Source organism: Leptospira weilii (assembly GCF_006874765.1).
Classification (GTDB): domain Bacteria; phylum Spirochaetota; class Leptospiria; order Leptospirales; family Leptospiraceae; genus Leptospira; species Leptospira weilii.
The window spans coordinates 312,501-427,843 of sequence record NZ_CP040840.1; the positions used below are offsets into that span (position 1 = coordinate 312,501).

At 41.3% G+C, this 115,343-nt stretch carries 94 protein-coding genes, 1 tRNA gene and 5 pseudogenes (2 of these 100 cut by a window edge); 29 read left to right on the forward strand and 71 right to left on the reverse strand.

The window, feature by feature from the left end:
* Together FHG67_RS01625 and FHG67_RS01630 are read left to right on the forward strand one after the other, a co-directional pair.
* Positions 1–63, forward strand: partial view of an NADP-dependent isocitrate dehydrogenase gene (locus FHG67_RS01625; RefSeq protein ID WP_004498398.1) — the 3' portion only. The gene continues 1,134 nt to the left of window position 1, outside the view; 63 of the gene's 1,197 nt are visible here — the last part of the coding sequence; its start codon lies off the left edge, out of view; it ends in the stop codon at positions 61–63.
* A 108-nt stretch (positions 64–171) separates the two neighbouring features.
* Positions 172–837 (forward strand): hypothetical protein, encoded by a 666-nt coding sequence (locus tag FHG67_RS01630; RefSeq protein ID WP_142499892.1) that lies wholly within the window; start codon positions 172–174, stop codon positions 835–837.
* Here the strand turns inward: FHG67_RS01630 and FHG67_RS01635 are convergent.
* From FHG67_RS01635 to mazG, 3 genes are read right to left on the reverse strand one after another with little or no spacing between them, the layout of a single operon-like run.
* Complete coding sequence (locus FHG67_RS01635) at positions 834–1,607, reverse strand: response regulator (RefSeq protein ID WP_142499604.1); 774 nt, start codon at positions 1,605–1,607, stop codon at positions 834–836. The two genes, FHG67_RS01630 and FHG67_RS01635, sit on opposite strands and share 4 nt — an antisense overlap.
* Positions 1,604–1,987, reverse strand: coding sequence for an LIC_13241 domain-containing protein (locus FHG67_RS01640; protein WP_004498359.1), 384 nt, complete (start codon positions 1,985–1,987; stop codon positions 1,604–1,606). Before FHG67_RS01640 ends, FHG67_RS01635 begins: the two co-directional genes overlap by 4 nt.
* Positions 1,984–2,799: a nucleoside triphosphate pyrophosphohydrolase gene (mazG, locus tag FHG67_RS01645; protein ID WP_004501179.1), complete on the reverse strand. Its 816-nt coding sequence runs from the start codon at positions 2,797–2,799 to the stop codon at positions 1,984–1,986. The genes FHG67_RS01640 and mazG overlap by 4 nt, the downstream gene beginning before the upstream one ends.
* Before the next feature lie 152 nt (positions 2,800–2,951).
* Between mazG and FHG67_RS01650 the strand changes: the two genes are divergently transcribed.
* The gene (locus FHG67_RS01650) at positions 2,952–3,473 is read left to right on the forward strand and encodes a DUF6580 family putative transport protein (RefSeq protein WP_004495267.1); all 522 of its coding nucleotides are present in this window, start codon (positions 2,952–2,954) and stop codon (positions 3,471–3,473) included.
* A gap of 699 nt (positions 3,474–4,172) precedes the next feature.
* On the opposite strand, the gene FHG67_RS01655 is transcribed toward FHG67_RS01650, so the two are convergent.
* The 5 genes from FHG67_RS01655 to FHG67_RS01675 all read right to left on the reverse strand — a co-directional run bounded on the left by FHG67_RS01655 (position 4,173) and on the right by FHG67_RS01675 (position 11,831).
* Positions 4,173–6,014: a site-specific DNA-methyltransferase gene (locus FHG67_RS01655; protein ID WP_026054630.1), complete on the reverse strand. Its 1,842-nt coding sequence runs from the start codon at positions 6,012–6,014 to the stop codon at positions 4,173–4,175.
* A gap of 4 nt (positions 6,015–6,018) precedes the next feature.
* The gene (locus tag FHG67_RS01660) at positions 6,019–8,925 is read right to left on the reverse strand and encodes a restriction endonuclease (protein ID WP_142499605.1); all 2,907 of its coding nucleotides are present in this window, start codon (positions 8,923–8,925) and stop codon (positions 6,019–6,021) included.
* Between the two features lie 47 nt (positions 8,926–8,972).
* Positions 8,973–9,778, reverse strand: a protein-coding gene (locus FHG67_RS01665) for an IS5 family transposase (RefSeq protein ID WP_100224538.1) whose coding sequence is annotated in 2 segments (ribosomal slippage) — positions 8,973–9,442 and positions 9,442–9,778 — 807 coding nt in all. Because the reading frame shifts where the segments join, the coding sequence is not laid out codon by codon here.
* A 64-nt stretch (positions 9,779–9,842) separates the two neighbouring features.
* Positions 9,843–10,217: an IS1595 family transposase gene (locus FHG67_RS01670; protein WP_004498385.1), complete on the reverse strand. Its 375-nt coding sequence runs from the start codon at positions 10,215–10,217 to the stop codon at positions 9,843–9,845.
* Positions 10,218–10,571: 354 nt separating this feature from the next.
* A complete protein-coding gene (locus FHG67_RS01675; protein ID WP_004495307.1) occupies positions 10,572–11,831 on the reverse strand; it encodes an LA_2444/LA_4059 family outer membrane protein in 1,260 nt (419 codons plus the stop codon).
* Between the two features lie 172 nt (positions 11,832–12,003).
* Here FHG67_RS01675 and FHG67_RS01680 point away from each other — a divergent pair, with 172 nt between their 5' ends.
* Positions 12,004–12,561, forward strand: coding sequence for an LOG family protein (locus tag FHG67_RS01680; RefSeq protein ID WP_002618569.1), 558 nt, complete (start codon positions 12,004–12,006; stop codon positions 12,559–12,561).
* A gap of 158 nt (positions 12,562–12,719) precedes the next feature.
* On the opposite strand, the gene FHG67_RS01685 is transcribed toward FHG67_RS01680, so the two are convergent.
* The 4 genes from FHG67_RS01685 to FHG67_RS01700 form a co-directional block, all read right to left on the reverse strand.
* On the reverse strand, positions 12,720–13,730 hold the full coding sequence (locus FHG67_RS01685) for an ankyrin repeat domain-containing protein (protein ID WP_004501149.1): 1,011 nt from the start codon (positions 13,728–13,730) through the stop codon (positions 12,720–12,722).
* 83 nt (positions 13,731–13,813) lie between these two features.
* A complete protein-coding gene (locus FHG67_RS01690; RefSeq protein ID WP_004501151.1) occupies positions 13,814–14,758 on the reverse strand; it encodes an AEC family transporter in 945 nt (314 codons plus the stop codon).
* 47 nt (positions 14,759–14,805) lie between these two features.
* A tRNA-Thr gene (locus FHG67_RS01695) sits at positions 14,806–14,877 on the reverse strand.
* A 155-nt stretch (positions 14,878–15,032) separates the two neighbouring features.
* Entirely contained in the window at positions 15,033–15,671 is a 639-nt protein-coding gene (locus FHG67_RS01700) for a DUF2889 domain-containing protein (RefSeq protein WP_004501173.1), read from the reverse strand.
* 149 nt (positions 15,672–15,820) lie between these two features.
* On the opposite strand from FHG67_RS01700, the gene FHG67_RS01705 reads away from it, so the two are divergent.
* Entirely contained in the window at positions 15,821–16,621 is an 801-nt protein-coding gene (locus FHG67_RS01705; RefSeq protein WP_026054374.1) for an SDR family oxidoreductase, read from the forward strand.
* Between the two features lie 15 nt (positions 16,622–16,636).
* Here FHG67_RS01705 and FHG67_RS01710 read toward each other — a convergent pair whose 3' ends face one another.
* Both FHG67_RS01710 and FHG67_RS01715 read right to left on the reverse strand, forming a co-directional pair.
* Positions 16,637–17,965: a formylglycine-generating enzyme family protein gene (locus FHG67_RS01710; RefSeq protein WP_004495275.1), complete on the reverse strand. Its 1,329-nt coding sequence runs from the start codon at positions 17,963–17,965 to the stop codon at positions 16,637–16,639.
* 109 nt (positions 17,966–18,074) lie between these two features.
* On the reverse strand, positions 18,075–19,616 hold the full coding sequence (locus FHG67_RS01715) for a DEAD/DEAH box helicase (RefSeq protein ID WP_004495265.1): 1,542 nt from the start codon (positions 19,614–19,616) through the stop codon (positions 18,075–18,077).
* A gap of 54 nt (positions 19,617–19,670) precedes the next feature.
* Between FHG67_RS01715 and FHG67_RS21600 the strand changes: the two genes are divergently transcribed.
* Entirely contained in the window at positions 19,671–19,928 is a 258-nt protein-coding gene (locus FHG67_RS21600) for a hypothetical protein (protein WP_216368161.1), read from the forward strand.
* Between the two features lie 74 nt (positions 19,929–20,002).
* On the opposite strand, the gene FHG67_RS01720 is transcribed toward FHG67_RS21600, so the two are convergent.
* Together FHG67_RS01720 and FHG67_RS01725 are read right to left on the reverse strand one after the other, a co-directional pair.
* Positions 20,003–21,805, reverse strand: coding sequence for an alginate export family protein (locus FHG67_RS01720; RefSeq protein WP_016759197.1), 1,803 nt, complete (start codon positions 21,803–21,805; stop codon positions 20,003–20,005).
* A 451-nt stretch (positions 21,806–22,256) separates the two neighbouring features.
* Positions 22,257–22,913, reverse strand: a complete 657-nt coding sequence (locus tag FHG67_RS01725; RefSeq protein WP_004495375.1) for a YdeI/OmpD-associated family protein — start codon at positions 22,911–22,913, stop codon at positions 22,257–22,259.
* Positions 22,914–23,101: 188 nt separating this feature from the next.
* On the opposite strand from FHG67_RS01725, the gene FHG67_RS01730 reads away from it, so the two are divergent.
* Together FHG67_RS01730 and FHG67_RS01735 are read left to right on the forward strand one after the other, a co-directional pair.
* Positions 23,102–24,433, forward strand: coding sequence for an MFS transporter (locus tag FHG67_RS01730; RefSeq protein ID WP_004495374.1), 1,332 nt, complete (start codon positions 23,102–23,104; stop codon positions 24,431–24,433).
* Positions 24,434–24,568: 135 nt separating this feature from the next.
* Positions 24,569–25,105 (forward strand): inorganic diphosphatase, encoded by a 537-nt coding sequence (locus FHG67_RS01735; protein ID WP_002618568.1) that lies wholly within the window; start codon positions 24,569–24,571, stop codon positions 25,103–25,105.
* Between the two features lie 369 nt (positions 25,106–25,474).
* Here FHG67_RS01735 and FHG67_RS01740 read toward each other — a convergent pair whose 3' ends face one another.
* Both FHG67_RS01740 and FHG67_RS01745 read right to left on the reverse strand, forming a co-directional pair.
* Positions 25,475–25,798, reverse strand: coding sequence for an LIC_10907 family protein (locus FHG67_RS01740; RefSeq protein WP_004495347.1), 324 nt, complete (start codon positions 25,796–25,798; stop codon positions 25,475–25,477).
* A gap of 210 nt (positions 25,799–26,008) precedes the next feature.
* Positions 26,009–26,914, reverse strand: a complete 906-nt coding sequence (locus tag FHG67_RS01745) for an LIC10906 family membrane protein (RefSeq protein WP_004495305.1) — start codon at positions 26,912–26,914, stop codon at positions 26,009–26,011.
* A 425-nt stretch (positions 26,915–27,339) separates the two neighbouring features.
* On the opposite strand from FHG67_RS01745, the gene FHG67_RS01755 reads away from it, so the two are divergent.
* The 9 genes from FHG67_RS01755 (at position 27,340) to FHG67_RS01795 (ending at position 43,757) form a co-directional block, all read left to right on the forward strand.
* Entirely contained in the window at positions 27,340–27,726 is a 387-nt protein-coding gene (locus tag FHG67_RS01755; protein ID WP_004495288.1) for a helix-turn-helix domain-containing protein, read from the forward strand.
* Between the two features lie 929 nt (positions 27,727–28,655).
* Positions 28,656–30,269 carry a TolC family protein gene (locus FHG67_RS01760; RefSeq protein ID WP_172616515.1) on the forward strand — a complete coding sequence of 538 codons (1,614 nt, stop codon included), beginning with the start codon at positions 28,656–28,658 and terminating at the stop codon, positions 30,267–30,269.
* Positions 30,270–30,273: 4 nt separating this feature from the next.
* Complete coding sequence (locus FHG67_RS01765) at positions 30,274–33,924, forward strand: Ig-like domain-containing domain (protein ID WP_142499607.1); 3,651 nt, start codon at positions 30,274–30,276, stop codon at positions 33,922–33,924.
* A 16-nt stretch (positions 33,925–33,940) separates the two neighbouring features.
* Positions 33,941–34,693: a lipoprotein gene (locus tag FHG67_RS01770; protein WP_004495361.1), complete on the forward strand. Its 753-nt coding sequence runs from the start codon at positions 33,941–33,943 to the stop codon at positions 34,691–34,693.
* Entirely contained in the window at positions 34,690–35,349 is a 660-nt protein-coding gene (locus tag FHG67_RS01775) for a tetratricopeptide repeat protein (RefSeq protein WP_002556524.1), read from the forward strand. The genes FHG67_RS01770 and FHG67_RS01775 overlap by 4 nt, the downstream gene beginning before the upstream one ends.
* Positions 35,350–35,351: 2 nt before the next feature.
* Positions 35,352–36,851 (forward strand): efflux RND transporter periplasmic adaptor subunit, encoded by a 1,500-nt coding sequence (locus FHG67_RS01780; protein ID WP_004495376.1) that lies wholly within the window; start codon positions 35,352–35,354, stop codon positions 36,849–36,851.
* 2 nt (positions 36,852–36,853) lie between these two features.
* Positions 36,854–39,955 carry an efflux RND transporter permease subunit gene (locus FHG67_RS01785; protein ID WP_016759202.1) on the forward strand — a complete coding sequence of 1,034 codons (3,102 nt, stop codon included), beginning with the start codon at positions 36,854–36,856 and terminating at the stop codon, positions 39,953–39,955.
* Positions 39,925–43,083: an efflux RND transporter permease subunit gene (locus FHG67_RS01790; protein ID WP_036075001.1), complete on the forward strand. Its 3,159-nt coding sequence runs from the start codon at positions 39,925–39,927 to the stop codon at positions 43,081–43,083. Before FHG67_RS01785 ends, FHG67_RS01790 begins: the two co-directional genes overlap by 31 nt.
* Positions 43,080–43,757 (forward strand): hypothetical protein, encoded by a 678-nt coding sequence (locus FHG67_RS01795; protein WP_004498353.1) that lies wholly within the window; start codon positions 43,080–43,082, stop codon positions 43,755–43,757. Before FHG67_RS01790 ends, FHG67_RS01795 begins: the two co-directional genes overlap by 4 nt.
* 788 nt (positions 43,758–44,545) lie before the next feature.
* On the opposite strand, the pseudogene FHG67_RS01800 reads toward FHG67_RS01795, so the two are convergent.
* The 6 genes and pseudogenes from FHG67_RS01800 to FHG67_RS01830 all read right to left on the reverse strand — a co-directional run.
* Positions 44,546–45,256, reverse strand: a pseudogene (locus tag FHG67_RS01800) (IS110 family RNA-guided transposase); the annotation flags it as partial.
* Between the two features lie 157 nt (positions 45,257–45,413).
* A complete protein-coding gene (locus FHG67_RS01810) occupies positions 45,414–45,623 on the reverse strand; it encodes a hypothetical protein (RefSeq protein WP_036075565.1) in 210 nt (69 codons plus the stop codon).
* Between the two features lie 138 nt (positions 45,624–45,761).
* Entirely contained in the window at positions 45,762–45,971 is a 210-nt protein-coding gene (locus FHG67_RS01815; protein WP_004495345.1) for a hypothetical protein, read from the reverse strand.
* A 109-nt stretch (positions 45,972–46,080) separates the two neighbouring features.
* On the reverse strand, positions 46,081–46,626 hold the full coding sequence (locus FHG67_RS01820) for a hypothetical protein (protein WP_004498413.1): 546 nt from the start codon (positions 46,624–46,626) through the stop codon (positions 46,081–46,083).
* Positions 46,627–46,806: 180 nt separating this feature from the next.
* On the reverse strand, positions 46,807–47,184 hold the full coding sequence (locus FHG67_RS01825; RefSeq protein ID WP_232423637.1) for a hypothetical protein: 378 nt from the start codon (positions 47,182–47,184) through the stop codon (positions 46,807–46,809).
* Positions 47,185–47,273: 89 nt separating this feature from the next.
* The gene (locus tag FHG67_RS01830; RefSeq protein ID WP_004501676.1) at positions 47,274–48,896 is read right to left on the reverse strand and encodes a M23 family metallopeptidase; all 1,623 of its coding nucleotides are present in this window, start codon (positions 48,894–48,896) and stop codon (positions 47,274–47,276) included.
* Between the two features lie 370 nt (positions 48,897–49,266).
* Between FHG67_RS01830 and FHG67_RS01835 the strand changes: the two are divergent.
* Positions 49,267–50,344 (forward strand): annotated as a pseudogene (locus FHG67_RS01835) (transposase).
* 123 nt (positions 50,345–50,467) lie between these two features.
* Here FHG67_RS01835 and FHG67_RS21605 read toward each other — a convergent pair.
* Both FHG67_RS21605 and FHG67_RS01845 read right to left on the reverse strand, forming a co-directional pair.
* Entirely contained in the window at positions 50,468–50,608 is a 141-nt protein-coding gene (locus FHG67_RS21605; protein WP_172616486.1) for a hypothetical protein, read from the reverse strand.
* A 364-nt stretch (positions 50,609–50,972) separates the two neighbouring features.
* Positions 50,973–53,813 (reverse strand): CHC2 zinc finger domain-containing protein, encoded by a 2,841-nt coding sequence (locus FHG67_RS01845; protein WP_142499608.1) that lies wholly within the window; start codon positions 53,811–53,813, stop codon positions 50,973–50,975.
* A gap of 173 nt (positions 53,814–53,986) precedes the next feature.
* Between FHG67_RS01845 and FHG67_RS01850 the strand changes: the two genes are divergently transcribed.
* Genes FHG67_RS01850 through FHG67_RS01860 form a run of 3 tightly spaced genes read left to right on the forward strand, consistent with a single transcriptional unit; the run spans position 53,987 to position 54,811 of the window.
* Complete coding sequence (locus tag FHG67_RS01850) at positions 53,987–54,346, forward strand: helix-turn-helix domain-containing protein (RefSeq protein ID WP_004447573.1); 360 nt, start codon at positions 53,987–53,989, stop codon at positions 54,344–54,346.
* A 5-nt stretch (positions 54,347–54,351) separates the two neighbouring features.
* Entirely contained in the window at positions 54,352–54,561 is a 210-nt protein-coding gene (locus FHG67_RS01855; RefSeq protein WP_004495673.1) for a hypothetical protein, read from the forward strand.
* Positions 54,554–54,811, forward strand: a complete 258-nt coding sequence (locus FHG67_RS01860) for a type II toxin-antitoxin system RelE family toxin (protein WP_004495675.1) — start codon at positions 54,554–54,556, stop codon at positions 54,809–54,811. Before FHG67_RS01855 ends, FHG67_RS01860 begins: the two co-directional genes overlap by 8 nt.
* A gap of 70 nt (positions 54,812–54,881) precedes the next feature.
* On the opposite strand, the gene FHG67_RS01865 is transcribed toward FHG67_RS01860, so the two are convergent.
* Both FHG67_RS01865 and FHG67_RS01870 read right to left on the reverse strand, forming a co-directional pair.
* The gene (locus tag FHG67_RS01865; protein WP_004495672.1) at positions 54,882–55,472 is read right to left on the reverse strand and encodes a hypothetical protein; all 591 of its coding nucleotides are present in this window, start codon (positions 55,470–55,472) and stop codon (positions 54,882–54,884) included.
* The gene (locus FHG67_RS01870; protein WP_338034405.1) at positions 55,472–62,212 is read right to left on the reverse strand and encodes a hypothetical protein; all 6,741 of its coding nucleotides are present in this window, start codon (positions 62,210–62,212) and stop codon (positions 55,472–55,474) included. The genes FHG67_RS01865 and FHG67_RS01870 overlap by 1 nt, the downstream gene beginning before the upstream one ends.
* Positions 62,213–62,635: 423 nt before the next feature.
* Between FHG67_RS01870 and FHG67_RS01880 the strand changes: the two are divergent.
* A pseudogene (locus FHG67_RS01880) lies at positions 62,636–63,712 on the forward strand (transposase).
* 293 nt (positions 63,713–64,005) lie between these two features.
* Here FHG67_RS01880 and FHG67_RS01890 read toward each other — a convergent pair.
* The 11 genes and pseudogenes from FHG67_RS01890 to FHG67_RS01940 all read right to left on the reverse strand — a co-directional run bounded on the left by FHG67_RS01890 (position 64,006) and on the right by FHG67_RS01940 (position 75,980).
* Complete coding sequence (locus FHG67_RS01890; protein WP_142499893.1) at positions 64,006–64,557, reverse strand: hypothetical protein; 552 nt, start codon at positions 64,555–64,557, stop codon at positions 64,006–64,008.
* A gap of 10 nt (positions 64,558–64,567) precedes the next feature.
* Positions 64,568–65,806 (reverse strand): annotated as a pseudogene (locus tag FHG67_RS01895) (hypothetical protein); the annotation flags it as partial.
* A 1,729-nt stretch (positions 65,807–67,535) separates the two neighbouring features.
* Entirely contained in the window at positions 67,536–67,913 is a 378-nt protein-coding gene (locus FHG67_RS01900; protein WP_061216635.1) for a type II toxin-antitoxin system VapC family toxin, read from the reverse strand.
* A complete protein-coding gene (locus FHG67_RS01905; protein ID WP_004499098.1) occupies positions 67,903–68,154 on the reverse strand; it encodes a hypothetical protein in 252 nt (83 codons plus the stop codon). Before FHG67_RS01905 ends, FHG67_RS01900 begins: the two co-directional genes overlap by 11 nt.
* 210 nt (positions 68,155–68,364) lie before the next feature.
* Complete coding sequence (locus FHG67_RS01910) at positions 68,365–68,718, reverse strand: DUF5615 family PIN-like protein (RefSeq protein ID WP_142499610.1); 354 nt, start codon at positions 68,716–68,718, stop codon at positions 68,365–68,367.
* Positions 68,715–68,996, reverse strand: a complete 282-nt coding sequence (locus tag FHG67_RS01915; protein ID WP_244947473.1) for a DUF433 domain-containing protein — start codon at positions 68,994–68,996, stop codon at positions 68,715–68,717. The genes FHG67_RS01910 and FHG67_RS01915 overlap by 4 nt, the downstream gene beginning before the upstream one ends.
* Before the next feature lie 129 nt (positions 68,997–69,125).
* Positions 69,126–69,332 carry a hypothetical protein gene (locus FHG67_RS01920; protein WP_142511160.1) on the reverse strand — a complete coding sequence of 69 codons (207 nt, stop codon included), beginning with the start codon at positions 69,330–69,332 and terminating at the stop codon, positions 69,126–69,128.
* 79 nt (positions 69,333–69,411) lie between these two features.
* The gene (locus FHG67_RS01925) at positions 69,412–70,671 is read right to left on the reverse strand and encodes a chromosome partitioning protein ParB (protein ID WP_142499612.1); all 1,260 of its coding nucleotides are present in this window, start codon (positions 70,669–70,671) and stop codon (positions 69,412–69,414) included.
* The gene (locus FHG67_RS01930) at positions 70,668–71,513 is read right to left on the reverse strand and encodes a ParA family protein (RefSeq protein ID WP_142499613.1); all 846 of its coding nucleotides are present in this window, start codon (positions 71,511–71,513) and stop codon (positions 70,668–70,670) included. The genes FHG67_RS01925 and FHG67_RS01930 overlap by 4 nt, the downstream gene beginning before the upstream one ends.
* Before the next feature lie 252 nt (positions 71,514–71,765).
* On the reverse strand, positions 71,766–72,875 hold the full coding sequence (locus FHG67_RS01935; RefSeq protein WP_061216639.1) for a tyrosine-type recombinase/integrase: 1,110 nt from the start codon (positions 72,873–72,875) through the stop codon (positions 71,766–71,768).
* A 171-nt stretch (positions 72,876–73,046) separates the two neighbouring features.
* The gene (locus tag FHG67_RS01940; RefSeq protein ID WP_142499614.1) at positions 73,047–75,980 is read right to left on the reverse strand and encodes a CHC2 zinc finger domain-containing protein; all 2,934 of its coding nucleotides are present in this window, start codon (positions 75,978–75,980) and stop codon (positions 73,047–73,049) included.
* A gap of 166 nt (positions 75,981–76,146) precedes the next feature.
* On the opposite strand from FHG67_RS01940, the gene FHG67_RS01945 reads away from it, so the two are divergent.
* From FHG67_RS01945 to FHG67_RS01955, 3 genes are read left to right on the forward strand one after another with little or no spacing between them, the layout of a single operon-like run.
* Positions 76,147–76,542, forward strand: coding sequence for a helix-turn-helix domain-containing protein (locus FHG67_RS01945; protein ID WP_142499615.1), 396 nt, complete (start codon positions 76,147–76,149; stop codon positions 76,540–76,542).
* 47 nt (positions 76,543–76,589) lie between these two features.
* Positions 76,590–76,796, forward strand: coding sequence for a hypothetical protein (locus tag FHG67_RS01950; RefSeq protein ID WP_142499616.1), 207 nt, complete (start codon positions 76,590–76,592; stop codon positions 76,794–76,796).
* Positions 76,786–77,121 carry a type II toxin-antitoxin system RelE/ParE family toxin gene (locus FHG67_RS01955; protein WP_142499617.1) on the forward strand — a complete coding sequence of 112 codons (336 nt, stop codon included), beginning with the start codon at positions 76,786–76,788 and terminating at the stop codon, positions 77,119–77,121. The genes FHG67_RS01950 and FHG67_RS01955 overlap by 11 nt, the downstream gene beginning before the upstream one ends.
* Before the next feature lie 8 nt (positions 77,122–77,129).
* Here the strand turns inward: FHG67_RS01955 and FHG67_RS01960 are convergent, their stop codons facing one another.
* The 14 genes and pseudogenes from FHG67_RS01960 to FHG67_RS02025 all read right to left on the reverse strand — a co-directional run bounded on the left by FHG67_RS01960 (position 77,130) and on the right by FHG67_RS02025 (position 91,752).
* Positions 77,130–77,885 (reverse strand): hypothetical protein, encoded by a 756-nt coding sequence (locus FHG67_RS01960; protein WP_142499896.1) that lies wholly within the window; start codon positions 77,883–77,885, stop codon positions 77,130–77,132.
* A gap of 329 nt (positions 77,886–78,214) precedes the next feature.
* Complete coding sequence (locus tag FHG67_RS01965) at positions 78,215–78,430, reverse strand: hypothetical protein (RefSeq protein WP_142499618.1); 216 nt, start codon at positions 78,428–78,430, stop codon at positions 78,215–78,217.
* 186 nt (positions 78,431–78,616) lie between these two features.
* Positions 78,617–78,826 carry a hypothetical protein gene (locus FHG67_RS01970; protein ID WP_061216641.1) on the reverse strand — a complete coding sequence of 70 codons (210 nt, stop codon included), beginning with the start codon at positions 78,824–78,826 and terminating at the stop codon, positions 78,617–78,619.
* A 63-nt stretch (positions 78,827–78,889) separates the two neighbouring features.
* The gene (locus FHG67_RS01975; RefSeq protein ID WP_142499619.1) at positions 78,890–79,480 is read right to left on the reverse strand and encodes a hypothetical protein; all 591 of its coding nucleotides are present in this window, start codon (positions 79,478–79,480) and stop codon (positions 78,890–78,892) included.
* A gap of 69 nt (positions 79,481–79,549) precedes the next feature.
* Positions 79,550–81,589, reverse strand: a pseudogene (locus tag FHG67_RS01980) (polymorphic toxin-type HINT domain-containing protein); the annotation flags it as partial.
* A gap of 1,720 nt (positions 81,590–83,309) precedes the next feature.
* Entirely contained in the window at positions 83,310–83,687 is a 378-nt protein-coding gene (locus FHG67_RS01985) for a type II toxin-antitoxin system VapC family toxin (RefSeq protein ID WP_061216635.1), read from the reverse strand.
* Positions 83,677–83,928: a hypothetical protein gene (locus FHG67_RS01990; RefSeq protein WP_004499098.1), complete on the reverse strand. Its 252-nt coding sequence runs from the start codon at positions 83,926–83,928 to the stop codon at positions 83,677–83,679. Before FHG67_RS01990 ends, FHG67_RS01985 begins: the two co-directional genes overlap by 11 nt.
* A 210-nt stretch (positions 83,929–84,138) precedes the next feature.
* Entirely contained in the window at positions 84,139–84,492 is a 354-nt protein-coding gene (locus FHG67_RS01995) for a DUF5615 family PIN-like protein (RefSeq protein WP_142499610.1), read from the reverse strand.
* Positions 84,489–84,770 carry a DUF433 domain-containing protein gene (locus tag FHG67_RS02000; protein ID WP_244947473.1) on the reverse strand — a complete coding sequence of 94 codons (282 nt, stop codon included), beginning with the start codon at positions 84,768–84,770 and terminating at the stop codon, positions 84,489–84,491. The genes FHG67_RS01995 and FHG67_RS02000 overlap by 4 nt, the downstream gene beginning before the upstream one ends.
* Before the next feature lie 129 nt (positions 84,771–84,899).
* The gene (locus FHG67_RS02005) at positions 84,900–85,187 is read right to left on the reverse strand and encodes a hypothetical protein (RefSeq protein ID WP_142499621.1); all 288 of its coding nucleotides are present in this window, start codon (positions 85,185–85,187) and stop codon (positions 84,900–84,902) included.
* On the reverse strand, positions 85,184–86,443 hold the full coding sequence (locus tag FHG67_RS02010) for a chromosome partitioning protein ParB (protein ID WP_142499612.1): 1,260 nt from the start codon (positions 86,441–86,443) through the stop codon (positions 85,184–85,186). Before FHG67_RS02010 ends, FHG67_RS02005 begins: the two co-directional genes overlap by 4 nt.
* On the reverse strand, positions 86,440–87,285 hold the full coding sequence (locus FHG67_RS02015; RefSeq protein ID WP_142499613.1) for a ParA family protein: 846 nt from the start codon (positions 87,283–87,285) through the stop codon (positions 86,440–86,442). Before FHG67_RS02015 ends, FHG67_RS02010 begins: the two co-directional genes overlap by 4 nt.
* Positions 87,286–87,537: 252 nt before the next feature.
* Positions 87,538–88,647, reverse strand: a complete 1,110-nt coding sequence (locus tag FHG67_RS02020; protein WP_061216639.1) for a tyrosine-type recombinase/integrase — start codon at positions 88,645–88,647, stop codon at positions 87,538–87,540.
* A gap of 171 nt (positions 88,648–88,818) precedes the next feature.
* Positions 88,819–91,752, reverse strand: coding sequence for a CHC2 zinc finger domain-containing protein (locus tag FHG67_RS02025; protein WP_142499622.1), 2,934 nt, complete (start codon positions 91,750–91,752; stop codon positions 88,819–88,821).
* Positions 91,753–91,918: 166 nt separating this feature from the next.
* On the opposite strand from FHG67_RS02025, the gene FHG67_RS02030 reads away from it, so the two are divergent.
* The 3 genes from FHG67_RS02030 to FHG67_RS02040 are packed head-to-tail and all read left to right on the forward strand — an operon-like array spanning position 91,919 to position 92,893.
* Complete coding sequence (locus FHG67_RS02030) at positions 91,919–92,314, forward strand: helix-turn-helix domain-containing protein (protein WP_142499615.1); 396 nt, start codon at positions 91,919–91,921, stop codon at positions 92,312–92,314.
* A 47-nt stretch (positions 92,315–92,361) separates the two neighbouring features.
* Positions 92,362–92,568 carry a hypothetical protein gene (locus FHG67_RS02035; RefSeq protein ID WP_142499616.1) on the forward strand — a complete coding sequence of 69 codons (207 nt, stop codon included), beginning with the start codon at positions 92,362–92,364 and terminating at the stop codon, positions 92,566–92,568.
* Positions 92,558–92,893, forward strand: a complete 336-nt coding sequence (locus FHG67_RS02040) for a type II toxin-antitoxin system RelE/ParE family toxin (RefSeq protein ID WP_142499617.1) — start codon at positions 92,558–92,560, stop codon at positions 92,891–92,893. The genes FHG67_RS02035 and FHG67_RS02040 overlap by 11 nt, the downstream gene beginning before the upstream one ends.
* Before the next feature lie 8 nt (positions 92,894–92,901).
* On the opposite strand, the gene FHG67_RS02045 is transcribed toward FHG67_RS02040, so the two are convergent.
* The 13 genes from FHG67_RS02045 to FHG67_RS02120 form a co-directional block, all read right to left on the reverse strand.
* Complete coding sequence (locus tag FHG67_RS02045; protein ID WP_142499896.1) at positions 92,902–93,657, reverse strand: hypothetical protein; 756 nt, start codon at positions 93,655–93,657, stop codon at positions 92,902–92,904.
* A 232-nt stretch (positions 93,658–93,889) separates the two neighbouring features.
* A complete protein-coding gene (locus tag FHG67_RS02050; RefSeq protein WP_142499623.1) occupies positions 93,890–94,120 on the reverse strand; it encodes a hypothetical protein in 231 nt (76 codons plus the stop codon).
* 186 nt (positions 94,121–94,306) lie between these two features.
* On the reverse strand, positions 94,307–94,516 hold the full coding sequence (locus tag FHG67_RS02055; protein WP_061216641.1) for a hypothetical protein: 210 nt from the start codon (positions 94,514–94,516) through the stop codon (positions 94,307–94,309).
* A gap of 72 nt (positions 94,517–94,588) precedes the next feature.
* The gene (locus FHG67_RS02060) at positions 94,589–95,065 is read right to left on the reverse strand and encodes a hypothetical protein (RefSeq protein WP_076621941.1); all 477 of its coding nucleotides are present in this window, start codon (positions 95,063–95,065) and stop codon (positions 94,589–94,591) included.
* A gap of 175 nt (positions 95,066–95,240) precedes the next feature.
* A complete protein-coding gene (locus FHG67_RS02065; protein ID WP_142499624.1) occupies positions 95,241–95,834 on the reverse strand; it encodes a hypothetical protein in 594 nt (197 codons plus the stop codon).
* 78 nt (positions 95,835–95,912) lie between these two features.
* A complete protein-coding gene (locus FHG67_RS21985; protein WP_244947488.1) occupies positions 95,913–100,139 on the reverse strand; it encodes a polymorphic toxin-type HINT domain-containing protein in 4,227 nt (1,408 codons plus the stop codon).
* 2,381 nt (positions 100,140–102,520) lie between these two features.
* Positions 102,521–102,862, reverse strand: a complete 342-nt coding sequence (locus FHG67_RS02085) for a DUF5615 family PIN-like protein (protein ID WP_235595325.1) — start codon at positions 102,860–102,862, stop codon at positions 102,521–102,523.
* A gap of 8 nt (positions 102,863–102,870) precedes the next feature.
* Positions 102,871–103,152 (reverse strand): DUF433 domain-containing protein, encoded by a 282-nt coding sequence (locus tag FHG67_RS02090; RefSeq protein WP_232423663.1) that lies wholly within the window; start codon positions 103,150–103,152, stop codon positions 102,871–102,873.
* 197 nt (positions 103,153–103,349) lie between these two features.
* Positions 103,350–103,628: a hypothetical protein gene (locus FHG67_RS02095; RefSeq protein WP_004501984.1), complete on the reverse strand. Its 279-nt coding sequence runs from the start codon at positions 103,626–103,628 to the stop codon at positions 103,350–103,352.
* Positions 103,625–104,881, reverse strand: a complete 1,257-nt coding sequence (locus FHG67_RS02100) for a ParB N-terminal domain-containing protein (protein ID WP_004500906.1) — start codon at positions 104,879–104,881, stop codon at positions 103,625–103,627. The genes FHG67_RS02095 and FHG67_RS02100 overlap by 4 nt, the downstream gene beginning before the upstream one ends.
* The gene (locus tag FHG67_RS02105; protein ID WP_142499625.1) at positions 104,878–105,651 is read right to left on the reverse strand and encodes a ParA family protein; all 774 of its coding nucleotides are present in this window, start codon (positions 105,649–105,651) and stop codon (positions 104,878–104,880) included. The genes FHG67_RS02100 and FHG67_RS02105 overlap by 4 nt, the downstream gene beginning before the upstream one ends.
* A 208-nt stretch (positions 105,652–105,859) precedes the next feature.
* Complete coding sequence (locus FHG67_RS02110) at positions 105,860–106,915, reverse strand: tyrosine-type recombinase/integrase (protein ID WP_036075968.1); 1,056 nt, start codon at positions 106,913–106,915, stop codon at positions 105,860–105,862.
* 313 nt (positions 106,916–107,228) lie between these two features.
* Positions 107,229–110,060, reverse strand: coding sequence for a CHC2 zinc finger domain-containing protein (locus tag FHG67_RS02120; protein ID WP_004500900.1), 2,832 nt, complete (start codon positions 110,058–110,060; stop codon positions 107,229–107,231).
* 211 nt (positions 110,061–110,271) lie between these two features.
* Here FHG67_RS02120 and FHG67_RS02125 point away from each other — a divergent pair, with 211 nt between their 5' ends.
* Positions 110,272–110,625 carry a helix-turn-helix domain-containing protein gene (locus tag FHG67_RS02125; protein WP_002622976.1) on the forward strand — a complete coding sequence of 118 codons (354 nt, stop codon included), beginning with the start codon at positions 110,272–110,274 and terminating at the stop codon, positions 110,623–110,625.
* A gap of 271 nt (positions 110,626–110,896) precedes the next feature.
* Here the strand turns inward: FHG67_RS02125 and FHG67_RS02130 are convergent, their stop codons facing one another.
* The 5 genes from FHG67_RS02130 to FHG67_RS02150 all read right to left on the reverse strand — a co-directional run.
* Entirely contained in the window at positions 110,897–111,106 is a 210-nt protein-coding gene (locus FHG67_RS02130; protein WP_142499626.1) for a hypothetical protein, read from the reverse strand.
* 139 nt (positions 111,107–111,245) lie between these two features.
* A complete protein-coding gene (locus tag FHG67_RS02135; protein ID WP_142499627.1) occupies positions 111,246–111,455 on the reverse strand; it encodes a hypothetical protein in 210 nt (69 codons plus the stop codon).
* Positions 111,456–111,560: 105 nt separating this feature from the next.
* On the reverse strand, positions 111,561–112,067 hold the full coding sequence (locus tag FHG67_RS02140) for a hypothetical protein (protein ID WP_142499628.1): 507 nt from the start codon (positions 112,065–112,067) through the stop codon (positions 111,561–111,563).
* Positions 112,068–112,077: 10 nt separating this feature from the next.
* Complete coding sequence (locus tag FHG67_RS02145) at positions 112,078–112,593, reverse strand: hypothetical protein (RefSeq protein ID WP_244947474.1); 516 nt, start codon at positions 112,591–112,593, stop codon at positions 112,078–112,080.
* Positions 112,590–115,343 carry the 3' end of a TIGR04388 family protein gene (locus FHG67_RS02150; protein ID WP_244947475.1) on the reverse strand. 3,915 nt of this gene lie beyond the right edge of the window, so only the last 2,754 of its 6,669 coding nucleotides appear in the window; its start codon lies beyond the right edge, outside the window; the stop codon is at positions 112,590–112,592. The genes FHG67_RS02145 and FHG67_RS02150 overlap by 4 nt, the downstream gene beginning before the upstream one ends.

Sequence of the window (115,343 nt, forward strand, 5' to 3'; positions counted from 1 at the left end):
GATCCGAGTGCAAAGGCTCTGGATACCTTTCAGTTTATGGAAGCGATTCAGAAAAGGCTTTAATCGCTTAAAAGCAAAAATCCCGACCATGGGGGCCGGTTTTCAAAACGCGCCAGGTCGGGGTTCCGTTCAGTAACCATTTTACGCGGATTAGTCGGGTTGGGAATTTCAATTATAACCATGAAACGTAAGACTTTGATTCTGAATCATATTCTTTGTTTGGAACGGCTGTTCGTATTCTTTTTTTTATTTTTCGCAGTTTCTCTTGATTCTCAAAAAGTTCCCAAAGAACCGACATTACCCGTGGAACCGACGGTTGGAGATTCCAGAAATCAAAGGGGAGAAATCGAAAAACAAACCGGAACCGGAGCGGACGAAAGAGAAAAAAAAGTTAAGGTGATTTTTTGCGACGGTCGGGACGTGGAAGGTTTTTGGAAAAATCCGCCGTTTGAATTTAAGTTTCAGCACAAAAAAAACAATATAACATATTCAAAATCCCTAAAGCTCGATGAGATTTCCAAAATCAAAATTACGGGTTGGAAATTGAAATCTTCCAATAAACGAAAGGAAGGAATTCCCTATCGAGCCGAGCCTTATCAGATCCAGATAATTTCTTTGTCGGGAGAAATCTTTTTCAAGGAACCTTCTCCGAAGGGCGAGATTCAACAGATTCAATTCAACAATCAATTTGGAGATACGACGTTGTTTTTGTATTGGAACGATTTGCAGTATGAAAACGGACAGTGGTTTTCCGGTTTAAAACCTTTCTTGGGAGAATTCAGGGCGGACTGTCATTCGGATGTGGTTCGGGAAATTCAATTTCTCGCCGTAAATTAAACTTTGCGAATGTATTCTAAAATTTTTCTTTCAAAATACGGTTTTTGAAGAATGGAAACATTTTTCTGAGAGACTGAGATATTCAAACCCACATTTTCCTCAAGTCCCGTAATCACCGTGATCGGAATTTTGTCGAATTTTTCCTGTTTGCGGATCGCTTCCACGAGTTCTTGTCCTGAAAAGCCGGGCATGATCCAGTCGGTGAGAATGTAAGAAATATTTTCCCCGAAAGATTGAAGGTATTCGTACGCTTTTTTTCCCTCTGTAAATGCCTGAAAGGAATAACCGTTCCTTTCCAGAATTTTTCCTAAAAGAAGTAAGTTGAGTTCCGAGTCGTCTACAATGAGGATTTTTCCGACTTTTCGTTGTTCTGTGGAATTCTTTTGATAAGAGAATTTTATAATTTCCTTAATTACCAATTTCAATTCTTCGATTCCAGAGGGTTTCGGAAAAATTCCATCAAATCCGAATTCCATGGATTTTGTGCGGTTTGATTCGACATCTCCCGAAGTAAGGAGATATATTTTAGAATTTTTGCATGCATTATGTTTATTTTCCCGTAAACCGTTTCGTATGGTTTTACAGACCGTAAATCCGTCGGAGTCCGGAAGAATCATTCCGATCGTAATTAGATCGAAATTTTCCCGAAACGTAAGATCCAATCCTTCTTTTGCCGAACCCGCTTCGACGATTTGAAAGTCTTCCGCGGGAAAAAAAGAAGATATGATTTTTCTGAAGGTTGAACCGGAATCTAAAACGAGTACTTTCAAGCCTGTTTTTCTCTCGGACCGATTTTTGAAATCGAAGTTTCGAAAATTTGAATATACTTTTTCAATTCGTCAAAGATTTGTTTTGGGTCGTCCATGATTTCTCCGTCCGGTTTGGTCCAAACAAGCCGTTGGTAAACATTATTGCATAAACTGAGATAATAAATCGGAGAAGATCCCGCTATCTGTTTTATATCGCTCAAAGTAAAGGAGCCGAAAACGGAAAACATCGCTTTATAATTTTTTTCCAGATATGTAAATTCGTACGTTCGCGGCCATTCTTTTAAATCCGATTTTAACTTGAAAAAAAACTCTTTGGAGAGGATAGAAATCAAAGTTTCGGTTTGTTCAATTCTTTTTTCGAGTGAATCCAGCCCGTTCATGTTTCCGATTTTTTTGCCTCGTTCCAAAGTTGATCCATTTCATTTAAGTCGGATTCTTTCGGGGTTTTACCTCGGCTTTTTAGGGTTTGTTCTATGTATTGAAATCTTTTCTTAAATTTTGCGTTCGTTCTTGTGAGTGCGGATTCGGAGGAAATTCCAAGATGTCTTCCTAAATTTACTAAACTGAATAATAAATCTCCGAATTCTTCTTCGATACGAACCTGATTGCTTCCGTTCGCTTTGACACGACCAAATTCGGTTAGGAACTCTTCCATTTCTTCTCTAACTTTTCCTTGCACATCTGAAATGTTTTTCCAATCGAATCCGACTTTTGCGGCTTTCTTTTGATACTTTTCCGCTTTTAAAAGGGAAGAAAAATTCTCCGGGATATTCGAAAAAATGGATGAGTCGTTTGATTTCTTCTTTTCCTTATCCTTGATTTTCTCCCAATTTTCCAAAACTTCCTGAGAAGAAGAAAGGGTGAGTTCTTCCGGTCTAAAAACGTGAGGATGTCTGAAAATTAGTTTATCGGAAACGTTTTTTGCAACTTCTCCTAAATTGAATGAATGTCTTTCTTCAGCAAGTCTTGCATGAAACACAACTTGAAACAATAGATCGCCCAATTCTTCTTTGAGAAGTTCGTCGTCGTTTTTTAGAATTGCTTCGATAACTTCTTGGGATTCTTCAATGAGATAAGGAATCAAAGTTTGATGATCTTGTTCCTTATCCCAAGGACATCCGTTTTCTCCTCGGAGAGTGGCCGTGATTTCTTGAAGTTTACCAATTTCCTCTGCGAGTGATTTTGTCTGCATATGAGTCCCTCCAAAAACGACGGAAGATTTGTTCCAACTTTTAATCTCCAAGCTGAATCTGCACTCTTTTTCAATTGTTTTGAAATCGGGATTGGATTGACGGGAGTCGTAAAGTTGAAGTATAGTTCAAAAAAATACTTTATAGGCCCTTTATGATACGCTCAAAAAGTCTTATTGTTCTTTCGCTCATTCTGATTGCAGTTGCGAGTCGTTATTTTCCACATCCGGCTAATTTTACGCCAATTCTTGCGATTTCCCTTTTTGCGGGAGCCCATTTTGCTTCCAAAAAGCTGTCTCTGTTGGCTCCTCTATGTGCCCTTTTTATGAGCGACTTATTGATCGGATTGCACGATCAGATGCTGCCTGTTTACGGAATGGTCTTACTTTTAGTTGTAGCGGGATGGCGGTTAAGGGCGTCTTCTTCCGCTGTTAGAATCGCATTTTGGTCGTTGGGCGGTTCTGCGGTTTTCTTTATCGTTACAAACTTTTATGTATGGTTGGCAGGCTACTATTCGTATGACCTAAACGGGCTCGTTCAGTGTTATATTATGGCGATTCCTTTTTTTCAAAATTCTCTTCTGGGGGATATGTTTTATACAACCGTTCTTTTTGGCGGATTTGCCCTGATCGAAAAAGTAGATTGGATGAAACTCTCCTCGGTTCCTATTAAGTAACGTGAGCAGAGTCGTAGGAAAGTTTGGGCGAATAAGAAACTAAAGTGTTGTTCTCTAACATAACCAACCCCACAACGCGCCCCATAGGAAGCGTTGTGTTGAGTTTCTTCAACGCGCCCCATAGGAAGCGTTGTGTTGAGTTTCTTCAACGCGCCCTATCTCGCGACCCTTCGGGAGCGAGATTTGAGCTTAGGAAGCGTTGTGTTGAGTTTCTTCAACGCGCCCTATCTCGCGACCCTTCGGGAGCGAGATTTGAGTTTAGGAAGCGTTGTGCCTGAGTTTCCCCTAATTTTTGGGTGGCAGAAAATAAACTCTATTTCGCTCTCTATGAGTCGCGAAATAGGGCGGAAAGACTCGGGAGACTTTTCTCTATTAGAAAATGATACTTCTTGCAAGTAAAAAGTATCATTCTTGTCGGAACGCTTGAAAAATATCAGTTTTTGATCTTTATTATCCAAAAAGCCTTCTTAATTTGTGGGGTTGATACGGGAAAATCTGGGCGATAAACCTAGTTTTGAAGGATAAGCATTCAGTTGGAATGCATATCGCAGTTAAATTTTATCCGCAATTATCCGGTTGCATACATGAGACATAGTAAATGAGTTGTCCACTATTTTTTAACTATTACACTTTATTCATTGGTAAACTCATCTTTCTTTAATTCACTGAAGCGCACGGGGGAGTGTACAGACTATTTTATTAAAACACAATTTTCACATCTTCTTTATAGTTCTGCAATGTTCCGTTTAAACTGGCTGTCCAACCGTCAATGAATACTTTGCCGTTTTTAATAGCGCTTGCATAATCATCACTTTTGATTTTCTCGCTGTTGGTTATGTAATAATGATTACCAATTTTGTAGATGCAATTCTCGACAACCATTTCAGGAACTTGTGTTGGTTCGTCTAAACCAATGGTGAAAATCATATTGTAAATACGGCTTAAAGCGTCATCGCTAATTTCAGGGAAAGCGATTTGTCCATATTCATCCACTTTTAATTTTGGTGCATCTATGCTATCGAACACTTTAAAGCCAATATCGGGAATTGGTTTTTTATCTTCTTCAAACAGTCTTGCTTTGCTGTTTTCCGCTTCCATTTCTTTTGCAATTTTTTCACCTGCACGTTTAAGGCGTTCTATGGTAATACTTGAAATAACAGGTGGCAAATTATTATCTAAACAAAATTTATATGCGGGTTTGTCCTCTTTTATTGGTTCATCTATTTGACACAAGATAAATTTGCGATTGCCGCCATCTTCGACATTTAGTTGCATTACTGCATGGCCGGTGGTGCCAGAACCTGCGAAGAAGTCGAGGACAACGGCATTTTTATCTCTCAATAAAAACAGTAAGTGTTTTATTAGTTTGGTTGGTTTAGGTTGCGAAAAGACCTTATCTGCATCTAAAACATACCTTAACTCTGATGTGCCTTCTTTGTTGAAAGCAACATCTTCTGCGGATAGTATAGTATTAGGAGGCTGCCCCTCTTGTACCTCCTTTAAGTATCTTTTTGCTTTAATTTCATTTCCTGAAAACTCTAATCGGCTTTCATCTTCCATCCACTCTAAGGTTTCCTCTGAATATCGAGGGAAACTACCTTCCGGAGCTTGCCAAACTTTACCATTTTTAAATGTAAATTTATATGGCGTTGCGTAATTCCTAGCATATAGTGGATCAAGTTTATAAGAACCTCTACCATCGTTATCATTCAATGTGTAATTCCCTTCTTTATCTACTATTTGTCGTATAAAATTTTTGGGGTCAGATTCAAACCACCCTTTATTTCTTGCGTAAACTAAAACATAATCAGCATGTTTGTTAAAGTCCTTACTCGTATTGCGCACCGTATGCATTGCACGCCTAGTTAGATTGGCAAAAAAATTCTCTTCCCCAAAAACATCATCACAGAGAAGTTTTAAATTGGCTTGTTCATTGTCGTCAATGCTTATAAAAATTACACCTTCCTTGCTTAATAAATCTCTTGCCAATAAAAGACGAGGATACATAAAAGCCAACCAACCGTTGTGGCTCTTTTTGGTTTTGAAGCTAAAATCCATTCGTGCGTATTCGCTTTCACTTAAATTTGCTAATCCCAAAACTTCGGCTTCTTCTTTATCAAATTTGTCAGGATATACAAATTCATCGCTTGTAGTATTGTAAGGAGGGTCAATGTAGATACACTTGATTTTTCCGCTATAATGGTTTTTCAAAATTTTTAAACTATCGAGATTATCGCCTTTCAGCACCAAATTATCAGTTGTATCACTATTCTTGCTTAATGCAGTATTTAGACGTAATTCCTTTTCAGTCCTTTGAGCATATTTAGCTCTGGCAAAGTTTCTACCCACAAAATTTAATCCATATCCATTTACCTTTTCGTCAATAGGCAAACCCAAAACGGTTTTCATTTCCTCTAAGTTTATCTCGGTATCTCTAATTATGTTAGGGTAGTTCTCTTTCAGAAAATATAACAATTTGTTTTCGTTGTTTTCTGTTCCAACAATTGTAAATCCTGCTTTTATAAAATCTTGTTCTGCCATTGTATTATGCGTTGTTTATCAATGCCGCCAGTTGCGTTTTATTGATATGTTCTTTGAATGAAATTTTAATGTTCTGATCTTTGCAGCATTGACCCAATGCCTCAAAATACTTTTTAGCAAAATCAATTTTCCCTTTTTCATCTACGGGTATTGCAGTTGACGATTTATAGCCTTTTGCTTCCACTACAAGGAATATTTTGTTGTCCTCGGTGCTTTTTAAGCAATAGCAAAAATCGGGGCTGTAATCTCCTAAAGGAGTTTTGATTTTGAGGCGTGGAAGTTTGCCGAAAATTTCGATGCTGTCAATGTCGGGGTCTTGCTCAACAATTTCCAACTCAAAATCGCTGTCATATTCAATCACTTCTTCAAATACCCATTTTGTTTTCAAAGAAAAATCGCCTGCAATTTCCTTTTGGAATTTCCCAACGCTTCCTGTGTCTAAATATGTTTTACCTTTTTCGTTCTTGAATACGTTTGGTAAACCTGTTCCATTTATTCCATCATACTTAATGTTAGCTTTGAGCATTGCAATTAAGTTCTTATTGATTATTTCGGAAATCTCTCTTTGAGTTTGTTTGGGATTATTGCAAAGCATTTTATTCTTAAAGTCATCACTCAAAGCGTTGAAAATCTTAACTACAAATGAAATAGGGGTTTTCGTATTGTTTGATAACGTGCGAACCAATTCTAAATAATTTACTTTGCTTTTGTATGAAAGCGTGTTGGTTAGTTTTTCTGTAATTGCTCCTTGTTCGCCAATTTTATTTACGTTGAGTTCTGCACGAATGGTTTGCAACAAAATTTCCTCAATGTTTACGGCTTCAATTTGAGTTTTTATGTTTTGTATCAATTGGCTTTCTTGTTCTTCGTTCAAAGTGTCTAAAACATAAAAAGCATTTTTGTTGATTGCGTTCCACAGGTTTTGAAACTTTTGCAGGTGCGTTGCCTTTATGAAAACTTTCTTTTTCTCTTTTTTCTTTTCGGCTTTCTGAACGTAAATGTTTGTGTCGGTTGCAAACAGACTTTCAATTGCTTTTACTTGTTCTTCGGGCAAATTCTGTTTTTTGAGAATGGCTGAAAACTCAGGAGATTTTTCGTAAATCTTTTGTCCGTCAACAATTGCCTTGCGAACAATCATTTTTTTGTCTTTCAGCACATTATCAATTAACGTAATTATTGTATCATCATCAAAACCCGATTTTTCTTTGAGTGTTTTAACGAGTTCCTGCTCAGTGAATGTTTCGGAAATCAGGAATGAATTACTTAAAATTTCATTTTGAATTGCTTCAACAAAACTGTGTTCTTTACTTGAAACAACCACGTCAAGGTTGTTGATTTTCCAAAAGGTCTCTTGGTCGTCATTCAGATTTTTCAGTGTGTTACGTTGCAAATTTTGATTGACGCAAATTCTTAAACCCCTTCCAATCTGTTGAAGTTTTGATATTTCACTGCCCTGATTAGATAGTTTACAAATAGTAAAAACATTCGGGTTGTCCCAACCTTCCTGTAAAGCCCAAATGGAGAAAATAAAACGTGTTGGACTTTCAAACGAAAGCAATTTCTTTTTGTCTTTCAGAATTTCATCAACTCCTACCTTTACTTTTTCGTCTGCGTTTCCTTTGTCTCCTGAAAAATATCCTTTGTGAACTTGCAAATGGTTATCGCTGTCAAAATCGTTTTGTAAGAATTTGTAGTAATCGCTTGTTTGGTCAAGTTCGCTTACAATTTCGCTGTATTGCTTTTTATATTCCTCTTCAAAAAAGTTTTTGATTTTTGGATTGTCGCTACGAAACAAACTGGTGTCGCTTTCCATAAAAAACAATGTGAGTGCTTTTATGCCTTTCTCAAACAATCCTTTTTCTTTTTCAAAATGAATTTTGATTGTTTCCTTAATCATTGTCCGCAATGATTCCTCTGATAAGGAATAATCAACTTTTTCAATGACGTCGTCAGCTAAAACAATGGTGTCTTTGTTTATCTTCTTTATGCTTTTACCGTTGAAAACTGAACCAACGCCCAGTTCTCGTCTTGCAATAATTCCATTGGTCAAAGTACTTACAATGGCTTTTTTGTTGTCAATGCCAATGAGTGTATCTGTGTTTTCAACTACGTCTTGCGTATAGACCACAATTTTCTTAACTAAACTTTGTCGGAAAGAAGAAATGCTGTCTAATACATAGGCTACGTTCGACAAAGGCAAACTGTCTTTCTTTTTTGGGAATGTAGCCCCAAAACGCAAAAAGTAATTTTCAAACCCTCCAAAATATGTTTTGAAAGCATTGCCTTCAAAACGGTGAGGTTCGTCCATTATCACAATTGGGTTTAGGCGTTTCAAACATTCCAAATAAGATTTTGGTGGTTCCTGATTGTTTACGAATAATTCAGGGGCGTTAATGTCCTTTTCTAATGGTCGGTTTAGGATATTGTCTTTGTGGCTGAATGAGCTTGGAGTCACTACCAAAACCGATAAATGCGAAATGCCGATAAATTGTCTAATGGCTGAAATGTTTCCGCCTTCGTAAACAAAAGTTTCAATTTTTTTTTCTTTCTCATTGGCGTAAAAGGTTTTAAAATAATCTTTGGTGTCTTCCAAGTTTGTTTTTGTTCCCTCACGTATTGGAACGGTTGGAATAAGAATGATAAATTTTTTGTAACCAAAATTCTTATTAAGTTCAAAAATTGTTTTTATGAACGTGAACGTTTTTCCCGTTCCTGTTTCCATAATAATATCAATGTTTTTAGTGTCTTGAACTGAGAAATTGTATTTGTTCTTTTTATGGTGTGTCGTCAGCACTTCTTTAAAATTCACTTTTTGCTGAAGCCTACTAAAAAGACTTGTAATGTTTGTAACGCAATCCTCTTGGTAGCCTTGTATTTCATATTGAAACTGTTTTGCTTCTGTTTTTAGCATTAATATTTTCTAATCCTATTTTTTTAACTTAGAGTCTGTCCCAAAACCTATTTGCACATTCTAAATAAAATGATAGCGGATGCAAGTTGGAATAGTGCGGTATAATTATCGAGTTTGAATTCCCGATAAGTTTTTACGGCTCTAAACGCATTGAACCAAGCAAAAGTACGTTCGACAGTCCATCGAAAAGCATTGAGTGGAGCAATCCGCTCAGGATTTCTTGCATTCTTTTTATTGGGAATTCGATACTGAATATTCCTCTTTTTTAATTTGTCCTTAACTGTATTATTAGCATAAGCTTTATCTAATGAAAGTATTTCTGGCTTTAGAACTTTAGAATTTCTCAGTATTATAAACTTTTTTAAATTAGGAAATAAAAGTTTAGAGTCATGAGTTCCCGCTGAAGCAATTACAAAAGCTACAGGCGCTCCACGCCTATCGACGAGAATATGCCTTTTAACGCCTCTTTTGCCGCGGTCCGTCGGGTTTGGACCCGTGAAAGCCCCCCTTTGGGAGATCTTGCAAAACTACCAACTACTGCCATTCTCTTTGTCCTGATTTTTACAGAACGTTTATAAAGTTTTAATGCTTCTCTTTCAATTTTATCAAAAACTCCAGCTACCACCCATTCTTGAAATCTTCTATGTAACGTCGATTTTGAACCAAACATCGTAGGAATATCTCTCCATTGAATTCCTGTTCGAACCCTGTAAAATATCGCTGCCATGGCCACTCTATCATCCAGTCGAGGACGACCTCCTTTCTGTGGGTTTGTCTTACGATTAGATAATAAGGGGCGAAGACGTTTCCAAATCTCTTCTGGGATATCTAGAAGACCTAAATTTGAATTCATATGTCAGTTCTATTTCTTTAGGTTAAAAGTACAAGGAGGTTTTGGGACAGGCTCTAAATATATCCTATACCAAAGCAGAATTCTTTATAATCAAATCAAAAAAATTAGGATTGTTTCTGTTGCTATATCTGAAACTGAATTCATTTACGTAATTCTGCATATACTTAGTACTTATATGATGATAGCTTCCGACTATTCCTCTTTTAAACAAAGACCAGAATCCTTCAATAATATTGGTATGAATATCTCCTTTTACATACTCTTTCGAGTGACCTATAGTCAAATGAATTCTTTCTTTTTTATCTAAAATCTTATAGCCTATGAATTCTTCTGTTACGATCGTTGCATCTTTATGAACTTCCTTATTGATAACATTTAATAATTGTTTTCCTGTAAGTTTTTTTCCTTCTTTATTCGGTAAAGCAGCTTTGGCGTGCACAGTTCCAGAGTTTCTTTAAACTAACTTTTGTATTCTCAAATATCGTTCCTGAAAAAATAGAAAATGTCTTATCAATTACATTGAAAGAATTTTGGGCGACCGATCAAACGGCTTATATTTGAACTTTAAAAAATTTGCATGTGATAGTTTAACCGTATCTCGAATTTATGAAATAATTTATAATTGCGCCTCATCGTTTGGGAAAAATGTCTGTAATTTGAATTGATTCATTCATAAAAGAATACACTGTCACCTATACAAATTGGAGATTGATAACGAATTTTTTCTTACGATACATGTCTCATGTATGCAGCTAGATAATTGCGTTTTTATTTTCAAAAGCCGATTTTATCCTTACAGAGTAATAGAGACTCCTAAATAAAATCCGTAGTAAGTATCGATCACTTCTTTTTGAAGAGCAGGCCTTGTCGTAGTCAGATCCGCCGTTTTTGTAATTGTGTTCAGTACGGTCGAACTGACCACGTCGGGAAATAATAGGTTGATGTTGTAGTTGTACCCGGTTACGAAAGATCTCATTTCTGTATATTGGAAACCGAATGTAAATTTGAGCCAGTTTGTTCTGAAAAAAGAAAGTCCGGCGTCGATTTGATAACCTCTTCTTTTGACGAGGTTTTCACCCGTTGATCCCGAAGTTTCCGTAACTAGAAAGTTTTGAGTGCCGTTGTAGATTGTGGTTCCGTTCGTCTTTAGATGATATTTTCCTAATGTTCTAAAATAATCTGCGTTTGCGTGGAATTGGAAAAAGTTGTTCAATTTTTTAACGACTCTAAATCCGATTTGAGGACCTAAACCGCCCGCTTTTTCTTCCATAGTTCCGAAGCCTAATCCTCCGGGTAAGTTTCCGTATTCTTTAGAATACATATCCAAATTACGGATTCCTAGGGAAGGTCCGATTCTGGTTCCGGATCCCGTTTCAAAAAAGTAAAGGAAGTTCAATTGAATATCCGTTCTTCTAAGTTGCGGGTCGTACAAACTATAGGTTTGATTTAAGTTTCCTAAAGTTGGATTGACGTTTATGGAAGAATAAGAGGGGCGAATCCTAAAATCTAGAAATGTCGCTTCCACTCCGTATTTTTTTGATTCGGTTAGGAATAACAATCGAATCGGGTAGGCAGTCTTTGTGTTTCCTTGCGGGTTCGAATAAAAACTTCCGGTGTTATTGATTGTATGCGTGTCATTTCCCGCGATCGCGTTGATATTCTGGTAAAGCCCATTTGTGTAAAGAAAGGTGTTAGTTTCATTGACGGATACGTTTTGTCTTCTCGCTAAGGATTCCGGAATCCAACTTATTTGGTTCAATAAAATCGCGATTTCAAACGTAGCGCCTTTCGGAGTTTTGGCAAGTTCCTGTTCGTGAAGTTTATCTCTGAGTTCGGAGGCTTCTTTTCTTTTTTTCCGAATTTCCAAAATCATGCGTTGTCTCGTGACGGAATCTTGTGCTTTGCCGGCTTTAATTTCGAGTTCGTTGGCTTCTTTTTCTAAAATATCCGGATCGGATTGGGGTAAATTGTTTTGTCCCATTGCGTTCGTTTGAAGCAGAAGAAAAAGTATCGCAATAAGAAATGGAATCGATTTTTCAATTTGTTTTTTCATAGTTCCTAAGGAATGAGAATTACATAAGACGGAGGAATTGAAACATTTTTTCTCGGATCTAGAAAAAGAAAAATGTTACAAATTTTCTTTGGTGAAAACAACGAAATAGAACGATTTTATAGAAGGCTTATGTTTCGATAAAATGATATAGAATGAAACGAAAAGAGAGATTATGAATTTAACCAAATTGGCGATTTGCGTTTTTTGCGGTTCCCGTTCGGGAACCAATCCTGTGTATACCGAGGCGGCTAGGGATTTGGGCCGGTTGCTCGTCGAAAAAAATCTCGATTTAGTATTTGGAGGCGCTTCCTGCGGTATCATGGGAACGATTGCTGATGCGGTGATGGAAAAGGGCGGGGGAGTATCTGGAATCATTCCCGATTTTCTCTCTATCAAGGAAGTCAAACATGATCGAGTCAAAGATCTTATGATCGTTTCTTCCATGCATGAAAGAAAGTTTAGGATGTATGAAAAGTCTTCCGGTTTTATCGCATTGCCCGGCGGAATTGGGACTTTGGACGAGCTTGTAGAAATTACGACTTGGAATCAGTTGAAGCTAATTTCAAAACCTTTGGGCTTACTTAACGTAAACGGTTATTTTGACTATTTGCTCAAACAATTGGAAAGAATGGTGGAGGACGGTTTTTTGGATCCGGAAACTAAGAACGGCCTGATTGTTTCGCAAAATCCTGAAGAATTACTCGATTTACTACATCAGCGTTTTGTCTGAAGAGGTTGTGTCGAATCGTAACAATACGTTTTTAAAAACGCAAAATTATATTTTTAGTTCGAACCGTAAAAAACAAAGTTTAGAACTTTTTAGGAGGAACCACGGTCATGATTATTGTCAATTCGTTAATAATAAAATGCGGTAGTTCGACAGATTCCTTATTCTTTTTCTAGTTCCAACAGTTGAATCAATTCTTCCTTGTTTTTTTCTTTCGCGATATCCAAAGCGGACTTCCCTTCCAAGTTTTTTAAAAACTGAGACGCGTGTAAATCCAACAGTAGTTGAGCCGTGGAAATCTGCTCATGAATGGTCGCAATGTGAAGGGGTGTGTTTCCGTCCTGATCAATCGGGTTTGGGGAAATTCCAAGCTTAAGAATCGTTCGGCATAATTCGTCTTCTCCGTGTTTGGCGGCAGAGAATAATTTTTCGGCAAGAACTTTCTTAAGAATTTTAGAAACGTGATGGTATTTCTGTCTTTCCGCTTCTTCTAATCCGGTTTTTCCGGATGCGTTTACTTGTAAAAAGTCCGCTTCGATTTTAAGAAGTTTTTCTAAACATTCCACGCTATCGTGCGAAGCGGCGAGAAGAAGCGCGGTGTTTCCGTCCGCATCCTTGTCTTCTAAAATTGTTTTCGTTTCTTCTTTTTCTAAAAATAGATCCAATATTTCGGAATCGTTATGGAGAGCTGTAAGATGGAGAATGGTTCTTCCTTCTGAGTTCTTTTTTAAAAAGTCGGCGCCTTTGTCGAGAAGATACTCCACGATTTCAAAGTGTCCTAGATCCACGGCTAAGAGAAGCGGGGTATATCCTTCTCCGTTTCTTTCTTCCAGGTTCGGGGTTGAGTGATCGTTTACGAAAACCATTTCTACGATCCGAACGTTTCCGGTGCTCACCGCTTTCGTAAGTGGGGTATTTCCGGCGAAATCCTTTTTTTCGGTGTCCGCGCCCGCTTCCAAAAAGATTCGAATTAAATCTTCGTTACCCTGATCCAAAGAAGTTAAGAGTGGAGTTTCTCCCCTTGCGTTTGTTTCGTCGGGTTCGGCCCCGGCTTCGAGCAGTAGTTTAACCGCTTCCTGATCCGAATTCTTTACGGCCCAGGATAAAACTCCTGATCCGTAATTGTCTCTATAGTTTCTCAGCCAATCGACGAGGATTTCTTCTCCTTCCATAGAAGTGAGGAGTTTTTGAATTTCATCCGTTTTTCCGGTTTTGACTGCGGAAAATAGATCGGTCAGTGATTCGGAAAAATCAGTCAGAAAAAATTCTCCAAAAACATATAAAATAAAAATAAAGTCGAAATCGAAATTAAGATACCAACCCCTGGGAAAACCGCCGAAAGAGCGGGTCTGAAACCCATTTGAATAGAAACGATAGACGCGGTAATCATAGGCGCCATTGCCGCTTCTAAGACAACTACTCGCAGATGATTTAGGCTTACGTTTAGAAAACGATAGATTAGAAATATCAAGATCGGAGCGAGAAGCAATTTATAAATAAGGCCGATGAATAAAGGTTGTATGAAATTCTCTGATTTTTCGGATTTAGAATCTAACGTAGGGAATTCCATTTGAAATCCAACGGTAAATAAAGCGATTGGCACTAATGTTTCTCCCAAAATTTTGAGTACGGAATGAATCAATTCCGAAATGGTGAAAAATCTGAGCAAAAACGAAAAAAGTAAAGCAAGAAAAGGAGGAAAAGTAAAGAGCTTTTTCAGAATGAATTCGACGGGTTTTCTGTTTCGTTCCCGATCGTTTTTGGATAAAAAACTCAGCGAAAGAATAAATCCCGGAATTGCGAGGCAGAGAAAAGTTCCGAATTGATCGATGATTAGCACCGAGTTGGTGATTTCTTCTCCGTAGAACACCCTTAAAATGGGAAGTCCTAAAAAAGACGTGTTCCCCAATCCGCAACAAAGTGTCGTTGCGATTCTTGTTTCCGAATTCCAATGAAAGAATTTTCCGATTATATAAAAAAATACGACTGAAAATCCGAAGAGAATCCATGGCATAAAGGCCAAATAAATCAGAGAGGTTTCCAGTCTCATTGTTGGGACGCTGGCTAAAATAAGAGAAGGAAGAGAAATATAAATTACGAAATTTCCGAGCACGAGTCCCGTATTTTCCGGAAAAATTTTTCCTCGTTTGAGTATCCAACCTCCCGCAATACAAACCGGAATGAGTATTAGATGAGACACATGTACAGAGTTTACGGCAGACGCGATAGGGCAAGAGATTTAGGATTAGCCCGCTGCCGGAATTGAACCGGCGACCTTTTCATTACGAGGGAAATGCTCTACCCCTGAGCTAAGCGGGCATTGGGTCGTCCGAAGCAAGAAAAACCTTTGCCGTAGTTTCCGTAAAAATAGGATTCGACGTTCGCTTTAGAAGACTACAATATTATCGGTCGTGTTTGTAAAAACTCTACCTAAGTATTATAGATCGGTTGTAAACAAGAACGACGGAAATAATTTAGGGGCCATCTTTCTTCGACTTCTTAAATTCTTTTACCATCATTGCCGTGATACTGTCAAGATGTTTCACCCGATCCTTGAGTTCTGATTTTTCGTGACGTCCTGAAAAAGAATAGCAAGAATTTCTGACTCCTCTGTCTTTCATCCACCAATGTCTTCCGATTTCTCTTCTTTCCTGAGCGGGAAGGTCTCCCTCGTACATTTTATATTCGTCGAATCGAGCCGGAAAATTTCTTTCTTTGAGATAAAAAGCATATGCGGAATGAAAATTCATAGCGGCATTTTGGATCAATTCGTTGATATGAAGACAGCCTAACGTTTTATCTGTAGGAAAACGATTCATAAGTTTTACATAAGACATATCCTCTCCCACCAAATAATCGTATGCTTTAATTGCGGCGGGACAGGTTTCGTATGGAACCCTTTTTTCTTCTACTCCCGATTTTACGATCTTCATCGTGGTTAGATCGACTTCTAGATACAAAGTAATATCGTGATAGGGGTCGTATTGATTGACTTCGATGACGCAAAATGGGGGGGATTCTTCCGGAAACCAATAGTATCTGCTTTCATAATTTCTTTGAAAGTCCGTGTTCCGAAAACGAATTTGCTCCTTGAGTTCCTGCAACGTATTCATTAAAACCTCTTTTCCGAAGGAACATTTTTAAACAAAACATTTTCGGATTCTTCTGGGGCATCTTTTAATAAGACCGGATTCGCTAAAAGATTTTTCCGTTTATTTTCATTTGCTTTTTTGTGGCCTTTTCATACTTTCAGTCCGACTTTATGATGACTTCATTCTTTTTAGAAAAATCGTTTTTGGTTACCGGTGCAAGTTCTGGGATCGGAAAGGCTCTCGTCTTAGAACTGAATCGAAACGGAGCCGTGGTCGGTGCGGTTGCCCGAAGGAAAGAGTTATTAAAAGAATTAAAAAACGAAGTCCAATTTCCGGATAAGGTAATCCCTTTTCCCGGGGATGTTTCCGATCCTTTTCAACTCAAGAAAATTGCGGAAGAGTTTAGAAAGAAAGCTCGGCGTATCGATGGAATGATTCATAGCGCTGGAATCAGCATGCGCGGTCTTGCGAGGGAGACGGATATTGAAGTTTATGAAAGTCTAATGAATATAAATTTCTACCCTTTGATTCATCTATTCAAACTTTTGGAGTCGGAACTTAGACAGAATCAGGGCCATTTTATCGCGGTTTCTTCTTTACAGGGGAGATTTGCCACTCAGTACCGTTCGGGTTACGCGGCGAGTAAACACGCGGTACAAGCGTTTATGGATAGTATTCGACTGGAAACATCCGAAAGCGGAATGCACGTTATGACGGTCTCTCCGGGTTACGTGAAAACCGATATTTCCGTAAAGGCTTTGTCCGGTGACGGATCCGCCTACGGAATCATGGATGAAGGAATTAAAAACGGATTGTCTACGGAAAAAGTGGCCTCTATCATTTTAAAAGCGATCGAATCAAAGAAAAGAGACGTATATCCTTCTCAATTTAGAGAGATGCTCGCGTATTGGATCAGTCGATTCTCACCTTCGCTTTTGGATAAACTTTTGAAAAAAGCGAGAGTTACTTAATTTGCGGTTTTATTTTTATTTTCCGGGAAGATCCCAAACGAGTCGAATTCCGGCTCTGCGATCCGTTTTTAAATTCGGAATTCCTCCGAAGGACCTGAAATACGTTGTGGATTCTTCTTTTGTGGATGAGAACGATCCGCCCCGGATGACTTTATGCATTTTTCCGAATGCGTTTCTTTTGAGCGAATGTCCTTGATACGGAAGGTAGTCGGAACTCGTCCACTCGGCTACGTTGCCGCACATTCCGATTGCTCCATAGGGACTCGCTGATTTTTTCGCTAGTTCGTAGACGGAGATCGTATCCATTTTTTGACTTTCGAGAGTATTGCATAAGGAAGAATCGAAATCGTTTCCGAACGGATATTCCAACGTATTTGGAAAAAAAGAATAAGATTCGTCTCGATTGATCTTCCAAGTCATTCCGGTTCCACGGGCGGCTTTTTCCCATTCCATCTCGGTCGGGAGTCGTTTACCGGACCAACGCGCGTACGCCTCCGCTTCTCTATAAGTGATTCCGTTTACGGGATGATGTTCTTTTCCGATCGGGTATTTTCCGCCTTTCCAATGAGGAGGCGGAGCGGTATTTGTTTCTTTTAGAAATTTTGAATATTCCTGATTTGTAACCTCATATTTATCGATGTAAAAAGAGGAGATATCTTGGAGGTTACCTCGTTCTGGTTTAAAGTAAAACGGATTGTAGTTGTCTTCCGAAGGTTCGTTCCCTTGTCCGTGAAGAAAGAATCCCATCGACTCGTAAAACAATTCTCCGTTTTGTTCGTATCCTCCGGATACGAAGACCATTTCTTTTCCGTCTTTCGGATGTCTGAATTGTCTTGCGGGTCTAGTTCTTCTTCTGTCTTCCGTGAAAAATGCTCCGGGTTCTATATAAGCTATTTCTTGTTTATAGTCTTGAATGAAGGTTCCCGCTGTGAGGAGATGTTCGGGCACTCCCGGATTTGCGGTGAATGAACCGTAGAGTTCGATTTCCGAGGCTTTCTTTCCTCCTAAATTAGTTTGATAGGAAACGGAGATTTGACGAATGTAAAAGGAACCGATTTCTTTTTCGGGATTTTTTTGTAAGACCGTATATTGATTTTTTTTCTCAAGGATGGTTTTGATTTCCTCTTCTTCTTTTCCGTAAAATATGGAATCTTTTCGGATTCGAATTTTCACTTTGCCTTTTCCGCTATAAACCGCTTCTACTTCTCCTTTCCAAAGGGGAACCATTCTCGTATTAAGAGAAGATTCTTGAGTTTGTGTGAATAAGGAAGTCATCGATCCTAAGGAAAAGACGAAAAGAATTACGATCAGTCGTTTGAGTTTAAGAATGGAGTTGAGAATCATAATGCCCGATCGTCCTTTTGGCAGAAGGACGATTTTCTATTTCTAATTTCGGCAAAAATTTCCGATTTAAAAAAGAATTTTAAGCGGATTCTTTTCTTGAAATCGAATCTTATTTCTTCTTTTTTTTGAAGGAAGATGGCCCGCCTGATTTTTGATTTTTATCTCCTTGGGAGAATTTAGAATGGGATCCGTTACCGGAGTGGGAACCCGGATTTGATTTGGTTCTAGATCTCGAACCGGATCTTCCAAAATTCCGATCCTTGTATTTCCTGCCACCATTTCCGGATTTCTTTTTGAAAGAATTTCTTTCTTCGTATTTAAAATCGGATTCGAATTGTACGGAATCATCGAAAGTGACGCTGTCCTTGAGGATCGTCATTTTAAACAAAGCGGCGGCGATGTCCAACGCGGTATAGTCATTCCCCATCAATTTTTCCACTTGGTTTACATACTTACTGATATGACCCGCATCCACGATGGACCTAACTTTGGAAGTGTAGGAATGGATTTTGGTTTCTTCAAGATCGTCTAACGTAGGAATTTTTCCTGCCTCGATTTTGATTCCGTTGATTCGTTCTATTTTTTTAAGATTGTAGATCTGTTTTCCGACGATAAAGGAGAATGCGATCCCTTTTTTGCCTGCTCTTCCTGTTCTTCCGATCCTGTGGACGTAGTCTTCCCCGTCTCTTGGAAGGTCGTAGTTGAATACCGCCTCGACATTGTTGACGTCGATTCCCCTTCCGGCCACGTCGGTCGCGACTAAGATTTCGATATTTCCGTTTCGAAATCCGTTCATTACTTTGTCCCTTTGTTTCTGATTCAGATCTCCGTGAAGAGCTTCCGCAAAGTAACCCCTCGATTTCAACAATTCTACGACGGTATCCACTTGCGCTTTTGTATTACAAAATACTAATGCGAGTTTTACGTTTCTGTATTCGATCAGTCTCGCGAGAGCTTCTCCTTTGGCGTTCTCTTGAATTTCATAGTAGATTTGTTCGATTTTGGGTGCGCTCAATTTCTGGTGAGTTACGTCGATGATCTGAGGATGCTTTTGAAATCTTTTCATCAAGGTAAGAATATCGTCCGTCATCGTAGCAGAAAACATGATCGTCTGGCGATCTATGGGAGTGTCTTTTAAAATGAATTCCATATCTTCGCGGAAACCCATATCCAGCATTTCGTCGGCTTCGTCCAAGACCACGATCTTAATGTCGTCGAGACGGATGGAACCTCTTCTCATGTGGTCCATCATTCTTCCGGGAGTTGCGATTACAATTTGGGGATTTTTACGAAGCGCTTTGAGTTGTCTTTCTATTTCTTGACCGCCGTAAACGGGAACGACTTCGAAGTTTCCTTTGTATTTCATCAGTTTGCGAAATTGTTCGCTGACCTGGATGACTAACTCTCTAGTCGGACAAAGAATCAAGGCTTGTAAATGTTTACTTTCCACTTCGAGAAGTTCGATCGTCGGAATTGCAAATGCGGCCGTTTTACCGGTACCGGTTTGAGCGTGCCCGATGATATCTTTTCCTTTTAATATGACCGGAATCGCTTCTGACTGAATGGGAGAGGCTTCTTCGAAACCCATTTCCAGGATCGCGTTTTGGATTTCGGCGGATAAGTTTAGTTCGCTAAACTTGAGTTTTTTCATAGAGGTGTTCCTTTTAAAACGATGAATCGCCCGCTTCCGGGAACCTCTAATACTTTGAATTTTCAAGATAACTATCCGGAAGATCAAAAAGCGGATCGAAGAGAGGAAAATTGGAACCAGGAAAAATTCTGCGTCTTCGTTAATGAGACGTTTATTTTTACTACGATTTTAGAATCGGTTATTTATACAAGGACAAAAGAGCAAAACGATTTGTATCTGATGGTTTCGAGAGAGTTTGTGAAATCGATTTCAAAAATAAATTCGAATCTATTAAAAGCTAAACTCGTCGATTTTAAGATGGATTCTATTTAAAAATATACTATGCGAAATTTTATTTTCGGTTTATCAGATATATTCAAAATTATTAAAGTTATTTTCATTGCGACTCAAAATTGAACCGTCATCATCAAGTAACCGAACTGCGCTTGCGGAAGAAAGTTGGTTTTTCTGAATTCGGGATATATTGAGTCGTCGTTGAGTTTGCGCCGAACCGCATCTCCTGCAAAAATCCAACTCCCACCAAACGACCAAAGAATATCCTTATATTTGAACGAATAAGTCATATCGATTTCTCTAAATAAATTTTTTCCGAGAGTTACGATCCCTCTTTGATCCAGGGCACCTTTTTCACTTTGAACATAAGGATCCTTAAAACGTTCGTTTGCGGTTGATTCCGTACTGGCTCCTTCTTTGAGGTTTCCCGTGACATCATACCAACCGTCTTGTCTTTTTTGCTTATCAATGATCCAATATGCGATCCTTAATTTACCAAATTCCCCGCCGTCCCATGTAAAGTTTGCGGATTTACCAACCATGTTGACCCAGCTTACTTGATCCGCTTCTCCTAAGAAGCCGTGATTAGAGTGGAATAAATTTGAGAAGGTCGCAACTTTTCCGTCTTTTCGATTTGGATCTCCGCTACCGACATCGTAAGTCACTCCAAACCGAAAAGCCCCGATCGTATAACCGACGTCGAATGCGAACGCATAAGCATCGTAACTTTGTTTTTCTTTGTAAATGCTGTTGGTTACGGTCTTGCCGGTAAGAGGGTCGACGGTGGAAACGTTTGTGTTTAAGACATCCCAACTTGGCGTGACGTTCAGCCCGTTTTTTCCGCTCTGCATCGCGTATTCGATTGAAAAATCGAATGGTATTTTTGCCTTTTTATCGGGAGTTGTTCTATTGGAAAGTCTGAGTCCGAATGTGTGTAATTGGTCGTACCTGGAATCTTTCGGAATCGTTTCCGGATTGGGAAGGAGCAGAATCGTAGAGTTGTTTTGAGGAAGCCATTTCTTATACAATCCGATGTAATAGGTGTCTATGTGAAGTAAGTCGGAAGATTTAAACGTATTGTAAAAACCGGTGAAGGTTGCGTCTCCCTGTTGTTGTTTTGAAAGTTCGGCAGTCAATGTACAAGCTGAAGGTGAAAAAGAATTGGGGGGACAATTGTATTGAATCGGGAATGAATTTCTTTTTCCTAAATTTGTGGAATTGCCCGCCACGTCCGAATCCTGCTCTCCGACGATCATGACCCAAGCGTGAGTGGAAAACAGTTCTTTGTCGATTTTCAAACGAAAACCGTTAAAGCTTCTTCCTACGTTATTCCATTCCAATGCGCCTACGAGTCTTTCGTCTCCGTATTTTAGAATTTGTCTTCCCGCTTGTAATGTAACTGGGCCGATTAATTCCTTGGATTCTACCCACGCTTCTCGAATTCCTACGGATTGTCTTGTGTTGTCGTTTGCGGTATCGATTCCAATGAGAGAGCCTTTTTCCCCTCCCCAAAGCGCGGAGTCTTGTAAGACGATTCTTGCTTTCATATTTTGGGTAAATTCTTTTTCGATCCAAATTTGAGCTTTGGCTCCGACGAAAGAAATATTATCATTTTTGAATTTATCAAAATCGTAATTGTATCGCGCTTCAGGGCGAATTCGAATCAGACCGCCAAGTTTAACCGATTCGTACCATGGAGTGTCTTTTTTAGGTTCTTTAACTTCGGCTTCGATTGGAACGGTTTGAGTATCCGCTTTCTGTTTTTGAACTTCGATCGGTTGTTGAATTCTTTGCGTTGTAGCATTGCGAACTTTCGTGCGTTTGACCCTTTTCGTTCTTTTTGCGTCAATTTCCGAAAATAAGAAAACAATAAAAATGAGCGAAAGTTGGATGATTCTAAATTTGTAAGTTTTCAATTCGGGCCTCTCTTGATTTTATTTCCTTTTGGACGGCTATGGAAGAAATTACGTAAGAGCAACGTTATGAACTAATATTTGCAATCCATCGAATTGCGTTAAATATTTATAATTATAATTTATCATATTATAAAAAATAAATATACTGAAATTAAAAAATAGAATATGGGGCGCTATGGATAAATGGACGAATGGAACGATGGAAAATTTTTATAGATTATGTCGGATAGCTCTCGTTTTGATGTTTTAAACCATTCATTGAGTCGGTGGGATATCGACTTTCTGTCCACGTGAGCTGAAATACTAGTTGTAGAAGACGTTTTTCTGAGTAGACGTTGTCTCTCTATAATAAGGGCGTTGCATTATGGAAATTCAGCAAATACTTCCATAATATTTCTATAAACTCAAAATCTCTTTTTTGGTAGGTTTTGGATTTTTTAATTTCTAACTTTTATTTCTTTTTTTGATCTTTTTGAGAACTCATTGCTTGAACTAATTTTTGAATTCGCTTTGATCTGGTTTCCGATGATTTCGCGTCTAAAATCGCTTCGATGTATTCTCTTTTGTGAGACCAAGATAAGACTTCGAAAGATTTTTTCGCATTCTTATTTTTGGAGAGAATTTTGTTTACGTCTTCCGGAAGTTTTACGATTTTCGTTTCGTAGTTGATGTATTTGGATAGTTCCGGACGTTTTTGTTTTTCCGCTTTAGAACCTCCTTTTTTGACTTCGTCGGCTTTTTTAAAGCGAACCGCAGACCAAGTATCGTTTAAAGAAATCAACGCGACTCCTTCGTATCCGTTTTTCGAAAGGATTTCCCAACCGTGATCCCTATCTAAGTCTGTTTTGATTCCGGAGGATTTTTTAGGGTAGGCAATCCATAGAATGGTTTCCTTGGAAATCGATTTTAGAATTTTAAAAAAAGAAGATTGGAGAGAGGAAGTCGAATCCGCGAAAAGTAGAATTCTGTCCGCTTCGGAAATCTCATTTGTAGTTATAATTCCCCTTATAGGAGAGGGTTTATGTACTTTTTCTTTATCGATGACGATCAGTCGGTCCCCTTCCTTAAATTTCATCTTTTTGATTAAGTCCGGATTCAAATCTATCATAAGGCGCAAGAAAATGTAGATTTTTAAAAAATGCAAATGAAAAAAGGAAATATAAATTCGATTTTCATTGTATGATTTACAAATTCCGTAAAATTCTAACGATCTTTTTCAACTTTATTAACAAGGAAACAGTCATTCGTCGGTGAAAATGACCTTGTAAGAGATTTTATATCCTTGAGATTGACCTAATGATTTCATTGTTACGTTGGATACTTCCCGCAAAACCAAAACCTCTCTTACCGAAAGAAATGATCGATCGATCTTATCCCCGTTTTAGATGGAGGGTTCTAGAGGCGACTTTTATTGGTTATGCGGTATTTTATCTCGTAAGGAATAATTTTCCGGTTATTTCCAAGGAAATGGGGGAAGTTCTGCACTATGACCAGGAACAAATCACAAATATTTTGGCGGTGACCGCGATTACTTACGGAATCGGAAAATTTGTGATGGGGGCCTTATCCGATCGAAGTAATCCGAAATACTTCATGTCATTGGGTTTGATTTTAACCGCGATATGTAATTTGTTGTTCGGAGCTTCGAGTAATTACGAAGCTCACTTTTATCTTTGGGCTTTGAACGGATTGTTTCAAGGAATGGGATGGCCTCCTTGCGGACGTTCTTTGGGTCATTGGTTCGGGGTATCGGAAAGAGGGGCTAAATTCGCAATTTGGAATATAGCTCATAACGTGGGCGGCGGTTTGGTGGGGATTGTCGCCGCTTATAGCGCTTCTTGGTGGGGATGGAGGAACGCATTTTACATTCCTGCCTCAATAGCGATCGTAACCGCAATTTATCTTTTATTTCAATTAGTGGATACTCCTCAGTCGGTGGGTCTTCCTCCTATTGAAGAATATCAGGAAGATCCTGAAAAAGAATCTAGACTTTCCTCCGAAGAACAAGAGAGGGAATTGTCTTTTCGGGAAATCATTTTCCAATCGGTATTAAAAAATTATTATGTTTGGACCTTCGCTTTTGCAAACTTTTTTGTTTATGTGGTTCGTTATAGCTTAACGGATATCGGCCCGACTTACTTAAAATTCGCCAAAGGAGCTTCCTTGGAAAAAGGAGGGATTAGCACCTTCATCTACGAATTTGCCGGGATCGGTTCTACTCTTCTTGTCGGTTGGGGTTCGGATAAATTGGGTGGAAAAAGAGGAATGGTGAGCTTCTTGTGTATCCTCCCGATTCTATCGGCTCTTGTCGCGTTGTTATTTACGCCTCCCGGTTTTCTTTGGTTGGATCTTACTTTATTCGGCATCATCGGTTTTTTTGTCTATCCGCCTGTTATGTTGTTAGGTGTTGCCGGACTTGATTTTACTTCGAAGAAAGCGGTCGGAACTGCGGCGGGTTTTATCGGCTTGTTCGGATATTTGGGAAGAACAGCTCTTTCAAAAGTAGTGGGATGGCTGAGTAAACAACCAGGATTTCATTGGGAACAATCCCTGTATCTTATTATAGGCGCGACTTTGATCGCTCTCGCTTTGCTAGCTATTACCTGGAGTTGGAAACCGAAGGCTTAATTTGGTTTTAAATCCTACATTTATGATATTTATGATTGATTCCGACACATTGTGGTAAGAACCGTTTTTTTTCTATTGGAGTAAGATGATATTTTAAACTTGCCTTTCATCGGAACGTTTAAATAGTTTTCTGATATGGTACACCCTTGGCATGATATTTCTCCGGGCGATCAAATTCCGGAATTTGTAAACGGCGTCATTGAAATCAAACGCGGTAGTCGCGCTAAATACGAGGTCGATAAAGAATATGGAATTTTAAAACTGGATCGGGTTTTATATTCTTCCTTTTATTATCCTGCAAATTACGGATTTATTCCTCAGTCTTATTGTGGAGATCACGATCCTTTGGACATTTTGGTTCTTTCCCAAGTGGAATTAGAACCTCTTTGTTTAGTGAAAGCTAAAGTAATCGGTGTAATGAGAATGTTAGATTCAGGGGAAGAAGACGATAAGATTATCGCGGTTGCCGCAAACGATATGTCGATCAACCATATCAACGACATTTCGGAACTTCCTCCTCATTTCACATTGGAACTGAAGCATTTCTTTGAAGATTATAAAAAACTGGAAAATAAAACTGTCGTTATCGAAGAATTCCAAAACGCAATTCTTGCTCGTAAGATCGTTTTAGATTCTTTGGAATTGTATAGAAAAACGTTTCCAAAAAAGTAATCGAATCAGTTCTGAAAGCTCGTCTTAAAAGTATTCAAGTTCGCCGTAGGAAACGTGGAGAGTGATTGCAAATTTTATAATAAAAGCGTCCTCAGTTTCTTACCGTACTTTGTGGAATTTAGCTCGATATTTTTTACTTTTGAGTAATTTTAAAATGGGCATGGTAACTTCAATGAGTCTTTGTTATTAAAAGTTTGTCCAAAATCTCTAAAAATTTGTCGAATCGTTCTTTAGAAATTTTGAATTCATTATAAGAGTTCTCTTACAAAAACCGTCGCATCCGGCAGTTTCAAGATCGTTCCATTTTTGGTAGGAGTTCTTACATTTTGGGGTTTTGGAACAAGTTCTCAATTAAAAGTTCTAAACTTCTCAGATATTTTTAAGATAGCTTCTAACCAAGTCTGTATTTTTATTTTGTATTTCCTTGGGTATTTTTTCGAGAGATTCTAATTTGCTTTCCAATTGTATTTTTTCGGAAAAAATACTTTTTAATTCCTTTGCCAGCCATTGGTTTCGTCGTACTAAAATTTTCTTTTGTAAATACAATCTTTGAATCAGTATGAAGAATCTCAGCTCCTTTGGGACTTTTTCTCGACGATCTTTGTACTGAATCACGAGACTGAGACGGTTTCGAAATTTCGGCAACGAGCCTAAATAATCCTCTAACCTTGAAGAATCATACCACTTCAACATAACCGCCTCCGTTTACGCGAGTAATTTAGTATTCGGGAGTTGGTTGTATATCGATTCAGACCGAGTTCGTTTGTCCGAATTCCGTTACAAAAAGTTGATTCTGGTATAGGTTCGAAGAAGTCGCGCATAGGACAGGATAATCCACATTTGTGATAAATGTCAATATTTATTATCACGAATGTGGATTATCGAATCCCACATAAAATAAAACTATTTAAAATACTTTCCGAATCTTCTCGAAAGAATTTTGGCTCTTTCATCGACCGATATTTCACCGGTATTTTCGGCAAGGTGAAAGTCTTGAATGAGAATTTGTCTCGTGATTTCCTCTTTTGCCTTTGAGCTTTTTTGAACAAATCTCATCGGATCTAATTTCCTCATGAGCTTTAAAAAAGGTTTGGAAGCGACCCGATTGATAAAAGAAATTTTCCGACCCTGAATCAGACCGGCTTTGATTTCAAAAGCGTCGTAATGCAAAATTGCCACCGCCCAACAGACCGAACAAACGGAAAGCCCCAAAGATGATAAATATGCTTTGTAAATTCCTAAAAACGGAAGTAAATAAATGAACATTAAAGTGATCGGTAACCCAACGATAGAACCGAGTAGAACAAAAAAGAGCCTTACCCTGTCGTCTCCTCTTTTGAGCAGCATTTTTTTAAAAATTATCCAACCTGATAATAAAACCCAAAAGATAGAAAAATAAATAATTAAGTGATAATTCAAACTGAAATTAAAAGTGAAAGTATCGGGATTTTCTAAAGCCACCATTCTTTCGCTGAAACAAGCCCAGGTAAAATAGGAAAAGCCTACAATACCCAGGATTAATATCCAAACCGGAACCTTCTGTCCTACGTTCTCCATTTTTTTACAAATAAGATATGAAATAAATGTTCCGACGGACATAGGAAGAAAGGTTATGTTCAAACCTAAATTACGGTATTCGAGAGGAAATAATCCTCTAAGACCTTGAATGCAGAGCCAAAGTGCGATACATAGATTCAAAAGCAGGAATAAAGTCTGTAATTTTTGTCTTGGTCTTAAACTAAAGACGTAGATTCCGAAGGATAAATGGAGCAGTCCTGTTAAAATTGGGATAAAATGGTTAAGGTTCATAATACTAATTCTTCGTTAAAATTTAATTGTTTCTATTCGCTTCTATTTCGTAGTTCGGTTTCGAGTCTTTGTCCGTTTCCTTTTCAATTTGATATAAAACTGAATGTGAATTCGCATGGGAAAATTTTTTAAAAAGGAAAATCACTTTTGAAGAAAAAAATATCAAAAAAATAAGGGACTTTTCCATCAAAATTTTATCTTTTAGCGACAAAAACATGTCTTTACTCATCGATCTTTTTTCCATAACCCAAAACAAGGCAAAAGATACCACTGTATTTCTTTTTACAAATTATGACCCATCAATAATTGCCATACTGGCATTTGAATTGATTTTTTGAAAGTTGTGCTATTAATAGGTTTTTAAAGACACATTGGTATTATTTTAATACCAATGTCAACAAAAAAGTATTATTCTAGGACATGTTTTGAACGAGCAAAAGAAAAGATTACAAACCATACTCTTAAGTTTCAAAGGGAATCAAAGAGAGTTTGGGGACACGATCGGCAAATCAAAACAAACGATCAGTGGTTGGCTGAGCGGAAGATTTCCGATACCGGAAGACGCGGCAATTACGATAGAAATGGTCCACGGATACAGAAGAGAATGGCTCCTTGAAGGTAAACTGCCGGAAAAAGTGGCACTTCGAGCCAAAATGAAAATAGAATTCGAGCCGACCTTATTGAAAAAAATAACTTCGAAAGAAGGTTTACCAAAAATGGTAGAAATATTGGCAATTTTGCCCAAAAAAGAATTTGAAATTGCCCAAAAGTTGATTTTTAGCCTAGCAAAAAAAGAAGTCGAAAATAATTAAGAACCTCTTTCCTTCGTTTTAAAATGTCCGTTTAAACAAAGCGATTCCTTTGCATTCAATATCAACTTCATGCTCAGAATTATCTTTCAACAAGACAAAGTTTCGATTCTACGATCTTTAAATGTTCTCAGGTTGTTTGTAGACAATTCTAAGAATTCGTTTCACCAACCTTAAAGAAACGTGAGCAGGGTCGTAAGAAATTCACGATTCATTTTTCTGTAGGAAGTTGGAATTTGAACTTTGTAAATCTATTCTTAAAATGTGGGAACTACAACATGTCGCAATTTTAGGAGCAAATTCTAAAAGCAGGGGCTCCTATTTTTAGAAAATTCTTTCTCATTTTCAACCGTCGAATTCACGCTAAAGAATCATGATCGTAATTTCTAAGTTGCCTGAATAAAGCGCAGTTCCCACAAATTTCGTCTTCTTAGGTTCTTTTTGCGGGTTTGAAACGACTTTTGCTCATCTCTAAAATAGAGTAGCGCTAATTTGAATACAAATCCCGCGTTTAGCGCGGAATTTTAGACACTCTATTATGTAGAGATGAATAACAGCGAAGCTCCTTGCACCGCAATCCACTGCGATCGTCGAGATTATGACAGTTTCTAATTTCGTGAGAATTCCCGCTCTTGGGGAAGACTCTGATCTTCTTTTACACCAAGTTCACGTTAAAATAAATCTCCACCACAATTGAATTTATATTGACTAAAATATCGCACCGATAACATTTGGCTCGAAGGAATTTCGTGATATTTTATAAAATACACAATCACAATTTGTGGCCCCAAGGAGTTTACTTTAAAAAGCCGCAAAAACAATTTCGACTTTTCTGGACATCCTTACATTTCGCACTCCGCTTTGAGTGCGTTTTTTTTCTCCGAAAAAAACCGAAGATAAACACGATTTATATAAAAAAAGCTCTAAAGGCGATTCTCCCAGATTCTGTCTTATTCGCGGGTTTTATCTTTCTCCTCTTTTGCGTGTGCCCAAGAATCGAAATCAGAGCTTCCGACAAAAAAACGTTAAGAATTAATTTGGAAACCGCCACTCAAATAGCTTTAACGAATTACTATCTATTATTATCTCTTAAAAACAAAAACACAGCAATCAAAGAACTCATTTCCGAACGGTGGAGGGATTTGCTCCCTACTCTCGGAGTCAATATGACGAGGCAGAGATATATAATTCAAGACTCGAATGATTACATATATAACGCGATTTTGTTAAACGTAGACCAGATCATTTACGACGGCGGTAAAAAGAAGCTGGATCTCGATATAGCTCAATTAGAGGAAATATTAAGTAGGGAAGACTTTAAAATTACTTCTTCTAAAGTGAGGCTGGAAGTTGAAAAAAATTTCATAAACACGTTGGTTGCGCTTGCAAAGGTGGCTCTTAACAAGAAGTCGGTGGAACGCGCCAAAGAACAACTCAGACTTGCAAAACTGGAGGCTAAACTCGGTTTTACTACGCAAATTCAAGTCTTGAGCGTTGCCTCCCGTCTTCAAGAAATCGAATTCGCTTTGGTGAAATCCGTAAACGAATATCTAAAGGCAAAGAACGATTTGAAGTTAGTCATGAGTTTGGATCATCAGTCCGATCTCATTATTGAAGGAAATTTACTTACAGACTTCTACCTTTCCTATCCTGATTTGAAAAAGGAAACATTAATTGAGAATGCTCAGAATCAAAGATCGGAAATTGTCAGAATCAAGATTAATAATAAAAAATTAGCGAAGGAACGCGAACTGGCCGAAAACGCTTGGATCCCTCAGATTTCTGTCGGCGGTTCTTATGGAAGAACTGGTATAACTTATCCGTTACAAAACGATACCTGGAATGTGAACGTTAAAGTTGTATTCCCTTTAGGAGGTTCCACCAATACAACGACCGAAAACTTAGGGATGCGTTATAACAACCAAGCGAGTAGCGGATTTGCGGGTACTGTTAATCCCAACTTCAATGCGGCGACATCCAATAATCTCCAAGTTCTGGATAACATGAGTTATTCGAGAAAGGTAATGGAAAGTAAGATTAAATTGGGAGATTCTATCGCGGAAAAAAAACGTTTGGAACAATCCATTGCGATCGAAGTAGAGAAAGCTAGCGACGTCGTTAAGGAATCCTACGATTTAATCACGATCGGAAGCGGAATGGTTTATTTTCGCTACGAGAGCATGCGCTTGATGAACACCAAAATCCAGGTCGGGGAAGCAAAAAGATCGGACATACTCTTCGCCGAAACCGAACTTGTAGGCGCTCAAGAAAAACTTGTAGATGCAATCGGAAAATATTGCACTTCCGTTTACGAGCTGGAATGGGTCTCGGGTTTGCAGCCCGATTCACTGAAGTTGTTCAAATACAAACCGAATCACGGAAATACGATTCTTCCGTTGATCCTGCAAAATCGACCTATTCCTAAATCGAAAGCGGCCGAGAACTTTAAAGTTAAAGATATCGAAGAATATTTCAATTCCCCGGATACCGATTCCGAAGCGGACAGGGGTTTATTAGATGCATATGATCCCATTAAAAAGAAGTAAACCCATGAAACACAACAAACGATTTAGATATTTATTTTTTTTAATATTATTATTTTATGTAAGTTCCTTTCTGTTCTATTGTAGCAAACTTGAAAATAAGTTCAAAAATTGGATTCCCTTGGACAATAATCCTGCCTCGCCGAAAGTGCTATATTCCATTCCTTCTCCCGGACAAACAGGGGTTTTAAGAGATCAAAAAATCGTGATGACCTTTAACAAACCGATCGACGAACAAAGCTGTATCGGAGCGTTTTCGGTTCAACCCGGGGTGACAGGACTCTTCGAAATCAACGGCAATACTCTGACGTTCACACCGAACAAACGATGGCAAGGTGGTATAACGTATTTGGTGAATCTTTCCAATCGATGCGAGGATCAGGAAGGTAGGGATCTAGAAAAACCGTACAGTATTAGTTTTTCAGTAAGTACGGACGTCCTTCCTCCCGACGTGATTTCGATCGGCGGTCGAAAAAATACGACCGGCTGCCTAAACACAGATCAAATATTAGATTTTATTAATTTTCGTAATAACTTTTACAGCACGACCGACGTTTGCATCAATACTCCGATCGTTGTCAGTTTCACGAAACCGATGGACAGGGGAACTGTGGAGTCAAATTTCCTTACCGTTCCTCAAATGGTGGGTTCGTTTGTTTGGAGCAATAATAACACTGTTTTAACTTTTACCCCAAGAGACGCCCTTACCACAGGGCTTACGTACGTTTTGACTATTTCTCAAACCGCTCAAGATACTTCGGAGAATCCTCTGGGTAAAAATGTCTCCGCAAGTTTTACCGTTGGAACGGAAATTGTTAAGCCCCAAATCTTAATGCAGGACGGATATATACAAAACGCCGCGGGTTGTTCTCCCGGTGTGTTAGCTTCCACATTGTTTCCTGGCGGACTTTTTAATGCAGTCGGTTTGTGTACCGGCGTTGTTCCTGGTTTTCAATCGTCTCCGATTATCATTGATTTTTCGGAAGCGATGAATTTAACGACGACCGATTCGAACATCAACATATCTCCCAATATCAACGGTATCAAAACCTGGTCCGCAAGTCCGAACGGCGCCTGCGGTTCTACTGGGCCCTGCGGAACAACGAGTAGATTGACGTTTACGCCCGTGACTCCCTGGCAGCACTCCGTTACGTACACTGTAACTATTTCCGGTAATTCCACAGACATTGCAGGGAATCTAGTCGGTCAAAATTATTCGTTCTCATTCACGGTAGGCCAAGATTTTCAAATTCCTAGAGTGACCTTTCAAGACGGTTTCATAAATACGGGAGCAGGCTGTGCTCCCGGAACCCTTGCATCTTTGCTTGATCCGATCAATGGAATCCGAGACAAAACGGGAGCCTGTTCCGGTCTTTCACCTGCTTCTACGAACACTCCGATATTCATTCATTTCAGCGAATCTATGATTCAATCCACGATCGAAAATGCGTTGAGTATTTCCCCGAATATCCTTGGAACAAAAACCTGGCTTACAAGCGGAAATGCGTTATGCGGTTCTACGGGTCCTTGCGGAAACGGTAGCCTTTTGGTTTTTACTCCAAGCCAAGACTGGCAAAATACCACTTATACGATTTCGATCCCGGGTTCCGCGATGGATTTAGACGGGAATACATTAGGTTCCTCTTATTCATTTTCCTTCACGTTTGGAATCGATCTGCTTCCTCCTAGAATGGATTTTACGACCGGGCCATTGTTAAGCGACTTGGCTCCCGCCTGTGGAAATTTAGGTCTTACACCGATTCCGAATCTCACTACCAATATCTGTAATCAAACGAACGGAACCAAGTTCAGAGTGCGATTCAACGAACCGATGGACCAAGCCGCCACTACGAACGCTTTTTCACTATCTCCGTCGGTTAACGGTCTCATCACTTGGCCTTCTCCCACCGAATTGCTCTTTACCCCGTCTCAAAATTTGAATTTGTTCGCGCAGTACAAAATCATAATCAGCACGGCGGCCAAAGATCTTGCGGGTAACGCAATGGTTTCCGAATTCATCAGTTTTTTTACCACGGGGAACGGAGGCCCGGTAAACAACGCACCTCCTTCCGTACTAAATGTGTTGTCTGACGTTGCGACGGGGCCCGGAGGTTGCGATGGCGGTATGGACGATCCCTTGTCCGCGTCTTTTGTCGCCGACGTTTGTACAGACAACGTGGGAAGCGGTCAAGGCGCTTCCTTTGAAATCATTTTCAGTAAAAACATGGACCAGAACATAACTTCTCAAGCGTTCTCGATCAGTCCGAACGTTTCCGGTCTTATCTCTTGGACATCTCCGACTACGCTTCGATTCATTGCGGCTCAATCTCTCAATCCGAACACTCAGTACGTGATTTCCATCAGTCAAAACGCCACGGATTCCGGTGGAATTCAAATCCAGAACGGATACGTTCTTTATTTTCTAAGTTCTCCTCTGGGAGGTTTTCCTGCGGTTAATTCGATAGATGTCTTTTCTGGAACTCCGACAAATTGCCAAGCGGGTTTAGGTATCGTTACAAACGTTCTGACGACAACTGTCAACAATGCATGTACTGGAAATTCGGCGGTCAATCCGATCGTGATGACTTTTTCCGAACCAATGAATTCGTCTTCTTTGAGATCCGGATTTTCAATTTCTCCTTCGGTAACGGGACAGTTTTCATTTCCGACCGCAAATCAGATGGTCTTTACTCCGGACGTCGCCTTTCAGTACGGAAAAAGATATAACATTTCTCTTGCAACTTCCATAACAAACACTTCGGGCAAAGGACTTAGGAATCCGGTAAACGCAACTTTTGTTGTGGGTGCTCTGGATTCGAGCCAACCCATTGTGACGGGAATCGATTTTGAAGTCGATGGGGATGGTGATAATTGCAGCGCGATCCCTAACGACGTAATTAACTCTCAAAGCGGTACTCTTACGAATAACGTATGCACCGGCGTTCCGATTGTGATTCATTTCAACGAACCGATGGACCCGGCTTCCACACAAAACGCGTTATCTGTTTCACCCTCTGCGAGTTTTGCTATCACCTTCGCGGGGAACAATATGACTCTAACCCCTTTGATTGCCTTAACTAGCAGACAAAATTACACCTTAACAATTTCCACTTCGGCGAAGGATTTAGCAGGGAATTCTCTACAAAATTCATTTTCTTTAATATTCAGAACAGAGAATGATTCGCCGCAAGTAATAGCAATCGGCAAAGGGAATCAAGCTAACTGTAACAGTCTAACGGTTACGACAGGATGTTGGTGGCAGGCTGGAACTCCCTTTCTTCCGGCGTCCTCTTATTCTTTCACTCCTGGATTGCAGGCTTGTCCCGCGGATTCCGCTTCGGACAATATCGTGATCGTCTTTAATCAACCGATGAACACTGTAAGTACGGTTAATGCGGTTAATATAACGGCCGTCTCTCAAGTTCCGAACAGCGCCTCCTCCATTTATAAGGGAAGATGGGCATGGAGCGATAGCGATCGGGTTTTAACGATTTCGATGACGGACGTTGGTCTAACGTGCGGATTCGATATTCTATTCAATACGGGAATCGGTGGAGCAAACTATCCACTTTATTTGATTCAAATCGATCAGTCGGCCACGAATGCGAATGGGACCGCTTTATCTTCCCAATTCAGCTTTTTCTTCGAAAGCAATTAAAAGAGGATATGATATTATGAAAAAATTTCTCCGATCGATCGTATTACTTTCACTCTCAATGTTTTTTTGCAATTGCACGACAATTGCAAAACTATTCCGTTCGTCCGGAAGTTACCAAGTTTATGTGATGAAGTCCGAAGAAAATTCTTCTTTAGCAATAGGAAAAATTGTAAGTAGAGACGCTAGATTTTCTCCGTATCTTATGGAAAATTTCAAAGATATGCTTCAACTCCATTTAATGGCGGAAGGATATTCCGTTAAGGAAATGCCGGAGGAAAAATCACTGATAAAATTATTTTCTAAAGCGAATTCAAATTCCGAAACGATAGAATCTCTCGAATTGACCAAGAAAAAAGAAACGAAACCCGCCTCTAACGAAATTGATACCACTGAAAACGCCTCGAACTTAAAGGACTTACTTCCGGAAAATCTCCGCCAGGTTTTGGATAAAGGAACAGTAGTAGGATTTTCTAATGTATCGAAGGAAACGCAATTCAGCGATTTTCTTTCCAGCAACGAGATAAAATTTTTATCCGAACAAATAGGAATCCGCTATTTCATTCAAGGAGCAGTGGGCAATAATGATTCCGGAAATTTATTGGAAGAGGATTTCAATTCTTTGGTTTTTCTCAAAGTTTACGATTCGAACGGAGTTTTGAAAGGAGGGATCACCTACGTCGTGAACGGAAGAACCCTAAACGAAGCCAATCTATTAAAAGAAGTCTGCCGTAACATTTCCAATAAGATGAATACTCTCGTAAAACGATGAATACACAAAACACAATTTCACGTAAGAATTTTTTCGTTCCCGTTCTGGTACTCGTTACCGCTACGACCTATTCCTGCAAAAAAGATTCGGAAAAATTCAAGTCGTTACAAAGGGACGCGGATATCGCCTACGTAAAACGGGATTTAAACGGAGCGCTTTCGCTTTATTCGCAGGCGTTGGAAATGGATTCGGACTCGATTAGAACGATGATTATGTTGGGAAAAATTCATTATTATAAAAAAGATTTTGAAAAAGCGGAAGAGATATTCCAAGACGCAGTAAACAAGGATCAATGTAATGCTAACGCCGCATATTGGCTTTCTAAAATCGAAAGTTTACGCAGCGATAATAGGGCGGAAGCGAAAGAGCGTCTTGAATCCATCATCAATCATATTCCCAACAGGTGGGAAGTCGAATATACGCTCGGTACGGTATTGGAATCGGAAGGGAAAATACAGGAAGCACTTTCCTTATACGATCAAGCGAAAGCGGAATCTGCAAAACTCTCCCTTCTATATCTGCGATTGGGAAAAATATACTATAAAGCCCAAAGAAAGGAAGCGGCAAGCCGTTATTTTGAGAAGGCCAGACTCATCTCCGAAGAAAATCCAAGTTCGATCAAAATGATCGAGTCCGAAATAGATAAGGAACAATGAATATGCCCGATTCCAAATTGCAAGCTCTTAGAAATATCTTAAAATCGAAAATCATCAAATCCGCCTTGTTGATCATTTGTATATTTCTATTTTATAAAGTTTTAATATACAATGATTCTAAATCTTTCATAAGGGAGAAAAAAAAGGAAGGAGCATTCGAATTTATCCCGAATCTTTTCAAAAAGAAGAACAAAGATTACATTACGGATATGGATTCGGTAATCGTAAAAGCGACGAGTGTTTATCCGGAAAAAATAAATCCCGCGATTTATGCCTTGGGATCCGTAGATTTTTTGGATAAGGTGGATATAGTTTCCAAAACCGCCGGAAACATCGTGGAAATCAAAGCCAAAGAGGGGGAAAAAGTTAAAAAAGGAGACGTGCTGCTTCACATAGACACTCTTCAGTTAGAGTTAGAAAGAAAAAAAAACCAATCCGCATTACAAAGCGCCTTTTCTTCTTTGAGCCTTAGCGAGGAAAAATACGCAAAAGCCAGAGAGAATATTGAAATCAGAATGTTGGATATCGAAAAAAGGAAAACACAAACCAAAGAAGCCAAAGCCGAATTGACCAAAATGAAAATGACGTTCGCCGGCAAGGAAACTCTCTATAAAGAAGGGGGAATTAGCAAGGAAGAGATGGAACACGCTCAAACGGCTCTAATAACGGCGGAAGCCAAATATCGGATGAGTATTAAGGATTTGGAAATGGGGATGGTCGGTTTTAGAAACGAGGATATTATTTCGAAAAATATGAAAGTTCCCGATGACCCTAAGGAAAAATTAAAACTGTTCGTAGATATCAATACTCGCATCGACAAAGCGGAAGTAGATGTTGCAAGATCTCAAGTGGAATCGGCTAAGGCGGCTTTGACATCCACGGAGGAATTGATTCGTGCCGCTACGATTCGCTCTCCGATCGACGGCGTAGTCGCTTATGTCAATAAACATGTCGGAGAATACGTAAATCCGGGAGCAGTAAATAGCCCGGATCAGGCGATTTTGGTTCTCGTAAATATAAACAAAGTATTCGCAAAATTGAATATTAGAGAATCGGATATGATTTCAGTCCGTAAAAATATGGATTTGGAATTTACGGCGGACGTGTATCCAGATAGAAAATTCTACGGAAAAGTGGGAATCATAAATCCGATCGTAGATCCGAAAACCCACACTATGGAAGTAAAGGCGTTAATCAAAAACGAAGATAGATCTCTAACTCCCGGAATGTTTGTAAGAGGTTCCATTTTTACGGGAGAAACAAAGATGTCCCTCCTTGTTCCTTCGGAGGCGCTGTTCGCCAAAGATAACGATGTCGCCTGGATTTATGTGCTTAACGACGGGATTGCCTTAAGAGCTAAGGTGAGAACCGGAAGCCAGTACGAAGACAAGGTCGAAATATTGGAAGGTTTAAATCCGGGAAGTATCGTCGCCGTGGAAAAACTAACCCAACTTAAAGACGGAATGAAGGTTCGTCCCGAGATGGAAAACGGCCTTAAATAATAGTGAAATATCTTCAAAAGATAGCAATTAACAGGCCGGTAACGACGGCCATGTTTTATCTGCTTCTGATCCTGCTCGGTCTAATTTCCTTGAAGGATTTGGAGGTGAATCTACTTCCGGACATGGAATTCCCTCGCCTAACGGTAATTACAAATTTTCAAAATGCGGCGCCTGAAGAAGTAGAAAATCTGATTACAAAACCTTTAACCGAAACCGTAGGCACCGTGAAAGGGATCGAAAAGATTTCGTCCGAATCGATGGAGGGCGTTTCTTTCGTCACTCTACAATTCGGTTGGGGAACCAAAATCGATTACTCCGCGATGGAAGTGCGAGAAAAAATAGATCTGATTCGAGGTATTCTTCCCGAAGACGCGGGTAAACCGATCGTCGCAAAATTCGATCCGAACCAATCGCCAATTCAAGAAATCGTTTTTTTTCCGACGGATAAATCCAGAACGCACGAACTCAGAGGTTTTATCAAAAGGGAAATTAAAAGTTATTTGGATCGCGTGGACGGTGTCGCACTCGCGCAAATTTCCGGAGGATTTAAAAAAGAAATCCTGATCGAAGTTGATCCGTCTTCTCTATATGCGCATCAAATATCGATCAGAGATATTCAAGGCTCCGTCGAAAGCTCGAACATTAATTATCCCGCGGGTCATATAGAAGAAGGCTCTAAGGACGTATTAATCCGAACTATGGGAGAGTACCAAGATTTTCGCGAAATCGAAAAAACCAACGTATCCAAAAACGACAAAAACATTCCGGTCCGGTTGGGAAATATCGCCCGGGTCAACGAAGGATATAAAGAGAGAAAGGGGCTTGCAAGATACAACGGCGAGGAATGTGTAACCGTATCCGTCTATAAGGAATCCGGAAAAAACACGGTAACAGTTTCAGAATCCGTTCGATCGGAATTAGAACGCCTTAAAGAACAATATAAAAACGTAATTAAAGCGGACATCGTATACGAAGAATCCAGATTCGTAAAACAATCCGTAGACAACATCACGGGCGAATTAATCTCGGGCGGGATATTGGCGTTTCTTTCTCTTATATTCATACTCCGTAATATGGAAAGCCCGCTCATTCTTTTGACCGTGCTTCCCATATCGGTGATAACTACGTTTTTATTGATGTATCTAAAGGACCTTACGCTGAACGTTATGACGTTAGGCGGTCTTTCTTTGGGAATCGGAATGTTGTTCGACTCCGGTAACGTTGTTTTAGCCGCGATCGAAAGGCACGTTAGAAACGGACTTTCCGTAAAAGAAGCCTCCTTAACCGGAGCCAACGAGGTCGCCGGATCGATCACTTCCGCGGTTTTAACCACGGTTATCATTTTTTTACCGATCGTTTTTTTAAAAGGAATCATCGGAGTCGTATTCGGCGAAATGGCTTTAACGATCACCTTTTCGTTATTGGTGAGTTTGGCGGTTTCTCTGACGTTAATACCTATGTTGTCCGCGCTTCGTGGAAATAAGGTTTGGTCTCGGAAATTCGATCAGTGGTCTTTTTTCAAAAAAGTCGCAATTTGGGAAAACGAAATAGACGCTCGATTTGTGAAAAGATTAACGAACTGGCTTGGAAAACCGAAACGTTTTTTTACCGGAATCGCAATCTGCTTTGCGGGGGTTCTGATTTTGATTTCGTTCGTGGATAAGGAGTTCATTCCCAAGGTGGATACCGGGGAATTTAAAATCGAAATTCTCAATGCAAAGGGTTCTTCTCTTTCCTCTACGTCGAAACTCGTCGAAGAATTGGAAACAAAATTACTCAAAGAGAAAGAAGTAAAACACGTCATTTCAAATGTCGGCTACGACGAAGAACAGATTTTATCTCGTTCGGGAGGGGAAGTCGGCACTCATCAAGCTCAGATACGAGTAGTTCTTTCCACGGAAAGATCCGAGAAAACAAAGGATTTCATTCGCAGATTCAGGGAACAAGTCCGATACGGATCGACCATAGGAATTCACTTTTATCCCGAGGAGGATATGCTTTCCAAAATACTTTCTCCCGATTCCAAAGCGATCACTTTGGAGGTGGAAGGGAACGATCTGGCCACTTTGGCTTTTATCGGAGAAAATATCAAAAGCGAAATCGCTAAAATTCGGGGTATTACGGATTCCAAAAGTAGTCTAGAATCCGAAAACCGAGAATTCCAAATCCGATTCGACGAGGATAAAATGTCCGTTTACGGATTGTCGCACCAATATCTCGCCGGAATTTTAAAAACCGCCCTTAAAGGTACGATCGCGACACGTTTGAGAATCAACGACGAGGAATTTGACGTTCGACTCCGTTATAGACAACCCGATCGCAAACATAAAGAAGATATTTCCAGAATTTTAATCCGCACTCCTTCGGGAGACGCGATATCGCTGGACCAAGCCGCCGAAATTCGGGAAGGGAAAGGATACGCATCCATTCTCAGAATCGGTCAAAGTAGGGTTAATCGTATTACGGCTAACGTAGAAAACGTAAAACAATCGGTCGTTCTTTCGGAAATAGAGGACTATATAGAAAAATTGAAATTACCCGTCGGATACAAAGTCCATTTCGGAGGGGAAAAAGAAAATATAGACGCGTCTATGCGCGAACTTCTGTTCGCATTTATCCTGGCGGTCGTTCTGATTTATATGTTGCTCGCGGGCCAATTCGAATCGCTTTTGATTCCCTTAGTCATGTTGTGTACGATACCTCTGATCCTGATCGGAATCATACCTGCGTTATTATTAACCGGTAACAGTTTTAATATCAGCTCGTTTACCGGAATCATTCTTCTCGTGGGAATTGTGGTAGATAATGCCGCCTTGTTTTACGAATACGTGGAAATTCTAGAGCACGATCAGGTATCCCTCAAAGAAGCAATCATAGGAAGCGGACAAATTGTACTTCGTCCTATCATCATGAATAACGGGACTACGCTTTTAGGCCTACTTCCGGTCGCGCTTGAATTGGGGGAAGGAACCGAATTTCAGTCCCCGATGGCCGTAACGGTGATCAGCGGCTTAGCCGCTTCGGTCGTGTTGTCTCTCTTTCTAATTCCAATCGCTTTTTATTATATTCTAAAATGGCAAAGAACAAGAAAAAAAACGATTTGAGGGAATATACGACCGTTCCGGAAGTCGTTCGGAAACCGTCTATTTCCACTCCTTGGGTAGAGAATCATAAAACGGGAACCGCAATGATTTTCCTGAGTTTGATATTATTAGGGATAATCGCGTTTCGTTTTATTCCCATATCTCTTTTTCCGGAAGCGCCGTATCCGGGTTTGACCGTCGAAACGGAATATTTCGGAGTCGGACCCGAAAAAATAGAGGAAATTATCACAAAACCGATCGAAGAATCCGTATCTACGTTAGGCGGTATCGAGCATCTTTTTTCCGTCTCCGAAGAGGGAAAATCGAAAGTGCATATTCAATTCGATCAGAATGCGGATCTAGAAATTAAATCCCTGGAAATAAGGGACAAAGTGGAGCAAGTGTCCTATAAATTTCCACGAGAAACTCAAAAGCCGATCGTACTTCAATACGATCCTACTCAAAAACCGTCGTTCATAATCGTTCCGAAGAGTGCGTCTTTAAACATTATGGAAATACGCGAAATATCGGATCGTGAAATCAAAAAAATCATCGAAGGAATCCCCGGAGTCAGCGAGGTCGTAATCGCCGGAGGAAAGCCGAGAGAAATTTTGGTTTCCTGCGATGCGCAAAAGATGCTCGGATACGGCGTCGATATGAACCTGCTTTTGTCCGTACTTCAGGAGGCGAATTATAACGAGAATCCCGGAGAAGTTACGGAAGGAAGCCTTCAAATTCCGGTTTATATAAAAGGGAGAATGAGAAGTTTAAAAGAGATAGAATCCTTATCTCTTCGAAGAGATAATTCCGGCAAATTCGTACGTGTAGAAGACGTAGCTAAAGTAAGTTTTTCCTATCGAGAGGAATATTCGGCCGCAAGAGTAAACGGAGAGAATACGGTCAGTGTATATGTTTATCGGGCCGGAACCGCCAATCTTCTTGCAGTTTCCGATGAGCTTAGAAAAGGGCTCAAAAAAGCGGAAAGTGAGAACTTAAATTTTGAAATACTCTACGATCAGGCCGAAACGGTCACTAATGCAATTAGAAACTTCTTTCTCGCTTCGTCCATAGGTTTCCTACTTTTCGTGATTGCGGCTTTTTTAATATTTCAAGAATTTAAATCTTCTTGTTTATTTGCATTTTTACTAGTATGTCAATTTTTTATCGGTTCGATTTTTATATATTTCCTAAAAATCGATTATAATCTAGTTACAATCGTCGGATTAATTTTGAGCTGCGGATGTTGTCTAAGCGTTTTTATCGCAAATCGATTGTTTTCCGATCGCGAGAAAAACAATAAATCTATCTCGATCACGGGAGAAATATTTACTACGATTCTTTTAATATCGGGAGTGTTTCTACCGATACTATTTGCCACGAAAGAACTAAAAAGCATTTATGGCGGGCTCGGTTTCGTTTTATCGGGTAATTTTTTCATTAGTTTTTTAATTTCAATCACGATATTGCCGAGCTTTAAAACCGAATCGAGTTCTAAAATCGGGAATTTCTCCGTTTTGCAAATCCCAAAAATATTAATCGCTAAAACAAACATATTATCTTTTTATATTTATCGAATTAAAGACTATGTTACGCAAAAAACATTGTCGCTTGCCGATTATTCGAGAAATAACCCTCCCATATTTTTGTCGTTTTATATTCTATTTATTTTAATTGGAATTTACTTTTATCTAATATCTAAACACGAATTTGTCAATAAAGTCGAAGAAAAACAATTGATAGGAAACGTAGAATTTCCTTCCGGAACCAGCTTTTCAAGGATCAATAACGTAACCGAACGAATCGAGAAAAAACTTTCGGAATTATACAATATTAAGGAAGTCAACTCGAGAGTGGAAAACGGAAAATCCACGATCGTAGTGAAATTTAACGAAAGCGTTTCCGACGTGGATGAAATCGGAAAGGAATTGGAGGAAATCGTCGGAGACATCAAACCCGCTTTTATATATTTTTCCGGAAGTAACGACGAAGCCTTATTGAGGGAGATAACGATCGACGTAATCGGAGACGATCTGAATACGATCGATCGAATTACGAGAGAGGTTTCCTCAACCGCACAGGGATTGCTTCCAAACGTTAGACACGTTTTATTAAGATATAAACCCCCTAGGGAAGAAGTTCGAGTTGTGATAGACAAGGAAAAAAGCGAGTCTTTGGGAATCAGTTCCCAAGATATCGGAAGACTTATACGTTACGGAATTCAAGGAGGGGTAGCGACAAAGTTCATAGAGGAAGAAAAGGAAGTAGATGTCCGTATCCGGTACGATTCGAATTACCGCGATCAGTTTTCGGATCTGAAAGAATATAAAATCAATACGGAAGACGGAAAATCCGTGCCTCTTTTGGAAGTGGCCGCTTTGACCCGAGATACTACGCCGGTGAGAATCTATAGAAAAAATAAAAGAAGAGTTTTGTCGTTTAGCCTTCGGATTGCCGATATGAGTTTAACCGAAATTATTCCTAAACTCGAAAAATTAAAACAAATAGAACTTCCCAAACAATACAGGATTGAATTCAGCGATAGTCTGAAGAAAGTTTTAGAGCATCAGAAAAGAATGAATTTTATTCTGAGTTTCGCCGCGTTGATTTTGTTTATGATATTGGCGTCTTATTTGGAATCTTTGAAAGAACCGTTTTTATTGTTATCCGTACTGCCCTTACCTTTGTTCTTTATTATAATAATCCTTTATTTTATCGACGTGCCTTTGACCATTCCAGTTTATATAGGGATGATTATCATAAGCGCATTCGCAATTTTGGAAGCGTTTATACTCAGAAAAGAATTGGCGCCTTGGAAAAATAAAGGAGAAAAATTCGAATCCGGCGCGATACCGTACGACTTAACGGAGAAAATAAAAACTTTGCTGGCAAAGTTTTTCCAACTTTGGTTTTTAATCGCTTTATTCTATTTACCTTTAGCTTTCAGTTTCGGAACCGGTTCTGCGATGCTGAAAACGGTTTCCATCACATTAATCCTCGGATTGGCCGGAATTTGTTTTTTTACTCCGATCGTTTTTATCACATTATATTTATATCCTATCACGATCGTAAATACGGTTATTCGCACTTATCGAAATAGCACGGATTGGACAAATTTCAGAATCAAGGAACTTAGGAGAAAGATACGATGACCGTATGGAATTATTTAAAGGACGTTTTATTTAGACCGGAATATTATTTCAAAACCTATTCGTTACAATCGGATCGATCTAAATCGAACCGCTCAATTAGGGATTTTCTTATCGTTTTGTTTTGTCTCGCGGTCATTCTAACGTCTACGAGAGTTTTACACGAATCGTTGTTTGCTCCGATAAAAATCAAAGTCGCCCAGGAAGCCTCCATTAAGGTGGAAGAAAATCGAAAGAATTATGCGCAGGATCGGGGATTCGTTTTTACCTTGCTTTCCAAAGTAATCTACGTTTTGATTTGGATTTTAATTCCGATTTTACTTGCGTTAATCCGACTTCCCATTCTTTATTTTATCGGAGAGTATAAAGTCGGATTTAAACAGTTCTTTATTACAACTCTCGCAACTTCCCTTCCTCTTTTATTTTCGAGTTTTATCATTTCGGCGGGATACGATTTAATCTCACTCGATTATACAATGGAAATCGTCGACTTCTTAAAATTGTCTTTATCGATTTTGTTGCTGGCTTGGATTTGGGAAGGACGATTGTGTTACCACGCCTTTACGGGTCAATATGATCAGAATAACGGAAGGGCTATTCTAATTTGGCTCACACCCAGTTTATTATTTATGAATGCGTTTTCGGTAAAATTTCTGATTCAAATTTGGTTCGGTTAATCGCAACTATAAATGTTTTTGATAATTTTTTCTTTAGATTTTGAATCGCTTTTAACCATAGAGACTCCTACGGTTTACTTATCTTCGCATACTCGCTGATATACGAACCATATCGCGGAAGCGACTCGTGAAGTATTGGCGTAGGATTTCCCGAAAGCGATGGGGCTCAAGGACGCAGAGGCAATCGCTCGATACTTTTTTTGGTTGTATCAAAGTGCAAGGGGCTCCCGTTTTCGCGAGATCATATCGAAGCCGCCGAAATAAACGGCGACGGTTCTGAACGAAAAGAGGTGTTACCTAAAACTATATTAATAAAGTACCCCGAATTCTAACCGGCGAAGACATTAGTAATAGCACTTTGAATTTATTTAACGTGAGCAGGTCGTAAGAAAGTTTGGGCGAATAAGAAACTGAAGTTCGCACTTCCTAAGGGCCCCATAAATGCTTGAATCCGAAGATAAATCTGTCGGAATTCCGACAATCTTCTGTATAAAACGATCGGCCCCACCCTGATTTTTGGGTGGTGGGGTGATGAGCGACCCGTAGGGAGCAAATCATTGAGCCTGGAGACAGAAAGACTCGGGAGATTTTTCTCTATCAGAAAATGATACTTCTTGCAAGTAAAAAGCCTCATTCTTGTCGGAACACTTGAAAAATATCAGTTTTTGATCCTTATCGTCCCAAACTTCTTAACTTGTGGGTAAGGTTATGGGCTCTCTAAGAATCGCGTTAACTCAGCGAATGCCTCTCTCCTATGTTTCTTGTGTCAAGCCCTCCCGTTATTTTTTTTACATAAGACCATATTGAGCTAACTTTCGATTCAATGCTTCTTCGGGCATAGAATCAAAAAGATTTCCCGTTCGAATCATTGTATAAAGAACTTCGATCATTTTGCGTGAAGTCGCTATGATCGACTTTTTAGCCCCTTTTTTAACATATAATCTTTCGTAGAATTCTTTTATCTTACCGCCATGCTGACAACGGACCAAACTCCAGGCCGCCTGAACAATCACCCTTCGAATTGCATGACAACCACGAGATACAATTCTTCCGTATCGAACCGTATCTCCCGAAATGTCAACTCTCGGAACCAAGCCTGCATAGTAGGCTGCTTGTTTTGCGGATGAAAATCTTTTACAATCTCCCATGTAGCTCATGATCGCCAAAGAAGTAATTATACCGATCCCAGGCATGGACATGATCGTTTGAACGTAACTCTGATTCTTTTTCAGAGCCTCTTTAATTTCTTCTTCTATGAGTTTTAGATTTAGTTCGACTAAATCTAAAACCTTTAAGATTCGTTCCGCTTCTCTTTTGTATCGATCGGGAAGTAGAGTTACAGAAGCTTCTCTGGATGTTTTTGTTCTTAAATGCTTTTTGGTAATATGAGTCAAACCTGCTTGAGTGAATAAACTGTGAAGTCGATTCTTTCCTTGCGTTAGTTGTTTGGTCCAGTTCTCATGTTCCGTGCAAAGTCTTCGATTGTCTTCCTCTTCGTCGGGAGAAACTCAACACAACGCTTCCTATGGGCCAAGTTGTTGGATTTTGGTTGAATGTGCTCACGATTTCTAATCTATTTTTTAAAGACAACGATTTAGAAAAAACGATCCAAGAAATTTCGTCTCAGAATTCGTTTTGAATACCGGATCGGCAGTCTTACTCAGGCTTCGCTTTGAAATCTAAATCTATTACCTTCTCCAAGTCCTCATACGGTACTTCTACTTTTATTAACTCGTCCATCAAGGTATTGTAATATATACACTTGATTTCAGGGCTCCAACTCGCGTCCACATACATCTTCTGGCCAGTTCTCTTGTCTCTTACAGCTTCACCTAACACATATACTTGTTTGTCTTTGTTTTCCATTTCTTCCCCCAGTTGGGAAACTCACTCCCTGGGTTCCGATTCTTCTAGACATTCCTTACTCCCTTTCGCTTTGTCTTTAATACGAAGGGAGCTTTTTTGTTTTTCTCGATATGTGACGATTTCTTTTGAATAGCCTTTTTACTTCGGTAGATATGGCAGTAATTCCTTAATCCGCTCCAAATCTTCCGGATACTTCTCTACCTTCACTAAACTTTTTTTCTCTGAGTCAAAGTAAACGCAACGTACTTCCGGGGTCCAAGTTACTTCCACATACATCTTTTGGCCCGTTACTTTGTCTCTCACCGCTTCGCCTAATGCGTATCCTTTTGTTCTTTTCTTTGGTTCCATTCCTGCCACCAAGTTGGAAAACTCACTCTATCACTCTTTATTTAGTTTTAATTTAAAGCCCTTAAAGTCGTCGTTCAATATACCATTTCAATATTTTTCAAAACATAATTCATTTCCTACCAATCCCAAACCGGATAATCTTGCAATTCCCGTTCTTGTCACAAGAAAGATCTATAGAATATATATAATTTCCGTAATCGATACCGATATATCCATAGTCACCCATTTTAAAGTAATCACTAATCTCAACCTTTGGATTCATAAAGGCTTCTCGAAAGGAAACGATTCCAGGAAAAGTTTCCTGGAATTCTTTCTGCATCACTTCGTTTTTAAAAATTAAATCTTTGGCGCTCTCTTTAATTCCATCTTTTAAAAAGTCTTTTCTTTTAGGAGGGGCGCCGTGATCCGACCCGTCAGGCAAAGCAATATACCATTCGTCTATTTCGAAGCTGTAAGTTGTATCTAAGAACGACATCAGCTCTTCCGGTTTGTTCTCTCTTAGTATCCTCACAATCTGCTGAGTAGTCGGATGTGCATTTTGTAATGAAACTGGGCTTACTTTTTTCGTTTTCACTTCTTCCTCCTTTGGCTCCTGTTTGCAAAAACAGGAAATAAAAATCAAAAATATTAAAATACTCTTGTACATTGTTTTCATTATATTCTCCTTAATTTTCTCCTCGCATCCATTTGTAGATATCACTACGAGTATAGGGGTTATCTTTCCCCCTATCATTATTTTTCATCCATTTGTCCGTCACTTCCACATGCAAATGGGCTCCATCCGACAATCCTACTTTTTCATTTGTTCTACCTAAATACGTTCCTGCTGAAAATATTACTGCTTTTTCAAAATGGATCCGTTAGCAAATACAGTCGGAATTTTAAGATTTTCTTGTGAATTAGTTTTTTCAACCAAGAAGGTTTGTTCTGGCCTGGGAAAAAACTCGACTTTCATATCGTTATTTTTGAGAATATGAAAACTTAAAAGCAAAGACTTTTCATTTGAAGTTAAGATTCTACAATAGTATTTTTTATTACAGACTATTTTAACATTTTTAAATATTGCACCATCCGGACCTTCGATTATATGAAATTCATAACTATTATTTATTTTTACAAATTTCATATAAGTAGTAGCATACTCGCTACCATCAGTCCATATCCCATTAAACAAAGTATTTATTGATAATACATTTGGCGTATTTAAACTCATGCTATCCTCCTGACTATAATTGGTCTCCTTACATTGAAAAACGAAAATCAATGTAAGGAATAATATATTAATTTTTTTTATCATTTTAATCACTCCGGATGGTCTTGAATCCATTGATTCCAATTAAACGTTGCAGGATTTTGATGAGTAGTTTGAGAGATATAAGCTCTCGGATTAACATTAAATCCTGTCCTAACTTCGTAATGCATATGCGCTCCAAAGGAATTACCTGAATTTCCAACATTTGAAATAACCTGTCCTCTTGTGACAGAATCACCTACTTTTACAAATACATTTGAGTTGTGACCGTATAATGTGAATATACCGTTATTATGTTGAACAAGTACAAAAGCACCATACCCACCACCATTCTGATTATTTTCATAATTACGACTTAAAGCAATAACTCTACCATCAGCGACAACAGGAACTGGTGTACCTGATGCTTGAGGTTGATCTAAACCTGAATGTGGAATACTTGTATAGGTTGTTCCATCATTACGAGTTAGGTTTCTAACTCGTCCATAACTAGATCCTTGATTTTCAAAAGGTAATTTGGCACCATTATCAAGTTCAAATACAGGAGCAGTTTGATGCGTAACAGGTTTACTTCCCCCCGTGACGCGATCCCACAAATTGCTCGCACCGCTCACAACCGCATTATAAGCATTCGTAAAGAACCCAGTGCTTTGAGTCGGATGCGTAGTTGTAGCGACTTGACTGTTGTTAGCCGCTTTGGCGTTACGATAATCGTTTACAAACTTTTCAAGACCACTTGTATCGTAACCGGCTGCTTTCAAACCGGCAATACTTGCATCCGTTTGAGCCGGGCTTTCCTTTCTCCAGTCTGCTTTGAATTCGGCAACATCAGTCGCACTGAGTTGACGACCTCCAGTCGGTTTTCCATCTGGATCAAAAGATCCCGATAACGCTAACGTCTGCCCCGGATCATGTGAAGACGGCGCTCCATGAGCGGGAGCGGGGCCATCGTCACCAAACCCGATCACTCCATGACTTCCGTCTCCTTCATTGCGTCTACCAGAAGTTGCCACACCAAATCCTTCGATCGCTTGAGCCCCTTGAGTTTGATTATTTCTCTCCTGAGCGGCCCTTGATTCTGCTTCTGTATCGGTCTGACTGGAATCCTCCGACATACCTCTGTTCATTGAATATTGAGAGATAAAGTCGGTGTTAGACGACAACCCTGTTTGAGAATTGTAGTTGAGAGCGTTCGTCCCTGCAACATTCAAGCTTGCTGTAAAACCGTCTCTTTGATTGTAGGAAAGTCCGCCGCTAAATTTACCGGGACCGTATTCTCTGGAGGAAATGTCTGCTCCAAAACCTGAATATTCTGATCTTGTAATGTTAGCTCCCGTGTCTCGCAAAACACCACCTTTCGAAGTGAGACCGACGCTTGCGCCCATTCCGTCTTGTCTGTTGTAACTCATTCCTAAGCTTAAACCCGTTTTCGGTTCCTTGCCCAAACCGTAATTTAATCCGACGTTACCCGAAATTCCGTCTCTTTCGGAATAACTGAGGCCCGCATTGATATTAGATGTCAGGAGCCAGGAGTCAGATTTCAGGCGGGAAGGGGAAGGCCTTCCCCTCGCTTCATACCGAGCTTGCTGCTTCTCTAATTTAGAAATATTTAATCGTTTATTCAAGCTCGGTATTACGCTTCCCCTTCGCCGGGCTACTGCTTTGTGTTTCATCCCCGGAGCCCTATCTCGCGATCCGTAGAGAGTGAGATTGAGTTCTTTCTCTCCCGACTCATAGGGAGAGCTTCTCTGCGTTAGGGCGTTTTACTGAGTTTAGGAAAATAGTATATTTCCGTTTTAGAATCCGCATGGAAAGTTCGGTGGCTCTGGGAGTCATTTGCTCGAACAAGATTGCAAAACTTTGTGATTTGTGTCAATTATTATATCACTGATAAATAACAAAAATTAGACGATCATTCAAAAAAGATTCAATTTGTGATGTATATATAACGATACATTCACAGGAGGAGCGGGCGACTCAACATAATTTCACGTCCGACTTCATCTATTTCCGCTGGTATCCGTATTTAATCGAGGTTAATGGTTGTTTTATGAAATCTCTATTCTGCTCAATCTGGTGCTGATTCTTTATGTTATCAAAAAAATTGGAGCAGAATCAAAAAATTCCATTCAAATCTTATTTCTAAAATCACAACTCTCAGCTTACAAACGAAAACGAAAAAAATTCCATACAAAACCTTTCGAAAGATTGAAACTCGTCTTTCTTTCCTATCTCGATCCCAATTGGATCGAAAATCTAATTCTTGTTTCTCCACATACTCTTCTTGAATGGAGAAACAAAAAATTCAAAACATTCTGGGCTCTTCTTTCCCGTAGAAAGAAAACAGGAAGACCAAACATTCCTTGGAAAGTCATCAAACTCATTCGAAGAGTCGCTAAGGAAAACAAAATCTGGGGAGCTACAAAACTACACGGTCTTCTTCTAAAGCTCGACCATGATATTTGTGAAAGAACTGTTTCTAAGTATATTCCAAAACGTCCTCATAGCCCTAAAAAAACGTCTTTCTTGGAAAGAATTCTATTCTCTGCATGCCGATTCTATGGTTGTTTCCGATACTCTTTCCGTTTACTCTTCCAATTTCAAAAAGATCTTTCGCGTCGTTTTTTTTCTTCACGTCGGCTCTAGACAAATTCTTCATTTTGATATTCATACAAACCCGACTACAAATTGGATGCGAAAGGTTTTGAAGTTTGCCGTTCGTAAGCAAATTCAAGCAGGAAAAACCTTTCATTATTTTCTTTCCGACAACGATTCCATTTTTGGGAAACGCTTTACCAAATACTTGGAAAGAATCGGCATCAAACACAAAAAAACCTCTCTTCGCTCTCCTTGGCAGAACTGTTACGCGGAACGTTGGGTAAAGACATGTAGAAATGAATTTTTGGATTTCTTCATTCCTCTCAATCAGTATCATTTGGAAAAAAAACTGGAAGAGTTCATTCATTTTTACAATCATCATCGCACTCATTTGGCTTTGAACAAAGACAGCCCCGTTTCTTCTCCGGTTTTAATACGTCCTTCCGATGGGTCGGTGAAACTCGTTTCCACTCCCGTTCTCGGAGGTCTTTACCACATATATTCTTACGAAGACGTTGCCTAACCCACACTTGTTTCTAGTTTTCTTTTGTGCGCCGTTATTCGGAGAAAGATTCCCATGTCTTCCGTTTGATTTGTTTCTTTAATTCCTCTCTTCTTTCCGTATATTCCATATTTTGAATCTGTTTTATTCCAGTTTCAGCTCTTTTTTCTCAAATCCTTTCATTTTATCACATGCGTCTGCTATCTTGGATTCAACTTCCGTCATTTTAGTTTTTGCGAGACTCAGAGAATTCCGCAAAGTATCTAACTTTTCTTGCCATTTCATTTGGATTCAAAACCAACCAGCAACAACAAGGACAAGCTTCGGGGAAACTTTTTTCTCCCTAGAATACATTGTTTAAGCGTAAAACTCGTATTTTGCTTTGAAACACACTCTAAACCCCTACAGAATAAGAGAATGAGGGGGCGGCTACCCCTAGGCGAAGGCCAGGCTACCCCCAGGCGAAGGGGGAGCGAAGTGCCCTTTTTGCTAGGCGAAGTTTGCAGCAAACCTGTGGCAAAACGCAGGCTTTCCCGAGCCTTGTTGATCTGGATACAAACTAAATGTATCCACATGAGAAGTTTCCCTAAATGTCCAGAACAAAAATATACATAAGGCCATACAAGAAACTCAAAATATTCAGATTCTTTCATACATTCTCACTCACTTCCTCTTTTCTTTCAAACCCAAATATTTCTTTCCAAGAAAAAACCGAATTCCCTTCTTCCAAGAAAGATAACCCTAATGTAAACTCTTCTCCTTCCTTTCCTTCTCCGTCATACAATAGCTCGTATTCCACTAACTGTCCTTGACCGCGACTGCGTACCACCAAATACTCCAACTCCTCCAGTCGTCTCAAATGAACTCTAAGTCTTGTATCACTCATTCCAAGTCTCTCTCTCGCTTGACGTCTCGTGAATCTCACTGCACTCTTTGAAAGCTTTTGTTCTTCGCTTGACGTCTCTACCATCTCATGAAGAGAAAACAATACTTCCTTTGTCTGGGGGGTTAACTCTTCAAGCGTCCTTCCTAATATCTTAGAAGCAAGTAAACTACCAAGCTCCATGTCTGAAGGAGTCACCTCTATGTATTCGAAGCTCTCTCCGTTTTCATCCTTACCGATCTTCTTTTCTCTTTGGTATTGGTGTAAAAGTGCGATCGATTTGATTAGGGTAAGATATTTCTTTTGATCCCGGCGCATTCTCAGTTTTGTATCCGGAAACTTCATTTCCTTCGCATACGGATTCACGACAACTAAAGGACGAAGGATCCTTTGTAGATTCTTGTGAAGCATTACGATCTTGTCTTTGTCTCGCTTTTTTACGATTCCTTCTAACGTCTCCAGTTCTCTTTGAATCTCAAGGATCGTTCTTGTCTGTTCCCTTCCTTCGTTTACGGTGAGAATCAAACACCGGTTTTCAAGTTCCTCATCAATCTCTAAGTTTGTGGTCGTAAGGAAGATTACCACCGGGCCTTCCACGCTGTATTCTTCCGTTACCGTCCTTCCTGTCGCCGGGTCTTTCATTGCGCTTGCAATACTGATTTTCTTTTCACTCTGTAAGATCTTGAGCGCATACTTGGCCCGTTCCGCTCCTTCTTCCTCCGATATGGCTAATACCTTGTTCTTTAAATTCTTCGAGGACATATAAAAGAGAGATTGGCCCGTCATTGCCGAATACTTCTCTTTCTCTTCTTCCGGTACAAAATCAAGGATAGAGTCCATTAGGGTCGACTTACCCGCACTCGAGGAGCTTTGTATAATCACGGCAAGCGGGTTCTCCGTTCTTCTTGTAATGCTCGCAAGATATCCAACTAAAGAATTGATTCTCTCTCCCACAAGTCCGCATCTTTCAAAGTCTATTAGGATATTGGAAAGTAGTTCCGGGTCCTCCAAATACAAGACCGCTTGGGCTCTTTCTTCCGGAGTCAGCTCCACTTCAGTCTTTACGTTTCTCTCCTTCTCTCTTTCGTTCAATGCCTCTTCCAAGATATTGAGAAGTCTTCCCAGTTCCTTCTTGATTATTTCTTCTTTTTCTCGTAACTCATGGGAGGCCGTTGATATATACGACATCCTTCCTTTGTAACTGAGTAAGTCCACTGTGTCTACGTGATACCGTTCTCCCTGGCTTACCTTTAGCGTCACTTTCAACGTCTCAAGGCTTGGGTAATTTCGAAAGAGGCCCTTTGCTAAATACGTTCTTTCGGGGAAGTTTACTTCCACTTCTTCTTTCGTGATTCTTACTTCCGGTTGGGTTTGGGATCTAGGTTCGACTAAGGTAGAAAGTTCCTCCGAAGTCAAAAGTGGTTCTTGCGGTCGTACATTGGTCTCAAGCGCGGACATCTCTTTGTATTGCGGTGTGAGTTCTTCTTCGGTAAGCCTTACGCTCTCTTCTAAAAGGCCAAACAGTGTGTCTTGTACTTCTTCGCTTCTCACTGCTACCTCATTTACATCCATTCCCAGTGGTAAAAGCACTCGGTAGATCTCAATCCCTTTGTCTTTTAGTTTCTGATATACCGAAACCGCTCCCTTGTCTCCCGCCATATCTGCGTCATACGCGATATATATCTTCTTGATTTGTTTTTCGAGTATCCTTTCTTGAATCACTTCCGTGAAGCCTTCCACTCCGTAACTGCAAGTCACGTTCCTGATTCCATTCTCCCAAAACGTCAACGCATCCAGTAGCGATTCGCAAAGTACTAACTCTTTCTTTTCAAACGCGTCTTCTTCGTTCCAGATTCCTAAGTGTTTACCTTGTAAGTAACGGTGATTGGGTATTCTTGGGTCTTTACTCCCGAATACTTTTCTTCCATACATCCCGCACAGCTCTTTGTCCCTAAAAATCGGGATTACTATTTTCTTTTGGAAATACTCTTGTCCGTTCTCTCCAAATATCCCGAATTCCTTCAAAATATCTCTCGCTCTTTGTCCCACAATACTTTGTCTCGATGGCAATATCTTTCCTAAACTTCCGTCGCTGTAGCCGATTCTAAACTTGGATATCGATTCCTCGCTTCCAATCTTTCTCGTTTGTAAATACGAAAGTGCGCTTCTCGTTTGTCTCAAGTTAGTTTCGTAGTATTCTAATACCTGAAAGACCACAGCTCTTTCTTCTGAACTCAGTTTCTCTGTTGTCGGGATCCTTCTCCCCCCTAGGGCACTCTCCAAGCTTACAGGCGTGACGACTGCCTTTCCTCTCTCGGTGGACGGTCTGAATTTTAGTAACACATCTACCGCTTCGTTAAATCCCAAGCCTTCCCGTTTCATTACAAAGTCGATCGCGCTTCCCCCTGTCTTGCAAGCTCCCATACAGTGCCACAGATTCTTTACCGGCGTTACGACAAAAGAGGGCGTGCGGTCGTCATGGAACGGGCATTTTGCCACCCAGTTCGTCCCGTGGTTCTTGAGTTCGATTCCGTAGCTGCGGACTAACGCAAGCAGGTCCGTTTGGGTTTTTAACCGGGTAATCTCTTCTTTTGGCATGTAGGGCATGGGGAAGGCTCCTGGTGAGGGGAAAAATTTTTGTAATGCAAATATGCAAGTCAATATTGCAAATTAAACAATATCGTACTTACTAGATTTAGCTCTATTAAACAAGCAATTTTTTTCGATATGAGAATTATCTTGATTTTTTACTCATTTTCGCCTCTCTGAAAGACGTGAGCATGAATCTTCCGGATAAAATCAAAGAATTAAGAAAGAAGAACGGCATTTCTCAGCAAAGCTTAGCAGACAAATTAGGAATCCATCTAAGTCACGTAAGTCGAATCGAAAACGGACACAACGAGCCTTCTCTCGAAGTCCTACGTGGACTCATGAATGTTTTTGAAGTCTCTGCGGACTTTTTACTGAATGACGATTTGGATTCTTACGAAGTGGAAATTAAGGACAAATCCTTAGCCGAACGTATTAGACTTTTAGATTCATTAGATGAAAAGAACAGAGAAGCTCTCCTGCAAGTAATCGACAATATGCTCACCAATCAAAGAATGAAACAACTTCTCGCTACCGGCTCAGGAAAGTAAAGTTCATGAAAGCAATTCATCCTCAATTCATTACAGACGACAAAGGAAAAAAACTCTCCGTCGTCCTTTCGATTAAAGAATTCAAAACTTTATTGGAAGACTCGGAAGAACTGGAAGATATTCGTCTTTACGACGAAGTAAAAGCAAAAAATGAAAAGTCGACTCCTTTGAGTGAATATATAAAATCAAGAAAGAACAAAAGGCGACATGTCTGAATATTCCATTCTTCTTTCTAAATCCGTCACAAAACAACTCGACAAACTTCCCGAAAATATCGCCGATTCTTTGATCGAAACAATTGAAGGCCTCGCTAAAAATCCAAGGCCTCAAGGCGTCAAAAAATTAAAAGGAAGAGACGGCTTCCGTATCCGAAAAGGTGACTACAGAATCATATACGACATCCAAGATCAAAAGCTAATCATAGAAGTCATCGCAATCGGACACAGGAAAGATATTTACCAGTGAGCAAGAAACTCTCCCTCTCGGCAAAGAAAGAGCCGGAAAAAGAGTTTTAAGTTTACGAAAAGGTATTGCATTACTCTCCTAAAACATGGCCAGGCTCTCTTAGTTTTTCCCCAAATTTAGAATTGAGCTTCCACATACCTTCTTGAGAGATTCCTGTATTGACAACATATATCTCATCGATTTCTTTTAAACCTAAAAGAAGTTTCAAAGATTCATCTGTAATATTAGGAGCATTAAAAATTGCCACACGGAAAATTTTGTTAGCTTTATTGATAAACAAACCAAGTTGATCATCTTTAATATCGCAGTTCTCGATTATTAATTCACCTAAAGAGATTTTCTCTAGGTTGCCCAATTCGTTAGAAGACACATGAGAAAATTTTAAATTCTTTAAACTCAAAGAGGAGAGCTTGTAAAAAACTGGTAGAAACTTAAACATTTTGTAATCTCTTTTACTTTCCCCGTCAATAGTGATGTGCGTCATATCAATAAGATCATCTTTTTTTATTGGATTGTAGCCTACTGATACGTAGTAATTATTAAGTTCTTGAAATAATATATCACCATCTTCCGAATTCGCATTGATTTCCTTTTTACAACTGGATAGGACAAGACCTAAAGCTATAAAATTTAATAGTATCAGTTTCAAGAAAAGTTTCATTATGGATTCCATCCTAAGTGTGTTGCGTAAGACGGAACGTCATACCCAGGTCGAGCTTTTTGACCCGGAGCGTCCCTAAATACTACGTGAGCATGAGGGCTTGGAGATTTCACGTATTTTTCTAAGTTGTCATAATCAAATCCATTCTTCGAAGAATTTTGCCCTAATTTACCGACGTAGTGATTTCCCGTGGTTCCTGCATATCCAAATATAGTTCCAGTTTTCAGAACTAACGGTGTATCTGGATTCATCGCAAAATGATCTTTGACATATTTCGGAATTTGATTCGCCATATGACCGATTTGCACTTCTCGATTAATTCCTTGCTTATCTTTAAACTGTATAACAGCCTTATTCCCAGCAGTCACATCTTTATCCCAAGATTTTAATTTAAACGTTCCATCATGGGTATCAAAAATCGAATATGGAGTTAAATTCTTGGCCATAAGGTCTGCTTGACCATTTTGTTTACCTTCATTTGCGGTGTGCATCCTTGATCCTTTTTGCCAATCCACTGAGTCGATTTTTGCGTTTGCTGCATCCTTATTATTCAAAGCATGCAATACCTCTGAATTAAGCCCTTTTGCTTCAAACTGTTTAAAAATTCCGCCTGTCTGAGTATTAATTGTATGGCCATTTGCCAAATTCATAATTGGGTCACCATTTGCATTATACGATACCTTAGCTTTTATTCCATTAATGGTAAATTCTTCACCGGCCTTAGAATTGCTGCTTAGTTTCGTCTCACTCGTCATTGCCAAATCATTTCCATTCTGAATTCGATGCGCTTCTTCCGGGGTCGCCGCTCTGTAGTAAACGTCTCCGTTCGAGTCCGCAACTCTCACTCTCATATTACCGTCGCGATCATAGTAATGACTTTCGTCTCCTCCGTTGGAATGACTCGTTACCCCGTCTTCTCCTTCTTTTCTGGTCGCAGCATATCCTGCACCGTCTAACACCGATTTTCCGCTTTCTTGATTATTTTTTTCCTGAGCAGCCTTCGATTCCGCATGAGCTTGCGCATCCAGAATCGCTGTCGCCTGTTCCTTACTCAAACCTTTCGATTGAAGCTCTTCCAGCTCTCCTTGTTTCGAAACAAAGTCCGCCTTCCAGCTATCCATCAAATAATTCGTATTTGCTTGAAAACCACCGGACTGACTCCAGTTGCCCGCGTTTACACCGCCAGACGCGTTAAGTGCCGCGGACACTCCATCTCTTTGAGAAAAACTTAATGTTCCTCCGGCTCCTTTCATTTGGTTTGCGAGTGAGTTCTTCGGTTTGTCTTTGTCTCCCGGGGCTTCGTATCCGATGTTTCCTCCCACGCCGCCTTTCTCGCTCCAACTGATTCCGCCATTCAATCCGTTGCTGAAACTTTTACTCAAGCTCGCAACGAATCCGTCTCCTTCGCTGTAACTCAAAGCAAATCCGGTTCCGCTACTTTGGGAAGTAAATCCAGCGCTTCCGCTCACACTTCCCGTCTTAGAATTGTAACTTAATCCCGCATTAAATCCCGCTTTCGTTAAACCGACATCTACCGATGTTCCGCCTCTTTCGGAGATTCCAACGCTCACTGTAGCGGGTCCGTATCCGACTCCGACACTCGCTCCAAATCCGTTCTCTGCGGAATAGCTCAGTCCTACGTTAACCGCTCCACCCGTAAAACTTTTCACTGCGGCTCCCGCAGCTCCTCCGACTGCGCCAACTAACGCCCCCTTCAATCCTCCGCTGGCTGCTCCCGTCGCAGCTCCGATTCCGGCGCCTACGGCCATCATTACCATTAGAGAGGCTCCACCGGTAAAGGGTGCGGCCGCCACTGCTACCACCGTTGTCACCATCTGGAACTCTTGGCTTTGATACCATTGTTCCTTTGGTTTGTTCATCTTCTCCATCTGATTCGAGATCATCCAAGCGGGAATCCCGGTCGCTTTCGAAATTGCGTTTACCGTCTCGTCTTTCACATACGCCTTCACCGCGTCTTTCATGCTCGAACCGCCGACGAGCGCTCCGACGAGTGACGCGGGTAAGCCCGTTGCTTCCGCTACTGCTCCCGTTATGCGGCTTTGCACTTCCGACTTCACTGCTTGCGTAAATCTCTGGCCCATGCTTCCAGACCCGCCATTCATCCCATTCAAGATTGTAAATAGAAATCCCTTGCTTTCCTTTTCCGCGTCATTTGCCTTGGCTTGTTTCTCGATTCGAGCTTGGATATCTTCTTTGTAGATTTCATACTTCTGGTTTACGGTCGCTAACTGACTCTCTGCGTTTTGATTTCCCACTAACTTCAAGTTGAAGTTGTATCCTAAGTTCGAGATATTAAATCCGGATGTGACAATCAAATACTGCATTCCGTAGCTTACTTCTACCGGTATCCCTTTCACACTCACCGAGCCTTTTAACTCTCTACTTCCGCCAAACACTGTGTCGTCGATATTTGCTCCCTCGTACATCGACTTCCCGATCTTCTTCATCTCTCCGCTTTCGTCTTTGAAACTTTCTTGATTAAAGTTGTATTTGGATCCTTGTTCGTGGTAGCCCTTTAATCCTCCCATTTCTCCTGAAAATGCCTTCTTCAAATCTTCAGGCAACGCTTGAAAGGAGGCTAATATGTTCGTCTTACTCTCTTTGTAGAGTTCCTTCTTGTAATCTTGGATCTCTTGATTTTGTGCGTATTCTTCTTTGATCTCGTTTGTCTTGTCGCTAAATTGTGCGAACATTTGTTCCACGTTCTTTTGAAGGTTGTCGATGTAATTTTTAATCCCAATCGCCATTTCCGCGTTGAATCTTGTGGAATTCGGGTTCATCATATCCACGCTCAAGTTTCCAGGATTGAACTTCGTCTCAATTCGTATATATTGATATTCTAAATTCGGAGAATAACTTGTTTCCTTCATCGCGCTTCCGCCGATTTCGATTTCCCCGCTGTAGATCTGTCTGTAGGCGGAAATTCCTTCTCCGTCCGTTCTAAATCCGTAGCCCGCTTCTCGGAGATACTTGTATTGGTCTCCATTTGTGAGGGCTTCGAGGAGTGTCTTTTGCAAACTCTCGCTTCTTTCTTCGTTGTCTTTTTGGAGTTTCTTCGCGTAGTCGTCTAAGTATTTTGACACTGCGCTGTTTGCCGCTAGGTTGATCGCTTGGCTGCTTCCTTGTAACAATGTTTGCAAATTGGAAAGATCGTTCTGATTCGTTACAAGCGAATTCATATGAGAAAGTAATTCATTCACTTTCTCTTGCTTCTCTGCAAGTTCTTTCTCTTGTGCTTGGATGTATTGAGCAACTCCGTTGTTGGATATCTCTTGCGGTAAACTACTTTGGATGCTTGCAATCATTTCTTGCAATCCGTCTAACAGTCCTTCACCGATGTTTTTCTCTGCTAGCTCTTTAGATTGCACCAAGAGTCTCTCCACTCGTTCTTTGTTCTCTTCTCCTTGTTTGTTCAAGTTAGAAGCCGTCTGAATCATTCCTTGGATTTGATTGTAGCTTTCTCCTTCCGCGATAATCCCCGCGACTTGATTCTTTCCTTCTTGAATCTGTTTGCCTATTTGCGTCGTATTCTGAAAGTTTTTACTGAGCAGTGTATCTCTGTAACTTAAGAACGAATTTTTCGTAAAGGTAAGCCCCCGGTTATCCACTTCACTTGTAATCTCTTCTCCCAAGTTGTAGTATTTCTTTTTCAAGAATCCTACTGCGTTGTTCTTTTCTCTCACCGCATATCCGGTGTAAAGTGCGGCTTCGTCGAACTTCGCTTCACTCTTGGCCTTCTCCGCTAACTCTTGATATCTTTCGGATTTTTCAAAAAATTCGTTTGCTGTTTTTAAATATGTGATCTCTTCATCGACTACTTCCGCTTGTAACGTTGTTGCGACTGCAATGTCTGCTATCATGTCCCCATACAGGGCTTCTTTGGTTTGGCTTGTGTTGTTGCGACCGTTAAAGTTAAACCCTCCGTTGACTCCATTGATTTCATTTTGCCAAAAGCTTTGGTTTTGTCCGTTTGTTGCAATTTGATTTTGTAACGATTGCAACTCCGTATTGTCTACGATGTAGGCTCCGTTTCCATAGATCGTTTGGGCGAGAGCGTTGATCCGATTGCTTGCGCCAAGCTCCGCTGTTTTGTATGCCTCACTTCTTCCAAAAGAATCCGCTATGCTCGCTGAAAGATTCGCTCCTTGCTGATTCCAGCTTGTTTGATTTTGCAAGTTGGTAATGGCTTGTTGCATTACGTTTCCCGCAGCTGAATATTGGTATGTTTGATACAATCCCGTTGCTGCGTTGTAAAGCTGGTTTGTGTTTGTCTCCGAGTTTGTAATCTGGTTTTGGATTTGGTTTGCTTGCGGAATTGAGTTTGTTTGGTATTGAGTTTCTCCGTTAGGCGCTGTTACCGCTTGTTGCAGTGTATCCTTTGCTGACAAATACCAATTCAGTTCCGCTTGTTGGAAGACGGATTTCGTGTTCTCCCAGTTCTCTTGTCCCGTTCTAAATTGGCTGTTCGCGTTGTCTTGGCTTCCTTCAATTCCTGCCATTTGGTAGCCATACACTTCTGTTACCCACGCTCCTCGTGCCGCTTTCATCTGGTTGATTTGGTTGTCGTAGTTGGCGACCGTGGTTTGTTTCATTTGTTCCAGTTCTAACAGTTTGGCTTGGTATTCGTCTTCGTACTCGGCTGATCTTTCTTCCCAGTCTTTCAATGGATTCACAAGTGACAAGAACGTAGATGCGATACTACTAAACTGAGTTTTCATACTCGTCCAAAAGTTTTGATTCGCCTGCATTGCGATATCGATGTATTTGTATTTCGTTTGGACTTGTACTTGTTCGATCAACCCAAGAGAGTTATACCAATTCGAACTACTGAGCGCAGTTCCGCCTAACCACACTTTGGTTTCTAACGCGACATTGGATCCGGAAACCGCGTTCCCCGCTTGAGTGGATTGTCCAAATGCTATGTTGTAATTTCCGAATACTGCGTTTCGTATTTTTGTGTTCGTCGCTATCTGGTCTTTTTGTGCTTGGTTAAAGTTTTCAGTCACCGAAAGGGAATAACTTTGGTCGGTTATCCATTGTCTACTGTAACCGCACATGAAACCTCCTCCGCAATAATTCAAGTTCAAGGCGTAGGCGCCGGTTCCTCCAATGCAAGTTCCTCCGAGGTCCGTTCCGTTACAAGTCGCTATGTAATGACCTTCGCTGTAGTATCCGCTGCTATTGTTCGGGTTTACCGTATATGATTGAATCGGCGCATTAGATCCGTTAGGTCCGAAATCGGAACACGGAGACATCATCCAAACCCATGAACTCATCCAACCCGAAGCCTGAGACTGACAACTTTGGTATTGTTGATTCAGTTCCGCGTAAGCAGGATTCGTTACCGTATACGGATCAAAACTGCTTACAACGGTTCCTTGAAAGACTCCGTTTACAGCGGTCCATCCGTAGACGTTCCCGTCGTTTCCGTATGTCACCGCTTGCGATCCTGTCGGTTGGTAGTTGCACCAGCCTCCGCCTCCGTATGTGTTGTTGCAGCTCAGAGTTGCAGTCGCCACTTCTTTTTTAAACTCTAAGACTTGCGTCGCATACGTCTCTTGCCATTTTGTAATGTTCCAGTAGTCCGCTTTTGCGGTTGCGCTTGCGATCTGACTTTGGAAAAAGTTTCCCAATGTTTGCGCTAACGTTCCCAAAGATGCGTTTGTATTCAATGCGTCTTGCAAGTCGTCTAACAATTCGTCCATATCTCCAAACACAGATGTCAAGCTCGCATCGCCGGATGCGTTTGCTTTCAATTGATTTTCTTGAGAGCGGATATTCGTAATCGTACTTTGCAGCGCGCCTCTCATTTGATTCTGTGCGTTGGTGATGATTTGTTTGTTCGCCAGCCATTGCGCTTTGGTTTGTTCGATTCCGTTGAGATACGTTAGTTTGTCATTCTCAAGTCCTGTGATCGATTGATTCCATTGTAAGATTCCGTTCTGGATCGCATTCAAGGAATTCTGTTCCCAAGTGTTTTGTTTGGTTAACAGATCTTGCCACTTTGTATCCCAAACTTGAACTCCTTGGTAATAGCTTTGTGCCGCTTGTGCCGGGTTTGTATTTTGTGTAACCGGTGTGGTTGTCGCTGCTTGCACAGTCGGGTTGATCGTTTGCACCGAATTCGTGTTCGTCGATGTTACGTTGCTTCCTGTGTTTTGGGAAAGTATCGCTAAAAAGATTTGCAGTTCCGCTTGGATGTATGCGTTCGCGTCCGCTACCCATTGGCTTTTGGCCTGTTGTTTTTGTAGTTCTAACTGAGCCCTCACCGCATCTTTGTAGACGTTCACGTTATTCACCGCGTCTGAGTTATTTACTCCTCCGACGATCGATTCTATTTCCGCGTTCACTTCCGTTTCCCAGGCGGCTTCCAACACTTGTTCTCCGTTTGTCACCGTATTCAGAAAACTTCCCGAGTCCGTCGCTCCCGCTTTGGCTGCGTCCACGTAGGGTTTGAGTTCGTCATTGGCAAACTGTTTGGTACTGCCTAACGTGGGTACGCTTTGCGCGTTCAAAGGACTGAATTCGGAAGACAAAAGACTAAAAAGCGCAAACGGTATGACAAAGGATATATGAAACGCGATGATCGTTACCAAACTCACGATCTTAGTGGTCAGGGAATAGGGGTTAGATTTCAGGTGGGAAAGGGAAAGCCTTCCCCTCGCTTCATACCGAGCTTGCTGTTTCTCTAATTTAGAAATGTCTAATCGTTTATTCAAGCTCGGTATTACTCTACCCCTTCGCCGGGCTACTTCTTTGTGTTTCATCCCCGGAGCCCTATCTCGCGATCCGTAGAGAGTGAGATTGAGTTCTTTCTCTCCCGACTCATAGGGAGAGCTTCTCTGAGTTAGGGCGTTTTACTGGGTTTAGGAAAATAGTATATTTCCGTTTTAGAATTCGCATTGAAAGTTCGCTTTGTTCTCGAAAGTCATTCATTTGCTCGAACAAGATTGCAAAACTTTGTGATTTATGTCAATTATTATATCACTGATAAATAACAAAAATTAGACGATCATTCAAAAAAGATTCAATTTGTGATGTATATATAACGATATATTCACAGGAGGAGCGGGCGACTCAACATAATTCCACATCCGACTTCATCTATTTCCGCTGTATCCGTATTTAATCGAGGTTAATGGTTGTTTTACGAAATCTCTATTCTGCTCAATCTGGTGCTGATTCTTTATGTTATCAAAAAAATTGGAGCAGAATCAAAAAATTCCATTCAAATCTTATTTCTAAAATCACAACTCTCAGCTTACAAACGAAAACGAAAAAAATTCCATACAAAACCTTTCGAAAGATTGAAACTCGTCTTTCTTTCCTATCTCGATCCCAATTGGATCGAAAATCTAATTCTTGTTTCTCCACATACTCTTCTTGAATGGAGAAACAAAAAATTCAAAACATTCTGGGCTCTTCTTTCCCGTAGAAAGAAAACAGGAAGACCAAACATTCCTTGGAAAGTCATCAAACTCATTCGAAGAGTTGCTAAGGAAAACAAAATCTGGGGAGCTACAAAACTACACGGTCTTCTTCTAAAGCTCGACCATGATATTTGTGAAAGAACTGTTTCTAAGTATATTCCAAAACGTCCTCATAGCCCTAAAAAACGTCTTTCTTGGAAAGAATTCTATTCTCTGCATGCCGATTCTATGGTTGTTTCCGATACTCTTTCCGTTTACTCTTCCAATTTCAAAAAGATCTTTCGCGTCGTTTTTTTTCTTCACGTCGGCTCTAGACAAATTCTTCATTTTGATATTCATACAAACCCGACTACAAATTGGATGCGAAAGGTTTTGAAGTTTGCCGTTCGTAAGCAAATTCAAGCAGGAAAAACCTTTCATTATTTTCTTTCCGACAACGATTCCATTTTTGGGAAACGCTTTACCAAATACTTGGAAAGAATCGGCATCAAACACAAAAAAACCTCTCTTCGCTCTCCTTGACAGAACTGTTACGCGGAACGTTGGGTAAAGACATGTAGAAATGAATTTTTGGATTTCTTCATTCCTCTCAATCAGTATCATTTGGAAAAAAAACTGGAAGAGTTCATTCATTTTTACAATCATCATCGCACTCATTTAGCTTTGAACAAAGACAGTCCCGTTTCTTCTCCGGTTTTAATACGTCCTTCCGATGGGTCGGTAAAACTCGTTTCCACTCCCGTTCTCGGAGGTCTTTACCACATATATTCTTACGAAGACGTTGCCTAACCCACACTTGTTTCTAGTTTTCTTTTGTGCGCCGTTATTCGGAGAAAGATTCCCATGTCTTCCGTTTGATTTGTTTCTTTAATTCCTCTCTTCTTTCCGTATATTCCATATTTTGAATCTGTTTTATTCCAGTTTCAGCTCTCTTTTTTCTCAAATCCTTTCATTTTATCACATGCGTCTGCTATCTTGGATTCAACTTCTGTCATTTTAGTTTTTGCGAGACTCACCCTTAAAGTCGTCGCTCAATATACCATTTCAATATTCTCTCATTTGAATATTTTTCAAAACACAATTCATTTCCTACCAATTTCAAACTGGATAATCTTACAATTACCACTCTTGTTACATGATAAGGTTATTGAATATATATAGTTTCCATAATCAATGCTAATTCTTCCAGTTCCTCCTTTATCCATAGTGAAGGAATCAAAAATCTCAACATTTGGATTCATAAAGGCTTCTCGAAAGGAAACGATTCCAGGAAAAGTTTCCTGGAATTCTTTCTGCATCACTTCGTTTTTAAAAATTAAATCTTTAGCGCTCTCTTTAATTCCATCTTTTAAAAAGTCTTTTCTTTTAGGAGGAGCGCCGTGATCCGAACCGTCCGGAAGTGAAATATACCATTCATCAATTTCGAAACCATACGTCGTATCCAAAAACAACATCAATTCTTCCGGTTTGTTCTCTCTTAATATTTTTACAATCTGCTGAGTAATTGGATGTGCATTTTGTAATGAAACTGGGCTTACTTTTTTCGTTTTCATTTCTTCCTCCTTTGGCTCCTGTTTGCAAAAACAGGAAATAAAAATCAAAAATATTAAAATACTCTTGTACATTGTTTTCATTATATTCTCCTTAATTTTCTCCTCGCATCCATTTGTAGATATCACTACGCGAAGCATTTTTATCCTTTTTTAGCCATTCCTTCGTAACTTCCACATGCAAATGGGCTCCATCCGACAATCCTACTTTTTCATTTGTTCTACCTAAATACGTTCCTGCTGAAAATATCTTTCCCTTACCGTCATAGATCGCTTGGTTGATTTGATTAAAATGTTTCAAATTCAATTGGCCCACCGCATTGTTATTAGAATCCAATACGGATATTTGAATTCGAGAACCGCTTACTTTTTCGCCGACAAACACACCGTCCACTCTAAAGTTTGCATTCGGGCCATGCCAACTAAGATTGTTACCCGAATGTTTTCCATTTAAATCCACCTTACTCAGAGTATCACGGCCGTTGTAATGGGCTTTGTCTCTGAAATCCGTCATATTCGTCCATTGACTTGTATCTCGTCCAAAGTCTCCGGATACTATTTGGATTTTTACAGGATCATCCGTTGCATTCGGAGCACCTTGAACTGTAGAGTTACTTCCACCATAATCTACCGTATGTACTATGTTCGGATTGTGGATCGCATCTACATTTCCTGAGGTTGAATGCGTTACAGGTTTACTTCCGCCTGTGACGCGATCCCACAAATTGCTCGCTCCACTCACAACCGCATTATAAGCATTTGTAAAGAACCCAGTGCTTTGAGTCGGATGCGTAGTTTGTGTAGCGACTTGACTGTTGTTAGCCGCTTTGGCGTTACGATAATCGTTTACAAACTTTTCAAGACCACTCGTATCGTAACCGGCTGCTTTCAAACCGGCAATACTTGCATCCGTTTGTGCCGGGCTTTCCTTTCTCCAGTCTGCTTTGAATTCGGCAACATCGGCCGCACTGAGTTGACGACCTCCAGTCGGTTTTCCATCCGGATCAAAAGAACCCGATGACGCTAACGTCTGCCCCGGATCATGTGAAGACGGCGCTCCATGAGCCGGAGTGGGGCCATCGTCATCGCCAAACCCGATTACTCCATGACTTCCGTCTTCTCCTTCTCTTCTCGTGCTCGCAAAACCAAATCCGTCTAACACCGATTTTCCGCTTTCCTGATTATTTTTTTCCTGAGCAGCCTTCGATTCCGCATGAGCTTGCGCATCCAGAACCGCATGCGCCTGCTCCTCACTAAAACCTTGCAATTTAAGTTCTTCAATCTCCCCTTGTTTCGAAACAAAGTCGGCCTTCCATTTGTCTGCCAAGTAATTGCAACCCATTGCAAATCTAACTCAAAAACCCAGTTTTCCCAGAGCATTCCTCGATCCGAAGCGTTTTAGCCCTTAGTAAACTTCCACCCTTAAAAAAAATCCCCTAAGACCGTTTTTGAAAATACACACAAAAATTTCCTTTAGAACACTTTGAGAATATTCAATTTCCTTCATGTTCTTTCCAAAAAAAACGGAAAAAAACGAAGGATTTTTTAGGATTTCACTTCTAAATTCCGGAAGAATTGGAGATTCAATTTCCAAGTTTAAGCGTTTCACTTTAGCAAAGTTAAGAATTGCGGAAAATTGCGGATTTCTTCAGAGATTTTAAACATACGAGCAAGAGTCTTGCTCGAAACGGATTCCTTGAGAAATCAAAGCAAGAGAGTGAACTTTTGATCGGTAAGAGTCAAAGCTCGAACTAAGAACCAAAAGACGGCCCTCAAAGTCAGTTTCATCGCCTCCAATTCGTATCTTGCCAGGATTCAACGATTCGTACGAGTGTTTTGCGTTTCCGCAATACGAAAACGTTCTTTAGGGCTCGAACAAGTCTCACACAGGACCCAAACAAGACCTGAATGGGACCACTTTGAAAATCACAGAGCTCGAATAGAACCCGTTTGCAAAAGCATAGAGCCCGAACAAGTCCCGTTTGAAATGCGATAAAACCACAATCAAGGCCGGTTTGCGTTCATTCACGCTCCTTTTTTCTCCTTTAGGTTAAAGACAAGTTAAGGATAAGCGAAGAACAAGACAACGACAGGCAAGTTTAGGTTAAAGATAGGTGAAGCACAGGCAAACTTAGGTGAATGATAGGATAACGACAGGTTAAGGACAGGACAATCTTAGAAACTAAAAACCGGCTCTTGAACTAGGGTTTCAGGAGAACACTTCTTCAAAACAAGGCGGCCACTCCCTTTTTAGTCGTGAAACGAAAATCCTTTCGGGTGAAATTGAAATCCATGTTAGTAAATGCTAGTGTTTTCCCGAACCCGCGATTTCATTTTTAAGCCTTCCACCTTCTTTTCGATGGATAAGCTCAAAATTCTTCAAACGAACTAAGTTTCCATTGAGAGTTCACTCAAAAAAGAGAGAAAAGTAAGCTTGCCCATCTGGAAAAACCTCATATCGTTCATTTTGATTTTCAATCTCATATGACCAGCAGGGGGGTAGTTACTCTCCCCCTCCCGCCCGACGTTTCCGTCGGGTTTCGTCTTTAGAGGGAAAAAGTCCAAAGATCGTCTTTTAAAAGTTTAGAGGCTCCAAGGAAAGGAGCGCAATGTATAATGGCGGGTCGTTCGATGCTTTCCTCTTGAAATCAAGAAAGCGATTGTGGGAAAGTTTCTTTCTGACTCCAATCTTCGGCAACTCGTTTTTTCAGAAAGCAGCGTTTTAGGGCTCGCACAAGTCCCGTTTTTCGTACTTTTTTCTTCTTCGGCAAGAGTTCTTTAATTCTACCTTCTTCCGGTTTTTTTCCCGGTTTTTTCCAATACAATCAAGATCCTTCCGTTAAACCGAAATCAACTCTCAACCATTATTGTGGAATTCTGTTCCGTGAATTCGATTTTAACATTGTGCCACTTTGTGCCGATATCATTGAATTAATACGGGCTTTCGTTTTCTCTTCCGCTTGTATCCCGAAATCTTTTCGTGATTGGGATTTCCAAAATATTACAGCTAAAGAGGGAAGCTTTCCAGCAATCCTTGTGAATGAAAGAATATCGTAACTTGCTCATCTCTCATACGGTTTGAAAATCTTAAGTCCGGGAAATGCTTTGTAATGTTTTACGTTAAATGTATAGAGATGCTTTTTGTATTGAAGCGACGTCTCACCAATCAAACAATCGATAAAGCCAATTCCATGTTTGAATTTGCTACTCTTCAATACCGATAAAGCGTTCTGAATTTCTTTTTCTCCTAACCATAATACTTCAAAGAGGGAAACGAATTTCTCCAATCTCTGTAAATCCTTAGAATTCCTGCAACCCTCAACCAACTCGAAATAAGAATAACCGGAAATGAAAATCGGTTCCTCAATAGAATGTAACCAGTTAATCGCTTTCTCATAACCGCGCAAATAATCGATCAATATATCCGAATCAATCAGCATTGCGGCTTGCTAACTTCTTTCTTAATTCCCTCGAATACGAAAGTCCGTCCGTTATCCCGCGATCCGACCAAATTCCAGCCAAATTCAATTTCTCTAATTCTTTACCCGTGTGCTTGCGCGTTTTTAATGGCTGTGTTTCCTTTTCTTCGATGAAGGTTACGAGCACCTTTCCGTCGTGCACCTGAACCTTTTCGTCTAATACGATCTTACCCTTTTTAATTGTCCCGCTTACCGTTAACATATCCTTTCATTCCAAGTTTCATTTTTCTCTTTGTCCAATCCTTTTTTGGGCTTCCTAATTTCAGTTAAATTAAGGGGAATTTCAAGTGAGGAAATTCGAGGAAAAACGAGGAAAAAATCGCACTTTCTGAAATCCGGAAATCAAGGTGAAAAACGCACCTCGGGAGGGTGTCGGCCCGATTGTATATAACTCATTCATTGTCTTTCGTTCTCATTCGTCCGGTAAACGAAGTCTAAGTTTGTTAATCGATGCCGTGATGATCGCTCCCGATAACAATTCTTTTTCGTGTAATTTCAACACGTACCTACTTACTCTCGTCTGTTCCTTGCTCGACAAATTAACCAATCGTATGATTCCGCAATGTGGAAGTTTCCGAAATACGGCAAGTTCTCCAAAGTCCTTGTCTAAGGTTATTAATATTCTTTTTTCATCATATGCCATTTTGAGAATTTCCTCGTCTCCAGGATCTTTTGTGAAATCGCCGGACCAAACCGTGTCTATTCCCAAAGTTTTAAGTTCCTTCGCCACCCCTCCCCAGACACAAGTATCCAAAAATACTTTCATGCAACTTGGATTGTCTCTTGCGGGATATTCTCTATTCTTTCATGCCCGATCATTCGATACGCATACACAAGACAGGCTTGGATGTCGTCCGATTCCAACCAGGGATATCCTTGTAATATCGTTTCTTTCGTATCTCCCGCAGCAAGCATTCCAAGTATATGTTCCACAGCCAAACGCCTACCGCGTAGGATCGGTTTGCCTCCGAATATTTCCGGATTGAATGTGATTCTCTCTAATAGTCTGTCTTGATCCATGTCTTGTATTCTGCTTTTTTTCATCGGCTCCGTCCAACCCTTTTTTGGGCTTCCTAATTTCAGTTAATTTCAAGTGAGGAAAACGAAGGAAAAGTGAGTGAAAAATCGGCTGTTTTTTTCCTCACTTTTTTACCTAATTTCTTCCATTTTCCTTCAGTGGATCGACCGACCTCCGATCACTCTGAGTTTTCTCTCAATCTCGATTTCCTGTTCCGTTACCTTCGTCAATTGAAGAATCAACTTTTGGATCTTCCTTTGATACACTTTCAATTTTTGTAATAGACTCTTTACTTCCTCTCTCTTCTTTACCGAACTCATGGAGTCATATCTCTTTCGAAAGATTTCCATTCTTTTTCGGATGGAAGACTCTTCCGCTTCTTCCTCCCTTGTTTTTGGATCTAATCCGTTTTTGGCTCGTTTTGTCTCGTTTTTTTTCCTTTCATACTTTCAACTTCCAGATCCTCTTGTCTTGACCCACGGCGGTTAACTGATATACGATTTCCGAATCCTTCCAGTGGTTGTCCATTACCTGCTCATTCAACTTCGTTTGATGTTTTCTCAATCTTACAAGCGTTCCTAACAACCGATCCAACGCCGCTTCCTTTTGGTCATAGGTCATCTTCAGATACTTCTTTTGAAACTCCTTCGCCTTCGCTTGTGCGATTTGTTTCCGTGTCTTCTTCTTGCCTTCTTCCTTCTTCGCCGGTTTCTCTTTTTTTGCGGTTGGCTTCGGCTCTTTGGTTTTGAGTTCTTTCTTTAATTCAGTTACATATCTCCGAGCCGTTCCAAGTGGTATGTTTTCATTCTCTGATACTTTCTTGGCTAATTCTACCGGCTTCTCGATCAAACTATCACCCTGATAGTTTGATTTTTGATCTGATCCGATTTTCAAAGATTCACCCTGAATCTTTGATCTTTCATTCGAACCTTGACTCCTACCGATCAAAAGATGACCCTCATCTTTTGATTTCTCAGAGAACAATACTTCGCTTAACATTTTAGAATCCTCTTTCAAACCTTCACCGTGAAGGTTTGATCCTTGCTCTTCTAAGGTGCCAACTTCACCAAATAAGCCAAGCTCCGATTCCAACATTCCTTCCGTTTGTTTTTCCACCCGAGAAGACAATTCCCCGTTTGTTTCTTCTTCACTTTGTATTGTAGACGATTCGCTCTTGCGATCCCCACCTCGATTGTCTTGGACAAGTTCATCCTTGTATTTCCGAAGGATTCTTTTCTTTAGCCGTTCTTTTCTTTGCTCCGCTGTCAGATGTCTTCGAAATAAATTGTCTCCTTCTAGGATGTCGTATTCCTCTTCCGGTGTTAGTTCGTTCATATAGTAACGAACCGGGATGTTCTCGATTCTCCGACGCACGTTCTCGTCTTCGTGTTCCTTTAACTCTAAAGCTATCCGGTAGCGGTTCTCTCCCGTGACTATCTTTCCGTCTTTTTTGGCCGTGAGTGCATCCAAGATTCCGTTCAAAGCGATGTTCTCTTTCAAACTCTCGTATTCTTCTTTTGTCAACGGTTCAAAGTCATTTCTGGGATTCGGTTTCAAACTCTCAGGTTTTACCATCTTCACAATCGGATTCAAGGTCACTCCCTTCGGTATATACTGTTTTTTGTATATAGACCCAGGACGCGGACTTGCTTCCTGTGCGTCCATCCACTCGTTTGCTTTTTCTTCCTGACTCTTCTTCATACTACTACCTTCCGCTTCTTCCCATTCATCCCCGTTAGTTCCAACACTTCGTTTGTCAGCTCCTCGAATAACCCGTAGCCCTTTGTGTTCTCTTTCAATGGCTTTCCGAGCTCTGTGGCCGTCTCAATCGCCGACAACTTCGATACTACGGTCTTCGACACCTTGTATTTCTTTTGCAAAGTCAAGATTCGTTCCGATTCCTTTTTGCTCTTGCCTACAATCGAAGGCACAAGTAACGTCTTTGGGTTCAGAGGACTGACGACAGAAGACTGAGGACCGGTTTTCATTTCTGTTGCATCTCGTTTTTCTAATGCAGAGTTTCTTGAACTGTCATCGCGTAGTCCTTCGATTTCTCCGAGTAACGTCTTTGTCCCTTGAAAGTTCCATCTCGACGGCTTCACCGGAAACAATACTAGATCCGCTACCGACAACGCAAATCTTAGCTCCAGACTCAAATACACCGGCGTATCGATTATTACAAAATCATAATCTAGTTTTCTCAAACGATCTACAAAAGATCCTAACACTCTCGGGTCGCTCCCTAATTCCTCCGTTATCTTCCCCAAAGATATTGTCGCCGGTAGGATGCTAATTCCCGGAAAACGAGTTTCATACGCACAAGTCCCGATTTCTTTTTGTTCCAGTAACGCGTGATATACGTTTCTTTCGTCCAATTCCTCTTCACTCACTTCCCTCAAGAAAAAGTCCGTTAGGTTGTTGTTCAAATCCAAGTCCATACAAAGGACTCTCTTTCTCTTTTCCCATAACTGTAACGATAGATTGATCGCCGTTGTAGTCTTGGCGACTCCGCCTTTCAAATTCGCAAGCGTGATAATATACATACCCAGGGCCTCCTAACTTGTTTAGGTTTTTTGAAAATCTTGTTTTTGGTTTTGTTTTTGAACTTCCCGACTCCGTCGTGAGCCAACGCTTTCGCTTCGCGGCTTTTGGCTATCTCGCTCACTATGGATCGCTCGATACTGCTAAAGTAGAGAAGTCCTCTCTTCAACCGGTCCTTTCCGTTTGGTTGTTTAGAGATATGGAATGTTTTTAGTTTCTAACCCTCAAACATCCAATCACTTTCAAAAGAGAAGTCAGCTCGTATTGTTTTCTTCTTTCTGGGAACTCGAATCGGGCGATTCGTTTTCCGTCTTCTCTGGTTCTCTAAAACCCCGATCCCTCAGTTCGGAATTCGAAGACGGATGGGTCCTGTCATACACTTCCTTTAACTTCCGGATCGCTACGTGGGTATAGATTTGTGTAGAATTTAAATCTTTGTGACCGAGCATCTCCTGCACGTAACGGATGTCCGCCCCGTTCTCAAGCATCAAAGTCGCCGTAGTATGACGAAAGATATGTGTCGATCCCTTCTTCTCGACTAAAGATCGCTCCTTCGTCGTCACTACCACATAACCTACGGTATAATCGGTAATCGCTCGTCCCCTTTGCGACAAGAACAAGGTCTCCTCATTCGAGTCCTTTACATATGCGATTCGTACTTCCTCCAGATACCTCTTTACCCAATATAGCGCTCTCTCCGAGACAGGGATCAGTCTGTCTTGTTTGCGTTTCCCCTCATACACAAACACCGTCCGATTCGTTAAGTCTACGTCCGATATCTTTAACTTCGCTAACTCAAATCTCCTAAGTCCCGTTGAATACAATAACTCTAAGATCGCCTTGTTCCGGATTCCTAATCTTGTCTCCACATCCGGCGTCGACAGTATCTTCTCCGCTTCTTCCACACTCAGTATATTCTGTGGTAAATGTTTCGCTAACTTCGGTAGCCGCATCTCCAGACAAGGATTCTTTAACACCATCTCCCTTACCTGCATCCAGTTAAAAAACTTTCGTAAGGTAAACAATATATGCCCTTGAGTCCCCGCCGTGATCGCCTTTTTGGTCTTTTGATTTTTGTACTTCGATATATATTCTTGATATCGATCCACGAGTGCCAACGTCATCTGATTCGGTTCCGATATCCCTCTCTCCATACACCATTCAAAATAGATCTCGAAATAAAATCTCTGGGCACGTATCGTCTTGATCGATGTGCCCGTTCCCTTTTTGTATCTTAAATATTCTAATATTCTCTTTTCTAATATACTCGGTTGCTTTTCATCCGTTAGTGGCTGGAACGATCGGGCTTCCAGCGTGATTCTTTTCTTGTGGCCTCCGATTTTTCTGTCCCTGTCCATTCCCATTGTAATTCCTCACTTTGTAGGTTTTTGGTGTTTTGTTTTTCTTCTGTACCTTGCGTTTTGTTGTCCGTTCCTCGATTTTTTCGAGAATCGCCGTTTCGCTCGGTTATTTTGTTTCTTAGGGCCGATGGGCTCGCTAGGCTACCCCTAGGCGAAGGGGGGGCGATCCCCAGGCTACCCCCAGGCGAGGTCGCCGCTTTCTTCTCGGTTTTGAGTGGATTCTGCTAAAGATGAAGGTGTGAGGTTGTCGGTTTGGATTTGGGCCAAAGTTCCCGATGACAAAATCTCTTCCCGCTTTTCTCCCGAGAATATTCTTCCCAGTTTTTTTGTCGCCTCTTCAAATTCCACGGTTCTAATCCCTAAGTAAAAATCGTTTCCGTTGTCCGTGTCCTTGTCCCAGACTAGTTCGTATTCGAGCGCGGTCCCTTGTTTTGGGTTTCGTACATACAAATATTCTAATTCTTCCAATCGTTTGAGATGAACCCTAAGTCTTGTGTCGCTTACTCCCGTTCTCTCTCGTATCTCCTTTCTTGTCAGTCGGATCTCGCTCCTCGTTACTCCTTTGGTTTTACAAAGCTCTTCCACATACTCGTGGATCTCTTGCAATAGTCTCTTTGTATGCGCCGAAAGATCCTCTAAGTTCCTTCCGAATATGCGGCTGAATAAGAGACTCGCAAGCGTGATGTCTTCCTTTTCCACCTCGATATACGGTATCTCTTTGCCTCTTGCGTCCTTCGCCGTTTTCTCCTCTCTTTGGTATTGATGGAGTAGCGCAATCGATCTGATGAGTGTCAGATATTTCTTTTGATCCCGTCTCATACGGAGTCGCGTATCCGGAAACTTGATTTCTTTTGCATACGGATTCACAACCGCTATACTCTTCAGTAACCTTTGGATGTTTTGGTGTCTGGTTACGATTTTCTCCTTCGTATTTTGTTTAAATACTCCTTCCAAGGTTTCTTCCGTTCTTTGGTTCGTAAGTATCGTTCGGGTCTGTTCCCTGTCTTCGTTCACTGTCAACACGATCGCCCTGTTTTGCAGCTCTTCGTCGATCTCTACACTCGTCGTTGTAAGAAATAGCACTACGGGTCCTTCCACCGTATATTCGGTCGTCGACAGTCTTCCGCTCTGTTGATCCTTCGTCGTTGTTGCAATACTGATTTTCTTCTCACTCTGGAGTATCTTCAAAGCATACTTCGCTCTTTCCACCCCTTCCTCTTCCGAGATCGCTAGCACCTTGTTTTTTAAACTGGTTGCGGACATATAGAAAAGACTTTGACCAGTCATCGCAGAATACTTCTCTTTCTCCTCTCCTGGCACTAAGTCTAGGATTGCATCCATCAGCGTCGACTTCCCCGCACTCGACGAACTCTGTATGATGACGGCTAACGGATTCTCAGTACGCCTTGTGATCGTCGCAAGATACCCGAGGAGTGAATTCTCCCTCTCTCCCACAAGTCCCATCCTTTCAAAGTCAAGGAGTATATTCGTTACCAATTCCGGGTCTTGCAAATATTGAATCGCTTCCCCCGTTTCTTCAGGGCTAAGCGTCACTTCTTCTTTTTGTGGCTTTCTTCTATTCTCCAATTTCTCCCAAAGTGCTTCCTCCGACTCTCTGAACACCTCTTTCAAATCCGAGTGGATCGTTTCTTCCAGCACTCCGGTCACATCGCTTGCACTCTGGACAAATCCCTTCCTCATTTTCGGATTCATCATATCCAAGGTCTCCGTGTGATACTCCTCTCCCACAAGGAGCCGCAAATTCACGCGCATCACTTCCATTCCCTGGTTTTTGTAAAGAGACCTCACTCTGTAGTGTCTCTCTCCTCTTTCAAAGTGTATCTCTTCTCCCTTCCTTTCCACCTTCAGCCGGGGAGGCAATAACGGGGACAGTTCTCTTGTTTCATCCTTTCCCATATCCTCTTTTTGGTTTGTAAGTGTTTGCGTTGTTTTCTCTTCTTTTTGATTTGTAGTTCTTTCTGTAGGCGTTTCTTTCTCGTTCGGGAACGTATCCAAAATGAGTGCGTGGAGGCTGTCGCTTGCATTTCTCATTTTTTGAGCATACTCGTTTACATCCATCGCTACCGGTAAACGCATGATATGGCTACTCATTCCCTCTTGTTCGTATCTCTCCTTTAATCTTTGGGCTCCTGTATTTCCGCCGGGGTCGTTGTCATACGCGATTAAGATTCGTCCCGGTTTGTGTTTCCCGATTTCTCTGTGTAGCTCCTCTGTGTATCCTTCGGTTCCATAGCTACAAGTTACGTTCCGGATTCCGTTCACATACATCGTTAACGCATCGATCACGCTTTCGCAAAGGATCAGTTCTTTTTCTCGGATCGCTTCCCGGTTCCAGATTCCCGTGTGTGGGCCCGGCATATATCTGTGTCTTACTGTGGTCGAACCTCCGCTTGTTATGTTTCTTCCATACACTCCCACCGGTTTGCCGTTCTCATCCAAGAGTGGGAATATTATGTATTTGTAAAATCTCTCGTAGCCTTTGCTCTCCCGTGCAAGGCCGTATTCTCTCAGGACTCTTCTCGCTTCTCTTCCCTCTTTGCGATCCCAACGCGGTAATACTTGGCCAACCATACTTCCGTCCACGTATCCGATTTGAAACTTCTCTAACGCCTCTCTGTCATACACCCCTCGGTTTTTCAGGTATTCCTTGGCTTCTTTGTTTTTTGTCAGCGTCTCTTGGTAATATGCAAACACTCTGTCGATGATTCTCTGTTCATCCGGTAGAAAGTCTCCGTATCTCTTTCTCGTTGTCTCTTCTCGGGGTTCTTTAGTTTGCTCTTGGGATACTTGCATTTCCGTCCTCTGTGTCAGTTTTTGTAAGGCTTCCACCGCTTCGTTAAATCCCAAGCCCTCTTTCTTCATTAAGAAGTCGATCGCGCTTCCTCCTGTCTGGCAAGCTCCCATACAGTGCCACAGATTCTTTACAGGCGTTACGATGAACGAAGGATGCCGGTCGTCATGGAACGGGCATTTTGCTACCCAGTTCGTTCCGTGGTTCTTCAGTTCGATCCCGTAGCTTCGGACCAAGGCAAGCAGGTCCGTTTCCGTCTTTAGTCGCGTAATCTCTTCTTTCGGGATGAATGCCATGAGGAAAGGCTCCTTGGAGGGAAAATTTTTTAACCGTATAGGGCGATAAGATATTAACCTTACACGCAATCATCATTTACTCCGTAGGGTTACTTTAGTCCAGCCGAAATTTTCCCTAATATCTAAAATCCTTGAGATTTTTACCCCGTATGCTTAGTTGTACTGAGTGAAATCATCTCATTCTACAGAAATCCTTGCTGAAAAGCTCGGTAATAATATTCGCTCCCTACGTTCAAAGAAAGGTTGGTCTCAATCCGAATTAGCGGACAAGGTAGGCGCGCATCTCACTCATATCAATAGAATCGAAAATGGTAAGTATCTACCTTCTTTGGATACAGTAGTCCTTCTAGCAGAAGCCTTAGAATGTTCTCTTGATATTTTAGTGAATGGATCGGCTGAATCTTCTAAAGATATTCGAATCGAAGATCAATCGTTTGCTGAAAAAATTCGATTACTCAATTCCTTAGATACAGAAGAAAAAAAAGCTGTTACTCTTTTTCTGGACTCTTTACTTTCCAAGAAAAAGATGATAGGAATATTACAAGAACTTCAGATTAAATAGATTTCAAAAATCCTTCTAACAGATCGAAAATATCAATAACTAAACCCATGAAAGTCCTACTCGATATTAAAGACGACAAAGCCCATTCACTCCTGGAAATCCTAAAGGGGCTTTCTTTTGTGAAGACAAAAACTCTCACTTCTCCCAAAGCTAAATTCATTGAAGACGTTAAAGAAGCAGTCGAAGAAATGAAACTTGTAAAAGCCGGTAAACTAAAAGCAAGGCCCGCTCAAGATTTACTCGATGAACTTTAAAGTTTTTACTCTGCCTAAATTCGACAGGCAAGCGAAAAGGCTCATTAAAAAGTTTCCTTCTCTCAAAAAAGAAATCGCCGGACTCATCGAGTCTCTGAAAACAAATCCGACTCAAGGAACCAAAATCGCTTTAGACTGTTACAAGATCCGCCTCTCCATTGCCTCAAAAGGTAAAGGAAAATCAGGCGGCGCAAGAGTCATCACTCACTTTCTCGTGAAAGACACTATCGTCTTTCTAATGCTCATCTACGACAAGGCCGAACAAGAAAACGTCTCCAACGCCGAAATCGAAGAACTTTTGAAAGAAATAAACATTCCTCTTTGAAATACCCTCTATCTCCTTCGTTTTCTCTTTTTGTTACTTCCACCCTGTTTTTCATTCGCGCTCTTACTTTTTTCCAACTCCCCTTTTTTGGAAGAATACATATACAATGTATCTCTCGCACGAGTCACATACCCGCCTAACGCCCATCTCTTAAACCATCCGAGTTTCTTGTAATACGGACTTTCTTTGCGGGTTGCATATATTTTAGAGAACTGCTCTAATATCTCATATCGCCAATATATCATCAGCTTCTCTAAGTCTTCATCCTTTACGAAGTCCCTAACTTCCAAAGCTTCACTGATATCGATCAAAATCCCGATCGTTCGGTGGATCGTATACCGATACAAGCGGATGTATTCTTTTCGCCGTTTCTTGTCCTCAATCGGTTCTTGATTCCTTGCATGATATTTTAACGCACAAAGTAGTAACGATACGTCCGGAAATTCATTCAAACACCATTGCAAATTTCTCATCAAAAAATACAACGCGCCCGCATCCGTTATTTGAAATCCGTTTACCAACGTATTCGCTTCTTGCTTCAAATACGCTCGTACGATCTCGATATATCCGTAGACTTCGCTTCCCTTGTAGCGGCCACTCACACGTCCAAGTTTTCCCTCTAATTCATGAAACTCGTTCTCTAGGATGGTTTCCAAGACTTCCTTCATGTCTTCTTCCGACAAGTCCGGTTCTTCCAGTCTTCTTTTACACTTGGTTAAGATTTCCTGTTCTCTTGCTATTTCCTCTTCTAATTCCGCTTCCATCTTTTTCTCCGTCTTTGCTTTGGTATTCCCCATTCCGTTTTCGTTCTGTTTCTCTAATATATATTTTTTGATATCGCACACTAATACAAAAAAACCCGGCTATTACACCGGGCAAGTTTGATCTTTAGATACACTCATGATTTCTAATATACTTTCAAGGTCCAAAACCTCTTAAGTCGAAGGGGTTTTAGTCTTACACTATCGTTTTGATATTCGGGTCTTCCGCTTTCGCCAAATCTTCGCTTTAGTTCGAAGCAAACTTCTTTTGTTTTCCTCGAAAAGACTGCTGACATCTAATTCCGCTTCACTGAACCCTAATACCTGTGTTTTTACTTCGGTAGATACGGAAGTATTTCCTGAATACGCTCCAAATCCTCCGGAAACATCTGTACCTTCACAAGACTTTCCTGCTCCGCATCAAAGTAAACGCAACTTACTTCAGGGCTCCAAGTTACATCCACATACATCTTTTGGCCCGTTCTCTTGTCTCTTACCGCTTCCCCTAACGCATATCCTTTACTACTTTTCTTTTCCTTTGCTTCCATCTCTTCCCCCAATTTTTTTGTACTCTAATGGGTTCCGATTTCTCTTCTCATCCCTTACTCGCTCCCTTTCGATCTATTGAAAGAAGGAAGCTTTATTTGTTTTTCGATATATGATCATTCCTTGAATCAGCATCTTGTTTCCAATTGCCGCCGGCATTGCTCTTTTGTTTTCGAAAACCCACTCTTTCACTCTTTATTTTTCTTTAGGTTTAATTTGAGTCCCTTAAAGTCGTCGCCTAATACTCTGTCTCGTTTCAGTTTCTTCCAGATCTTTTTCGCATGTTCCACGTCTTCCATCGTTTGCAATTTCTCGATTACTCTTTCGGGTGTAAAAGGATTGCCTACGAAAAACAAGATCCAGGTTCTAAAACTCATCTGTATTTGTAGTTCCGACATTCTTTTCTTTCCTTAGTTCAATAGTCCGTGCTGGGTCGGCTCAGGTGATTCTTTTGCGAATCATCAACTGTCAAACGGCAATATCTCAGATACACAAAGTTTACCCGTTTCTTTGCGGAATGCGTCTTTAATGTATATCTCGATGAGATAATGTTTTACGGAATTTCCATACGGAGCGGAATCTGATACATTGCTATTGTTGTCCGCATATATAGGCATTGGATCAATACTATCGGTAGGATTTTCATCTTCATCATCTTCTCGCAATACTTCCACTCTTCCTACTTTTGGAACTACCTTTGTAATGATCTGTATTTTTTTAATTCGAGCATATTTACGGTCAAAGGCTTCTCCCAAATCGGTACAAGCGAATATACTCCAATGTTCGTTGTACAAGTAATTTGCAGGAGTCTTGATTACGATGGTTGGCTTGGTCCCTGGTAAAATCGGAAACTCCACATACGTCTTTGCAGATCGGTCAAACAACTTCTTTTGATCTTCCGCTTTCAAACCCACAACTTCCGGAATGACGACCTTCTTTTTTTCCCCCAAGTGATACTTGTAGCTCGAATCAATGGATTTTTGTTCGTAATTGTCCAAGGATTCAGAAAACAAAATCCCAAATGTTAGAAAAAACAAAATTAAAATTCTCATATATATTCTCAAACTCCTTTGCTCAAACAAATTGCCTTCCTCCAAGAAGAAGGAAGGCATTCCCCAAAATCAACGATTAAACTGAACGCTGTAATCTCTCTGTTCAGGTTTTTTCTTCAAATGATTTTGTAACTCCGCCTGCAAGTATTCTTCTTTTGCATTCTTTCTCAAATCATTCAAATGATTCATGAGTCCGTCGCTGTAATCGGAAGAATTGATCACGGAATATCCAAACTTAGGATTGTTTTTGAACAAGGTCTCCATACTGTTAAACGCTCCGTGTTGACCCGCCATTTTGTTGAGTCCTCCTGTAACAAACACCTCGTTCTTTCCGGTTTGTGCGTTGTAAAAGTAACTCCGGATCGGAACCTGACAACCTTGAGAAGTTGGCCCCACTTTTCCAGGAACGTAATCGGCTATGATCGTTTTCGTTTTTGGGTCCGCTTTAAAATTAACAACGTCATTCCCACCTTGGTGGATAAAGACCTCGGTCATTTTCTTCAAGGATTCAAACGTTCTTTCCGCCGCACTGTGTTTTCCATCCGCATTCGCGTCTCTGGCTCCCGGTACGCTTCCGTCAACCATTCCCGCTAAAAACGCGTGCTTCCATTCACCTGCGGTTTTGTCCACTCCCACCATATTGAAATGTCCTGTCGAAATTTCTCCAACACCTCCGAGTGCCGCACTGCTTGGATGTTTGTCTGTTCCCGGAAAGCTTTTTTGTCCCGGTTGTGTGGACGCAAAATACACTCCTTCCAACTTTCCTTTGTTAACCGCGAGCATATAGTCGCCATGATTCGCATCCTGAGAATCCACTGGAACCCTGATTCCTACCATATTCAAACCGTTGTCGTTCCAGCCGTATCCTTTCGTCAACGCTACCCCTTTAGAATACGCCGCCAAATCTCCGTTAGCCGCACCGTGCGCCATTAACGCTTGGCCTTCCGCGTGTCTTGCCGGGTTCATCGTGGCCGGATTGATCTCCACCCACTCGGTCTTGCCTTTTTTAGTTTGTTTTTCATACAACTTGCCGTTCGAGTCTTCCACTATATCACCCGTCGCCTTGCCGCCTCCGGAACCAAGGGCTACCGGTATCGCTCCGGGTTTCTCACTTCCACCCGTTATCAATCCCTTAGCCTTGTCATACAAACCTTGGAGCATTCCCACGGCCCCACCCTCATAGTTGTGAACCAGAACCCCGTCCGCGACAAAGTACGTATGATTCACATCCACTTCGATGTTGTAAACCTTTGTCGTCTCAACAATGTATTCACGGACTTCAGTTACACAAATCCATTCTCCTGTAGTCAAAAGTAACTCGTCGCCAACGCGCAAGTCCTTCGTCTTTCTCCAAGTTTCCGTTTGTTTCAAGGTCGCAGTCTCAGTAACTCCGTAAGAAGAAGATACATTAGAATCTGCTAAAACGATCTCGTCCCTTCTCGACCAAAAAGGGTGATTCCAAGTCGTTTCAATCACCGTTCCGTATTCAGTCTCCAAATCAAATAGTAACGTCGTATTTCTTCTAAACAGTTCAATCACCGGTTGGTAGCTCATCTCTCTTGTCTTTTCATCCCAAGAAAGAACTTTCTCTCCAACCTGGATCTCTTCGATCTCTCTCAATCCTTCTTGTGTCCATACAAGTGTTCCCGCCGTAAAACATACGTTCTGATGATACTTCCCATCCGATCCCACGTATCCGTATTGGTCGCTTGCTCCGCCCGTCGTAAAGTTGTTCACCAGAAAGTCTTTAGCGCTTCCTAATACATGATCCAGTATCGATGTTCTCGATGACCCTTGTTCGTTGATTCCAAAGTTCCCGTTTGTGTCTCCGCTCCTTCCTCGTTTCTGGAGTTCCTTCGCGATGTCGGCATCACTCATATCCAGGATCTTACTCGCATCTTGTCCGCTGTCTTGCATCTCGTGGATCAGGGCTTCTTTTCTTGCCGCGTTTAACTTGTCTTCCGCGCTTGCGTATCCGGCTCCGTTAAGTACATCAGCACCGGTTCTGTTTTGCGCTTCTCTTTGTTTGGCTTGCGCTTCTGCGTCTTCTTTTGCTTTGCCCGATACAAAATCAGCCTTCCACTTGTCTGCAAGGTAATTGCAACCCATTGCAAATCTAACTCAAAAACCCAGTTTTCCCAGAGCATTCCTCGATCCGAAGCGTTTTAGCCCTTAGTAAACTTCCACCCTTAAAAAAAATCCCCTAAGACCGTTTTTGAAAATACACACAAAAATTTCCTTTAGAACACTTTGAGAATATTCAATTTCCTTCATGTTCTTTCCAAAAAAAACGGAAAAAAACGAAGGATTTTTTAGGATTTCACTTCTAAATTCCGGAAGAATTGGAGATTCAATTTCCAAGTTTAAGCGTTTCACTTTAGCAAAGTTAAGAATTGCGGAAAATTGCGGATTTCTTCAGAGATTTTAAACATACGAGCAAGAGTCTTGCTCGAAACGGATTCCTTGAGAAATCAAAGCAAGAGAGTGAACTTTTGATCGGTAAGAGTCAAAGCTCGAACTAAGAACCAAAAGACGGCCCTCAAAGTCAGTTTCATCGCCTCCAATTCGTATCTTGCCAGGATTCAACGATTCGTACGAGTGTTTTGCGTTTCCGCAATACGAAAACGTTCTTTAGGGCTCGAACAAGTCTCACACAGGACCCAAACAAGACCTGAATGGGACCACTTTGAAAATCACAGAGCTCGAATAGAACCCGTTTGCAAAAGCATAGAGCCCGAACAAGTCCCGTTTGAAATGCGATAAAACCACAATCAAGGCCGGTTTGCGTTCATTCACGCTCCTTTTTTCTCCTTTAGGTTAAAGACAAGTTAAGGATAAGCGAAGAACAAGACAACGACAGGCAAGTTTAGGTTAAAGATAGGTGAAGCACAGGCAAACTTAGGTGAATGATAGGATAACGACAGGTTAAGGACAGGACAATCTTAGAAACTAAAAACCGGCTCTTGAACTAGGGTTTCAGGAGAACACTTCTTCAAAACAAGGCGGCCACTCCCTTTTTAGTCGTGAAACGAAAATCCTTTCGGGTGAAATTGAAATCCATGTTAGTAAATGCTAGTGTTTTCCCGAACCCGCGATTTCATTTTTAAGCCTTCCACCTTCTTTTCGATGGATAAGCTCAAAATTCTTCAAACGAACTAAGTTTCCATTGAGAGTTCACTCAAAAAAGAGAGAAAAGTAAGCTTGCCCATCTGGAAAAACCTCATATCGTTCATTTTGATTTTCAATCTCATATGACCAGCAGGGGGGTAGTTACTCTCCCCCTCCCGCCCGACGTTTCCGTCGGGTTTCGTCTTTAGAGGGAAAAAGTCCAAAGATCGTCTTTTAAAAGTTTAGAGGCTCCAAGGAAAGGAGCGCAATGTATAATGGCGGGTCGTTCGATGCTTTCCTCTTGAAATCAAGAAAGCGATTGTGGGAAAGTTTCTTTCTGACTCCAATCTTCGGCAACTCGTTTTTTCAGAAAGCAGCGTTTTAGGGCTCGCACAAGTCCCGTTTTTCGTACTTTTTTCTTCTTCGGCAAGAGTTCTTTAATTCTACCTTCTTCCGGTTTTTTTCCCGGTTTTTTCCAATACAATCAAGATCCTTCCGTTAAACCGAAATCAACTCTCAACCATTATTGTGGAATTCTGTTCCGTGAATTCGATTTTAACATTGTGCCACTTTGTGCCGATATCATTGAATTAATACGGGCTTTCGTTTTCTCTTCCGCTTGTATCCCGAAATCTTTTCGTGATTGGGATTTCCAAAATATTACAGCTAAAGAGGGAAGCTTTCCAGCAATCCTTGTGAATGAAAGAATATCGTAACTTGCTCATCTCTCATACGGTTTGAAAATCTTAAGTCCGGGAAATGCTTTGTAATGTTTTACGTTAAATGTATAGAGATGCTTTTTGTATTGAAGCGACGTCTCACCAATCAAACAATCGATAAAGCCAATTCCATGTTTGAATTTGCTACTCTTCAATACCGATAAAGCGTTCTGAATTTCTTTTTCTCCTAACCATAATACTTCAAAGAGGGAAACGAATTTCTCCAATCTCTGTAAATCCTTAGAATTCCTGCAACCCTCAACCAACTCGAAATAAGAATAACCGGAAATGAAAATCGGTTCCTCAATAGAATGTAACCAGTTAATCGCTTTCTCATAACCGCGCAAATAATCGATCAATATATCCGAATCAATCAGCATTGCGGCTTGCTAACTTCTTTCTTAATTCCCTCGAATACGAAAGTCCGTCCGTTATCCCGCGATCCGACCAAATTCCAGCCAAATTCAATTTCTCTAATTCTTTACCCGTGTGCTTGCGCGTTTTTAATGGCTGTGTTTCCTTTTCTTCGATGAAGGTTACGAGCACCTTTCCGTCGTGCACCTGAACCTTTTCGTCTAATACGATCTTACCCTTTTTAATTGTCCCGCTTACCGTTAACATATCCTTTCATTCCAAGTTTCATTTTTCTCTTTGTCCAATCCTTTTTTGGGCTTCCTAATTTCAGTTAAATTAAGGGGAATTTCAAGTGAGGAAATTCGAGGAAAAACGAGGAAAAAATCGCACTTTCTGAAATCCGGAAATCAAGGTGAAAAACGCACCTCGGGAGGGTGTCGGCCCGATTGTATATAACTCATTCATTGTCTTTCGTTCTCATTCGTCCGGTAAACGAAGTCTAAGTTTGTTAATCGATGCCGTGATGATCGCTCCCGATAACAATTCTTTTTCGTGTAATTTCAACACGTACCTACTTACTCTCGTCTGTTCCTTGCTCGACAAATTAACCAATCGTATGATTCCGCAATGTGGAAGTTTCCGAAATACGGCAAGTTCTCCAAAGTCCTTGTCTAAGGTTATTAATATTCTTTTTTCATCATATGCCATTTTGAGAATTTCCTCGTCTCCAGGATCTTTTGTGAAATCGCCGGACCAAACCGTGTCTATTCCCAAAGTTTTAAGTTCCTTCGCCACCCCTCCCCAGACACAAGTATCCAAAAATACTTTCATGCAACTTGGATTGTCTCTTGCGGGATATTCTCTATTCTTTCATGCCCGATCATTCGATACGCATACACAAGACAGGCTTGGATGTCGTCCGATTCCAACCAGGGATATCCTTGTAATATCGTTTCTTTCGTATCTCCCGCAGCAAGCATTCCAAGTATATGTTCCACAGCCAAACGCCTACCGCGTAGGATCGGTTTGCCTCCGAATATTTCCGGATTGAATGTGATTCTCTCTAATAGTCTGTCTTGATCCATGTCTTGTATTCTGCTTTTTTTCATCGGCTCCGTCCAACCCTTTTTTGGGCTTCCTAATTTCAGTTAATTTCAAGTGAGGAAAACGAAGGAAAAGTGAGTGAAAAATCGGCTGTTTTTTTCCTCACTTTTTTACCTAATTTCTTCCATTTTCCTTCAGTGGATCGACCGACCTCCGATCACTCTGAGTTTTCTCTCAATCTCGATTTCCTGTTCCGTTACCTTCGTCAATTGAAGAATCAACTTTTGGATCTTCCTTTGATACACTTTCAATTTTTGTAATAGACTCTTTACTTCCTCTCTCTTCTTTACCGAACTCATGGAGTCATATCTCTTTCGAAAGATTTCCATTCTTTTTCGGATGGAAGACTCTTCCGCTTCTTCCTCCCTTGTTTTTGGATCTAATCCGTTTTTGGCTCGTTTTGTCTCGTTTTTTCCTTTCATACTTTCAACTTCCAGATCCTCTTGTCTTGACCCACGGCGGTTAACTGATATACGATTTCCGAATCCTTCCAGTGGTTGTCCATTACCTGCTCATTCAACTTCGTTTGATGTTTTCTCAATCTTACAAGCGTTCCTAACAACCGATCCAACGCCGCTTCCTTTTGGTCATAGGTCATCTTCAGATACTTCTTTTGAAACTCCTTCGCCTTCGCTTGTGCGATTTGTTTCCGTGTCTTCTTCTTGCCTTCTTCCTTCTTCGCCGGTTTCTCTTTTTTTGCGGTTGGCTTCGGCTCTTTGGTTTTGAGTTCTTTCTTTAATTCAGTTACATATCTCCGAGCCGTTCCAAGTGGTATGTTTTCATTCTCTGATACTTTCTTGGCTAATTCTACCGGCTTCTCGATCAAACTATCACCCTGATAGTTTGATTTTTGATCTGATCCGATTTTCAAAGATTCACCCTGAATCTTTGATCTTTCATTCGAACCTTGACTCCTACCGATCAAAAGATGACCCTCATCTTTTGATTTCTCAGAGAACAATACTTCGCTTAACATTTTAGAATCCTCTTTCAAACCTTCACCGTGAAGGTTTGATCCTTGCTCTTCTAAGGTGCCAACTTCACCAAATAAGCCAAGCTCCGATTCCAACATTCCTTCCGTTTGTTTTTCCACCCGAGAAGACAATTCCCCGTTTGTTTCTTCTTCACTTTGTATTGTAGACGATTCGCTCTTGCGATCCCCACCTCGATTGTCTTGGACAAGTTCATCCTTGTATTTCCGAAGGATTCTTTTCTTTAGCCGTTCTTTTCTTTGCTCCGCTGTCAGATGTCTTCGAAATAAATTGTCTCCTTCTAGGATGTCGTATTCCTCTTCCGGTGTTAGTTCGTTCATATAGTAACGAACCGGGATGTTCTCGATTCTCCGACGCACGTTCTCGTCTTCGTGTTCCTTTAACTCTAAAGCTATCCGGTAGCGGTTCTCTCCCGTGACTATCTTTCCGTCTTTTTTGGCCGTGAGTGCATCCAAGATTCCGTTCAAAGCGATGTTCTCTTTCAAACTCTCGTATTCTTCTTTTGTCAACGGTTCAAAGTCATTTCTGGGATTCGGTTTCAAACTCTCAGGTTTTACCATCTTCACAATCGGATTCAAGGTCACTCCCTTCGGTATATACTGTTTTTTGTATATAGACCCAGGACGCGGACTTGCTTCCTGTGCGTCCATCCACTCGTTTGCTTTTTCTTCCTGACTCTTCTTCATACTACTACCTTCCGCTTCTTCCCATTCATCCCCGTTAGTTCCAACACTTCGTTTGTCAGCTCCTCGAATAACCCGTAGCCCTTTGTGTTCTCTTTCAATGGCTTTCCGAGCTCTGTGGCCGTCTCAATCGCCGACAACTTCGATACTACGGTCTTCGACACCTTGTATTTCTTTTGCAAAGTCAAGATTCGTTCCGATTCCTTTTTGCTCTTGCCTACAATCGAAGGCACAAGTAACGTCTTTGGGTTCAGAGGACTGACGACAGAAGACTGAGGACCGGTTTTCATTTCTGTTGCATCTCGTTTTTCTAATGCAGAGTTTCTTGAACTGTCATCGCGTAGTCCTTCGATTTCTCCGAGTAACGTCTTTGTCCCTTGAAAGTTCCATCTCGACGGCTTCACCGGAAACAATACTAGATCCGCTACCGACAACGCAAATCTTAGCTCCAGACTCAAATACACCGGCGTATCGATTATTACAAAATCATAATCTAGTTTTCTCAAACGATCTACAAAAGATCCTAACACTCTCGGGTCGCTCCCTAATTCCTCCGTTATCTTCCCCAAAGATATTGTCGCCGGTAGGATGCTAATTCCCGGAAAACGAGTTTCATACGCACAAGTCCCGATTTCTTTTTGTTCCAGTAACGCGTGATATACGTTTCTTTCGTCCAATTCCTCTTCACTCACTTCCCTCAAGAAAAAGTCCGTTAGGTTGTTGTTCAAATCCAAGTCCATACAAAGGACTCTCTTTCTCTTTTCCCATAACTGTAACGATAGATTGATCGCCGTTGTAGTCTTGGCGACTCCGCCTTTCAAATTCGCAAGCGTGATAATATACATACCCAGGGCCTCCTAACTTGTTTAGGTTTTTTGAAAATCTTGTTTTTGGTTTTGTTTTTGAACTTCCCGACTCCGTCGTGAGCCAACGCTTTCGCTTCGCGGCTTTTGGCTATCTCGCTCACTATGGATCGCTCGATACTGCTAAAGTAGAGAAGTCCTCTCTTCAACCGGTCCTTTCCGTTTGGTTGTTTAGAGATATGGAATGTTTTTAGTTTCTAACCCTCAAACATCCAATCACTTTCAAAAGAGAAGTCAGCTCGTATTGTTTTCTTCTTTCTGGGAACTCGAATCGGGCGATTCGTTTTCCGTCTTCTCTGGTTCTCTAAAACCCCGATCCCTCAGTTCGGAATTCGAAGACGGATGGGTCCTGTCATACACTTCCTTTAACTTCCGGATCGCTACGTGGGTATAGATTTGTGTAGAATTTAAATCTTTGTGACCGAGCATCTCCTGCACGTAACGGATGTCCGCCCCGTTCTCAAGCATCAAAGTCGCCGTAGTATGACGAAAGATATGTGTCGATCCCTTCTTCTCGACTAAAGATCGCTCCTTCGTCGTCACTACCACATAACCTACGGTATAATCGGTAATCGCTCGTCCCCTTTGCGACAAGAACAAGGTCTCCTCATTCGAGTCCTTTACATATGCGATTCGTACTTCCTCCAGATACCTCTTTACCCAATATAGCGCTCTCTCCGAGACAGGGATCAGTCTGTCTTGTTTGCGTTTCCCCTCATACACAAACACCGTCCGATTCGTTAAGTCTACGTCCGATATCTTTAACTTCGCTAACTCAAATCTCCTAAGTCCCGTTGAATACAATAACTCTAAGATCGCCTTGTTCCGGATTCCTAATCTTGTCTCCACATCCGGCGTCGACAGTATCTTCTCCGCTTCTTCCACACTCAGTATATTCTGTGGTAAATGTTTCGCTAACTTCGGTAGCCGCATCTCCAGACAAGGATTCTTTAACACCATCTCCCTTACCTGCATCCAGTTAAAAAACTTTCGTAAGGTAAACAATATATGCCCTTGAGTCCCCGCCGTGATCGCCTTTTTGGTCTTTTGATTTTTGTACTTCGATATATATTCTTGATATCGATCCACGAGTGCCAACGTCATCTGATTCGGTTCCGATATCCCTCTCTCCATACACCATTCAAAATAGATCTCGAAATAAAATCTCTGGGCACGTATCGTCTTGATCGATGTGCCCGTTCCCTTTTTGTATCTTAAATATTCTAATATTCTCTTTTCTAATATACTCGGTTGCTTTTCATCCGTTAGTGGCTGGAACGATCGGGCTTCCAGCGTGATTCTTTTCTTGTGGCCTCCGATTTTTCTGTCCCTGTCCATTCCCATTGTAATTCCTCACTTTGTAGGTTTTTGGTGTTTTGTTTTTCTTCTGTACCTTGCGTTTTGTTGTCCGTTCCTCGATTTTTTCGAGAATCGCCGTTTCGCTCGGTTATTTTGTTTCTTAGGGCCGATGGGCTCGCTAGGCTACCCCTAGGCGAAGGGGGGGCGATCCCCAGGCTACCCCCAGGCGAGGTCGCCGCTTTCTTCTCGGTTTTGAGTGGATTCTGCTAAAGATGAAGGTGTGAGGTTGTCGGTTTGGATTTGGGCCAAAGTTCCCGATGACAAAATCTCTTCCCGCTTTTCTCCCGAGAATATTCTTCCCAGTTTTTTTGTCGCCTCTTCAAATTCCACGGTTCTAATCCCTAAGTAAAAATCGTTTCCGTTGTCCGTGTCCTTGTCCCAGACTAGTTCGTATTCGAGCGCGGTCCCTTGTTTTGGGTTTCGTACATACAAATATTCTAATTCTTCCAATCGTTTGAGATGAACCCTAAGTCTTGTGTCGCTTACTCCCGTTCTCTCTCGTATCTCCTTTCTTGTCAGTCGGATCTCGCTCCTCGTTACTCCTTTGGTTTTACAAAGCTCTTCCACATACTCGTGGATCTCTTGCAATAGTCTCTTTGTATGCGCCGAAAGATCCTCTAAGTTCCTTCCGAATATGCGGCTGAATAAGAGACTCGCAAGCGTGATGTCTTCCTTTTCCACCTCGATATACGGTATCTCTTTGCCTCTTGCGTCCTTCGCCGTTTTCTCCTCTCTTTGGTATTGATGGAGTAGCGCAATCGATCTGATGAGTGTCAGATATTTCTTTTGATCCCGTCTCATACGGAGTCGCGTATCCGGAAACTTGATTTCTTTTGCATACGGATTCACAACCGCTATACTCTTCAGTAACCTTTGGATGTTTTGGTGTCTGGTTACGATTTTCTCCTTCGTATTTTGTTTAAATACTCCTTCCAAGGTTTCTTCCGTTCTTTGGTTCGTAAGTATCGTTCGGGTCTGTTCCCTGTCTTCGTTCACTGTCAACACGATCGCCCTGTTTTGCAGCTCTTCGTCGATCTCTACACTCGTCGTTGTAAGAAATAGCACTACGGGTCCTTCCACCGTATATTCGGTCGTCGACAGTCTTCCGCTCTGTTGATCCTTCGTCGTTGTTGCAATACTGATTTTCTTCTCACTCTGGAGTATCTTCAAAGCATACTTCGCTCTTTCCACCCCTTCCTCTTCCGAGATCGCTAGCACCTTGTTTTTTAAACTGGTTGCGGACATATAGAAAAGACTTTGACCAGTCATCGCAGAATACTTCTCTTTCTCCTCTCCTGGCACTAAGTCTAGGATTGCATCCATCAGCGTCGACTTCCCCGCACTCGACGAACTCTGTATGATGACGGCTAACGGATTCTCAGTACGCCTTGTGATCGTCGCAAGATACCCGAGGAGTGAATTCTCCCTCTCTCCCACAAGTCCCATCCTTTCAAAGTCAAGGAGTATATTCGTTACCAATTCCGGGTCTTGCAAATATTGAATCGCTTCCCCCGTTTCTTCAGGGCTAAGCGTCACTTCTTCTTTTTGTGGCTTTCTTCTATTCTCCAATTTCTCCCAAAGTGCTTCCTCCGACTCTCTGAACACCTCTTTCAAATCCGAGTGGATCGTTTCTTCCAGCACTCCGGTCACATCGCTTGCACTCTGGACAAATCCCTTCCTCATTTTCGGATTCATCATATCCAAGGTCTCCGTGTGATACTCCTCTCCCACAAGGAGCCGCAAATTCACGCGCATCACTTCCATTCCCTGGTTTTTGTAAAGAGACCTCACTCTGTAGTGTCTCTCTCCTCTTTCAAAGTGTATCTCTTCTCCCTTCCTTTCCACCTTCAGCCGGGGAGGCAATAACGGGGACAGTTCTCTTGTTTCATCCTTTCCCATATCCTCTTTTTGGTTTGTAAGTGTTTGCGTTGTTTTCTCTTCTTTTTGATTTGTAGTTCTTTCTGTAGGCGTTTCTTTCTCGTTCGGGAACGTATCCAAAATGAGTGCGTGGAGGCTGTCGCTTGCATTTCTCATTTTTTGAGCATACTCGTTTACATCCATCGCTACCGGTAAACGCATGATATGGCTACTCATTCCCTCTTGTTCGTATCTCTCCTTTAATCTTTGGGCTCCTGTATTTCCGCCGGGGTCGTTGTCATACGCGATTAAGATTCGTCCCGGTTTGTGTTTCCCGATTTCTCTGTGTAGCTCCTCTGTGTATCCTTCGGTTCCATAGCTACAAGTTACGTTCCGGATTCCGTTCACATACATCGTTAACGCATCGATCACGCTTTCGCAAAGGATCAGTTCTTTTTCTCGGATCGCTTCCCGGTTCCAGATTCCCGTGTGTGGGCCCGGCATATATCTGTGTCTTACTGTGGTCGAACCTCCGCTTGTTATGTTTCTTCCATACACTCCCACCGGTTTGCCGTTCTCATCCAAGAGTGGGAATATTATGTATTTGTAAAATCTCTCGTAGCCTTTGCTCTCCCGTGCAAGGCCGTATTCTCTCAGGACTCTTCTCGCTTCTCTTCCCTCTTTGCGATCCCAACGCGGTAATACTTGGCCAACCATACTTCCGTCCACGTATCCGATTTGAAACTTCTCTAACGCCTCTCTGTCATACACCCCTCGGTTTTTCAGGTATTCCTTGGCCTCTTTGTTTTTTGTCAGCGTCTCTTGGTAATACACAAACACTCTGTCGATGATGTTTTGTTCATCCGGTAGAAAGTCTCCGTATCTCTTTCTCGTTGTCTCTTCTCGGGGTTCTTTGGTTTGCTCTTGGGATACTTGTATTTCCGTTCTCTGTGTCAGTTTTTGTAAGGCTTCCACCGCTTCGTTGAATCCCAAGCCCTCCCGCTTCATCACAAAGTCGATCGCGCTTCCTCCTGTCTGGCAAGCTCCCATGCAGTGCCACAGATTCTTTACAGGCGTTACGATGAACGAAGGATGCCGGTCGTCATGGAACGGGCATTTTGCTACCCAGTTCGTTCCGTGGTTCTTCAGTTCGATCCCGTAGCTTCGGACCAAGGCAAGCAGGTCCGTTTCCGTCTTTAGTCGCGTAATCTCTTCTTTCGGGATGAATGCCATGAGGAAAGGCTCCTTGGAGGGAAAATTTTTTAACCGTATAGGGCGATAAGATATTAACCTTACACGCAATCATCATTTACTCCGTAGGGTTACTTTAGTCCAGCCGAAATTTTCCCTAATATCTAAAATCCTTGAGATTTTTACCCCGTATGCTTAGTTGTACTGAGTGAAATCATCTCATTCTACAGAAATCCTTGCTGAAAAGCTCGGTAATAATATTCGCTCCCTACGTTCAAAGAAAGGTTGGTCTCAATCCGAATTAGCGGACAAGGTAGGCGCGCATCTCACTCATATCAATAGAATCGAAAATGGTAAGTATCTACCTTCTTTGGATACAGTAGTCCTTCTAGCAGAAGCCTTAGAATGTTCTCTTGATATTTTAGTGAATGGATCGGCTGAATCTTCTAAAGATATTCGAATCGAAGATCAATCGTTTGCTGAAAAAATTCGATTACTCAATTCCTTAGATACAGAAGAAAAAAAAGCTGTTACTCTTTTTCTGGACTCTTTACTTTCCAAGAAAAAGATGATAGGAATATTACAAGAACTTCAGATTAAATAGATTTCAAAAATCCTTCTAACAGATCGAAAATATCAATAACTAAACCCATGAAAGTCCTACTCGATATTAAAGACGACAAAGCCCATTCACTCCTGGAAATCCTAAAGGGGCTTTCTTTTGTGAAGACAAAAACTCTCACTTCTCCCAAAGCTAAATTCATTGAAGACGTTAAAGAAGCAGTCGAAGAAATGAAACTTGTAAAAGCCGGTAAACTAAAAGCAAGGCCCGCTCAAGATTTACTCGATGAACTTTAAAGTTTTTACTCTGCCTAAATTCGACAGGCAAGCGAAAAGGCTCATTAAAAAGTTTCCTTCTCTCAAAAAAGAAATCGCCGGACTCATCGAGTCTCTGAAAACAAATCCGACTCAAGGAACCAAAATCGCTTTAGACTGTTACAAGATCCGCCTCTCCATTGCCTCAAAAGGTAAAGGAAAATCAGGCGGCGCAAGAGTCATCACTCACTTTCTCGTGAAAGACACTATCGTCTTTCTAATGCTCATCTACGACAAGGCCGAACAAGAAAACGTCTCCAACGCCGAAATCGAAGAACTTTTGAAAGAAATAAACATTCCTCTTTGAAATACCCTCTATCTCCTTCGTTTTCTCTTTTTGTTACTTCCACCCTGTTTTTCATTCGCGCTCTTACTTTTTTCCAACTCCCCTTTTTTGGAAGAATACATATACAATGTATCTCTCGCACGAGTCACATACCCGCCTAACGCCCATCTCTTAAACCATCCGAGTTTCTTGTAATACGGACTTTCTTTGCGGGTTGCATATATTTTAGAGAACTGCTCTAATATCTCATATCGCCAATATATCATCAGCTTCTCTAAGTCTTCATCCTTTACGAAGTCCCTAACTTCCAAAGCTTCACTGATATCGATCAAAATCCCGATCGTTCGGTGGATCGTATACCGATACAAGCGGATGTATTCTTTTCGCCGTTTCTTGTCCTCAATCGGTTCTTGATTCCTTGCATGATATTTTAACGCACAAAGTAATAACGATACGTCCGGAAATTCATTCAAACACCATTGCAAATTTCTCATCAAAAAATACAACGCGCCCGCATCCGTTATTTGAAATCCGTTTACCAACGTATTCGCTTCTTGCTTCAAATACGCTCGTACGATCTCGATATATCCGTAGACTTCGCTTCCCTTGTAGCGGCCACTCACACGTCCAAGTTTTCCCTCTAATTCATGAAACTCGTTCTCTAGGATGGTTTCCAAGACTTCCTTCATGTCTTCTTCCGACAAGTCCGGTTCTTCCAGTCTTCTTTTACACTTGGTTAAGATTTCCTGTTCTCTTGCTATTTCCTCTTCTAATTCCGCTTCCATCTTTTTCTCCGTCTTTGCTTTGGTATTCCCCATTCCGTTTTCGTTCTGTTTCTCTAATATATATTTTTTGATATCGCACACTAATACAAAAAAACCCGGCTATTACACCGGGCAAGTTTGATCTTTAGATACACTCATGATTTCTAATATACTTTCAAGGTCTAAAACCTCTTAAGTCGAAGGAGTTTTAGTCTGAAACGGCGGTGTCGGCTTTCCATTGTTCTTCTGCATTTCAACATTCTCCGAACTTCTCAACGTTTCGCTTCCAATTTTCTTCTTTAAACTTCTCCAAGTCCTCAAACGGAACTTCCAATTTTACAAGTTTGTCCTCCACGGGATCGTAATATACGCATTTGATTTCAGGGCTCCAAATCGCGTCCACATACATCTTTTGGCCCGTTCTCTTGTTTCTTACCGCTTCCCCCAACACATATCCTTTACTACTTCTCTTTTCCTCTTCCATCTCTTCCCCCAATTTTTTTGTACTCTAATGGGTTCCGATTTCTCTTCTCTTTCCTTACTCGCTCCCTTTCGATCTATTGAAAGAAGGAAGCTTTATTTGTTTTTCGATATATGATCATTCCTTGAATCAGCATCTTGTTTCCAATTGCCGCCGGCATTGCTCTTTTGTTTTCGAAAACCCACTCTTTCACTCTTTATTTTTCTTTAGGTTTAATTTGAGTCCCTTAAAGTCGTCGCCTAATACTCTGTCTCGTTTCAGTTTCTTCCAGATCTTTTTCGCATGTTCAACGTCTTCCATCGTTTGCAATTTCTCGATTACTCTTTCGGGTGTAAAAGGATTGCCTACGAAAAACAAGATCCAAGTTCTAAAACTCATCTGTATTTGTAGTTCCGACATTCTTTTTTTTCCTTAGTTCGTTCGCTTGGTATGAATTATTCTTTTGTAATACATCAAAGGTATTGCAACTTTCTACCTTGGTTGTGGATTCAGTTGTTCTAGGAGATTAATCTCTCCAACATTCTGAATAAATATCTTTTCAGGTTTCATTTTCTCAGGAAATACGAAAACCATATCTCTCTCAATCGATTGATTTGGTTCAACCTCGGCAATACCAAGATCTCTAACTACGAAAATCATATTCTCTGTTTTAGCTACGACCGCCGCTTTACGAATCATTTTCCCTGTAACCAATATACTTGCGTTAAAATTTATCGCTTTCTTTACTAAATCCCTATTCGTTGCCTTTACTTCTACTACCACCATCCTTTCATTGTCGTCTTTAGGAGAGTAACGACGACGATCTAACACATATTGAGATGATGAATATACTTCCGAAATCTCAAACAACCACTTGGTAGGCGTCGTTACAGGTGCCGCATTCTTTAGCAATGTCGTCGCGCAATTTTGTAACAATACTAACAGGAACAATACAACTATCTTCTTCATTCAAGTTTCCTTTCTTGCCGAATATCCGGCTTCGTTTACACAATTATCAAATCCATTTTTTGGTCCCACTTGGCAAATTCCCTTGGCCGGAACACAAGGGAGTTTGTATATTCTCGTTTTAGCATGTTATTTGATTCCGTTTGAAAATGGACTCAGGTGATTCTTTTGTGAATCATCATCTGTCTGAAAACGGCAATATCTCAGATACACAAAGCTTTCCCGTTTCTTTGCGGAACGCGTCTTCAATATATATCTCGATCAAGAAGTGTTTTACAAAGTTGCCATACGGCCCGGAACCACCTTCAAACGCCATTTCGTTGATTGCTGAAATTGGGATAGGATCATATCCGTCTGAGTTGTATTCCTTCCTATCATCTTCGTTCATAACCTCGCTTTTTCCATTTTTGAAAATTGCTCTTACGATCGTTTTCATCTTTTTGATCCGAGCGTATTTCAAATCAAACTTCTCTCCCAAATCCGAACAAAAAACTATTCTCCAGCTTTCATTGTATTGTTGATTCCAAGGTGTTTTGATTACAATGCTTGGTTTGTTTCCGGACAAGATCGGAAACTCCACATACGTCTTAGAAGATCGATCAAACAACTTCTTTTGATCTTGCGGCTTTAGACCCACAACTTCCGGAATGACGACCTTCTTTTTTTCTTCAGACATCCTTTTGTAACCTTCATCAATGTCCTCTTGTACACCTAAATCCTGTTGGGAAAACAAGATTCCAAACGTAAGTAAAAACAAAATTAAAATTCTCATATATTCACACTTCCTTTTTAACTCTTTTTGCTCAAACAAATTGTCTTCCCTCTAAAAGAAGGAAGGCAATCCCCAAAATCAACGATTAAACTGAACGTCAAAATCTTTGTATTTTGGCTTATTTTTCAAATAATTCTGAGTTTCCGCCTGCAAGTATTCTTCTTTTGCATTCTTTCTCAAATCGTTCAACTGGTTCATGAGCCCGCCACTGTAATCGGATGCGTTGATCACCGAATACCCAAACTTAGGATTGTTTTTGAACAAAGTCTCCATACTGTTAAACGCTCCGTGTTGACCCGCCATTTTGTTGAGACTGGACGTAGTAAACACTTCATTCTTTCCGGTTTGTGCGTTGTAAAAGTAACTCCGGATCGGAACCTGACAGCCTTGAGAAATACTATCTACCTTTCCGGGAACGTAATCGGCTATGATCGTTTTGGTCTTCTTGTCTGGTGTAAAATTAACAACGTCATTCCCACCTTGGTGGATAAAGACCTCGGTCATCTTCTTCAAGGATTCAAACGTTCTTTCCGCCGCACTGTGTTTTCCATCCGCATTCGCGTCTCTCGCTCCAGGCACCGTTCCGTCAACCATTCCCGCTAAAAACGCGTGCTTCCATTCACCTGCGGTTTTGTCCACTCCCACCATATTGAAATGTCCTGTCGAAATTTCTCCAACACCTCCGAGTGCCGCACTGCTTGGATGTTTGTCTGTTCCCGGAAAGCTTTTTTGTCCCGGTTGTGTGGACGCAAAATACACTCCTTCCAACTTTCCTTTGTTAACCGCGAGCATATAGTCGCCATGATTCGCATCCTGAGAATCCACTGGAACCCTGATTCCTACCATATTCAAACCGTTGTCGTTCCAGCCGTATCCTTTCGTCAACGCTACCCCTTTAGAATACGCCGCCAAATCTCCGTTAGCCGCACCGTGCGCCATTAACGCTTGGCCTTCCGCGTGTCTTGCCGGGTTCATCGTGGCCGGATTGATCTCCACCCACTCGGTCTTGCCTTTTTTAGTTTGTTTTTCATACAACTTGCCGTTCGAGTCTTCCACTATATCACCCGTCGCCTTGCCGCCTCCGGAACCAAGGGCTACCGGTATCGCTCCGGGTTTCTCACTTCCACCCGTTATCAATCCCTTAGCCTTGTCATACAAACCTTGGAGCATTCCCACGGCCCCACCCTCATAGTTGTGAACCAGAACCCCGTCCGCGACAAAGTACGTATGATTCACATCCACTTCGATGTTGTAAACCTTTGTCGTCTCAACAATGTATTCACGGACTTCAGTTACACAAATCCATTCTCCTGTAGTCAAAAGTAACTCGTCGCCAACGCGCAAGTCCTTCGTCTTTCTCCAAGTTTCCGTTTGTTTCAAGGTCGCAGTCTCAGTAACTCCGTAAGAAGAAGATACATTAGAATCTGCTAAAACGATCTCGTCCCTTCTCGACCAAAAAGGGTGATTCCAAGTCGTTTCAATCACCGTTCCGTATTCAGTCTCCAAATCAAATAGTAACGTCGTATTTCTTCTAAACAGTTCAATCACCGGTTGGTAGCTCATCTCTCTTGTCTTTTCATCCCAAGAAAGAACTTTCTCTCCAACCTGGATCTCTTCGATCTCTCTCAATCCTTCTTGTGTCCATACAAGTGTTCCCGCCGTAAAACATACGTTCTGATGATACTTCCCATCCGATCCCACGTATCCGTATTGGTCGCTTGCTCCGCCCGTCGTAAAGTTGTTCACCAGAAAGTCTTTAGCGCTTCCTAATACATGATCCAGTATCGATGTTCTCGATGACCCTTGTTCGTTGATTCCAAAGTTCCCGTTTGTGTCTCCGCTCCTTCCTCGTTTCTGGAGTTCCTTCGCGATGTCGGCATCACTCATATCCAGGATCTTACTCGCATCTTGTCCGCTGTCTTGCATCTCGTGGATCAGGGCTTCTTTTCTTGCCGCGTTTAACTTGTCTTCCGCGCTTGCGTATCCGGCTCCGTTAAGTACATCAGCACCGGTTCTGTTTTGCGCTTCTCTTTGTTTGGCTTGCGCTTCTGCGTCTTCTTTTGCTTTGCCCGATACAAAATCAGCCTTCCACTTGTCTGCCAAAAAGTTTGTGTTTGCTTGAAAACCACCCGATTGACTCCAGTTCCCCGCGTTGACTCCTCCCGATGCGTTAAGTGCAGCGGACAAACCATCTCTTTCAGAAAAGTTTACAGTACCACCAGCTCCCTTCATTTGGTTTGCGAGAGAATTCTTCGGTTGGTTCTTGTCTCCCGGTGCTTCGTATCCGATGTTTCCTCCCACGCCGCCTTTCTCACTCCAACTTAAGCCCCCATTCAATCCGTTGCTGAAACTTTTACTCAAGCTCGCACCGAATCCGTCTCCCTCACTGTAACTCAAAGCAAATCCGGTTCCGCTACTTTGAGAAGTAAATCCAGCGCTTCCACTCACGCTTCCTGTTTTGGAGTTGTAACTCAGTCCCGCGTTGAAGCCCGCTTTGTTAAGTCCGATGTCTACCGATGTTCCGCCTCTTTCGGAGATTCCAACGCTCACTGTCGCAGGTCCGTATCCAACTCCAACTGATGCTCCAAATCCGTTCTCTGCCGAGTAGCTAAGCCCTACGTTAACCGCTCCTCCCGTAAAACTTTTCACCGCGGCTCCTGCAGCTCCTCCGACAGCACCAACGAGCGCCCCCTTTAGTCCTCCGCTCGCCGCTCCCGTTGCAGCTCCGATTCCGGCGCCCACGGCCATCGCGACCATTAGACTTGCTCCACCAGTGAAGGGCGCGGCTGCTACAGCTACGACTGTTGTTACCATCTGGAACTCTTGGCTTTGATACCATTGTTCCTTTGGTTTATTCATCTTCTCCATTTGATTCGAGATCATCCAAGCGGGAATCCCGGTCGCTTTCGAAATTGCGTTTACCGTTTCGTCTTTCACATACGCCTTCACCGCGTCTTTCATGCTCGAACCACCGACTAACGCTCCTACAAGGCTTGCCGGTAAGCCCGTCGCTTCCGCTACCGCACCCGTTACGCGACTTTGCACTTCCGACTTCACTGCTTGCGTAAATCTCTGGCCCATGCTTCCGCTTCCGCCGTTCATCCCATTCAAGATTGTGAAGATAAATCCCTTGCTTTCCTTTTCCGCGTCATTCGCCTTTGCCTGTTTCTCGATTCGAGCTTGTATGTCTTCTTTGTAGATTTCATACTTCTGGTTTACAGTTGCTAACTGACTCTCTGCGTTTTGATTTCCCACTAACTTCAAGTTGAAGTTGTAGCCTAAGTTCGAGATATTAAATCCGGATGTGACAATCAAATACTGCATTCCGTAGCTGACTTCTACCGGTATTCCTTTGACACTCACAGAGCCTTTCAGTTCTCTACTTCCTTCGAACACTGTGTCGTCGATGTTCGCTCCCTCGTACATCGACTTTCCGATCTTCTTCATCTCTCCGCTTTCGTCTTTGAAACTTCCTTGATTAAAGTTGTATTTGGATCCTTGTTCGTGGTAGCCCTTTAATCCTCCCATTTCTCCTTCAAACATGCCTTTCAAATCTTCAGGCAACGCTTGAAAGGATGCTAATATGTTCGTCTTACTCTCTTGGTAGAGTTCCTTCTTGTAATCTTGGATCTCTTGATTTTGTGCGTATTCTTCTTTGATCTCGTTTGTCTTGTCGCTAAATTGTGCGAACATTTGTTCCACGTTCTTTTGAAGGTTGTCGATGTAATTTTTAATCCCAATCGCCATTTCCGCGTTAAATCTTGTGGAATTCGGATTCATCATATCCACGCTCAAGTTTCCGGGATTAAACTTCGTCTCAATTCGTATATATTGATATTCTAAATCGGGAGAATAACTCGTGCTCTTCATCGCACTTCCGTCGATTTCGATTTCTCCGCTGTAGATCTGTCTGTAGGCGGAAATTCCTTCTCCGTCCGTTCTAAATCCGTATCCCGCTTCTCGGAGATACTTGTATTGGTCTCCGTTGCTTAAGGCTTCTAAAAGTGTTTTCTGTAGATTCGAACTTCTTTCTTCGTTGTCTTTTTGGAGTTTCTTCGCGTAGTCGTCTAAGTATTTTGACACTGCACTGTTTGCCGCCACGTTGATCGCTTGGCTGCTTCCTTGTAACAATGTTTGCAAATTGGAAAGATCGTTCTGATTCGTTACAAGCGAATTCATATGAGAAAGTAATTCATTCACTTTCTCTTGTTTCTCTGCAAGTTCTTTCTCTTGTGCTTGGATATATTGAGCGACTCCGTTGTTCGATATCTCTTGCGGTAAACTACTTTGGATGCTTGCAATCATTTCTTGCAATCCGTCTAACAGTCCTTCACCGATGTTTTTCTCTGCTAGCTCTTTCGATTGCGCCAAGAGTCTCTCCACTCGTTCTTTGTTCTCTTCTCCTTGTTTGTTTAAGTTTGCAGCAGTCTGAATCATTCCTTGGATTTGATTGTAGCTTTCTCCTTCCGCGATAATCCCCGCGACTTGATTTTTTCCTTCTTGAATCTGTTTGCCTATTTGCGTCGTATTCTGAAAGTTTTTGTTGATTAAATTATCTCTGTAACTCAAGAAAGAATTTTTCGTAAAGGTAAGCCCCCGGTTATCCACTTCACTCGTGATCTCTTCTCCCAAGTTGTAGTATTTCTTTTTCAAGAATCCTACTGCGTTGTTCTTTTCTCTCACAGCGTAACCAGTGTAAAGCGCGGCTTCGTCGAACTTCGCTTCACTCTTGGCCTTCTCCGCTAACTCTTGATATCTTTCGGATTTCTCAAAAAATTCGTTTGCTGTTTTTAAATATGTGATCTCTTCATCGACTACTTCCGCTTGTAACGTTGTTGCGACTGCAATGTCTGCTATCATGTCCCCATACAGGGCTTCTTTGGTTTGGCTTGTGTTGTTGCGACCGTTGAAGTTAAATCCTCCATTCGTTCCATTGATTTCATTTTGCCAAAAGCTTTGGTTTTGTCCGTTCGTTGTTATCTGATTCTGTAACGATTGCAACTCCGTATTGTCTACGATGTAGGCTCCGTTTCCATAGATCGTCTGGGCAAGTGCATTGATTCGATTACTTGCGCCAAGCTCTGCTGTTTTGTAAGCCTCACTTCTTCCAAAGGAATCTGCGATCGTTTCTAAGGCGTCCTAACCCTGAAACTGCTGGAGTTGCATTTTTCCCTTAGCGTTTCCCGTTTTAAAGCGTTTTAGCCCTTAGCAAATTCTCACCCCGAAAAAAAATCCCCTTAGACCGTTTTTGAAAATACACAAGAAAATTTCCCTAAGAACACTTTGGAAATATTCAGATTCCTTCATGTGATTTCCGAAAAAAACGGAAATAAACGAAATATTTTTTAGGATTTCATTCTAAATTCCGGAAGAATTGGAGATCCAATTTCCAAGTTCAACCTTTCAAACTTTGGAATTGCGGAAAACTTCGGATTTCTTCAGGTTTTTCAAGAATACAGGCAAGAGTCTTGCTCGTTTCCCGGTCCCAATTCGTATTCTGCAAGGATTCACCGATTCAAGACCGTATTCTTGCTTTCTGCCGGATTAAAAAGCCTCATAGGGCTCGGACAAGACCCGAACAGGACTCGAATAGAACCCGAACAGAGCCCGTTTGAAATGCGATAAAACGCAAATCAAAGCCGTTTCGCGTTCGTTCTCGCTCCCTTTTCATTCTTTAGATTCCATACAAGTCTCACACAGATACCGAATAAGTTCATTTTGAAATACGATATGTTCCGAACAAGTTCCACACAAGTATCGAACAAGTTCACTTTGGGAAATCATATGTTCCGAACAAGTCCCGTTTGAAATGCGATAATACAAAAATCAAGCGGCCGCTTTCGTCTTTAGCCGTGAAACTTGGTTCCTTTCCGATGAAATTTTGATAGATGTTAGTAAATGCTAGTGTTTTCCCGAATCCGCGATTCCATTTTTAAGCCTTCCACATTTTTTCAGACTAAGATAAGCTCAAGAATTCCTTAAACGAACTAAGTTTCATCGAGAGTTCTTTCGAAAACGAGAGAAAAGTAGCCTTTTCCTTCTAAAGTCATTCAATATTGTTAAGTCTTGATTTTAAATCTCATGTCATTTGCACCGGGGTAGTTACTATCCCCCTCCGCCCCAGCGTTTCCGCTGGAGTCGTCTTTAGAAAAGATTCCAAAGATCGGGGTTTTAAGTTTAGAGGCTCCGCGTTCTTGAGCGCAATGTATTAGGGCGGGTTGGTTTTTACTGCTTTCCTTTTCGAGTTAAGGGAAATTGTGCTGTTTAACTATTTTTGGTATCACAAATTTAGGCAACTCGTTTTTTCGAAAGGAGGCATTTTAGGACTCGCACAAGTTCCATTTTCCGTACTTTTTTTCTTCTTCGGTAAAAGTTCTAAATCACTCTCTTTTCCCGGTTTCTTTCCCGGTTTTTTAAATACAAACAAGATCCTTCTCGTTAAACCGAAATCCTTCAAACCGTTATTGTGCATTTTTGTGCCGATATCTCTTGAACACGGGCTTGAATACGGGGCTTTCGTTTCCTCTTCCCCTTGAACTCCGATATCTCTTCGCGATTTGGATATGCCAAGAATCACGGCTAAAGAGGGAAGTTTTCTTCTACATCCTTGTTAAGGAAAGAATATCGTATCTTGAAAAATTAACTTTGCCAATTCTAAGCTTCTTCAAAAACATTCGAAGCAAATCTCATTCGTCCGGTAAACGAAGTCTGAGTTTGTTCGCTGATGCTGTAATGATTGATCCCGATAATAGTTCCTTTTCGTGTAATTTCAATACATACAGACTTACTCTCGTCTGTTCCCTACTCGACAGATTGACTAAACGAATAATTCCACAATGGGGAAGTTTTCGAAATACCGCAAGTTCACCAAAATCCTTGTCTAACGTTACTAATATTCTCTTTTCAGAATATGCTATTCTCAGAATTTCTTCATCTCCGGGGTCTTTGGTAAAATTTCCCGACCAAACCGTATCGATTCCCAAAGTCTTAAATTCCTTCGCAACCCCTCCCCATACGCAAGTATCCAAAAATACTTTCACGCAACCTGGCTCGTTTCTTTCGGTATGTTCTCGATTCTTTCATGTCCGATCATTCGATACGCATATACAAGACATGCTTGGATGTCGTCCGATTCCAACCACGGATACCCCTCTAATATCGTTTCCGCCGTATCTCCAGCCGCAAGCATTCCAAGTATATGTTCCACCGCCAAACGACGTCCTCGAAGGATCGGCTTGCCTCCGAATATTTCCGGATTGTATGTGATTCTTTCTAAAAGTCTGTCTTGATCCATGTCTCGTATTCTGCTTGGTTTCATTGCTTTCGTCCAATCCTTTTTTCCCTTCTCATATCTGCCAAGCGAAGCTTCCTTCTGCATCCTTTAATACGAAAACCTTCTTCTTTCGAAAACTGTATTCGGGTTCTTTTTTCAAAGTGAGGAAAATGTAGGAAATTTGAGGGATAAAATCAGCTGTTTTTTTCCTCACTTTTTCAGCCCAATTTCTTCCAATTTTCTTAGCGGATCGACCTTCCTCCGATCACTCTCAGTTTTCTCTCAATCTCGATTTCCTTCTCCGCTGTCTTTGTTAATTGTAGAATCAACTCTTGAATCTTTTTGCGATATACTTTCCATTTCTGTAATAGACTTTTTACTTCCTCTCTCTTCTTTGCCGAACTCATTTTGTCATATCTCTTCCCATACGATTCCATTCTGTTTGGGAGGGAAGCTTCTTTCTCCGCCACTTTTGGGTCAATTCCGTTTAAGGCTCGTTTTGTCTCGTTTTTGCTTTTCATTTAGACACCTCCCAAACCCGCTTCTTTTCTCCGACTGCGGTGAGCTTTTCTACAATCTCCGAATAGCTTTGATGGTAAGCCGCTATTTCAGCATCCAACTTCTCTTTCTTCTTTCGAAGCTGTATGAGCCTTCCTACCAAGCGACTCACTTCCATTTTCTTGCCCGATGCGCTCATCTTCCCATACTTCTTTTGAAACTCCTTCACCTTCGATTGTGCGATTTGTCTCGGACTCTTTTTGCCTTCCTCTTTCTTGGCCGGTTTCTCTTTCTTGGCGGTTTGCTTCGGATCTTTGGCCTTTAGTTCTTTTTTAAGTTCGGAAACGTAATTCCTTGCGGTTCCAAGTGGAATTCTCTCTTCTTCCGATATCTTTTTAGCTAACTCTTTTTTAGGCTTCTCGATCAAACTATGACCCTCATAGTTTGATTTTCCAGAACCGTTTCCAGTAAGAGAAGATCCCTTCTTTCCCAAATCCTTTCCGGAATTACCGATCAAAAGTTCGGGGTGAACTTTTGATTCTTTTGCTTGCTCTTCTAAGGTGCCAACTTCACCGAAGAATAGCCCAAGCTCACTTCCGGATATTCCATCCGTTTGTTTTTCAGAATTTCCGATCAAAGTAAGAGGATGATCTTTTGTTTTCTCTTCCTCTAAATCGTTACTCGGGTTCTTAGACGACTCACTCTTTCTGTTTCCGCCTCGATTGTCATGGACAAGTTCATCCTTGTATTTGCGAAGGATTCTTCTCTTTAGCCGCTCCTTTCTTTGTTCACTGGTTAAATGTCTTCGAAATAAATTGTCGCCTTCGAGTATATCGTATTCCTCTTCCAGCGTTAACTCGTTCATATAATAACGGACTGGAATACTCTCGATTCGACGCCGCACGTTCTCGTCTTCGTGTTCCTTTAACTCTAAAGCTATCCGGTATCGGTTCTCTCCCGTGACAAGTGTCCCGTCCTTTCTTGCGGTTAACGCATCCAAGATTCCGTTTAGTGCAATGTTCTCTTTGAGATTTGCATATTCTTCTTCACTTAAGTGGTCAAAGTCGTTTCTCGGATTTGGCTTCAAACTCTCAGGCTTCACCATCTTCACGATCGGATTGAGAGTAATCCCCTTCGGTATATACTGTTTCCCAAATGTTGAGCCGGGCCGGGGAGTGGACTCTTGTGTTTCCATCCACTCTTTGGCTTTCTCTTCTAAGGAAACTTTGGAGGAGGTCTCTTTCTTTGTTCCTTTTGCTTTCTCTTCCGCTTTCATCTTTTACCCCCTTTTAAGTTTCTTAATACTTCGTTCGTTAACTCCTCAAATAACTCGTATCCTTTCGTATTCTCTTTTAACGCTTTCCCCGTCTCTGTGGCCGCTTCAATTGCAGACAACTTCCAAACAACCGTCTTCGACACTTCGTATTTCTTTCTCAAGGTCAAAATTCTCTCCGTTTCCTTCTTTCCCTTACTCACAATCGAGGGGACAAGTAAGGTCTTTACTCCCTTGCTTTTTCCTTCCGCTTCCCGATACTCTTCGTATATACTTTCTATTTCCCCAAGTAATGTCTTGGTTCCTTGAAAGTTCCACCGGGAAGGCCTCACCGGATACAATACCATATCCGCTATCCAAAGCGCAAATCTCAGCTCCAAACTCAAATACACCGGCGTATCGATGATTACAAAATCATATTCAAGTTTCTTTAACTTCTCCACAAACGTTCCCAATACTCTCGGGTCGCTTCCTAATTCCTCCGTTATCTTCCCCAACGAAAGTGTAGCCGGTAGTACTTCAATCCCCGGAAATCGGGTCTCATATATACAAGCCTCGATTTCTTTTTGTTCGAGTAGCGCGTGATATATGTTCCTTTCCTCCAATTCCTCCTCTCTCACTCCACGTAGAAAAAAGTCAGTTAGGTTGTTGTTCAAATCCAAGTCCATACAAAGGACTCTATTTCTCTTCTCCCGTAACTGGATGGATAGATTAATCGCGGTCGTTGTCTTCGCGACCCCGCCTTTCAAATTCGCAAGCGTGATAATTTGCATGCCTTCGGCCTCCGTTCAGAGGACAGATGACTGAGAACTGAAGACAGAACTCATTTCTGTCGCATCTTGTTTTTTTAATCTTGTTTTTGTTTGGAACTTTAGATACGGCTAAAGAGAGAAGTCCTCACTTCAGCCGGTCCGTCGTTTGGTTGTTTAGAGATTTGAAATGTTAAAAGAGACGATTTACTAATCTCTAACACTCTAAGATCTAACTTGTATTCGTTTCTTCTTGGTTTGAATCTTTGTCTTTCGAGCCGGTCTCAGCTCCTCCCACAAGTGAACTCGAATCCGGTGTATGGATCGACGGATGCGTCTTGTCATATACCTCTTTCAGCTTTCGAATCGCTACGTGTGTGTAGATTTGAGTCGTGCTGAGATTCGCGTGCCCAAGCATTTCTTGTACATGTCGTATGTCCGCCCCGTTGTCCAGCATCCCCGTCGCCGTAGTATGCCGGAAGATATGAACCGCTTGTCTCTTCTTCACACCGGCTATTTCTCGAAAATTAATAAAAAGTTGTGTAATGCCACTAAGATTCATCTTCTTGCCGTATCTGTTTAAAAACAGATGTTTCTCTTCATCACTCCTCACAAATTGTGGACGACACTTCTCTAAATACTTCCTAATCCAATTCAAAGCCCTGTCGCTTACCGGCAATAACCTGGTTTTCTTTCCTTTACCTTCCCGAACAAGGAGCGTTTTCATCTCAAAGTCAATGTCGCTTACGTGAAGATTTCTCAGTTCCATTCTACGAATCCCTGTCGAATATATCGTCTCAAGCATCGTTCTGTCACGGAGTCCATAGACTTCCGTTACATCCGGCACCGACAAGATCCTCTCCGCTTCCTCCACACTTAATACGTTGTACGGTATGTTCCTTTTCACTAACCTAGGGATTTCTAAATCCAACGCCGGATTTACGACCAACACCCGCTTTCTTGTCAGCCACGCGAAATAATCCTTCATTCCAGAAAGTCGATAGCGTTTTTGATTGCTCGATATCTCTTTTCCGTCTCTCTTCCTTTTTACATCCATTACCTGGTTTCGGTATCTCTCAAGCACACTTAATGTAACTTGATTTGGATAGCGCATCTCACGCAAACTACACCATTCGAAAAAATGAATTAGAACCCAATATGTTACACTGAGTGTGCTCGGACTGTGACCCTTTGCCGTGCGATTCCATTCTAAATAGTAATAACACAAATTCTCAAACGTTCCCACCGGTGAAGTCTGTAGTCTCTCCATCTTCTCTTTCCAAGTCATGACCTCCTCCATCCAGCAGCAAGGAGCGGGAACCCTTTTTTTCTTCCTAGAAGACCTTTTGGGGAACTAAAACGAGTGTTTTGCTTGGAAACCCCATCTAAACCCCTACAGAATGCGAGAATCGGGGGGGAGGCGACCCTAGGCGACCCCCCAGTTTTGCCTAGGCGAAGGGGGAGCGAAGTGGCCTTTTTGCTAGGCGAAGTTGAACTTTTGGGGGGCGAAGTGAACGAACATTCAATTGATTTAAAGGCTTTTTTCAAACTCTTTACTTCATTTCCGTTAAGTAACAGTAGTTTTGAATATTCTTTTTTACTCATACACTTTCTAACCTCTCTTCTTTTTTGGCAAGCCCTAATATCTCTTTCCAAGTGTGTAAAGAGCCCGTTTCCGTTTGAAAAGATAACCCAAGGGCGAATTCTTCCCCTTCCTTTCCCTCTCCGTCATACAAGAGTTCGTATTCCGCTATTTGGCCCTGTCGACCACTTCGTACGATCAGGTATTCCAATTCCTCCAGTCTTCTCAAATGAACTCTAAGTCTTGTATCGCTCATTCCAAGCCGTTCACGCGCGTCTCGTCTTGTGAATCTCACTTCACTTTTCGAAATCGTTTGTCCCTCACTTTCTTTTTGGACCATTGTATGTAATGAATACAATACTTCCTTGGTTTGGGGGGTGAGTTCTTCGAGTGTCCTTCCTAATATCTTCGAGGCGAGAATACTTCCAAGTTCCATGTCTTTTCTTTCCACCTCGATGTATTCAAAACTCTCTCCGTTCTCATCAGTTCCGAATTTCTTTTCTCTTTGGTATTGGTGAAGGAGCGCAATCGACTTGATGAGCGTTAGATACTTCTTTTGATCCCGGCGCATTCTCAGTTTCGTATCCGGAAACTTTAACTCTTTTGCATACGGGTTCACGACAACTAAAGGGCGAAGTATCCTTTGTAGATTCTTGTGAAGTTTGTATATCTTCTCTTTGTCCCGCTTCTTTACGATTCCCTCTAAGGTCTCCAGTTCTCTTTGAATCTCAAGGATCGTTCTTGTCTGTTCCCTTCCTTCGTTTACGGTGAGAATCAAACACCGGTTTTCAAGTTCCTCATCAATCTCTAAGTTTGTAGTTGTGAGGAAGATGACAACCGGGCCTTCCACGCTGTATTCTTCCGTTACCGTCCTTCCTGTCGCCGGGTCTTTCATGGCACTCGCAATGCTGATTTTCTTTTCGCTTTGGAGTATCTTCAAAGCATACTTGGCCCGTTCCGCTCCTTCTTCCTCCGATATAGCGAGAACTTTGTTCTTTAAATTCTTGGAGGACATATAGAAAAGGCTTTGGCCCGTCATCGCCGAATACTTCTCTTTCTCTTCTTCCGGTACGAAGTCGAGGATCGCATCCATCAGTGTGGACTTCCCCGCACTTGAGGAGCTTTGAATGATGATTGCAAGTGGGTTCTCCGTTCTTCTTGTAATGCTCGCAAGATACCCCACAAGTGAATTGACTCTTTCTCCCACAAGGCCGCACTTCTCAAAGTCCAGGAGTATATTGGTAACTAATTCCGGGGCCTCCAAATATCGCAACGCTTGCGCCCTTTCTTCCGGAGTGAGTTCCACCTCAGTCTTTACGTTTCTTTCCTTCTCTCTTTCGTTTAACGCGTCTTCCAAGATATTGATGAGCCTTCCCAACTCTTTCTTGATCGTTTCCTCTTTTTCTTTCAGTTCATGCGAGGCTGTGGCGATATACGAAGTCCTTGCTTTGTAACTGAGTAGGTCCACGTTATCTACGTGGTATCTTTCCCCTTGGTTTACCTTCAAGGCTACTTTCAATGTCTCTAATGTATTGCGAAAAAGGCCCTTTGCTAAATATGTCCTTTCCGGAAATTTTACTTCCACTTCTTCCTTGCCAACTTTAGCTTCCGGTTGCTCCACTGTTACGGATAAAAGTCTAAGCTCCTCCGAAGTTATCAGTGCGCTTTCTTTTTCGGCAATCGTTGTCTCTTTCTTGGGATTTTGTGTCTCGGTTTCGTTACCTTCCACATACACCTGACTTTCTTCAATCAGTCGCAGGAGTGCGTCTTGTTTGTCTTCGCTTCTCAATGCGATTTCGTTTATGTCCATTCCAAATGGTAAGTTCAATCGATATACAGTGACCCTTTCTTGTTTTAATCGGAGATTCACCGACTTCGTTCCATTGTCTCCCGCCGCATCACCGTCATACGCGATATATACTCTTTTGATCCCTTTCTCTACGATCCTTTGGTGAAGCTCCTCCGTATATCCTTCCGTGCCATAGCTACAAGTTACGTTCCTGACCCCATTCTCCCAATATGTCAGCGCATCAAGGATAGATTCACAAAGTACTAAGTCATTCTTTTCAAAGCCGTCTGCTTCGTTCCAGATCCCTAAATGTTTGCCAGGCAAATACAAATGATCCGGGGCGCCGTTCTTGCTCGGTATGATTCTTCTACCATACATTCCACACAGATCTCCCTCTTGCGTGAATATCGGAAATACCAACCTTGCTTTGAAATGTTCATGACCGTTCTCTCCAAATATGCCAAAATCCTTCAAGATCCCTCGTGTCCTCTGGCCCTCTAAACTTTGTCTTGAAGGAAGTGCCTGGTTTAAATTCCCGTCACTGTAGCCGATCTTGTGTTTGCGAAGCGATTCTTCGCTCCCCAGTCCTCTTGTTTGCAAATACGTAAGTGCGCCACTATTTTGTCTCAAGTTAGTTTGATAATATTCAATTACGCTAAAGATAAAATCCCTGTCTTTGGCGTTCAGGCTTTGCGTCGTCGGGATCTTTCTCCCCGGGCTTTTTTCCAACCTCTTCGGTGTGAACACTTTTACAGGGCCTTGCATTTCTAATCTCTGTGCCAACTTCTGTAATTCCTCCACCGCTTCGTTAAAGCCCAAGCCTTCACGCTTCATCACAAAGTCGATTACGCTCCCGCCTGTCTTGCAAGCCCCCATACAGTGCCACAAGTTCTTTACCGGCGTTACGACAAACGAAGGCGTTTTGTCTGCGTGGAACGGGCAGCGGCCAAGAAAGTTTCTTCCGTGGTTTTTTAGCTCGATTCCATAGTAACCACGGATGAGCCCCACTAAGTCCGTTTCTTCTTTCAGGCGGGTAATCTCTTCTTTTGAAATAAAAGGCATCGGGGAAGCCTCCTTGGGGGAGAATGTAGTATAAAGATTGAGTTACAGAGCGTATATAAACTCAATCAATTGAATCGATATATCAATCTAAAGACTGTACAGGACAAGAGAAAAATTCCCTTTTTACTCGTTTTTTTCTTCTTTTTCAAGGATCACTCTATATTTTTTCAAATATATACAGCTTCTACGCTCGGGATATAAGGATTGAGTCATGTCGTCTTTTGGTGATAAGGTTAAAAAATTAAGAAAAGAAAAAGGTTGGTCTCAAGACGAATTCGCCTCCAAGATCGGCGTTCATGGGCGACATATCGGAAAATACGAAAATGGGTCTACTATGCCAAATTCAGAAACCGTTATTAAGATGGCTAAAGTATTTGAAGTCTCAACCGACTATTTGCTTTTAGGAGAAGGTAACGCAAATCCTACCTCTAAAATTAGAGATCAGGCTTTACTCAAAGAATTTGAAATCGTAGATCAAATGAACGACAAAGACAGAGAAGTAATCAAATCTCTCATAGACGCCTTCATCAAAAAAGGACGTATGGAACAGGTTTTAGGGAAATAAATAACGGATTTCAGTAATTTTTCAAATTCATGTCGGTTCCGAGCGCTCGTCACTCACAATGTAATCTTATTCATTTTCTTTCTCACAATCAGATACCTAAGCACAAGGAACAATCCTAATACAAAAAAAACCGGCGTCTCCACCGGCCAAGTTGTTGGATTTTGGTTGAATGTGCTCACGATTTCTAATCTATTTTTTAAAGACAACGATTTAGAAAAAACGATCCAAGAAATTTCGTCTCAGAATTCGTTTTGAATTCCGGATCGGCGTCTTACTCAGGCTTCGCTTTGAAATCTAAATTTATTACCTTCTCCAAGTCCTCATACGGCACTTCTACTTTGACAAGTGAGTCCATCGATGTATTGTAATATACGCATTTGATTTCAGGGCTCCAAGTCGCGTCCACATACATCTTCTGGCCAGTTCTCTTGTCTCTTACCGCTTCGCCTAATACATATATTTGTTTGTCTTTGTTTTCCATTTCTTCCCCCAGCTGGGAAACTCACTCCCTGGGTTCCGATTCTTCTAGACATTCCTTACACTCCCTTTCGCTTTGTCTTTAATACGAAGGGAGCTTTTTTGTTTTTCTCGATATGTGACGATTTCTTTCTGTCAGCGTTTTACTTCGGAAGATATGGCAGCAATCCCTTGATCCGCTCCAAATCTTCCGGATACTTCTCTACCTTCACAAGGCTTTCCTTCTCTGCGTCAAAGTAAACGCAACGTACTTCCGGGGTCCAAGTTACTTCCACATACATCTTTTGGCCCGTCTTCTTGTCTCTCACAGCTTCCCCTAATGCGTATCCTTTTGTTCTTTTCTTTGTTTCCATTCCCTTTCCCCAGTTGGGAAACTCACTCTCTTACTCTTTAGTTTTAATTTGTTCAATAAATTAGTATATTCCGAAACTCTCAAATCACTTCTTTACGTAATACTGTCAAGGATCGCAACCGAGCGAGCTATAAAGAGCATCTTCTTCTACTGGTCTATCGGATTCTAGATTTAAAGAATAATTTCCACTAATCGCCCAATAAACAACGTTATAAATTGTCTGCTTTTTACCTAAATAGTCTTCCAAACTTTCAAGTTGATTAACATTATAGATTGTTAAACCTTTTGAATCTATTTTCCACCGACTCGGAAAACTATTTTCATGCAAATCAATATATAGCGTACCGTCAGACTTAAATCTAATAGTAGCACTACCCGGACCTATTGAACAACCAGAGCTATTTGCAAGAATCGTTTTGAGTAATTCAAATCGATTTGACATTTCAAGCTCGTTGAACACATACATTCGTTCCTTTCCAGAAAGTTTTCTGTATTCTTCTAATGTAATTTTCTTAGAACTTGTTAAATCTTTTTTCACTGCTTCCGTTTCCTTCTCACATGAGGATAGGCCGACTAACAAACTCAATACGATTAATGTTATTTTTGTTCCCATACGTAATACATCAAGGATTGCAACCGAGCATATTGTAACTCGCGTCTCCATCTTTCGCAGCCTCTTCAGAATCCAGAATGAGAGAATAACGATTGCCGCTTCCTGAAAATTCTTCCCAATAAGCCTTATTGTAAGTTGTTTGGGTTTTACCTAAATATTCCTCTAATCTTTTTAGCTCTTTAGCGTTATCATTGTAAACCGTAAGACCTTTCGAATCAATCTTCCAGCGATTCAAATATCTTCCTTCTGGTATATTGATATATAACTTACCATCAGTCTTAAAGTCAGCCTCACCATCCGGACCAATCACGCATCCATGTCCACCATTCACAAGGATCGTTTTCAAAAGTTCAAATCGATTCGACATTTCAAGCTGATTAAAAATCTCAACTCGCTTCTTTTGATCGAACTTTTGATATTCTAATAACGTAATTCTCTTTGAACCGGTTAAGTCTTTTTTCACTGCTTCCGTTCCTTTTTCACACGAACAAAGACAAAGTAATAAACTAAAAGCTAATATTCTCATTTCTTTTCCCATACGTAGTATTGTAACTCCTTTCCATTGCTATAATATCCGGGGTATCTTGTTTCAGACTTTCCAAATCCTCCAAATATTGTCTTTTGTCCAACCCCGGACGCACCACCTTGAAAGATATTTAAATCAGAAGCCTTGCCTTGAGTGCCCTTGTAACCACCAGTCAATGTTACGATATGCGTATTCGTTACCGCAATTGACAAACCGCCCCGACTCGCATTCTTTTCCGCATCTTGAAAACCTACCGCACGATACTGATGCGTATCCGTGTTGTATTTCCCATTTTGCAAGTTGGTATAAATTTGACCGGCGTAATATTGGGTTCCCGCTTTCTCTGGCATAAACGGACTTACCGCTCCGAAAGACTGGGATATTTCATGATTCACCATATTACAACTCGTAAATCTACGATAATCACTATTCCCTTTGGCCGAATCAAACGCGGCTTTGCTACTCGATTCCGTTCCCGCAACGGTATAAGTTCCATCTGCATGGTAGTTCCGATATACTTTTTGATAAACTGAATTACCGTTTGCATCTTTGGTTTCCGTATATGAGATATTACTGTATTTCTCTCCATTTGCTAATTTACCCGGAGTCCAGTTTGCACCTTTCTGCTCATATCCCGGATCATAAGCCGCCTTGCTGTTTAAAACCTTGTCTTTTCCGGCTTCAATCCCTGCTGAATTGTAAACTCCGTTAGGAGTGCGGCCAAACGCTTTGTCCCAAAGTCCTTTCGCTCCACCTACAACCGAATCAAATAAAGAAGAGGCTTTCTCTCCGAGCGTTGGAGTTTTACTTCCAACTACACTGATAGAACCGTCTGCTTGAACTCCGGGGATTTTCGAATTAATCGGTTTTCCGTCAGGGCCTACTGAACCAGATATTTCCCGAGATTTTACAGGACTATTGTCTTCAGGAGCCCCATGTGCGTCTTCTCCTTCTCTTCTTGAAGTACCAAATCCCGCGATTGCATCCGCACCGGCGCGAGCGGCCGCCTCTTTTTGCGCATCCTTCGCACGTTCCGCCTCTTGCGCATCCGCGTCTTCCTTCGCTTTCCCCGAAACAAAATCCGCCTTCCATTTGTCTGCCAAAAAGTTTGTGTTTGCTTGAAAACCACCCGATTGACTCCAGTTCCCCGCGTTGACTCCTCCCGATGCGTTAAGTGCAGCGGACAAACCATCTCTTTCAGAAAAGTTTACAGTACCACCAGCTCCCTTCATTTGGTTTGCGAGAGAATTCTTCGGTTGGTTCTTGTCTCCCGGTGCTTCGTATCCGATGTTTCCTCCCACGCCGCCTTTCTCACTCCAACTTAAGCCCCCATTCAATCCGTTGCTGAAACTTTTACTCAAGCTCGCACCGAATCCGTCTCCCTCACTGTAACTCAAAGCAAATCCGGTTCCGCTACTTTGAGAAGTAAATCCAGCGCTTCCACTCACGCTTCCTGTTTTGGAGTTGTAACTCAGTCCCGCGTTGAAGCCCGCTTTGTTAAGTCCGATGTCTACCGATGTTCCGCCTCTTTCGGAGATTCCAACGCTCACTGTCGCAGGTCCGTATCCAACTCCAACTGATGCTCCAAATCCGTTCTCTGCCGAGTAGCTAAGCCCTACGTTAACCGCTCCTCCCGTAAAACTTTTCACCGCGGCTCCTGCAGCTCCTCCGACAGCACCAACGAGCGCCCCCTTTAGTCCTCCGCTCGCCGCTCCCGTTGCAGCTCCGATTCCGGCGCCCACGGCCATCGCGACCATTAGACTTGCTCCACCAGTGAAGGGCGCGGCTGCTACAGCTACGACTGTTGTTACCATCTGGAACTCTTGGCTTTGATACCATTGTTCCTTTGGTTTATTCATCTTCTCCATTTGATTCGAGATCATCCAAGCGGGAATCCCGGTCGCTTTCGAAATTGCGTTTACCGTTTCGTCTTTCACATACGCCTTCACCGCGTCTTTCATGCTCGAACCACCGACTAACGCTCCTACAAGGCTTGCCGGTAAGCCCGTCGCTTCCGCTACCGCACCCGTTACGCGACTTTGCACTTCCGACTTCACTGCTTGCGTAAATCTCTGGCCCATGCTTCCGCTTCCGCCGTTCATCCCATTCAAGATTGTGAAGATAAATCCCTTGCTTTCCTTTTCCGCGTCATTCGCCTTTGCCTGTTTCTCGATTCGAGCTTGTATGTCTTCTTTGTAGATTTCATACTTCTGGTTTACAGTTGCTAACTGACTCTCTGCGTTTTGATTTCCCACTAACTTCAAGTTGAAGTTGTAGCCTAAGTTCGAGATATTAAATCCGGATGTGACAATCAAATACTGCATTCCGTAGCTGACTTCTACCGGTATTCCTTTGACACTCACAGAGCCTTTCAGTTCTCTACTTCCTTCGAACACTGTGTCGTCGATGTTCGCTCCCTCGTACATCGACTTTCCGATCTTCTTCATCTCTCCGCTTTCGTCTTTGAAACTTCCTTGATTAAAGTTGTATTTGGATCCTTGTTCGTGGTAGCCCTTTAATCCTCCCATTTCTCCTTCAAACATGCCTTTCAAATCTTCAGGCAACGCTTGAAAGGATGCTAATATGTTCGTCTTACTCTCTTGGTAGAGTTCCTTCTTGTAATCTTGGATCTCTTGATTTTGTGCGTATTCTTCTTTGATCTCGTTTGTCTTGTCGCTAAATTGTGCGAACATTTGTTCCACGTTCTTTTGAAGGTTGTCGATGTAATTTTTAATCCCAATCGCCATTTC

Excerpts from the sequence above, each read along its gene's own strand:
- FHG67_RS01640 (WP_004498359.1), bottom strand. The coding sequence starts at position 1,987 with ATGAACGGGCTGGATTCACTCGAAAAAAGAATTGAACAAACCGAAACT.
- mazG (WP_004501179.1), bottom strand. The coding sequence starts at position 2,799 with ATGCAGACAAAATCACTCGCAGAGGAAATTGGTAAACTTCAAGAAATC.
- FHG67_RS01650 (WP_004495267.1), top strand. The coding sequence starts at position 2,952 with ATGATACGCTCAAAAAGTCTTATTGTTCTTTCGCTCATTCTGATTGCA.
- FHG67_RS01655 (WP_026054630.1), bottom strand. The coding sequence starts at position 6,014 with ATGGCAGAACAAGATTTTATAAAAGCAGGATTTACAATTGTTGGAACA.
- FHG67_RS01660 (WP_142499605.1), bottom strand. The coding sequence starts at position 8,925 with ATGCTAAAAACAGAAGCAAAACAGTTTCAATATGAAATACAAGGCTAC.
- FHG67_RS01675 (WP_004495307.1), bottom strand. The coding sequence starts at position 11,831 with ATGAAAAAACAAATTGAAAAATCGATTCCATTTCTTATTGCGATACTT.
- FHG67_RS01680 (WP_002618569.1), top strand. The coding sequence starts at position 12,004 with ATGAATTTAACCAAATTGGCGATTTGCGTTTTTTGCGGTTCCCGTTCG.
- FHG67_RS01685 (WP_004501149.1), bottom strand. The coding sequence starts at position 13,730 with ATGGAAGGAGAAGAAATCCTCGTCGATTGGCTGAGAAACTATAGAGAC.
- FHG67_RS01700 (WP_004501173.1), bottom strand. The coding sequence starts at position 15,671 with ATGAATACGTTGCAGGAACTCAAGGAGCAAATTCGTTTTCGGAACACG.
- FHG67_RS01705 (WP_026054374.1), top strand. The coding sequence starts at position 15,821 with ATGATGACTTCATTCTTTTTAGAAAAATCGTTTTTGGTTACCGGTGCA.
- FHG67_RS01710 (WP_004495275.1), bottom strand. The coding sequence starts at position 17,965 with ATGATTCTCAACTCCATTCTTAAACTCAAACGACTGATCGTAATTCTT.
- FHG67_RS01715 (WP_004495265.1), bottom strand. The coding sequence starts at position 19,616 with ATGAAAAAACTCAAGTTTAGCGAACTAAACTTATCCGCCGAAATCCAA.
- FHG67_RS01725 (WP_004495375.1), bottom strand. The coding sequence starts at position 22,913 with ATGATAGATTTGAATCCGGACTTAATCAAAAAGATGAAATTTAAGGAA.
- FHG67_RS01730 (WP_004495374.1), top strand. The coding sequence starts at position 23,102 with ATGATTTCATTGTTACGTTGGATACTTCCCGCAAAACCAAAACCTCTC.
- FHG67_RS01735 (WP_002618568.1), top strand. The coding sequence starts at position 24,569 with ATGGTACACCCTTGGCATGATATTTCTCCGGGCGATCAAATTCCGGAA.
- FHG67_RS01740 (WP_004495347.1), bottom strand. The coding sequence starts at position 25,798 with ATGTTGAAGTGGTATGATTCTTCAAGGTTAGAGGATTATTTAGGCTCG.
- FHG67_RS01745 (WP_004495305.1), bottom strand. The coding sequence starts at position 26,914 with ATGAACCTTAACCATTTTATCCCAATTTTAACAGGACTGCTCCATTTA.
- FHG67_RS01765 (WP_142499607.1), top strand. The coding sequence starts at position 30,274 with ATGAAACACAACAAACGATTTAGATATTTATTTTTTTTAATATTATTA.
- FHG67_RS01770 (WP_004495361.1), top strand. The coding sequence starts at position 33,941 with ATGAAAAAATTTCTCCGATCGATCGTATTACTTTCACTCTCAATGTTT.
- FHG67_RS01775 (WP_002556524.1), top strand. The coding sequence starts at position 34,690 with ATGAATACACAAAACACAATTTCACGTAAGAATTTTTTCGTTCCCGTT.
- FHG67_RS01780 (WP_004495376.1), top strand. The coding sequence starts at position 35,352 with ATGCCCGATTCCAAATTGCAAGCTCTTAGAAATATCTTAAAATCGAAA.
- FHG67_RS01790 (WP_036075001.1), top strand. The coding sequence starts at position 39,925 with ATGGCAAAGAACAAGAAAAAAAACGATTTGAGGGAATATACGACCGTT.
- FHG67_RS01795 (WP_004498353.1), top strand. The coding sequence starts at position 43,080 with ATGACCGTATGGAATTATTTAAAGGACGTTTTATTTAGACCGGAATAT.
- FHG67_RS01810 (WP_036075565.1), bottom strand. The coding sequence starts at position 45,623 with ATGGAAAACAAAGACAAACAAGTATATGTGTTAGGTGAAGCTGTAAGA.
- FHG67_RS01815 (WP_004495345.1), bottom strand. The coding sequence starts at position 45,971 with ATGGAACCAAAGAAAAGAACAAAAGGATACGCATTAGGCGAAGCGGTG.
- FHG67_RS01820 (WP_004498413.1), bottom strand. The coding sequence starts at position 46,626 with ATGAAAACAATGTACAAGAGTATTTTAATATTTTTGATTTTTATTTCC.
- FHG67_RS01825 (WP_232423637.1), bottom strand. The coding sequence starts at position 47,184 with ATGAGTTTAAATACGCCAAATGTATTATCAATAAATACTTTGTTTAAT.
- FHG67_RS01830 (WP_004501676.1), bottom strand. The coding sequence starts at position 48,896 with ATGAAACACAAAGCAGTAGCCCGGCGAAGGGGAAGCGTAATACCGAGC.
- FHG67_RS21605 (WP_172616486.1), bottom strand. The coding sequence starts at position 50,608 with ATGAAATGGCAAGAAAAGTTAGATACTTTGCGGAATTCTCTGAGTCTC.
- FHG67_RS01845 (WP_142499608.1), bottom strand. The coding sequence starts at position 53,813 with ATGCCCTACATGCCAAAAGAAGAGATTACCCGGTTAAAAACCCAAACG.
- FHG67_RS01850 (WP_004447573.1), top strand. The coding sequence starts at position 53,987 with ATGAATCTTCCGGATAAAATCAAAGAATTAAGAAAGAAGAACGGCATT.
- FHG67_RS01855 (WP_004495673.1), top strand. The coding sequence starts at position 54,352 with ATGAAAGCAATTCATCCTCAATTCATTACAGACGACAAAGGAAAAAAA.
- FHG67_RS01860 (WP_004495675.1), top strand. The coding sequence starts at position 54,554 with ATGTCTGAATATTCCATTCTTCTTTCTAAATCCGTCACAAAACAACTC.
- FHG67_RS01865 (WP_004495672.1), bottom strand. The coding sequence starts at position 55,472 with ATGAAACTTTTCTTGAAACTGATACTATTAAATTTTATAGCTTTAGGT.
- FHG67_RS01890 (WP_142499893.1), bottom strand. The coding sequence starts at position 64,557 with ATGAAAACAATGTACAAGAGTATTTTAATATTTTTGATTTTTATTTCC.
- FHG67_RS01900 (WP_061216635.1), bottom strand. The coding sequence starts at position 67,913 with ATGCTGATTGATTCGGATATATTGATCGATTATTTGCGCGGTTATGAG.
- FHG67_RS01905 (WP_004499098.1), bottom strand. The coding sequence starts at position 68,154 with ATGTTAACGGTAAGCGGGACAATTAAAAAGGGTAAGATCGTATTAGAC.
- FHG67_RS01910 (WP_142499610.1), bottom strand. The coding sequence starts at position 68,718 with ATGAAAGTATTTTTGGATACTTGTGTCTGGGGAGGGGTGGCGAAGGAA.
- FHG67_RS01915 (WP_244947473.1), bottom strand. The coding sequence starts at position 68,996 with ATGAAAAAAAGCAGAATACAAGACATGGATCAAGACAGACTATTAGAG.
- FHG67_RS01925 (WP_142499612.1), bottom strand. The coding sequence starts at position 70,671 with ATGAAGAAGAGTCAGGAAGAAAAAGCAAACGAGTGGATGGACGCACAG.
- FHG67_RS01930 (WP_142499613.1), bottom strand. The coding sequence starts at position 71,513 with ATGTATATTATCACGCTTGCGAATTTGAAAGGCGGAGTCGCCAAGACT.
- FHG67_RS01935 (WP_061216639.1), bottom strand. The coding sequence starts at position 72,875 with ATGGGAATGGACAGGGACAGAAAAATCGGAGGCCACAAGAAAAGAATC.
- FHG67_RS01940 (WP_142499614.1), bottom strand. The coding sequence starts at position 75,980 with ATGGCATTCATCCCGAAAGAAGAGATTACGCGACTAAAGACGGAAACG.
- FHG67_RS01950 (WP_142499616.1), top strand. The coding sequence starts at position 76,590 with ATGAAAGTCCTACTCGATATTAAAGACGACAAAGCCCATTCACTCCTG.
- FHG67_RS01955 (WP_142499617.1), top strand. The coding sequence starts at position 76,786 with ATGAACTTTAAAGTTTTTACTCTGCCTAAATTCGACAGGCAAGCGAAA.
- FHG67_RS01960 (WP_142499896.1), bottom strand. The coding sequence starts at position 77,885 with ATGGAAGCGGAATTAGAAGAGGAAATAGCAAGAGAACAGGAAATCTTA.
- FHG67_RS01965 (WP_142499618.1), bottom strand. The coding sequence starts at position 78,430 with ATGGAAGCAAAGGAAAAGAAAAGTAGTAAAGGATATGCGTTAGGGGAA.
- FHG67_RS01970 (WP_061216641.1), bottom strand. The coding sequence starts at position 78,826 with ATGTCGGAACTACAAATACAGATGAGTTTTAGAACCTGGATCTTGTTT.
- FHG67_RS01975 (WP_142499619.1), bottom strand. The coding sequence starts at position 79,480 with ATGAGAATTTTAATTTTGTTTTTTCTAACATTTGGGATTTTGTTTTCT.
- FHG67_RS01985 (WP_061216635.1), bottom strand. The coding sequence starts at position 83,687 with ATGCTGATTGATTCGGATATATTGATCGATTATTTGCGCGGTTATGAG.
- FHG67_RS01990 (WP_004499098.1), bottom strand. The coding sequence starts at position 83,928 with ATGTTAACGGTAAGCGGGACAATTAAAAAGGGTAAGATCGTATTAGAC.
- FHG67_RS01995 (WP_142499610.1), bottom strand. The coding sequence starts at position 84,492 with ATGAAAGTATTTTTGGATACTTGTGTCTGGGGAGGGGTGGCGAAGGAA.
- FHG67_RS02000 (WP_244947473.1), bottom strand. The coding sequence starts at position 84,770 with ATGAAAAAAAGCAGAATACAAGACATGGATCAAGACAGACTATTAGAG.
- FHG67_RS02005 (WP_142499621.1), bottom strand. The coding sequence starts at position 85,187 with ATGAAAGGAAAAAACGAGACAAAACGAGCCAAAAACGGATTAGATCCA.
- FHG67_RS02010 (WP_142499612.1), bottom strand. The coding sequence starts at position 86,443 with ATGAAGAAGAGTCAGGAAGAAAAAGCAAACGAGTGGATGGACGCACAG.
- FHG67_RS02015 (WP_142499613.1), bottom strand. The coding sequence starts at position 87,285 with ATGTATATTATCACGCTTGCGAATTTGAAAGGCGGAGTCGCCAAGACT.
- FHG67_RS02020 (WP_061216639.1), bottom strand. The coding sequence starts at position 88,647 with ATGGGAATGGACAGGGACAGAAAAATCGGAGGCCACAAGAAAAGAATC.
- FHG67_RS02025 (WP_142499622.1), bottom strand. The coding sequence starts at position 91,752 with ATGGCATTCATCCCGAAAGAAGAGATTACGCGACTAAAGACGGAAACG.
- FHG67_RS02035 (WP_142499616.1), top strand. The coding sequence starts at position 92,362 with ATGAAAGTCCTACTCGATATTAAAGACGACAAAGCCCATTCACTCCTG.
- FHG67_RS02040 (WP_142499617.1), top strand. The coding sequence starts at position 92,558 with ATGAACTTTAAAGTTTTTACTCTGCCTAAATTCGACAGGCAAGCGAAA.
- FHG67_RS02045 (WP_142499896.1), bottom strand. The coding sequence starts at position 93,657 with ATGGAAGCGGAATTAGAAGAGGAAATAGCAAGAGAACAGGAAATCTTA.
- FHG67_RS02050 (WP_142499623.1), bottom strand. The coding sequence starts at position 94,120 with ATGGAAGAGGAAAAGAGAAGTAGTAAAGGATATGTGTTGGGGGAAGCG.
- FHG67_RS02055 (WP_061216641.1), bottom strand. The coding sequence starts at position 94,516 with ATGTCGGAACTACAAATACAGATGAGTTTTAGAACTTGGATCTTGTTT.
- FHG67_RS02060 (WP_076621941.1), bottom strand. The coding sequence starts at position 95,065 with ATGAAGAAGATAGTTGTATTGTTCCTGTTAGTATTGTTACAAAATTGC.
- FHG67_RS02065 (WP_142499624.1), bottom strand. The coding sequence starts at position 95,834 with ATGAGAATTTTAATTTTGTTTTTACTTACGTTTGGAATCTTGTTTTCC.
- FHG67_RS21985 (WP_244947488.1), bottom strand. The coding sequence starts at position 100,139 with ATGATTGCAAGCATCCAAAGTAGTTTACCGCAAGAGATATCGAACAAC.
- FHG67_RS02090 (WP_232423663.1), bottom strand. The coding sequence starts at position 103,152 with ATGAAACCAAGCAGAATACGAGACATGGATCAAGACAGACTTTTAGAA.
- FHG67_RS02095 (WP_004501984.1), bottom strand. The coding sequence starts at position 103,628 with ATGAAAAGCAAAAACGAGACAAAACGAGCCTTAAACGGAATTGACCCA.
- FHG67_RS02100 (WP_004500906.1), bottom strand. The coding sequence starts at position 104,881 with ATGAAAGCGGAAGAGAAAGCAAAAGGAACAAAGAAAGAGACCTCCTCC.
- FHG67_RS02105 (WP_142499625.1), bottom strand. The coding sequence starts at position 105,651 with ATGCAAATTATCACGCTTGCGAATTTGAAAGGCGGGGTCGCGAAGACA.
- FHG67_RS02110 (WP_036075968.1), bottom strand. The coding sequence starts at position 106,915 with ATGACTTGGAAAGAGAAGATGGAGAGACTACAGACTTCACCGGTGGGA.
- FHG67_RS02120 (WP_004500900.1), bottom strand. The coding sequence starts at position 110,060 with ATGCCTTTTATTTCAAAAGAAGAGATTACCCGCCTGAAAGAAGAAACG.
- FHG67_RS02125 (WP_002622976.1), top strand. The coding sequence starts at position 110,272 with ATGTCGTCTTTTGGTGATAAGGTTAAAAAATTAAGAAAAGAAAAAGGT.
- FHG67_RS02130 (WP_142499626.1), bottom strand. The coding sequence starts at position 111,106 with ATGGAAAACAAAGACAAACAAATATATGTATTAGGCGAAGCGGTAAGA.
- FHG67_RS02135 (WP_142499627.1), bottom strand. The coding sequence starts at position 111,455 with ATGGAAACAAAGAAAAGAACAAAAGGATACGCATTAGGGGAAGCTGTG.
- FHG67_RS02140 (WP_142499628.1), bottom strand. The coding sequence starts at position 112,067 with ATGGGAACAAAAATAACATTAATCGTATTGAGTTTGTTAGTCGGCCTA.
- FHG67_RS02145 (WP_244947474.1), bottom strand. The coding sequence starts at position 112,593 with ATGAGAATATTAGCTTTTAGTTTATTACTTTGTCTTTGTTCGTGTGAA.